We start from the raw sequence: 93,688 nt of genomic DNA on the forward strand, positions 1-93,688 counted from the left end.
GACGGCTGGCGGGAGTTCGCGTCCCGGCGCTGGTTGTGGGCCATCGTGGTGCAGTTCTCCGTCGTCAACGCGGTCATGGTCGCGGCGGAGGCGGTGTACGGCCCCCTGGTCTCGCAGGCCCGGCTCGGCGGCGCGGGTCCGTGGGGCGCGGCGCTGGCCGCGTTCGGCCTGGGGAACATCGCGGGCGGATTCCTCATGCTGCGCTGGCGTCCGCGGCGCATCCTGCTCGCGGGCACCCTCTGCGTCTTCCCGTTCGCCCTGCCCGCGGTGGCGCTCGCGCTGGTCCTGCCGGTGCCGCTCCTCGCGGCGACGATGCTCGTGGCCGGGCTCTCCGTGGAGGTCTTCGGCGTGACGTGGATGTTGGCGCTGCGGCAGGAGATCCCGGAGGACAAGCTGTCCCGGGTCGCCGCCTACGACTGGTTCGGGTCGGTGTCGATGATCCCTCTCGGCACCGCGCTCGCGGGCCCCGCGGCCGGCGCCTTCGGGCTGACCGGGGCCCTGTGGGGCTGCGCGGGGCTCGCCGTCCTCCTCACCGCCGCCGTCCTGCTCGCCCCCGAGGTGCGCCAACTGCGGCGCAGGGACACCACCGCCGAGGTCGCCGGCGGCGGACCCGCACACATCGCTCAGCCCACCCCGAACGACCCGCCCGGCGGCTCCGGCGAGGGCACCGCGTCCCTGTCGTGAACGGGCCGCGCCCGCCGCACGAAGACCGTGAGGGCATCACCGTGCACGACCCGCGCCGGGAAGGCATCCGCGACAGTGCGCCGCACAAGCCGCGCGACCGGCAACGGCCGCCGGGAGGCGGCCAGCACGGTGTTCCCGAAGCGGCGGCCCCGCAGCACACCGGGCTCCGCGATCAGGCAGACCTCGCCGAACAGGTCGTTCAGACCCGCGATCTGGGGCCGCAGGAAGTCGAAGGGCGCGGAGTCGGCGAGATTGGCCAGGTAGACGCCGTCCGGACGCAGCACGCGCGCGGCCTCGGTGAGGAACTCGTACGACGTGAGGTGCGCGGGCACCCGCGAGCCGCCGAAGACGTCGGCGACCACGACGTCCGCCGAGGCGTCCGGCGCCGCCGTCAGCCAGCTGCGGGCGTCGTCCGTCGCCACGGTCAGTCCTCCGGCGGCGCCCGCGGGCAGCGGCAGCTCGCGGGCGACCAGCTCCGCGAGCGCCCGGTCGGCCTCGACCACGCGCTGGCGCGAGCCGGGCCGGGTGGCGGCGGTGTACCGCGGCAGCGTCAGCGCGCCGCCGCCGAGGTGGACGACGTCCAGCGGCTGCCCGGCGGGCGACGACTCGTCCAGGACGTGGGCCAGGCGCCGGGTGTACTCGAACTCCAGGTGCGTCGGGTCGTCGAGGTCGACGTACGACTGAGGGGCACCGTCGACGGTCAGCAGCCAGCCGGCGGGCCGGTCCACGTCGGGCAGCAGTTTCGCCGCGCCGAAGTCCACCGCCTCGCTCACCGGGATGCGTTCGTCGTCGTCCTCCACCGGACCATTGTCCCAGCGCGGAGCGCGCCCGTTCGCGGGGGCCCGGGCCGGGCCCGGGCCCCCGCGTCAGGCGGTCAGTCGAGCAGCTCGGTGACGGTACCGGCGCCGACGGTGCGCCCGCCCTCGCGGACGGCGAAGCCGAGACCCGTCTCCAGCGGCACCGCCCGGCCCAGCTCGACCGTCATCTCCACCCTCGCCCCCGGCAGCGCGATCCCGGCCGCGCCGAGGTCCACGTCGCCGACGACGTCCGCCGTCCGCACGTAGAACTGCGGGCGGTAGCCGGTCGCGATGGCTGTGCGCCGCCCGCCCTCGGCGGCCGGAAGCAGGTACACCCCGGCCCGGAACCGGCGGCTGGGCGTGACGCTCCCGGGCGCGGCGACGACGTGGCCGCGCCGCACGACGTCGCGCGGGACGCCGCGCAGCAGCAGTGCGACGTTGTCACCGGCCTGGGCCTCGTCCATCGGCTTGCCGAAGGTCTCCAGCCCGGTGACCACGGACGCGGTGTCCGCACCGAGCACCTCGACACGGTCCCCCACCCGGACCGTGCCGCGCTCCACCGCGCCGGTGACGACCGTGCCACGGCCGGTGATGGTCAGCACGTTCTCCACCGGCAGCAGGAACGGCGCGTCGGTGTAGCGGTGCGGCATCGGCACGTACGCGTCCACGGCGTCGAGCAGTTCGCCGATCGCCGCCGTCCACCGCGGGTCGCCCTCCAGCGCCTTGAGCCCGGAGACCCGGACGACGGGGAGGGTGTCCCCGGGGTAGCCCTGGCCGGAGAGCAGCTCACGCACCTCCAGCTCGACCAGGTCGGTCAGTTCGGGGTCCCCGGCGTCGGCCTTGTTGAGCGCGACGACGATGTGCCCGACGCCGACCTGCCGGGCGAGCAGCACGTGCTCGGCGGTCTGCGGCATGACCCCGTCGAGGGCCGAGACGACCAGGATCGCGCCGTCGAGCTGCGCCGCCCCGGTGATCATGTTCTTCACGTAGTCGGCGTGCCCCGGCATGTCGACGTGGGCGTAGTGCCGGGTGGCCGTCTCGTACTCGACGTGCGCGATGGTGATGGTGATCCCGCGGGCGGCCTCCTCCGGGGCCTTGTCGATCCGGTCGAACGGCACGAAGGCGGCGGAACCGCGGTCGCTGAGGACCTTGGTGATGGCGGCGGTGAGGGTGGTCTTGCCGTGGTCGACATGGCCCATGGTGCCGATGTTCAGGTGCGGCTTGGTGCGCTGGTACGCCTGCTTGGGCATGGTGAGGTGCTTCCTCGATCAGTCGACTCGTCTGTGGTGTCGACAAGCCGATCTGCGGAACGGGACCCCTGCGTCCTGCCGACCCTCCCCTGCGGGGTCCGCCGGACTGTCCGGGGAGGGTCAGGTTCGGGCGCCGCCGAACGCGTGGACCGGGGAAGCCGGTGCCGGCGCAGCCTTCGGCGCGTCCGCGACCGCGGAGGCGTCTGCGAGGAAGGCGTACCGGAACATGCCGCCGATCATGCGGCACGGGACGGGCCCGGGGCCACCCAATTTCCGCGACGGCACGACGCCGCGCCGCGTCACACGGCGCGGCGCGCCAGTACGTAGGCGCGGCGGGACGCGGCCTCGTGCGGGTAGTGCGTGCGCTCCAGGGCCGCCCGCACGGTGAACCCGGTGGCCTCCATGGCGGCGCGGACGTCCGCGGCGTCGAGGAAGTGGAAGTCCACGTCGACGTCGTGGTCCCACCAGCGCGCCATGTGGCGGACCTCGTCGCCGAGGTGGAAGGCGACGAGCAGCGGTGCGGCGGGGCGCAGCACACGCCTCATCTCCGCGAAGGCGGGCCGCAGTTCGTCCGGAGCGAGGTGGATCACGCTGTACAGGGCGACGGCGGCGCCGAACTCGCCGTCGGCGGCCGGGAGACGGCGCAGGTCGCCCACCCGGAACTCGGCGGCGGGGTGGTCGGCGCGGGCGAGCCCGACCATCCGCGGGGACAGGTCGATCCCCACCGCCCGCACGCCCCGCGCGGCGAGCCAGCCGGTCACATGGCCGGGTCCGCAGCCCAGGTCGGCAACGGGCGCGCCGTCGGCCGTCTCCTCGACGAGGGCCCCCAGGAGTGCGCGGTCGAGCGGCTTGTGCGCGAGTTCGCCGCCGATGCGCGTCCGGTACTCCCCCGCCACGGCGTCGTAACTCCGGCGCACACGGTCCCCCCTGTCCTGGTCGTGCTCTCCGGCACTGGGCATGCGCCCAGCATGGCAGTCACAGGCGCCGGGTGGCCTCGCGCACCGACAGCGGCGACAGCCGGTCCGCCGCCGAGACCACGAACTCCCTTACGGCGTCGGGATCGGTGCGGGCGTACTCGCGCAGCGCCCAGCCGATCGCCTTGCGGACGAAGAAGTCGCGGTGCCCCGACTGGAGCAGGCAGTAGCGGAACAGCCGCTCGGCGTCGGTGCCGCCCTTGTACGTGAGTTGGTGGAGCAGGGCGGTCCGCGCGATCCACAGGTCGCCGTCGGTGATCCACGCGTCCATGACGGCCACCAGCTCCGGATCGGCGGCGACCAGGGGCCCGACGACATGCGCCGCGAGCAGGTCGGCCGTGTCCCACCAGGACTCGGTGGCCACGAGGTACCGGGCGGTGCCGAGGAACGCGGACGAGCAACTGCCGATGTGGCGGCGCAGGAAGTCGACCGCGAAATACCGGTACTCCCGTTCGGGCAGGGCCCAGCAGCGCAGCGCCACGGCCGCGCAGTCGGCCTCGCCGGGGCGGGGCAGGCCCGCCAGGACCTCCCGGGACAGCGCGCGCCGGGCAGGAGTGGCGATGCCGAGAAAGGGGAAGGCTCCGCGCATGTACGCCGCCGCGGAGGCGGCCCGAACCGGATCGGCGGCCGCGGCATACACCGTGGTCAGACGGGGCAGCACCAGATCGGCGAGTGCGCTGTCCGGTACGGCCGGGACATGGGATGTCATACGCGCACCGTACGCGGGACCACTGACGGACCCCGGACGGCCATCCTCCTCGGCTAGGCTCGCGGGATGTCCGACGCTCCTGCCCTGTCCGGTTCCCGCCCGCGCTCGCGCCTGCGCGTGTCGCCGTGGGTCCGGCTGGCGCTGCTCGTCGTGCTCCTCGTCGGCGCCGGGGTCTGCGTGCTGCTCTTCGAACCGCAGCGCTATCTCGCCGACGGCTGGCCCTCACAGCTCACGGGGTTCGCGGCGATCGTGCTGTTCACGGTCGGCTACGGCATCTGTGCCACGGCCTTCGTCCCCCGACCGCTGCTGAGCATGGGCGCCGGCGCGCTCTTCGGCTCGGTGTGGGGCCTGACCGCGGCCATCGGCGGCACGGTGATCTCCGCCGCGATCTGCTTCGTCCTCGGCCGGGTCCTGGGCCGCGACGCCCTGCGCCCGCTGCTGCGGGGCCGCATACTGCAGTCCGCCGACCGGCAGTTGAGCCGGCACGGCTTCCGCACGATGCTCCTGATGCGGCTCTTCCCCGGCATCCCCTTCTCGGCGGCCAACTACGCGGCGGCGGTGTCGGAGACGCGCCTGGTGCCGTATCTGATCGCGACGGCGCTCGGCGTGATCCCGAACACCGCGGCCTACGTCGTCGCGGGCAGCCGAGCCGCCACCCCCACCTCGCCGGTGTTCCTGCTGGCGATGGGCTTCCTGGCCGTCACGGGACTCGGGGCACTGGTCTTCACGGCCTGGGCCCGCCGCCAGCGCCGCTGACGCCCTCGCGGTTCCCGTCAGTCGAACCAGAAGGCGTGCTCCGGCAGGCCCTCGTAGACCCGGGCCGTCAGAAAATCGGGGCGGCCGAAGTGCTCCGCCTCGCCCCGGTGGACCGCCACCAGCGAGTCCGGTCCCCGCCACCATGTGTCGGCCAGACCTTCCACCAGCGGCACGGGATCAAGGCCGTCGAGGTCCAGGCCCGCCACGGCGTCTCCTGACAGCTGGGTGATGCGCCGCGCGTTCCGGTCGGCATCGTGTGCCAGGGCCACGGACTCGACCCACCCCTCGATGTGGGCGTGCAGCGGGGTCCACCGCCCGCCGCGGATCCCGAACTCGCCCTCGGGGCCGATCATGAAGCTGTAAGGAAGCGAGCAGCGCTGGTCGCCCGCCGCGAACCACCAGCCGCGCTCCTCCGCTCCGTCGGGGACGTCCGCACCGAGCACATGGGGGCCGCCGTCGTAGCGGGGCGCGGGTGGCAGCATGAAGCCGCCCCAGCGCGCCTCGTACGCGACCGCCCGGTCGATGGCCGCGGCGGAGATACCGTGTTCCCGCCACTGCTCCCGGTACCGCTCCAGGGGCCGCGGCTCGACGCGGACGGCGTGGAGCCACAGGAAGGAGGCCGCCATCCGGCTCAGTCCGTCGGGCACTTGGGTGACATGGTGGCTCACAGGCCGCAGCCTACGCGGCGGAGGCGCAGACCGGCCGGTCAGCCCTGGCGGGCGCCGGGCCAGTCGGCGTAGCGGATGCGGGAGATCTCCAGGACGTCGCCCGTCGTGCCCCACTCGTCCTTGCCGAGGCGCGCGAGCGGGCGCAGTTTGCGGACGTCCGGGCTGCCGTCGGCCATCACGGCCTCGGAGACGGCGGCGTGCACCACACGGCCGAAGACGACCGTCGAGTCGCCGAGGGTCACGGTGCTGTGCAGTTCGCACTCCAGGGCCACCGGGGAGGCCGCCACACGCGGCGGCTTGACCGCGTGGCTGGGCTCGCGGGCGATGCCGATCTCGTCGAACTCGCTGACGCCGCGCGGGAAGTCGGTCCCGGTCGCGTTGATCTGCTCGAAGAGGTGCTCGGGGGCGAGGTTGACCACGAACTGCCGGGTCTCCTCGATGTTGCGCAGTGAGTCCTTCCGGCCGACCGACGTGAACTGCACGACCGGCGGGCTGACGCACGCGACCGTGAAGAAGGAGTGCGGGGCGAGGTTCGCCGTTCCCGCCTCGCTCAGGGTCGACACCCACGCGATGGGCCGCGGCACGACCACGGAGGTCAGCAGCTTGTAGAACGGGTTGCGGCCCATGGCCTCGGGATCGAAGTCGATTCGCATGGTCGCCAGTATCCCCCTCGGCGCCTGCCCGCCCCAACGATCCTCCCTGACGATCAACCGGGAGCGCTGCGTCAACTCGTCGTCACCGTAGGTGCAATACGGGCAAAAAAGGGGGCTCGGGCGGACGGCTTTATTTCGTAAGGGATTTGATCCGATCACAAGATGGTCACTAGGGTCATGCCTCGAACCTCTGTGCAGCGATCACCCAATCGGGGTGGCGGCAGAGGTCCCGCCGATCCGAAGCGGCGTGCGTACGACGGGGGACGCCGACGCTCGGGGCCGGGGAACCGCTGTTCCCGACGCATGCGGCAGGCGGCTGGAGGAAGAAGGAGCTCGCCTGCGTGGCGTCCCACCGTCGTCCCAAGCAGACCAGTCGCGCACGTGTCACCGTGCTCACCGCGACCGCCGCCGCAGCCGTGGCCCTCTCCGCCCAGGCCGCCCAGGCCGCCCCGGCCAAGCAGTCCGTCAAGAGCGTCAAGGCCAAGGTCGACGCGCTGTACGAGCAGACCGAGCAGGCCACCGAGAAGCTCAACGGCGCCAAGGCGAAGCAGGAGCAGCTGCAGAAGCAGGTCGAGGTCATCCAGGACGAGGTGGCCCGCCAGCAGGGCGAACTCAACGACCTCCAGGACGACCTCGGCGCCCTCGCCAGCGCCCAGTACCGCAGCGGCGGCATCGACCCCACGCTCCAGCTCTTCCTCTCCACCGACCCGGAGAGCTACCTCGACAAGGCGTCCACGATCGAGGCGCTGAGCACCCAGCAGGCCGAGGGCCTGCGGCAGATCGCGGAGAAGAAGCGCAGCCTCGACCAGCAGAAGGCGGAGGCGGCGAGCAAGCTCTCCGAGCTGGACCGGACCCGCGCCGAACTGACCAGGAACAAGAAGGCGGTCCAGGGCAAGCTGGCGGAGACGCAGAAGCTGCTCAACTCGCTGACGGCCGCCCAGCGCGCCGCGGTCGCCGCCGCGGACGTCGTCGCCGTTGGCGGCGAGCACGTCAACCTGGGCAACGACACCCCGGCTTCCGGCCGCGCGGCCGCCGCTCTCGCGGCCGCCCAGACCCGGATCAACATGCCGTACGTCTTCAGCCACACGGGTCCGACGTCCTTCGACTGCTCGGGCCTGACCATGTGGGCGTACGCCCAGGCCGACGTCAGGCTGCCCCGGATGTCGCAGGACCAGGCGAACGCCGGCACCCGCCTGACGATGAGTCAGCTCAAGCCCGGCGACCTGGTCCTCTTCTACGGCGACCTGCACCACATCGGCCTCTACGCAGGCAACGGCATGGTCCTGCACGCGCCCCACTCCGGCGCGTTCGTCCGCTACGAGTCGATCAACAACATGCCGTTCCAGTTCGGGGTCCGCGTCTGACCCGGGACCACCGGGCGGTCTTCACACGGTGTCCGGGATCCGCGGGGTGTCACAGCCCGGGCACCGCCCGGTCACGGGCCGCCCGCGCGGCGGAACGGCGGCGCATGATGCTCCCGTAGCCATCACCACGGGGGGAACCATGCGCACACGTACCGCCGCACTCGCGGCCGCCGTCGTCACCGCGGCAGCCGCCCTGCTGCTCACCGGCTGCGGCAGCGACGCCACGTCCGACACCGCCGCCTGCAAGGCCGCCGTGACCGAGCTGTTCGACGACATCAAGCACAACTCCACCGACTTCAGCCGCCCGGGAGCCTGTGCGGGCGTCGACGAGGCCACCCTTCAGCGCATCATCACCGAGGTCGGCCAGGAGCAGATGAAGAGTGCCGGCCTGGCACCCTGAGACGGCCTGACAGAGGCGCCCGCGGCCATCCGGCCGCGGGCGCCTTCGCGTCGCAGCGTCACAGCGTCATGAGAGCGGCGGCGCCGCGGCCTTCGCCTGCTCCACCGGCGCGTGGCGCCGGGGGGAGCCGAAGGGCGCCCCGTTGACCGCTATGGGCACGCTTCCCGCCGGCCGGGAGGAGTCGCGGTCCGCCTCGTAGGCGGGGGTGACCTGCCAGCCGTTGTCCGTGGAGACCAGCGACACCGACGACAGCGGCCGCACGTCGAGGTGCCAGAAGGTCCTCGCCGGCGCGGAGAGCGCGTGCACGAGCAGCGCGCGGGCGACGGCGGGCTCGACCACGGCCAGCGTCGGCCGGGTGCCGCGCGGCAGTTTGACGAGCCAGTCGGCGGCCCGGTCGCAGAGCTGCCGGACGGATTCGCCGCCGTGCGGTGCGGCGTCCGGGTCGGTCAGCCAGGTGGACAGGCCGTAGGGGTCCATGGCCGCGATCTCCCCGCGGGTGTGGCCCTTCCAGCGCCCGTAGTCCAGGTCCCGCAGTGCGGGCTCGACGGTCGGTTCGAGGCCGAGAGCGGCCGCCGTCCGTGCGCAGCGTGCCGAGGGCGCCCGGATGGTCAGCGGGTGGGTGACGAACGCGGGCAGCGCCATGCTGCCGGGCAGCCGCTTCCCCGCGGGCTCGTCGCCGAAGACCGCTTCACGTCCGCTGGTCTCGGTGGCCGCGCACAGAAGGGTCAGGTGGATCGCCATACGGTGGCCTCCTTCCTTTCCCGGTCGGGTACCGGGCCGTGCTGCGAGGCTCCGGCAACCGTTCTCCCACACGGTCCGTGGGCTGTCTGCCGCCACTCGGGTGACGAGGCGACGTGAGAAGGCCGCAGGCGCCGGCCATGGGTGCTGCGGTTCGTGGCTGCCGCGTGGCTGTGCGGACAGGTTTTTCCTGGTTACAGCATCCCGCCGGGCCTCGCCGGGATCCATCCTCCAGTCGGCGGCGGCTGCCTCCACCGACCGGCGGGACAGCATCCGCCATCCGGCCGGTGCGGCGGCGCGCGGACGGGGTACGGCCGCGCGCGGGGTAGGCATCCGGCATGGGCCCATGCCGTGCGGCGCGCACGATTCTGCAGGCCCCGGCCGCCCGGCGCGTGCTCCGGGCCGGTGCGGGCGCCGGTGCCCGCCTCCGGCGGGCGGGGCGGCGGATGCGGTTCCGCGGCCCGCCGCTCCTGCTGCTGGACGTGCTGCTCGTCTTCTTCGCGCTGCTCGACGTCCGCGTCAACGTCCATTTCGACGACTCCGCCAGCCTGGCCTGGGGCCTGACGGCCGCACTCTCCCTGATGCTGCGGCGCCACCGCCCGCTGATCACGTTCCTGCTGACCCTGCCCGCCGTGCTCGTCTCGTCCGCGGTCTTCGCTTCACTTGCCGCCCTGTACACGCTGGCCACGTTCACGCGGCGCCGCATGCTGCTGGCGTTCTGCGGGGTGGCCTTCACGCTCTGCGACGTACCGCCGTGGCCGTCCCCGCGGTTCGACCTCACGGAGACGGCGACCTTCATCACCCTCGGATACACCGCGACGACGGCGGCCGCCCCGCTCTTCCTCGGGCAGCTCGTGCAGGCCCGTCGCGACCTGTCCCTGCGGCTCCGTGAGATCTCCGAGGCACGCGACCACGAACGCCTGCTCACCGCCCAGACGGTGCTGGCGACGGAACGCGCCCAGTTGGCGCGGGAGATGCACGACGTCGTCTCGCACCAGGTCAGCCTGATCGCCGTGCAGGCGGGTGCGCTGCAGGTCGGCGCGCCGGACGCGGCCGTCAAGGAGACCGCGGGGACGATCCGGCGGCTGAGCGTGCAGACCCTGGACGAACTGCGGCACATGGTGGACGTCCTGCGCGCGGCGGGCAGCCGGCCGACCGAACTGACCCCGCAGCCGTCCGTGTCGGACCTCGAACGGCTGGTCGGCGGCAGCGGCATCGAGGCCGAGCTCGACATGGACCTGCCGGAAGGGCTCCCCGCGCCCGTCCAGCGCGCCGTCTACCGCACGGTGCAGGAGGCGCTGACCAATGTGCGCAAGCACGCGCCCGGCGCGAAGGCCTCCGTGCGGGTCCGGCGCGAGGCCGGCGTCGTCCGGGCCACGGTCACCAACGACCAGCCGACCCGCCGCCCGCTCCCGCTGCCGAGCGCGCGGTACGGCCTGGTCGGGCTGCGGGAGCGCGCCGCCCTGCTGAACGGCACGTTCAGTTCGGGCCCGACGGCGGAGGGAGGGTACGAGGTCCGCCTGGAGCTCCCGGTCGAGGGCCCGGACTGAAGGCACCCGTACGGCGGATCTCCGCCGGGTGCGGCGGTGCCGATGGTCCGGCGGCGCACTCACGACGCCCTGTGCCTCGGCCGCCGGCCCGGGACCCCGCCGCCGGGGTGCGCCCCTGAGGGGGACGACCGCTGAGGCCCCCCGTTCTCAGGCTGCTCTCAGGCCGTTCTCAGGCCGGGAGCGAGGCCCGCTGTTCCAGGATGCTCAGCGCCCGCTCGGCCCAGAGGATGTTCTCCGTCTCGAAGGCGCGTCCCCGCATGAGGGTCAGGTACGGGCCGATCCGGTCGCTCCCGGCGAGGAACTGCTCCTCGGTGCGCCCGGCGAGCAGGCGGGTGCGGTCCTGGTCGTAGCGGGCCAGTTTGGCCCGTGCCGACTCCAGGCGTTCCGCGATCGCGGTGCGCACGGCGGTCGCGTCTCCCCCGTCCACCGCCTGCACCTTGACCAGCAGCTCGTCGCGGATGGCGGTCGGCCGGGGAGGTTCCGCGGTGAAGTCGTGGAGCGCCTGCTGCCCGGCCCCGGTCAGTGAGTACAGGCGCTTGTTGGGCCTGCGCTCCTGCTGGACGACCCGGGCTTCGATGAGGCCTTGGGACTCCATACGGTCCAGCTCCTTGTACAGCTGCTGGGGCGTGGCCATCCAGAAGTTGGCCACCGACGCGTCGAACCTCTTGGAGAGGTCGTAGCCGGAAGCCTCCCCCTCCAGAAGGGCCGCCAGTACCGCGTTGCGCAATGCCATACCCGGATATTACGCCTTCTTGAACAGACGAAGAGACCGCTGCCGACCGGGCCCGCGACCTGGTGAGCGGCACGGGATATGACGAATCGTCAGCAGTTCGCACGGCATGGACCCCTTGCCACCGGCTTCTTCCTCACGCCAATGAACGCAGAATCTTGCGCAAAAAAGTTACTTTCTCACGAGGATGCGCCGGGATATTGCGCGGGTGTATCCGCGACATTACGGTGCCCCTTGCGTTGGCGCTCCACCCCCCTGGCGCAGAACAGACATTCTGCGCCGAAAGGAGCATGTGATGTTGCGTATACCCCCCATCCTCCGAGGCCGGAGACGGCCGTCCCTGAGACGAGCCGTCGCCGTCGCGGCCGGCACGGCCCTGCTCACCACCGGCGGCACGATCGCGCTGGGCGCCGCCCCGGCCTTCGCCGCGGCCGCCACCGGCGGCAGCGGCGCGAACCTGCCCTACGTGGAGGTGCAGGCAGAGAACTCCGCCACCAACGGCACCGTGATCGGGCCGAGTTGGACGTACGGCGAGCTCGCTGACGAGGCGTCCTACCGCAAGGCGGTGACCCTCCAGGGCAGCGGCAAGTTCGTCACCTTCACCACCCCCGTGGCGACCAACTCGATCGACTTCCGCTACAGCATCCCGGACAGCTCCGGGGGCTCGGCCTACACCGCCCCGCTGTCCTTCGCCATCAACGGCGCCGCACAACCCGACTTCACCCTCACCAACGCCTACAGCTGGTACTACGGCAGCTACCCGTTCACCAACACCCCCGGCAGCAACCGGCACCACTTCTACGACGAGGTCCACCGGCTGCTGCCGCAGACGTATCCGGCGGGCACCACGTTCACCCTCCAGGTGGGCTCCGGCGGCACGACGACCACCATCGACTTCGCCGACTTCGAGCAGGTCGGCGCGGCGCTGTCGCAGCCGTCCGGCTCGGTGTCGGTCACGTCCAAGGGCGCCGACCCGACCGGTGGCAGCGACGCCACGGCGGCCTTCAACGCGGCGATCAGCGCGGCCGGCTCCGGCGGCACGGTGTGGATACCGCCGGGCACGTTCAAGATCCCCGGCCACATCACGGTCAACAACGTCACCGTGGCCGGCGCGGGCATGTGGTACTCGACGGTGACCGGTGCGGCGCCCGGCTTCTACGGCCTCGGCGAGCCCGACAGCTGCGGGGTCGGCGGCAACCGCGGCGTCAGCAGCGGCGTCCACCTCTCCAACTTCGCGATCTTCGGCCAGGTCGGCACCCGCAACGACTGCGACCAGGTCAACGGCATCGGCGGCGCGATGAGCAACTCCTCGGCGTCGAACATCTGGATCGACCACATGAAGGTCGGCGCCTGGATGGACGGCCCGATGGACAAGCTGACGTTCAGCGGGCTGCGGATCCGCGACACCACCGCCGACGGTGTCAACTTCCACGGCGGCGTGACCAATTCGACCGTCACCAACAGCGACATCCGCAACACCGGTGACGACGGACTGGCCACCTGGGCGGACGCCGCTCTCGGCGCCGACGTCAACGACACCTTCTCCAACAACACCGTGCAGATGCCGATCCTGGCCAACGGCATCGCCATCTACGGCGGGCACGACAACACGGTGAGCGGCAACCTGGTGGTGGATGCCGGCCTGGCGCAGGGCGGCGGCATCCACGTCGGGCAGCGCTTCACCTCCACGCCGGTCGGCACCACCACCATCACCGGCAACACCATGATCCGGGACGGCAGCCTCGACCCGAACTGGCAGTTCGGCGTCGGCGCGCTGTGGTTCGACGGCAGCCAGGGCGCGATCACGGGCCCGATCAACGTGACCAACGCGCTCATCCAGCAGAGCCCCTACGAGGCCGTGCAGTGGGTCGAGGGCACGGTCAGCGGCGTCCACCTCAGCAATGTGACGATCGCCGGCACCGGCACCTTCGCGCTCCAGGAGCAGACCGGCGGCGCGGCCACGTTCACCAATGTCACGGCGACCGGCGTCGGCGCGTCGTCGCCCGTCTACAGCTGCGAGGGCTCCAACTTCGCCGTCACCGACGGCGGCGGCAACTCCGGCATCTCCGGGACGCCCTTCTGCGGCGGCTTCCCCGCCCCGGTGTTCCCGCCCTACCCGCCCACGGGAGTCACCGCCTCCCCCGGAGCGCTCAACTTCGGTTCGGTGGCGACCGGTTCGACCAGCGCCGCACAGACCGTGACGGTGTCCAACCCGACCGGCACCGCAGCCGCCGTGACCGCGCTGGCCGCCTCGGGCGACTTCGCGCAGACCAGCACCTGCGGCACATCGGTACCGGCGAACGGCTCCTGCACCGTCAGCGTCACCTTCCGGCCGACCGCGACCGGGGAGCGCACCGGCACCCTGGCCCTCACCGCGGGCGGCAACACCAGCACCGTCTCGCTGACCGGTACGGGCACCGCGCCCGGCCCGGTGCTGAACACCAACCCGGCCGCTCTCACCTTCGCCGGTACGGTCGTCGGCTCGACGGCCGCCGCGCAGACGGTGACCGTCACCAACTCCGGCACGAGCGCGGCCACCGTCTCGGCCGTCGCGGCGACCGGCGACTTCAGCGAGACCGACAACTGCGGCTCCCTGCCGGTCGGTTCGTCCTGCGTGGTCACCGTGGCCTTCAAGCCGACCGCGGGCGGCGCCCGCAGCGGCACACTGACGCTGACCAGCAACGCCAACAACAGCCCGACGAAGGTCGCGCTCGGCGGCACCGGCATCGACAGCGGCACGAACATCGCGGCCGGGCGTCCCGCGTCGGCGAGTTCCGCCAACGGCACGTTCGCCGCGGGCAATGTCACCGACACCGACGCCGCCACGTACTGGGAGAGCGCGGGCGGCGCCTTCCCGCAATGGGTGCAGGTCGACCTCGGCCAGAACTACAGCGTCGGCAAGGCCGTGCTGAGGCTCCCGCCGTCCACCGCCTGGGCCACCCGTACCGAGACCCTGTCCGTGCAGGGCTCCACCAACGGCAGCAGCTTCGACACGCTGGCCGCGTCCGCCCCGCTGACCTTCGACCCGAACGCCAACAACAACACGGTGACCGTCACCTTCCCGGCCGCGACGGCCCGCTACGTGCGGATCAACATCACCGCCAACACCGGCTGGAACGCGGCCCAGTTGTCCGACCTCCAGGTCTTCCCGAGCGGCGGCAGCGGCAACCCGCAGGCGACCTTGTCGGTCAGCCCGTCCTCGCTCACCTTCGGCACGCAGGCACCCGGCACGACCAGCGCCGCACGGAACGTGACGGTGACCAACACCGGTACGGCCGCCGCGACGATCTCCTCTGTCACCGCCTCCGGCGACTTCGCGCAGAGCAACACCTGCGGCACGTCCCTCGCGGCGGGGGCCGGCTGCACGGTCGCGGTGACATTCACCCCGACCGCGTCCGGCACCCGCACCGGCACCCTGACGATCAACGGCAACGCCGCCAACAACCCGGTCACGGTCGCGCTGTCCGGCACCGGCAGCGGCACGGTGGCGACCAACCTGGCGGCCGGCCGGCCGACCACCGAGTCCAGCCACACCGACGTCTACCCGTCCTCGAACCTGACGGACGGCAACCAGGCCAGCTACTGGGAGAGCGCCAACAACGCCTTCCCGCAATGGGCACAGGTCGACCTCGGCTCCGCCCAGAGCGTGAGCAAGGTCGTCCTCCAGCTGCCGGCCGGCTGGGGTGCCCGCAACGAGACGCTGTCGCTCACCGGCAGCACCGACGGCTCGGCGTTCAGCACGCTGAAGCCGTCCGCGTCCTACAGCTTCACCCCGGGCGCGAACAACACCGTCACCATCACCTTCCCCGCCACCACCCAGCGCTGGGTCCGGGTGACGGTCACCGCCAACGACGGCTGGCCCGCGGGTCAGCTCTCGGAGTTCCAGGTCTGGAACACCTGACCCGGAACGGACCACCGGACGCCGGTGCCGCGGGGCGCGCACGCGCCCCGCGGCACCGGCGTCCGTGCTGTGCCCGGCCCGCCGCGGCAGGGGTCATGATCCAGAGCCGTTACGAATCCGTACCCATGTACCCGGAGGCGTCTCAACTCCGTGGCGGAGCCCACCGCTCCCTAGCGGGTGACACCACGGCTGCCTAGAGTGATGGGTGATCCCTCCTCCGCCCGCCGCCAGCGGGTCTGCCCGGCACCCTCCAGGCAGTCAGGAATCCACCTCGGTCCCCGCCCGGTCACGGGAAGGAGCCCTTCGTCGTGGCGCAGCCCCCTACGATGCCGCCCACCGGGTCCGGTCCTCTCCGGCCCCGCGTCGTGGACCTGCTCTCCGGACACCGAGCCTCACCCCTCGCGCTCGTCGTCGCGCCCGCGGGGTACGGCAAGTCCATCGTGCTGGCCCACTACGCCGACTCCTTCGCCGCGAGGGGCAAGGTGATCAGCTGGCGGCCGTACCGGGACACGCGTGAGGCGGCCCCCCTGCTGGACAGCCTGATGCGGAAGCTGCTGGAAGCCGGCCCCGACGGCGGGCACTCCACCGCGGAACCCCCGGCGCCCGCCACGGTCGAGTCGGTGCTCACGGCCGTCGAGCGGCGCGCCGGGCCGGTGCTGATGCTCGTCGACGACGTCCACCTCGTGCACGGAACGCCGGTGGAGGACGCCCTGGAGGAACTGGCGCTGCTGGCGCCGCCGAACCTGCGGATCGTGCTCGCCGGGCGAAGACGGCCCTCGATCAATCTGGCCCGGCACGAACTCTCCGGGACCGTCGTCGTCACCGCGGACCAACTCGCCTATGACGATGCCGAGTTCCGGCAGGCGCTGGCGACGGCGGGCCCGCCGGGCGGCGGACCGGTGACCGCGCCGGAGTACGAGACGCTGAGCCGGCTGACGCGGGGCTGGCCGGTCGCGCTCCGGCTGTGCCTCCAGGTGCCGCGCCGGGACGCCGACCGGGCCGCCACCGTACTCGCTTCGGCCGCGGTCCGCGGCTACCTCGACCGCGAGGTGCTGGGGGTGTTGCCCGGCCGGCTCGCCGAGGCGTTCGCCGAGATCTGCCGGACCCCGCGGGGACCGTGGCTCACCGACGACGGCTCCGGTGTCCTGGACGAACTGGAGGACGGGTACGGGCTGGTCTCACGCCGTACCGAGGGCAGGTACGACTGCGTTCCGCTGCTCCGTGAGCACCTGCGGCTCCGCGCCTCAGCGGCTCCCGCCGCGCGGGCCGCCCGGCCCGCTCCTCCTCCTTCCGCCCGCCCGGCCGCCCAGGACAGCCCCGGCCCGCTGACGCTGCGCTGCTTCGGCCGCTTCGAGGCGACGCTCGGGGACCGGGTGCTGGACTGGCGGACCACCCGGCCCCGGGTCCGGGCGCTCGCCCGGCTGCTGGCCGTGCACGCGGGGCAACCGGTGCACCGCGAACGGCTGATGGCCGCCTTGTGGCCGGAGACCCCGGAACGGAACGCGGGCCGCGGGCTCCAGGTCGCGGTCTCCGCGCTGCGCACCTTCCTGGAACCGGGCGTCGACCGCGGGGCGAGCCGCATCCTCTTACGGTCCGGCGAGGCGTACATGCTGTCGCCGCAACCGGGCGGGAGCTGCGACGTGCAGCGGTTCGAGGCCGCCGTGACGAGCGGGCTGCGCCTGCTGTCGCACGGATCGGTGGACCAGGCCGCGGAGTCGCTCGGCCTGGCGCTCCACCTCTACACCGGTGAACTCCTGCCCGAGGACGGCCCGGCGGAGTGGGTGGTGCCGCTGCGGGAGTACCACCGCGCCCAACTGGTGCGCGCCGCCCTGACGCTCGCCGAGGTCGAACTCGGCCGCGACCGCCCGCAGACCGCGGTCGCCGCGGCACACCACGCACTGTCCGTCGACCCCTTCCAGGACGCGGCCTGGCGCCTGCTGGTGCTCGCCCACCGGCGGGCCGGCGACCCGGTCGCGGCCCACCAGGCCCAGCTGCGGCACGCACGGATCCTGGAGGAACTCGGCGTCCGCCCACCCGGCACCGGGGCAGAGCCGGACGCCGCCACGCGGCGCGGCCTCGGCGGGCTGCCGGCCGCCCGGCCCCGCGAACACCCGAGACTCGACGTCAGCCCCGCTTGAAGAACTCCGCGACGCCGAGCTGACGGGCGCCGCCCGCAAACCGCGATCGCCCCGGCGCACCCGGCCCCATTGCGGCACGCACGGATCCCGGAAGAACTCGGCGTCCGCCCGTCCGGCCCGCGCCGGAACCGGACGACGCCACACGGCGGGCTGCCGGCCGCCCGGCCCCGCGGACACCCGGCGCTCGACGTCACACAGCTGATGCCCGCCGCCCCGACGCCCGCCGAAACCGAACCCGGCCGAAGGCCCGCAGACCGCGGTCGCCCCGGCACACCACGCACTGTCCGTCGACCCCTTCCATAACGCGGCCCGGCGCCGACTGGTGCTCGCCCACCGGCGGGCCGGCGACCCGGTCGCGGCCCACCAAGCCCCATTGCGGCACGCACGAATCCTGGAAGAACTCGGCGTCCACCCACCCGGCACCGGACCGGAACCGGACGCCGCCACGCGACGCGGCCTCGCCGGGATACCGGCCGCCCGGCCCCGCAAACACCCGGGGCTCGACGCCAACCCCGCTTGAAGAACTCCGCGACGCCGAGCTGACGGGCGCCGCCCGCAGACCGCGGTCGCCGCGGCACACCCGGCACTCGTGCGAATCCCGGACGGTGCCGCGCGGCGTGGCCGCGCGCGCACCCGGGGCTCGACGTCAGCCGCGTTTGAAGAACTCCACCTCGCCCACGGCGACCCGGTGTCCGCTACCGGCGCCGTAGGCGCTCTCGATCGTGAGCCGGACGCGGACGACGTCGCTCACCGCGAAGTGGAACTTCTGCTCGCCCGCGCTGTCGGCGAGGTTCACCGTGTGCCGGGTGACCGTGCCGTGCGCGTCGGTGACCGTGGCGAGCAGGGTCTGCGGGCGGCCCTGGGTGAGGAACTGCTGGGCGTTGGTGGAGATGCCCGGGTAGACGATCACGTCGAGCAGCCGGAACGGCTCGTCGAACCGCGCCTCCAGGTACTGCCCCTTGCCGTCGCCCTCGCGGTCCGGTGCCCAGTAGCGGTCGGTCGTGCCGTCCACCGCCAGCGAGGCGGCGTGCCCGCGGGACGCGCTCGACGCGCTGACGCCCACGGCGTGCACCTGCTGGGGGGTGGCCAGCCGGTCCTTCACCGCTTCGGTCGCCTGGCGCAGTTGGGGCCGCAGGGCGAAAACGGCGGCGCAGAGCACGGCGAGCACCAGGACGGGGACCAGGAACCGCGGCCGGCGCACCCGCCCCGAGAATCCCGGCCCCGGCCGGTCGCCCGCTGCCGGGGCGGTGCGCGGACGGCGGGTGAACAGCCTGCGCCACCACGACGCCTGCGGCGCGGCCGGGGCGTCGGCCAGAGAGGTACCGCAGCGACGGCAGAACCGCCGGGTGGGCACGTTGCCCGCACCGCACTGACCGCAGATCAGGTCACCCGGCGCGGGCGGCGGTTCGTCCGGGGCGGACACCGCGGTGGGGCGGGGGCGCGCCGCAACGGGCTCCCCGGCGCGCGGTTGCACGGGTGCCGCGGCGGGGCTCGCCGCGGCAGGCGCGGCTTGCATGGGTGCTGTCTCCGGGCGCGGCGGCACGGGGGGCGCCTCGGCGGGCGATTCCGCGCGCACGCTCGTCCGCGGGGCGGGCTGCTCCGGCACGGCGGCGGCCGGGCGCGGGCTCGTGGCGGCGGCCGGCTCCGTCCACTCCAGGAACGCCCCGCACGATCCGCAGAACTGCTCGCCCGGCTCGCACCGCTTGCCGCACTGCGTGCACTCGATCACTTTCCGCTCTCCCCCTGTCGTGGCGCTCACGTGCTCCGCCCGAGTCCATGGTCACCACCGGCGGTGTCCCCCGGTAGCCGCTCCGGGGCAGCCGGGAGGACCGCCCGCGTGCCCTTTCGGGCGGGACGGCAGCCGGCAACGACCTCGACGGTGAACGGGAGATGGGCCGGCCGGCTGCGCGCGACGAGAGCGGTCAGGGCGCGGGTGTCGAACGTGTCGGGATCGGGGACGCGCACGCGTACGGACAGCCGGGGTTCGGGCGAGCCCGGCAGCGGGGTCCCCGGTGTGACGGATCCGGTCGCGCCGCCGCTCTCCTCGATCTCGGCCTCGACACCGAAGGCGAGGCGGATCTCCTCTGCGAGGCCCGCCCGCGTGCCCCGCGCGGCGTGGGTCCGTACGGCGCCCGAGATCTCGGAGCGGCGCGCGCCGCCCACCGGCCCGTCCGCGGGCCGCGCCCCGACCCATGCCGCCAGCAGCGCGGTGAAGTCGGCCGGGGCGAGAGCGGGGTCGAGATAGGCGGCCAGGTTGTCCAAGGTGCCGGGGACCGGGGCCAGTACCTCGTCCAGCCCCGCGGTGAAGCGCTGGACGAAGTCGTCGTCGGCGTACACGCCGGGCAGTTGGAGCCCCAGTGGGTACCGTGAGATCAGCCCGGGCACGAGCGCACGTCCGCCTCCACCGTCCCCGGGTGCGGGTGCGGGCGCAGGCTCGGCTGGCTCGCGCCCTGCCTTTCGGTAGTTGATCCCCTCGCCGCCCGCCGGCGGCACACCACCGCTCATGCGCCCGTCACCCGCACCTGGTGGTCGTAGGAGAAGACCAGCGCGCCCGCCGCCAGGTCGACCCGGTCGGTGGGCTCGCCGCGGCGATGGCTGCCGGGGTCCGCGGGGAAGAGCCGGACGCCCTCGACGAGTTCGACGCCCGGCACCTGCTGGAGCACCGCGAAGACCTCGCCGGACTGCACGGACCGGCCGAAGGGCCAGCCGGCCCCGTCGGCGCCGCCGGTCAGGGGGTTGAGGTGGCGGTAGAGGGCGGTCAGCGCGTCCTGCTGGACGCGTGCGGGCGACGCGGACGGGGTCGCGCGGAGGGTGGTGACGACGGTGACGCCCTGGTAGAAGGGGGGTTCGACGACCAGCCGGGTGCCCAGCGCGCGCTGCGCGTCGAGGCGGGAGACCACTCGCGCCACCAGCTCCTCCGGGCAGGCGAGCCCTTCGAAGGCGAGGCGGCCCGAGGTGTCGGCCTCCGCCCAGGGCACGAGCAGCACGCGCACGCCGCCCGCGTCGGTCCCGCTCTCCGCGGCCACGCACCGCACCCGGGCGATCTCGGGCGCGGCCTGGCGGGCGAGGTACTCGTAGTCCTCGGCGGTGACGGCCCGTTCACGGGAGCGCAGCGAGAGCGCGCCGCGCAGCTTCGCGTTCTCGACGTCCTCGCCGTCGACCCCGCCCTTGGCGGCGGTTCGGTTCCCGACGCGGGCGATGTACGGGATCGAGCTGCGCAGCACGGACAGCGCGCCGCGTGCGACGTTGCCGCGCCGGCCGCCGCCGGTCAGGTAGGGGCGGACGCGGATCGGCACGCCCTGCGGCGGGACCGCGCCGTACTGCTTCAGGGAGCCGTCGGGCTCCCGCACCGCGGGACCGAAGGCGATCTCCCCGCTGCTGCGGTCGAGCCGCACATGGTGGTCGCCGGGTCCCGAGTCGCCGAAGTGCCCGACCTCCGCCCACTCCTGCGTGCCCTCTGCGGTGAGGGTCTCGACGGTGAAGGGCTCGCGGCCGGCGACGACGGGCGGCCGGGCCACGGCGAAGACCTGCCCCGGCACGCCCTCGGACAGGCCCAGCACCTCGCCTGCGGCGCGTTCGGCGTGCGCGGCGGGCGCGGTGCCGCCGATGGTGAACGCGGTGGCGGACAGCAGCCGCGGGCTCGCCGAGTAGGGGCGGCGGACCCCGTCCGGCGGCAGCACGCGGGCGCGCAGCCAGCCGGCCCGGCGCCCGGCCTCGGCGACGGCCACATGGCCCTCGGGCACGTGGACGAGCACGTCGCCGGGCCGGTTGAAGCCCCCGCTGCCGTCACGCTCGACCTCGCACGGAGTCCAGCCTTCCGCGGTCCGTGCCTCCCACACCAGCGGCGGGTCGTCCGGGTCGATCCCGTGGCCCGCGACGGGGAACGCCAGCCGCAGCGCGACGACGCAGGACGGGACGGCCGTGGACAGCCCGAACAGCACGGTGTCGCCCGGCTGCGGGACCTCGCCGAAACAGGCCACGCCCCGGCCGCCCGCGAGTTCGGCGGTCCGGTCCGCCGCGGCCGGTGCGGCGCCCTGTCCGCGCGGGTCCGCGGGCCGCACCGCGAGGACCGCCAGTTCGCAGGGCACGACGGTCAGGTCGCGCAGGGTGCTGAAGACGACGGCCTGTTCGGTCTCGCTGCGGACGGTGGCGACCTCGGTGCCCTCCCGGACCGCCACCGGGCCCGGCTGCGGGGCGGAGAGCCAGAAGGTGACGTCGGTACGGGCCGCGGCCGGCGGGAAGAGCCGCAGTCCGATCAGGTCGAGCAGCGCCACGTGGTGCTTGTCGGGCACCCGGTTGAGCCGGTAGATCAGCTGGTCGACCATGTGCGCGAAGGCCTCGATGAGGGTGACGCCGGGGTCGGAGACATTGTGGTCGGTCCACTCGGGGCAGCGCTGCTGCACCATCCGCTTGGCCTCGTCCACCAGGTCCTGGAACCTGCGGTCGTCCAGATGGGGGCGGGGCAGGGACATCAGCGGCCACCTCCGTCGGCGGAACCGTGCGGGCCGGCGGGCGCGTCCGCGCCCGCCCCGCCGTCGTGCGAGGGGATCACATAGAACGGGAAGACCAGGTTGCGCGGGTCGTTGGTGCCGCGCAGCGCGTATCTGAGGTCGATGTAGAGCGTGCCGGAGTCGACCCCGTCGAAGGTGACGGTGACGTCCACGAGATCGACCCGCAGCTCCCACCGTTCCAGCGCGACCCGCACCTCGTAGGCGATCCGGCCCGCGGTGGCGGCGTCCGCGGGCGCGAACACGTAGTCGTGGATGCCGCAGCCGAACAGCGGACGCATGGGGCGTTCGCCGGGCGCGGTGGCCAGGATCAGCCGGATGCTCTCCTCGATCTCCCGTTCCCTGACGACCAGGGCCACCGAGCCGGTGGCGTCGGTGCGCGCGGGGAAGGCCCAGCCGGCGCCGATGAACTGCTCTCCCACGGCCCGGTCACCCGCCGATCAGTACGGTCGGGGCGCCCATCACGACCGGCGCCCCGCAGACCGCGAGGTCGCCGACCCGGGCGGCGGGCATGCCGCCGATGAGGACGGTCGGGCAGCCGGGCGGTGCGATCGCGGACGGCGGGTGCACGGCGGGCGGCGGGAACGAGCAGATGTGGGGGGTGCCGACCACGGCCGCGGGCATGCCGGCGATCAGCACGGTGGGCACTCCGGGCGGCCCGATGACACCGGGGTGCCCGGTGGGGTCGGCGACTCTGGCTGCTGGGGGCATTCCTGGCGCTCCTCTTAGTTGATCTTGACCAGTGCGGCGCTGATGGAACAGGTCGCGCCGCCCTTGATCTCGGTGCTCGCGGTGCCGTTGACGCCCACGGTGGTGCCCTTGACGTCCACCTGGCCCTGGGTCTGCAGGCTGAGCGCACCCGATCCGCCGTCGAGTGCCACACCGCTGCGGGCGGTGACCTTCACCGACTGCCCCGACAGCTCCAGGCTGCCGGTGCCCGCGTCCACGCTGACGCCCTGCTCGGCCTTGACGATCACCTTCTGCCGGGCCACCACCTCGACACTGCCGTCGCTGCGCACGACGACCTTGGTGGCCTGCTGGTCGAGATGGAGGGTGAGCTTGCCGTCGCCGGTGGACATCCGTACACCCTGCGGGCCGCCCGACACGTCGAGCAGCTCCACCCGGTTGCCCGAACGGGTCACCAGCGAGCGGCGGTTGACCGCGCCCGAGGTGGAGTCCACGAGCGGCGCGTCATGGGCGGACGGCTTGTCCTGGCCGTTGTAGAGGCTGCCGAGGACGTACGGGCGGTCGACCATGCCCTGCTCGAAGCCGACCAGCACCTCGTCCCCGACCTCGGGGCCGAACACCCCGCCGCCGCCCTTCCCGCCGAGGCCCGCCGTGCGGGCCCAGTCGCTGACGTAGTCGTCGGACAGCCAGGGGAAGGCCAGCCGGACCCGGCCGAGGGCCTCGGGGTCGCGGGTGTCGGTGACGGTCGCGTTGACGAGGCCGCCGATCCGGCCCGCCGCCGCGCCGTACCCCGCGCCTCCGCCGGAGGCGAGCCCGTACAGCGAACGGTCGGAGCGGCCGCCGACGGTGAGCCACGTCTGGTAGCCGGTGTCGGGGTCGAAGACATGCCGGCTGGCGGTGATCGTGTACTTGCCCTCGAACGGCGGCCCGACGTTCGCCAGGGTCACCGCCGTCCCCGCGCGCAGCCGCGGGATGCCCATGGCCACCGCGTCCACCTCGGCGAGCGAGGCGGCGAGGTCGGCGGCCAGCGCCCGGGCCGCCTGGTCGGCGGCGGACTGGGTGCCGTACGGGGTGTCCGTGGCCAGGAACACCGCCTGGCCGAACGGCGCCGCGGCCTGCCCGGGCGTGAGCCCCAGCGACAGCCGGTCCCCCCGGTCGGCGGGGGCCTGCCCGACCACGGCGGCCTTGGCCTGCACGTCCCAGCCGCGCACCTCCACCCGCTGCACCTGGTCGGCGGCGGTCACGGCGGCATGGCAGCGCAGCAGGTTCCGCCCGAACTCCAGGACGTACGGACTGGCCTCCGGCCGGGTGGCGGGATCGGGCGCGGACGCGGCCCGCGAGGGCACCCGGAAGCAGAACTTGCCGTCGCTCACGGACACTTCGGCCCCCGCGAGATCCGCCAGCCGGTGCAGGAACTCCCAGTCGGTGACACCGGGCTGCGCCAGGTGCTCGTACACCGTCGTCGTCGTGTCGACCGTGCCCACCGGCAGTCCGGCGCGGCGGGCGACCTGCACGGCCACGTCCGAGGCCGTCATCTGCCGGTACCCGGCCACATGCCGGCCGCGGAAGAAGCGGTGGGCGTGGTCGAGGCCGCGGACGACGGTGAAGGTCCCGGTGCTGTCCAGGTCGACCTCGACGGCGGTCACCTCGCCGGAGACCAGCAACTGCCGCTCCGGGTCGTCGCCGGCGCGGGCGAACACCTTCACCGGGGTGCCGATGGTGATGCCCGTCTTCCGCAGAACCATGTGCTGGGGGTCGCGGAAACGGAGCACGAACAGGTCGGGAAGCCGGACGCTGCCGTCCACGTAGGCGGAGACCAGCAGTTCGGCCGTGTCGGGCGGCAGCGGCGCGCCGCCGGCCTCCACGGCGAGGGTGTTGGCGAAGGTCTCTCCGGCCATCGTGGGTCGTCCGTCCTCTCCTGGTGCTGTGCTGGTGCTGTGCCGATCCTTTGGGCGTGCGTCAGGTGCCGAGTTCCTCCGCCGCCGGAAGCAGGAGGGTGCTCCCGGGGCGCAGCCGCATGGGGTCGTCGATACCGTTCGCCTCCGCGATGTCCCGCCAGGCGGCCGGGTCGCCGTACTCCCGGAAGGCCAGCAGCGGCAGCGTGTCCCCCGTCACCACGTGGTGCACCCGCCGGGCGGCCAGCGCCCCGGACGTGGGGTTCTGGCCCGGCAGTTGGGCGGACAGCTCCTCCAGCGTGACCTGGCACACCGCCCGGATCGGCAGACCGCCTGCCGTGAACAGCGTGTACTTCGCCTGGACCTGGCTGATGTACCCGACGAAGCCGGTCAGCCCGCCCCAGTGGAAGATGACGAACGGCGGCGTGCCGGCCTTCTTGTCGTGCGTCCGGTCGGTCGGCACACAGCACGAGAAGAGCTGCTCGACGGCGGTGACCACCTTGCTGTCCTGCGCCCCGGTGGCGTCGAAGAACATCTCCAGCGTCAGCTTCGACGGCTCCGGTCCCGTGAACTCCGCGGGGCCCGCGGTCTTGGCGCCGCGCGCGGTCTTGCGCTCCCACTTCGCCGACTTGGCGAGGGTCAGCTCCTTCGGGTTGAACTGGAACTCGATCGTGTCCAGGGGCGGCCCCGGCGTGCCCGTGCCCCCGTCCGCGGGCGGGTGCCGCAGCTCCAGATAGGCGCGCTCGAGCTTGGGCCGCGACCCGGCACCGGCGGCGGACCCCTTGGTCCCGCCCGGCGAGGCGGCGGTGAACGCGACGGGTGAGGACGGCATCGGCGGTTCTCCTTCTCCGGGACGTCGGGCGGGGTGTCGGGCGGGATCAACCGGCGGAGAGGAACCCGTGGTGGGCGATCTCCAGGGTCTCGGTCGCCACCTTGGGCGTCTCCGGGCTCAGCGACGGCCCCTGCCAGCGCACCGGCACCACGTCCAGCAGGCTCCAGCGGGCCACCACGGTCCCGTCCATCGTCATCGCGCTGATGTGCCCCGTCTTGCGCGTCACCCCGGACACCATGCCGGCGATCCACTGGGTGACCTTCTCGGTGTCCTTGGTGACGGGGCGGCTGAGCTTGATGTTCGAGAACTTGATACGCGACGGCAGCTGCCACACGTATCCGTTGTTCCCGCCCTCCTCGCGCTGCTCCATGACCACTTCGCAGGCCAGGCCCTCGCAGCTGTTGAAGGAGCCGAGACTGAAGTCGTCGATCTCGACGATGAAGCAGACGCTCACGGCGGGATCCTCGTCGGCTGCGGCCGCGGTCATGGGCTGCGTTCCTCTCTCTTACGGGTGTACGGCGTACTCAGTGGCGGGAGTCCAGGCGCAGGCCCGCGCGTTCGCGGTCGAGCCGCAACTCGGCCCTGAGCAGTCGGCTGAGGGGGGCGAGCAGGCGGTGCACGAGTTCGTCGGTGCTCTCGGCCTTTGGCGGCTCCGGGGAGGGAGCGGCGGCGGGTGCGGGTGCGGGGGGCGGGGTGGGTACGGGCGCGGGCTCCGGCTGTGGGGCATCCGTCTCACGCTGCGCCACGGCAGGGACGGGTGCGGGCGGCGCGAAGACCACCGATCCGTCCGCCGCCCGCTGTGCGATCCCCGCCGCGACCGCCACGGACCCCGGGTCGCCCGGCGCCGTCCCGGGGGCGGAGCGCTGAAGGGGGGTCACCGAAGACCGGGGCGGCGGCGGGGGCGCGCTCAGCCTCTGCACGGCGAACGGGCTCCCGGTGGCGGCCGTCGGCTGCCCGGCGTACCGCTGCGCCACCGGGACGTCGGCCAGGCCGGCCGACGGTTCCGCATGACGCTGGACAGCGGGCAGAGCCGGGACCGGGCCGACGGGAAGGGACGGAGCCGCCACGCGTTCGGTCCGGAACCGCTCGGCGACCGGGTTCGCGGAGACCGGCCCCGGAACCACGACGGGCAGCCCGGCCGACGGCTCGGCGTACCGCTGGACAGAAGCCGGAGGCGGGCCGACGGGAACGGAGGGACGCCCGAGCGGCACCGGCACGCGTTCGGTCGCGGGAACCGGCTCCGGGACCACGACGGGCAGCCCGGCCGACGGCTCCATGTACCGCTGGACAGCGGCCGGAACCGGGACCGGGCCGACGGGAACGGACGGAGCCGCCGCACGTTCGGTCCGGAACGGTTCGGCGACCGGGGTCGTGGAAACCGGACCCGCGAGCGGAGCCGCGGAGCGCTGGACGGATGCCCGCTCGGCTCGCGGTGGCGTTGCGGCAACCTGTGGCGCGGTGGGCGGAGTTCCGCCGCGCGGCGCTTGCGGCCCCGGTGGGTCCCCCGCGTGCCGCTGGACCGGCTGCGTCGCGCGCCCGTCCGCCGTGCCCGAGGCGACAGTCCCCTCGGGGCGCGACCAGACGAGGGGGACGACGCGAAGCGCGGCCGGCGCGTCGGCGACGGGGGCGGGTTCACTCGGGGTGGGGACGGACCTGAGCTCCAGGCCGCGATCGCCCAACAGCTGGGCGACCGGTCCCGGTTGGGACGTCTCAAGGGCGCCCTCAGGCCCCGCGAGACGCTGGATTCGCACCGGCGGTACGTCCATGACAACGACCGGCGCGGACACGCGTGCGGGCGCCGCGGCACCAACGACAGCCTGGGGCACCCCAGTTGCCGCAGGTACCCGCTGCATCGCCGGCGACCCACCCGCGGCGGCCTGGACCGGCGCCCCAGCGGGCGACATCCGCTGCGGCGCAGGGGTGTCGACCTCCTGACGCTGCACCAGTGGCCCCGATTCCCCCAGCAGGGGCGCGAGCGGAGCTGCCTCGGGCGCGGGTGTCCGTTCGGGAGGAGCGGGCACCTGAGTGAGCGGTTCGCCGATACGACCCAGCTTCGGGCGGGAGCCGGGCACCGGAACTCCCGGGTCCGGTGCGGCGAGACGCTGGACGGGCGGCGCCAGGGGCACCGAAGACAGCGGCGCGCCGAGTCCCAGCGGGCGCGCCCGCTGCACGGACGGCGCCGGCGCCCGGTCGGGTACGGGCGGTGCGGGCACCTGCGGAGGCTCCGGCGCGGACACCGCCTCGGGCGCCGGTTCCATCAGCGGCGCCCGCTCTCCCACCAACGGCCGCTCCACTGCCGCCGGTTCCGGCACCGGAACCGGGTCCGGCACGGTCTCCTCCGGCACGTGCGCAGAGGGCACATCGGATCCGGCGCGCTCCGCGGGCAGTGTGCGGACCGGCAGTTCGACCGCCCGGGCCACCGTGAAGCGGCCCGCGGGCGCCTCCGGCCGGACCTGGCGCTGCACCTGCGCCGGCGCTTCCGCGGCCGGCCCCACGCGCACGGCCTGGCGGACCGGCAGGTCCGTCGTCGTCCGCTGCACCGGGGCGGCCGGCTCGGCCACCCCGTGCACCACGCCGCCGGGGGCCGCCTCGCTCACGAAGTGGCCCAGCGTTCCCGCCGAGAAGGACGGGTTCTGCCAGGTCGAGAGGCCCGCCTTGAACGCGTCGGGCGCGCTCACCAGCGCGGGCACCCCGAACGTCGAACGCTGCACGGCGAGCCCGCGCCACTCGCCGCGGGGCGGCGGGGCGGGCTGCCGCTCACCCGCCGCCGCGTCGCCCGTACCTGGGCCTCCCGCGGCCGGGCCCTCCCGTCCGAGCAGTCTCCCCCACATCCCCCGGATCCCCATGGCTCACCGGTCCGCGGCGGCGAGCTGGTTGAACCGGGCGATCCGGTCCAGGTAGCGGCGCCGTTCGGGATGTTCGAGGTCGAGGATGGCGTCCAGCGGCCAGTGGAAGTGGTAGGCGATGTACGCGACTTCGTCGTACAGGTCGTCGGTCGCGTACGTCACGATTCCCCCAGGCGCTCACCCGCCAGGTCGACCGCGAACGCCGCTGCGCAGGACGGGCAGGTGACCTGGGCGCGGGTGTGGCCCTCGGCGTTGATCCGGCGGTAGAAGTCCTGGAGGAAGGCCAGGTCGGAGGCGAACATGTCCTCGATGACCCCGGCGTGCACGTCGGTGAGGGTGCCGAGCCTGACCACGACCCGGCCGAGCAGGACGACGGACAGGTAGGCGGGGTTCTCGCGCACCCGGTCGTCGCGCAGCGGCACGAGTTCGTCGCGTGCCGTGGACAGCCGCATCACGCCGGAGCGGTGCACCTGCCCGGAGCCGTCGACGTATCCGCGCGGCAGCTCGAAGGGGAACTCGGTGCGCAGCGACTCGGACCGGCCGGCCGCCTCGGCGGACGGGCCACCGTCCGCGTCCGGGCGGCCCGCGGCGCTCTGTTCTGCCTCGGCGACGGCCGAGGCGGTCATCTGACGGCGCATCAGTGCATCACTCGACATCCATGGACTCGTAGGTGATGACGACCTTCTCGGTCAGCACGCTGGTGTCGCCGGCCTTCAGGGAGCCGATCTCCAGGCTCTTGGGCCAGGCGTTGACCAGGGTGTACCGCTTGATGGCGGTGCCCTCGTAGTCGTAGACGATGATCGCGCCGCCCTTGCGGACCGAGCCCATCTTGCCGAACCGCGAATCCTTGATCCACTTCTCGAAGCTCTGGTCGGAGGTGAGGCCCCGGGTGAGGGTCACCTCGCCGGCCTTGGGGCGGCCGGGCAGCTTCTTGATCATGTATTTGCCGTCGGCGGTGTTCTGCTTCAGCTCGATGACGTCCTGTTCCATCTTCAGGCCGGTCACCTCGGTGATCTGCTTGATGACGACGCCGTCGAACTCCAGGCCGAAGGAGTGGCCCACCGAGGTGTCGAGGTCGGGAAGTGCCATGGGGGGCTACCTGCCTTCCGGGGTAGTCGGGGTCAGCGGTGGCGGGGTCGGCCGGTCACTCGTCGACGAGGCTGGTGCCGCCGGAGAACTGGGAGAGCCGGAAGATCACGAACTCGGCCGGCTTGACGGGCGCGATGCCGATCTCGCAGACCACCTGCCCGGCGTCGATGTCCTCGGCGGGGTTGGTCTCCCGGTCGCACTTCACGTAGAACGCCTCGTCGGGAGTGAGGCCGAACAGCGCGCCCCGGCGCCACTCGTTGACCAGGAAGGCGGAGATCGTACGGCGGATCCGGGCCCACAGGGCGTCGTCGTTCGGCTCGAAGACCACCCACTGGGTGCCGATCAGGATCGACTCCTCCAGGTAGTTGAAGAGCCGGCGCACGTTCAGGTAGCGCCACGACGGGTCGGAGGACAGCGTCCTGGCACCCCACACCCGCACACCGCGGCCCGGGAAGGCCCGGATGCAGTTGACGCCGATCGGGTTGAGCAGGTCGTTCTCCGCCTTGGTCAGCTGGGTCGCCAGCTCCACCGCGCCGCGCACCACCTCGTTGGCCGGCGCCTTGTGCACCCCGCGGCTCTCGTCGCTGCGGGCCCAGACCCCGGCCATCGCCCCGCTCGGGGGCACGAACCGCGTCTGGCCGGTCGCGGGGTCGGCCACCTTGATCCACGGGTAGTACAGCGCCGCGTACTTGGAGTCGTACCCGGCGCCCGTCTGCCGCCAGTCCTTGACCTGCTGGGCGTTCAGCTCGGGAGGCGGGTCGATGATGGCCACCCGGTTCCCCATGAGCTCGCAGTGCGCGATCATCGCCAGCTGCACGGCCTTGACGCCCTCGGCGTCCAGCGCGCCCTGCTCGAAGGCGCTCATCAGGTCGGGGACGGCGAGCATGGTGACCTCGTCCACGGCCTCCAGGCCGGCGAAGCCGGTGCGGTCCGCGGAGTTGCCGACGTAACTCTCCGGGCTGATGGCGGCGGGCACCACGGCGGGTCCCGAGCCGGCGGGCGGCACGGCCACGGTCTGGTTGCCGGGGCGGGCCGCGGTCTGCCCGGCGGCCTCCTCGACGGTGATCAGCCGGGACTTCTCGCGGACGACGGTGACCACGTAGTTGCGCTGGCTGCGCTTGGCGGAGACGTCGAAGGTCTCCTCGGTGCTGTCACCGCGCCTGACGACCAAGGCGAACGCGTCCTCGCCCTCCGCGTCGGCCACCTCCACGCTCAGGCCGTCCCCGGACCCGTCCAGCGCGGCGACCTGGAAGCCGTCGAGCGCGACGCGCGGTCCGGCCGCCACGGCGGCCGCCTTCCCGCGCTGCTTGCCCGCGCCACGGGCCGGCGCGGGCGCCCCGGCGTCGGCCTGCTCGCCGCCCACGCGGACGACGTAGCAGGTGCCGCCGCCGTTCAGGAAGTAGCCGTAGACCGCGTGCGCGAGGTAGGCGCCGTCGACGAAGTCACCGAAGGTCTGGGTGAACTGGCTCCAGTTCGTCACCAGCGTGGGCGTGTTGAACGGCCCCTCGACCGCCAGCCCCACGAACGCGGCGACCGCGGTCCCCACGCCCTCGATGGGGCGCGACCCGGCCTCCACCTCTTCCACATAGACGCCCGGCGACAGGTACGACGGCATCGCGGATCCTCCCCCTGCAACATGATTGGCCGCCCCCAGCGTGGCGCGCGGGGCGCGCGCGGGTCATGACCTGCCGTTCCGCCCGGGGGGAAGGGGGGCATGCCCGATCGGGCAGGGGCCCGGCGCGTGGGGCAGGGTGGCCCCCCGGGCCCGGGTCACCGCACCGCCTTGGGCCGCGGCCGCAGCGCGTACAGCCGGGCGGCCTCCGCCCGCATCTCGGCTTCCATCCTCCGTTCGAGGGCGGCCAGTGCCGCCTGCTTGGCGTCCAGGTCCGTGATGTGCGCGAGACCCGGATGGGCCTTCAGCATCGGCCCCATGTCCGCCCAAGGGTGGTTGCTGCGGGCGATGTTCACGCTCTTGCGCAAGGCGACGAGATTGGGCTTGTACGCGACCAGGTCCTTCTTGTCCCGCTCGTCAAGGTCCAGGAACGTCAACTGCTCGGCGCGTCCGCCGCCGGGTGGCTCGTAGGCGAAGGTCAGCCGGACGATCCGGCTTCTCGGGAAGACGTGCTCCGGCTCGTTCGGGTCGGTGGTGAGCACGGTGCCCAGGAAGTCCGTGCCGAGCACCTTGTGGGGCTTGAGGACCTCGTCCCCGGACTTCTTCATGGCAGCGGACTTGTGGAGGCGGTTCGCGAGCTCGTTGTACGAGGCAACGCTCTCCTTCTTCTGCCGGTCCAGCGCGTCGCCCAGCCGTGTGGCCGTGATGTTCAGGGACCGGCCGTGGGCCACGAGCGTGGCCACGGCCTCGGCACGTTCGAGGATGAGCCCGTTGTACGCGCGCTCCGCCGCCGTTCGTTCGGGGCCCGCGGGCAGGCTTCGCTTGCGCTCGCCCGCCGCCTGGATCTGCGCGTTCAGCCGGTCGACCTCGCCCTGGACCTCGGACTTCTCAGCCGTCGCGACGGCAAGCTGTTGCTCGAACCGGGCCACTTCAGCGGCCAGTTCCGCGTTCCTGGCCTGCGCGGCGACGTCCGCATCCGTTATGACGTGCGCCTTCGGATTGATCTCGCCCTCGACCGCCCACTTCTTGCCGGACGGCACGGCTTCGAGGCGGACCAGCCCGTAACGGGCCTTGATGGCGGCGAGCACCGGGGCGAGCATCGCCTTGCCCACCGGACGTCCCGCCAGTTTGTTCGCCGCCGCCCTGGCCGCCGCCATGCCCTTGTCGAGTCGCTGCTGCTTGCCCTCCGGGGTGTCGTCGCCGCCCTGGGCCTTGGCCTTCAGCTTCGACAGAAGCTTCTTGCCCGCGGCGACGATCTTCGCGATGACCCAGTCGACCACCTTCATCACCGGGGCCTGGACCTTGGCCAGGATCGACTTGATCTTCTCGGAGATGCCGCCGAGGCCCAGCAGGCTGGCGAGGAAGTCCAGCACCACCGGGACGGCCTTGGCGAGGCTGTTCTCGATCAGGGCCGGGACGCCTCCGCCGCCGCCGGCGGCGATGCCCTCGACCGAGTCGAGAACCGAGTCCACGAAGCTCTTGATCTGGGCGGCGCGGTTGACGAAGAACATCACCACGTCGTAGATCGCCTTGCACGCGCGGACGAAGGCCGACGCGGGGTTGAGCAGGCTCACGATCCACGTGATGCCGGCCGTGACGATCTTCTCGGTGATGAAGTCCTGGATCGCGCCGAGCACGGTGTCCTTGATGTCGGACAGCTTCTCGACGATCCACCGCCACAGGCCGCCGACGCCCTCGGTGACGAGGATCCGGACCATGTCGAAGGTCGACTCCAGGGCCTTCATGGCCGGTTCGCCGATCGCCGTCACCACCCGGGTGCGGATGTTGTTCCAGGTGAGGCCGAGGATCGACAGCACCAGCTTGACGATGCCCTTGGCATCGAACGTCTCCGGGATCTCGATGCCGCCCGCCGAGAGCTGCCCGAAGAGCCACTGCTTCAGGCCGTTCTTCAGGTGGTCGCCGATCCGCTCGGCGAAGCCCGTCACGCCCGCCTTGACCGCGTTCACGAGGTTGCCGAGGAACTCGACCGGCCGGGCAATAATCTTGTCGATCGCGCCGGCGGCCCGGGCCAGCACCCCCAGCAGCATGTCCTTGAGCTGGAGTACGGTCCTGGCGGTCTCGGCGATCGCGTCCTCGGCCTTGCTGAGCAGCCCCTTGTTCTCGGCCTGGAGGGACGTGATCTCCTCGTCCAGCTCCTTGCGCGCCGCGCTGTAGCGCTGGGCGAGGTCCTGGACCATGCCCTGGGACTTCTCCGTGACGGAGGAGTCGAGCCGGTCGAAGTCGCCGCCGATGGACTGCGCGGCCTGATCGGCGAACTGCCGCAGCTGCGGCGGCTGCCGGGCGACGATCGCGGCGACGTCCTCCCGTCCCTTGGCGATCCGCAGGGTCGCCTCGCCGAGCCGCCGGCCGATGAGGTCGGCGATGTCGGAGACGACCTTCTGCATGTCGCGCTCGTAGAGCCGCTTCGACTCCACGAAGATCTGGTCGGCCTCGGGAGGCAGGTCCGTCACCAGGTCCGCGACCCAGCGGGCGGCTCCGTCGAGACCGGAGTACCGCGCGTCCTTGTAGCGCTCCATGCGCGCCCGGTGGTCGGCGGTGAAGGCGTCCTTGGCGCGCTTCTGACCGGTGTCGAACGCGGTCTCGACCTCGCCGTCGAGGGCCCCGAGGATCCGCTCGGTGTCCGTCTTCGTCGTGTCGAAGACGGCCTTGATCTCCGTGGTCACCGCGGCCCGCGCCTGCTCCTCCCGGCTCTTGGCCGCGTTCTGGCCGCCCGCCGCCCGCGAGGTGGCACCGGCGTGGGCACCCGCCATCTGCTGCGCGCCCGCCGCCCCGACGGCACCGGCCTGTGCCTGTTCGGCGGCGACCCGCGCCTGTTCCGCGGCCCGGTACTGCGCGGGCGCGGTGGCGGCGTGCGCATCCGCTTCGCGCTTGGCGTCCAGGGCCGCGGTGAACTGCGGTTCATTGGAGTGCGCGAGCTGATCGGGCGTCAGTTGCGCCTCGTTCATCTGCGCGTCGGTCCGCTGCGGTCCGGTCGAGAGATCGGTCTGCTCCGCGGGCGCGGGCGCCACGGCCGCCGCCTTGGCGTCGGGGGGCGCCGACGCGGGCGGGGCGGGCTGCGGCGGCAGCGGGGTGACGGGCTTCTCCACCGCCTTCGACGGGTCGGGCGCGGCGGCGGTCTTCTCGGTGATGTCCTTGGCCGAGTTCTGCCTGCCCGCGGTGACCTGGCCCGCCACCTGCTCCTTCACGGCATCGGCCTTGCCGGACGTGGCGAACTTGTCGGCGTCGTCGAGGGTCTTGGGGGCCTGGGCGGCGATCGTCTGGTTCACAGCGGCGACGAACGCGGCCTTGTCGAAGGGCGCGGGCTTCGCGGTCCCCATCTCGGCGACGTGGGCGGCCTTGGCCTGTGCCTCCTTGTCGTCGGGGGGCGCCGACGCGGCGTCCTGCGCGGCCTTGGCGGCGGACTTCCCCGTGGGATGGCGTGTCAGCGCCGCCTTCGTCCGGCCGACCTCGTCGGCCACGCCCCGGAACCGCGGGTCCTGCGTGGGCGCGAGCCCGGGCGGTGCGACGGGCAGCGCGGAGACACCGCCCGGGTCCAACCGCTGCACGGCCGCGGTCGCCGTGCGCTGCGCCACCAGCCGTGCGACCGCGGCGTTGCCGGCCCGCCCCTGCAGACGCTGGAGGGCCCTCGCGTCGGCGCCGCGCGCGGGCGCGCCGGGGGCGGCGGCCGGATCGCCCGGGCGCCGCGCAGGGGCAGGGGCGCGTCCGGCGGGTTCCTCCCCCGGTGATCTCTCGGGCACGGCCTTCACCTGGTCACCCCCCGTCGTTCGCGCCGCGGCGTCACTGGTCCGCACCCTTTGGACCGGAGCTCTCCTCGGTGGCCTCGATGACGTGCGCCACCAGGGGTTTGTCGCTCACCGGCAGGGCGACCGCGCCCGCGAAGGCGCTGCTCCAGTCGGCGGGCAGGGGCCCGGGGTCCCGTCCGCGCAGGCGCAGCGCGTTCGGGAGCAGGCCGCCGCTGAAGCCGAGGAACGTCCTGGCGCTGAGCGCCGTGAGAATGCGCGGGTCGTCGGTGCGCCGCGGCACGTGCGCCGCCTGCCTGCGCACGACGTGGAAGAGGTCGGGCGGGGCGGCGCTGTCCCAGTCCTTCCAGGTCGTCCCGCCCCAGTGCACGCAGTGGGCGACGAAGACGACGAGGTCGACCGGCCAGTTCCGCACCACCTGGTCGGGCACGGCGGCGGCGCCGCCCGCGGAGCGCATCGCCTGCCACTCCGCTTCCATCCACTGCCGCCGCGAGGCGGGATCGCCCGCGGTGTCGAGGAACGTGCCGATGAGACCCACGTCCTTGGACAGGACGTCGAGTGCCGCGGCGCCGGACGCGACGCTGCGGGTGTCCGGATCGACGACGTACCACTGGTTGTTCTCGTAGATCAGCCCGGCGTTCCGGAGCACCGGGAGCACGTCGGAGCCGGACCGGGCCAGGTTGTCCATGACGCGGCGGAGCAGGCCCGTCGCCGCGAAGCCGGGACCGAAACTGAACTTGGCGGAGTCCCAGGTGTTCACCGACGCCTGGGTCCCCTCACCGACGCCCAGTTCCCTCCACAGCGCCTCGTTGACCGCCTTGCGGCGCGGGTCGGGGGCATCCAGCCCGGCGGGCCGGTCCCCCTTGTGCGAGGGCCCGACGTAGACGAATCCGCCCGGCACGCGGTCGGCCGGCCGCGCCTTGACGGCGCGCAGCAGGTACTGCCCGGCCAAGGCCCTGTTGCGGCGGATGGCGTCGTAGAGGGCGGCGTAGTAGCGGGGATCGCTCAGCACGGGATCGGGCGTACGGTCCGGATCGGGCAGCAGCACCGCCGGCCGGGCCTGCGGGCCGATGATCCGCGGCCAGTCGGGCACGTCGTGCATGGCCCTCAACTCGACGGCCTGATCGGCCGGTACGTCCGCGGTGGGCTGCGGGGACCGGCCCTCGACCACGTCGAGCGCCGCCATGAGCCGCGCATTCGCCGTGAAGGGGGCGGCACTTGTGACAGCGGCGTACGCACCGGCGTCGAGCTTGAGCATGCGGAGCGTGTCGACCATGCCGCGGACCCACAGCATGCCCAGCGAGAGGGCGATCCGCTCCACGTCCCCGGAGAGCAGCAGGTCCCGCAGGGCGTTGGCCATGCTCACCGGGTCACCGGTCCACTCCACGTGCCGCACCGGCGCCTGCGACACCACGCCGGAGGTGCTGTTCGTGTCCCGCTGCACGGCGAGGCCGCCGTCCGGGCCCGCGGTGGCAGCCGTGCGCCGCGTCACCAGGCCCGAGACCGCCGCGTTGCCGGCCCGGCCCTGCAACCGCTGGAGGGACCGCGGGTCGACGGCGCGCACGACCGTGCCGGAGGGAGTCTCCGGCGCGGCCCGGCGCCGTACGGGTGCGGCGGCGCGGGCGGTGGAGTCCTCCGCCGGGGGCCGCTCGGACCTGGCCTTCAAGGGTCTCCCCTTCGCTGGGGTCGGCGGGAACCGGGCGACGGCGGGCGGAACGTCATTCCGCCGGCGTCTCCTCCTCCGCGGTCTCCTCGGTCCGCTGCACGAACAGACCCTGCAGCGACTCCTCTTCCCGCTCCTCGGCCTCCCGCTGCACCGCGGGTGCCGCCGGCGCGGGCTGAGCCATCACACGGTCGGCGTTGGCCGCCGCCTCCCGCTCGAAGCGGTCGGACGGATCGCTGACGCGGATGCCGCCGGCCGTCTCCGTGCCGTCCACCGGCCCGGAGCGCTGCTGGACCACATGGGTCAGCTCGTGCGCGAGCGTGGTGCGGCCCTGGTGCGACGCGGGGTCGTAGGCGTCGCGCTGGAAGACGACGTGGGAACCGACCGTGTAGGCGTGGGCGTTGACCGCCCGCGCCGAGTCGTGCGCCGCGGCGTCCGTGTGGACGCGGACGTCGCCGAAGTCGTGGCCGAGCCGCGCCTCCATGTCGCCGCGCACCTCGGGGTCGAGGGGCCGGCCGCCGGAGCCGATGACGTCGTGCACGGGAGAGGGTTCGTCGGCCTGCCGGTCGTCGAGGGCGGCGCCCACCGCGCTGTTGCCCAGCGACCGCTGCAGCCGCAGGAGTCCGGACGCGCCGAGTACGTCGGCCCGCCCGCCGGCCGCCGCCTTCAGCAGCAGCGGGTCCGGGGCCGCGGCGGACGCGGCGTCGGTCTTGAGGCGTGACCCGGTGGCGAGTTCGCCGTCGTGCTCGTGCTCGTGCATCTGTCCCCCAGCCCGATGGCGCGCTGCGCGTTCCGCGGCGGGCGGCGCCCGCGACCCACGGTCCCACCGGCGGCGGCCCGGCCCCAAGGGCGCGGGGTGCGTACCGCGGGCACCGCTGCCTGCCCCTTCGGGCAGGCCGTCACCGCGTCAGTTCCAGGTACGGCCCGAACTCGCTGGGCAGGCAGAGCCGTCCGAGCTTGCGGTACTCGCGTGCGACCGCCGCCACCAGTTCGGCCATGCCCACCGGCCGCCCCGCCTCGACGGCGAGATACGCGGCCGTGACCGCCGCGGAGCGGATGTCGCCGCCCGCGAGCTCGAACGACCGGCCGCAGAAGGCGAGGTCGAGGTCGTCGCCGCGCGGCACGGCGCGGCCCAGGCAGCGGTCCCACAGGGCCTCGCGCTGTGCGGCCTCGGGCAGCGGGAAGTCGACCACGAGGTCGAGGCGCCGGGTGAACGCCTCGTCCAGGTTGGCCCGCAGGTTGGTGGCGAGGACCGCCAGCCCGTCGAAGCTCTCCATCCGCTGGAGCAGGTAGGCGCTCTCGACGTTGGCATAGCGGTCGTGCGCGTCCTTGACCTCCGAACGCTTGCCGAACACCGCGTCGGCCTCGTCGAAGAGCAGCACCGCGTTCACGCCCGCCGCCTCCGTGAAGATCCGCTCCAGGTTCTTCTCGGTCTCGCCCACGTACTTGTCGACGACCGTGGCGAGGTCGACGGTGTAGAGGTCCAGGCCCAGCGCCCCGGCGATGACCTCGGCCGACATCGTCTTGCCGGTGCCGGAGTCGCCGGCGAACAGCGCCATGACGCCGCGGCCCCGGCCGCCGCCGGGCCGCATGTTCCAGTCGCCGAGGACGCGGTCGCGGTGCCGGGCGCGGGCGGCCAGTTCCCGCAGCTGGCCGAGCACGGGGGGCGGCAGGACCAGGTCGTCCCAGCCGACGCCGGGTTCGATGCGGCGGGCCAGCCGCTCCAGGCCCGAGGTGTTCTGCGCGCGGGCGCCGTACAGCAGGTGGGCGTCGGTGAGGGGGCCGCCGGACAGCAGCGCCTGCTGATGGGCGGTGCGGGCGGCGCGTTCGACCTGTTCCGGGGTGAGGTGGAAGGCCGCGGCGGCGTCGTGGCGTACCGCGGCCGGCACTTCGGCGCCGTCCGGCTGCCGGGGGGCGGTACGGGCCAGTGCCACCCGCCACAGCGCGGACCGCTCGTCGGCCCCGATGCGCTCCACGTCGGCGAGCAGCGGTGCCCGGTCCGCCCACGCGGGGTCCCAGGAGGCCTTGCCCGCGAGCACGACGGGGACGGGGAGAGCGGCCAGCGTCCGCAGCAGTTCCGGCCGTTCGGCGAGCGCTTCCACGGGAGAGGCGACCAGCCCCGCGCCACCGAGCCCGGCCTCCCGGCCCGCGGTGGCGACCGCCTCCGCGGGGTCGGCACGCCGGGCCAGCCGTCCCAGGTCCAGTCCGAGGGCCCGCCGCCCGGCGGCCGCCAGCGCGTCGGCGGCGACCGAACGCGCGGAGCCGCCCGCGGGCTCGCGCAGGTACACCGGTCCGACGCCGCGGCGCAGCGCGACGGCGACCCGGTCCGCGAGCCCGGTCGGCAGGATGCCGGAGGTCAGCGGGACGAGAAGGTCGAGCAGGGCCGGGTCAGGGCTGTCGTCGCCCAGGAGGTGCGCGGTCACCCGGTCCGGCACGCGCAACGCCCGGCTCAGCAGGGGACGTTCGGGCTCCTCCACCACCAGCAGGCCGCGGGCGGCCAGCGGCGCGCCGGCCGACAGCCGCGCCCGGGCCCCGGCGGACGCGGCGGGCGTCCCGCACAGCGCGAGGGCGAGGCCCGCGGTGGGGCGGCGGCGGGTGACGTCGTCGTTGAGATAGCCGTACAACTGCTCGTAGCGGCGGTCGAGATCGGGCGCGAGGGCGACCAGCAGCAGTTCGGTGTCGAGCGGGAGCAGCCCGAAGTCCTGTTCCAGGCCGTCCAGGCGCAGCGGGGCACCCTCTGCCCGCGCCTGCGCGGCCCGGGCCGCGAGTTCCGCCGCGCGCACCGCGTCCACCGGGTCGGGCCCGGGCACGGCCGCGGGTTCGTCGAGCAGGCGGCGGACCGCGTCGTCGGACAGGTAGATCCCCCGGAACGGGTCGTCGGGTTCCGGGTCGCCCGCCCGCCGTGCGTCGACGGCCCTGCGGACGCGTTCCTCGACCAGCGCGAGCCGGCCCATGAGGTGGGCGAGGCCGGGGTCGGCGGTGGTGCCGTCGGTCGCGGTGTTCATCGGTTCCTCCGGCGCGGTGCCGGTCCGGGCCGGTCGCCCGGCGCGGTCCGCTCCACCCGCGGTGCTTCCGCCAAGTCGACGTGCAGCCCCTCCTCGACGGGCGGCCCCGCCGTGTAGACCGGCGCGACCGTCACCGGCGCGCTGACCACCAGGTCCAGCGACGGTTTCAGCTCGCCGCCGAGGGCGGTCCACACGTCGGCGAACGCCCGGTCCTCCGGCGGCGGGAGGGCGACCGTCACCGGCACCGGCAGCCCGATGGCGGACAGTTCGGGTCCGAGATCGGTCGCCTTCAGTGCCTCGTGCCGCAGGAAGCACCGCAACAGGGAGGACAGCAGCCGGTGTTCGTCCTCCGGTCGCTGCGTCCAGGCGCTGATCAGGTAGGAGAGCTTGAAGTAGCGCGGCGGGAGCGTCCGGGCGACGACCGTGCCCTGCTCGTCGTACACGTTCCGCCGGCCCCGCGCGCGCTGCCGCATGTCCTCGCGGATGTCGTAGAGGTAGAGGTTGACGGTCGGGGCGTTGCGGCGGGCGGCCCAGTCGCGGGTGGGCGCGTCGAAGACCACGTCCACGCCGGGCCCGCCGACCTCGGCCCGTACGAGGTCGCGCAGGGCGTCGTCCACTTCGTGGATCATCGGAGCGTCACCGCCGGGTCACCTGCGCCATGTGAAGTCGGACGGCTGGAGCACACCGGGCACCACGAGGTACGGGGTGCGCACCGGCCCGAAGCGCGGTACGGACGCGCTGTCGGAGGTCAGCAACTCCCGCGGCCCGAGGGCGTCCTGGACGAGCACGAGCATCGACGCGGTGAAGGTGCCGTCCGCTCCGGCCCGCACCGGCGCGGCGGCGACCGTCACCCCGTTGCTCCACCGCAGCCGCAGCACCGCGCCGGGCGGGAAGTGCGTGCCGCGCGCGAGGGCGACCGCCCCCGGCGGCCCGACGGTGGGGATGAGCCGCACCTGCGGGGCGAGGACGGTGAGCGGTGCGGTGGCCGTGTCGTTGCCGCGGTCGCTGTCGCTGCCGGTGGTGGTGAGGTTGGCCGTGACCTGCCCGGCGAGCGCGTCCGGAGCGGTCAGCGGCAGCGACACCGTCGCCGACGCCCCCGGGGCGAGGTCGGTCACGGGGCATCCCGCCGCGGTGGCGCAGGTGCCGGTGGCCGCCGTGGCGCCCGGCGGCAGGACGACGACCAGCGTCAGGCCGGTGGCCTTCGCCCTGCCCGGGTTGCTGACGGTGACCTTCGCGGTGGCGCCGGGTCCGCCGGTCCACACCGTGCCGGGGGTGACGGCGAGGGCGACCGCGGGGTCGGCGGGTCCGGGGCCCGCGGGCGGCGTCACCGGGGGCGTCGTGACGGGCGGTGTGGTGACGGGCGGCGTGCTGACCGGGCGGTCCTCGACCGTGATCGGGGCCGTCGCGGTGTTGTTGGACCGGTCGGCGTCCTCGGAGGCCGAGGTGACGGTGCCGACGACGTTGCCGCTGAGCGGGTGCGCCGCGCTGACCTGGCGGGTGACGGTGACGGTCCCGCCGGGTTCGAGGTCGCCCAGCGCACAGCCCGCGGCCGGGCAGGCCGGGGTCGCGCTGCCCACCGTGAGCCCGGTGGGCAGCGTGGGTTGCAGCAGCACGGCCCGGGCGGTGCCCTCGCCGCGGTTCGTCACCGTGTAGACGACGGTCGCCGGGGCGCCGGTCGGCACCTTGGGCGGAGTGACGGTGACGGTGACCGCGGGGTCGCCCGGCAGGGGCGGCGGGTCGTTGACGACGACGGTCACGGCGGCCGTGTTGTCCGCCGGCTGATGGTCGATCAGATCGCTCACGGCGCGCCCGGACACGGTGTACGCGCCCGGCGCGGCGGCCCGCACGGGGATCCGGATGTCCGCCGTGCCTGCGACCGGGAGCAGGCCGAGGTCGCAGTGGAGGGCGGAGCAGGTGCCCTGGGACGGGACCGGGTCCCCCACGGCCACCAGTCCCGGGGGCAGCGTGACGTCCGCCCGGGTGCCGGGGGCGTGGGCGATGCCGCCGTTGACGACGTGCAGCGTCACGACCGCGGTGGTGCCGGTCAGCACGGCCTCGGCGGGCCCGGTCATGGTCACCGACAGGTCGGCACTGGCCTGCCAGGTGGGCCGGCTCTCCTCGCGGTAGAGCCTGCTGGGCAGGATGTCGCCCTGGCCGGTGGCCGGGTCGACGACGGCGATGCGGCGGTTCCGCACCCCGTCCCAGCCGGTCGTCTCGACGTCGATGGCGAGCCGGGAGCCGGTCGGCGACCATGCCGCGCCGTCGGGGCGGACGAAGGGCGCGTCCTCGGCCGCCGGGGCGATCGCCGTGGGGCACGTCGCCGTGGACGGCACCACGCCGCGGCAGGCGCCGCCGTCACCGCGCATCAACTGGACCGCGCTGTGCGGGTCGCCCTCGGAGTCGTCGGGACCGCTCCGGGTGAACGCGATGCCGCTGCCGCCGGGGTCGTAGGCGGGCCGCTGGTCGAGCACGTCGCACGGGCCGTCGCCGCACAGGGCGGCCGTCAGGTCCTTCTGCGGGGCGCCCGCCGCCTCCGCCGGCGCGGTCCAGATGTGCCGGGGCAGGGTGTCGGGGGCGATCCGCGCCGCGGCGGCGACCGCGACCCTGGGGCCGGGGTCCACCGGCGGCGGATCGGGGCTCGGCTCCGGGTCGGGGCTCGCGTCGGGGCTGGGGTCGGGGCTGGGGTCCGGGCTCGGGCTGGACGGGATCTGCGTGCACTGGTGGTACCGGGAGAACGCCAGCGTCGTCCCGTCCGGCGACCAGCTCGGATCGCGGTCGTCCGTGCTGCACGTGGTTCCCTCGGGGGTCTGCGGTGCGCCGACCGTGTACAGCAGCCGTGCGTCGGCGGGACCCGCGGACACGTCGACGACGGAGACGACGGCGTCCCGGTCGGTCTCGCCGACGCCCCGCCAGTGGGTGACGGCCAGCTTCGTGCCGTCGGGCGACCAGGCGACCCGGCCGAACTCCTCGAAGGGGTCCAGACCGTCGTAGTGGAGCGGCACCGCGTCGGCGAGCGCGTCCGAGGGGCCGATCATCACCCGTTTCACATCACTGCGGACGGCGACGAAGACCGAGTCGAGGAAGGCCAGCCGCCTGCCGTCCGGGGAGTACACCGGGTCGGAGAGGTCGTTCTCGCGATCGCGCGCCGCCCGCAGCTCCAGCCGGTCGACGGGTGTGCGCGAGCGGACGCTCTCGATGTCGACCTGCTCCGGGTCCGACCGGCCGACGAGCACCGAGAGCGGGCCGTCCGCCGCCCGGTACCAGGTCAGGGACTCGGCGGTGCCGAACGCCCCGCCGTCGTCGTCGCCGACGAGCCGCACGCAGTCCGGGGCGGAGCACGGCACGGCGGGGTCGACGAGGTACGCGTCCCCGGAGAGGAAGGCCAGGCGCTTGCCGTCGGGCGACCAGGCGACCCCGCGCCGGTCCTGGGAGTAGGTGCTGCCCCGGGCGACGACGACCGGAGTGCCGCCGCCGGCCGCGGGCACCAGGGTCAGCTCCTGCGTGCGGCCGCCGGACACTCCGACGAACGCGATGCGGTCCTGGCCGCCTGCCGGTTCCCAGGCGGGCCGGTACGCCGCGGTCTCCGCCGGGCTGACCCGGACGGGACTGCCGCCGGCGACGGGTACGCGGTACACCGCGTCGTCGTGGCCGTACGCGAGCCGGGTGCCGTCGGGCGACCAGTCGGGTGCGCCGCCGTCGGCGACCTTCCGCAGCCCCGATCCGTCGGCGCGCACGACCCACACCTCGGACGCCGGGTCGATGTCGCCCGTGCCGCGGTCCGCGTTGTCGCAGCGGTCCGCCGACTCGATGCCGTCGTCGTCCTCGCCCACCGGGAACGAACCGAAGGCGATCCACTGCCCGTCGGGCGACAGTTTTGGATCCGTCAGCCGCCAACCGGGCCGCAGCAGCACAGGCGTCACGGGGCCTTCGCCCTTGCGCCGGTAGATGCCCTCGCCGTCGCCCACGCGGTCGCTGACGAACACGACGTCGTCGCCGCGCGCGGCGGCCTGGCAGTCGTCGGCGGCCGATCCCTGCCCGAGCAGCGGGGCGACCGGGCCGTAGGTGACGGCCGCGCGGCCGATCCCGCCGCACGGCCCGTCGCCGTCGCAGCCGTCCCCGGTGACCGTGGGCAGCCCGACGACCTGGAGGCTGCGGTGCTCGCCCTCGCCGCGGTAGGCGATCCGGCCCGGATCGGCGGACGCGGGCGGCGGATCGGCCGAGGCGACGTGCGAGCCGCCGGAGACCGCGGAGACGGCGACCAGCAGCGAGGCGATGAGGGCGCCGGTGGCCACGAGCGCGAGAACCCAACCGGGCCCGCGGCGGCGCACGGCGCGGCGGGCGCGCGGCACCGCCCTGCCGCGGTCGCCCCGCACGGTGGCAGCAGCACCGGACACAGCCCGCCGGGCCCCTGGGATGAACACACCTCGTCGCACCACGTCGCCCGGTCGTTTCCCCCTCGCCCACCGGTGTGCGGTGCGCCGGCGCCCGGACAGACCTCCTCAGTCACACCCTCGCGCCAGGACGCCTCCGCCATCAGCCGGAGACGGGCAGCGCTTCGGGTACCGGCCGGTGCCCCAAGGGGCACCGGCACCCTCCCGCCCCGCCCGGCGGTCCGTCAGATGAAGCCCATCCGCATCGCGTAGGCCACCGCGTGGGAGCGATTGCGCAGCTGGAGGCGGGTGGTGACGTCGTGCAGGATGTTCTTCACCGTCCGTTCGGAGAAGGCCAGGGTGCGGGCGATCTCCGCGGTGTCCTTGCCCTCCGAGACCAGCCGCAGCACGTCGATCTCGCGCTGCGCGAGTCCGGTGAACGCCAGCCCGCGCGGGTCGAGAACCTGCCGCTGGAGCCGGCCCACCTGGTCGAGGAGGCGGCCCAGCAGATCGGCCGGCACGCTGCCCTCGCCCCGCGCGACCGCGGTGATCGCGTCCGCGAGCCGCTGGGCGGAGGCGTCCGCGCGGCGCACCACGCCGACCACGCCGCACTCGACCGCGGCCACCAGGCCGGTGTCGTCCAGCTCGGTCGCGACGAGGACGGTGCGCCCCTCGCCGCCGCGCTGCAGGCGCCGCAGCGCCTGGAGTTCGGGTTCCCCGACCCGGTCGGCCGCGAACACCGCGACAACCTTGTCGGTGCCGTCGTCCTCGCTCTCCGCGAGCAGACGCAGTTCGTGGCGGGTCCGCAGCTGGCCGGCCAGCCCCGCCTGCGTGATCGGATCCTGCGCGGTCAGCCGGACCGGAATCCGCTCGGTGCCGCTGCCCCCCTGGTACTGCATGGCTCCCCCTTGATGCCCTTCGAGCTGTGCTCTCCCCTGCGGACGCACGGGACCCGAGCGGTGGTCCCGGCCTCGCGTCCGGTCCCGCCGGCTCGCCGGGAGCAGCCCAATGCCCCCGGCCCGCACTTCCATTCGAGGGCCAGTGAACACGGGGGCAGTCAGCAGGCACTCCACAGGGACTCAACGGGCAGCGGAGCCTGCCCTCGGAGGTGTCCGTACGGGGCGGTGCACAGAAGGGGAGGTCTCTAGGTTCGTGCCATGACCACATCTGCTCATCTGGACGCGGCCCCCGTCCCGGTGCTCCCGGGCGAGGAGGCCAGGATCACGCTGGAGCTGCGCAACACCGGCTCCATCGTCGAGGCGTACGGCTTCGAGGTCCTGGGGCCCGCCGCCGGATGGACGGAGGTCGAGCCGGTCACGATCTCCCTCTACCCCGACACCGCCGGCCAGGTCACGCTGGTCGCGCGGCCGCCGCGCGACTCCTCGGTGCCCCCGGGCGACCTGACGTTCGGCGTGCGCGTGCTGCCGCAGGAGCGGCCGGAGACGGCCACCGTCCCCGAGGGCGTCCTGCGCATCCTGCCGTACGAGCAGGTGACCGCCGAGATGACGCCGACGATGGCCCAGGGCCGCGGCCGGGCCCGCTACCGGATAGCCGTCGACAACCGGGGCAACCACCCGGTGGCCGTCTCCTTCGCCGGCACCGACCGCTCGCAGGCGCTGCGGTTCGGCCTCCCGTCCGCGCCCGTCGTGGTCGAGCCGGGCCGTGCGGCCTTCGTGCAGATGCCCGTACGGCCCAAGCGCACCCTGTGGCGTGGCGTCGCCGTACCGCACTCCTTCCAGGTGACGGCGGTCCCGAAGGCGCCCGGCGACGACGCGTCGGCGACGGCCGCCGGGCCCGTCGTCCTCGACGGCACCTACGTCCAGCAACCGGTGCTCAGCAGCGGGCTGGTGCGGGCCGCCGCGGCGGTGGTCGTGCTGGCGGGCGTCCTCCTCGGCGTCTGGTACGGGCTGCTGCGCCCCGCCGTGCGGAGCGCCGCGAAGGAGGCGGTGAAGGTCCCGGTGGAGGCGGCGGCCTCGCAGGCGGCGGACGCGAACAAGAAGGCCGACGACGCGAAGGCCGCGGCACGGGGCGCCGAGCGGGCGGTCGAGTCGACGGGCGGGTCCTCACGTCCTGTCAGGCCCGGCGAAGGGGTCGTGCCGCCCGCGGACGCCACGCTCTTCTCCACCCGCCTGACCGCCGCCGGCTCGGCGGGCGGCACCGGCGCGGACACCTACACCGTGCCGGCCGGCAAGACGCTGCGCCTCACCGACCTCGTCCTGGAGAACCCGCAGGGCGACTCGGGCGTCGTCACCATCACCGTCGGCGGCAAGACCCTGCTCGCCCCGGCCCTGGAGAACTTCCGCGAGCAGGACTTCCACTGGGCCTCGGCGATCCTGGTGCCGGAGAAGCAGAAGGTCACCGTGACGGTCGCCTGCCGCAAACCCGGCACGCCGCCCGACACCACCCCGGCCCCGACGGCGTGCGACGCCGCGGCGCTGATCAGCGGGACGCTGGAGTAGGCGGCGGTCGCACGCGCCACCGGGGCGCCGCGGGGACCTGACCCCCGCGGCGCCCCGGCCGTGTCACGGCCGCATGGGCCGCCCGGCCCCGTCGGGTTGCCCCTTCGGCCCATGCCCGGGACGGAGCCGTCGCCCACAGTGGAGGGATGCACCGCCCCCGGGCGGGCAGGTGGGCGTCGTGGCCGACGGCACGCGTGGCCGCGGCCCGGGCGGAGCGTTTGTGACCGGCGCCTCGCGCACGACGGGCCGCACCGGCGCCTCCCGACCGCCGCGCCGCGTACGGGCCGGCCTCGCGCGTTCCGCGTGCGTCCCGGTCTGACGGAGGGAGTCACGACATGAAGGCTTGGGTCTTCCAGGGGCCGGGTCAGGCGGCCTGGCAGGACGTGCCCGACCCCCGGCTCATGGACGCGGCGGACGCGATCGTCCGCGTCGACACCGCCGGTGTCTGCGGCACCGACCTGCACATCATGCGCGGCGAGGTGCCCGACGTCCCCGCGGGGACGGTGCTGGGCCACGAGGCCGTCGGCGAGGTCGTCGAGACGGGCTCCGCGGTGCGCACCGTACGTCCCGGGGACCGTGTCCTGGTCTCCTGCGTCAGCGGCTGCGGCCACTGCCGCTACTGCCGCGAGCAGGCGTACGGGCAGTGCCGCGGGGGCGGCGGCTGGACGCTGGGGCACCTGATCGACGGCACGCAGGCCGAGTACGTGCGCGTCCCGTTCGCGGACACCGGTCTGCACCCGCTGTCGCACGTGGTGAGCAGCGAGGTCGCCGTGCTGCTGGCGGACATCTTCCCCACCGGTTACGAGGTGGGTGTCCTCAACGGCGAGGTGCGCCCCGGGGACACCGTCGTCGTGGTCGGCAGCGGCCCCGTGGGCCTGGCCGCCATCGCCACCGCCCATCTGTTCGCCCCGCACGCCGTCATCGCCGTCGACCTCGTGCCGGCCCGGCTGGACGCCGCCAAGCACTTGGGCGCCGACGCCGTGGTCCGCGCCGACGAGGGGCCCGAGCAGCTGGTCGACGACCTCACCGACGGGCTCGGCGCCGACGTGGTGATCGAGGCGGCCGGCACACCGGAGAGCTTCGGGCTGTGCACGCGCATGGTGCGGCCCGGCGGCCACGTCGCCAATGTCGGCGTGCACGGGCGGCCGGTCACCCTCCACCTGGAGGACCTGTGGAGCCGGAACATCACCCTCACCACCGGTCTGGTCGACACGTACTCCACCCCCACCCTGCTGCGGATGGTGGAGGCGGGCCGGCTGCCCGCCGCGTCCCTGGTGACGCACGCCTTCGAGATGCAGGACGCGGCCGCGGCGTACGACGTCTTCTCCTCGGCGACCGACACCGGAGCCCTGAAGGTCGTCCTGGGCGGACCGCACCACGACGTCGTCGCGATCCCCGCCTGATCCCCGGCCCGCGCACGTTCCGCCGTTCGTTCCGACCGCGCCCGCGACCGACGAAGGAGACCGCCGTGACCATCACCACGAGGGGCCTGCTGGGCGCGCTGCCGCCGGAGGCACGCGACCTCCTGACGGAACTCGGCCACGAGGTGTCCTTCCCGGCGGGGACGCGGATCTTCGAGGAGGGCCGCCGGGCCGACCGCTTCTGGGTGATCAGCGCCGGGTCGGTCGCGCTCGACCTGCACGTGCCCGGCCGCCGGGCGGCCCAGGTGGAGACACTGGGCCCCGGCGACCTGCTCGGCTGCTCCTGGCTGTTCGCGCCCTACACCTGGCACCTGGGGGCGCAGTCCCGCAACCTCGTCACCGCCGAGGAGTACGACGCGGGGGCCGTGCGGGCGCTGTGCGAGGCGGACCCGGCCCTCGGGTACGCCGTCGCCCGCCGCGTCGCGGAGATCGTCACGCACCGGCTCCAGGGCACCCGCACCCGCCTGCTCGACCTCTATGGGCCCCAGGGCAGCGGTGGCGGGCGGTGACCCGTTCGGCGCTATGACGGCCGGCGCCGATCGGCGACGATCGGGGGGACGGCCGGGCACGCGAGACGGCAGCCGGGAGGGCGTATGACCGAGGTGCGGGAGTTCTCACCGCGGGCGCCGATCAGGGTCTTCCTGGTCGACGACCACGAGGTGGTCCGGCGGGGCCTCCACGACCTGATCGACGCCGAGACCGACATGGAGGTGGTCGGCGAGGCGGGCTCGGTCGACCACGCCGTGGCCCGCGGCCCGGCGCTGCGCCCCCATGTGGCCATCCTGGACGTGCGGCTCCCCGACGGCGACGGCATCACGGTCTGCCGGGAACTGCGCTCCGTGATGCCCGGCCTGGCCTGCCTGATGCTGACCTCGTTCGACGACGACGACGCGCTGCTGGACGCGATCATGGCCGGTGCCGCCGGCTACGTCCTGAAGCAGATCAAGGGGTCCGACCTGCTGGCGGCGGTGCGTACGGTGGCCTCCGGCCAGTCGATGCTGGACCCGGCGACGACGGCCCGGCTGATGGAGAGCCTCCGCGCCCACGACGAGCCGTCCCCGGCCCCGCACGACGACGCGCTGGCGGCGCTCTCGCCGCGGGAGCTGGAGATCCTGGACCTGGTCGGCGAGGGCCTGACCAACCGCGAGATCGCGCAGCGGCTCTTCGTGTCCGAGAAGACCGTGAAGAACCACATCTCGCGGCTCCTCGGCAAGCTCGGCGTCGAACGCCGCATCCAGGCCGCCGTCCTCGCCACGCAGCACCGCCCCGAGGGATCGCCGCCCCCCGAATCGCACCACTGAACGCCGCGCCCGCGGGCGGTCCGGCCGGTCCGGCCGGGCACACCCGATGGGGCCGGACGGTCCCCCGGCGGAACCCTGCGGACCCTCCCCCGGCGCCGCGCGGGGGCGCAGCATGGTCGCAGGCGCCTGGCCGGGAGGCAGCACGATGAGGACCGACACGCTCGACGGCACGACCCTGGAGAAGCTGATCTCCGCCGCGGTCGCCGCCCCCGCCTGCCACAGCCGGCGGCCGTGGCGGTACCGCCTGGACCCGGACACGGCCACCCTGCACGTGCGGGGCGTCGGCGCGGAGGACCACCCGCCGGACGCGGCGGGCGAGGACGCCCTGCGGGCCGTGCACGTCTCCGTCGGGGCGGCACTGTTCAATCTGCGGGTCGCCGTGACCCACTTCGGCTGGGAGCCGCAGGTCCGCCTGCTGCCGTCCCCCGACGATCCCGGTCTGTACGCCACCGTGCGGCTGACCGCGCCGGCGCGCGCCCCCGAGGCGTCTCGCGCCGATCTGTACGGCGCGTTGTGGAGCCGCCGCGACGGCGCGCCCTCGTGGCCGGTGCACCGTCCGCCGGGAGGGGTCGTGCTGGGGCTCGTCGACGCCGCCCACGCCGAGGGAGCGGCGCTGAGCCTGCCGCACGCGGCGGAGACCCGGCGGCTGCTGCGGCTGACGGAGGACGCCGACCGGCGCGGCGCGGCCGACGGGGTGGCGGTCCGGTGGCCGCCGGTGGACGAACCCCCCTCCGCGCCCGGTGACGGCCGGTTCCCGCTGGTCGCCGTCCTGACCACGCCCCTCGACGACCCCGCCGACTGGCTGCGCGCGGGACAGGCCCTGGAACACGTCCTGCTCGCGGCCGCCGCGCAGCGGGTGCGGGCCGCGCTGCTGCACCAGGCACTGGACTACCCCGACCTGCGGCGCGCCCTGCGCAGCGCGGAGTCCGGCCCGGGACATGTGCAGATGCTGGTGCGGCTGGGGTACGGGCCGCTGCGGCCGGGGACCGCGCCGCGCGGTCCCGGTCACGCCGTGGCCGCGGTGAACTGACACGCCACGAGGCGGCTCCGGGCGGGCCGCGGTCAGTCCGGGGCGAGCGGGACCCGCCAGACCAGGCGGGTGCCTCCCCGTTCGGGGACCTCCAGGCGCAGCGAGCCGCCGAACTTCTCCGCCCGGTCCACGAGATTGACCAGCCCGCTGCGGCAGGCGCCCTCGGGGATGCCGATGCCGTCGTCGGCCACCGTCAGGGTCAGCGCGCCGTCGCCGACGACCAGGGACACCTCCGCGCAGCGGGCCCTGGCGTGCCGGGCCACGTTCGACAGCGCCTCCCCCAGCACGGCGACCACGTTCTCGGCGACCTGGACCGGCACATCGGTGTCGATCAGTCCCTCCATCCGCAGCGCCGGGGTGAACCCGAGCGCGGGCACCGCCCGCTCCACCGCCCCCGCGACCCGTACCCGCAGGCCCTTGCGGCCCGGACCGGCGTCGTGCGCGCGCAGGCCGAAGATCGTGGACCGGATGATCTTGATCGTCTCGTCCAGGTCGTCCACCGCGCGCAGCAGCCGCTCGCTCGCCTGCGGGTGGTCGACGAAGCGGACCGCGCTCTGCAGCGTCATGCCGGTCGCGAACAGCCGCTGGATGGCCAGGTCGTGCAGATCGCGCGCGATGCGGTCGCGGTCCTCCAGCCGGGCCAGCTGCTCGGCGGAGCGGCGCCGCTCCGCCAGTTCCATCGCGAGCGCCGCAGCCCCCGCGAAGTCCGTCAGCGGTGCCGTCTCGATCTCGGTGAAGGCCGGCTCGCCCTGGGCCCGGGCCAGCAGCAGCGCGCCGCGCACGCCCTCGCTGGTGCTCATCGGCACGGCGACGGCCGGTCCCAGCCCGGCGAAGCGGGGCGGGCCGGTCGTGATCCTCGGGTCCTGGCCGACCTCGGCGCTGATGATCGGCTCCCCCGCCGCCATCGCCGCGCCGACGAACGAACCCCGGCGCGGCAGCACCAGCCCGGCGTGCGCGCCCGCGTCGATCCCGGTGGCGATGGCCATCCGGACGTCGCCGGTCCCCTCGACGGGCAGCGCCATCACGCCCAGGTCGGCGCCCAGGATGCGCCGGGCGTGCTCAACGATCAGCTCCAGCACCCGGGACTCCTCGGCGCCGGACAGCAGACTGGCGGTGATCTCCGCGTTCGCCTCCAGCCAGCGCTGCCGGGACCGGGCCTCCTCGTACAGCCGGGCGTTGTCGATGGCGACGCCGGCGGCGACCGCGAGCGTCGACAGCATGGCCTCGTCCTCGCCGTCGAACTCCTTGCCGCCGCGTTTCTCGGTCAGGTACAGGTTGCCGAACACCTCGTCGCGGACCCGGATCGGGACGCCGAGGAAGGAGTGCATCGGCGGGTGGTCGGCCGGGAAGCCGTACGAGACGGGGTGCTCGGAGATCTCCTCCAGCCGCAGCGGCTCGGGGTGGCGGATCAGCTCGCCGAGGATGCCGTGGCCGGACGGCAGCGGGCCGATCTTCTCGATGTCCGCGTCCGCGACACCCACCGGAAGGAACTGCGACAGCCGGTCCTCGCCCCCGATGACCCCGAGCGCGCCGTACTCCGCGTCCACGAGGACGACCGCGGCCTCCACGATCCGGCGCAGCACCTGCGGCAGATCCAGCTCGCGCCCCACCGACAGCACGGCCTGCAGCAGGCTGTGCACACGGTCCCGCGTCCCGCGCACGGCATCGATCCGAATCTGCAACTCGTCCAGCAGTTCGTCCAGCTGCAGCCGCGGCAGGCGCTCCTGACCCTTGTCGGGCTCCATCCCCATGGATTCCTCCATCAGGCACGGTGGCTCCCCACAGCCATTGTCCTCACCTCGGCGTCCGGCGGCGCGGCGTCGACCCCTGGCCCCGGGCGGGGCGGTACGGGCAGACTCACCCCATGAACGATCACCGTGCGATCGGCTGGGACGAGGCCGTGTGGCTCAACCCGCCGCTGGAGGCCCGATCCGACGCCGAGGGACTGCTGGTCACCACGCGTGACCGCAGCGACTTCTGGCGCACCACGAGCTACGGCTTCGTCCGCGACGACGGACACGCGCTGCTGGCTCCCTTCCCCCGTGACCCCGGTACCGGTACGGGTCCGGGTCCGGGTCCGGGTCCGGGTCCCGGCTCCGGCGCCGTCGAAGTGACCTTCGTCGCGGACTTCGACACCCTGTACGACCAGGCGGGCCTCATGATCCGCGTCGACGCCGCGACGTGGATCAAGGCCGGTGTGGAGATGTCGGACGGCGTACCGCATCTCGGCGCCGTGGTCACGCACGGCCGGTCGGACTGGTCCCTGGCCCCCGTGCCCGAGTGGAAGGGCCGCGAGGTCACCGTGCGGGCCAGCCGGGACGGCGACGCGGTGACGATCAGGGCGCGGTGCGACGCCGAGCCGTGGCGCATGGTGCGGCTGGCACCGCTCGCCCCGGAGGCGGAGGCCTCGGCGGGCCCCTTCTGCTGCTCGCCCGAGCGGGCCGGACTGCGCGTACGGTTCACCCGGTTCGTCCAGGGGCCCGCGGACGCCTCGCTGCACGCCGACGCGGAGAGCTGAGGGCGGTGGGGAGCTGGGGCACGGGGAACTTCGACGAGGACACGGCGGCGGACCATCTCGGCCTGCTCACCGACCGGTTGGCCGCCGAGGTCGCCCAGGCCATGGAGGGCGACCCGTCAGAGCTCGAACCGGACGAGTACTGGGGTGTGGCGGTGCCCTGCAACCTGGAACTGCTGCACCTGCTCGCCACCCGCGGCTGGGCGGGGACGACTCTGCCCGAGGCGGCGACGCTCCGGACGTGGAAGGCCCGCTACCTCGCCGTGTGGGACGAAGCGGTCGACGACCTGGAGCCGGGGGCGGACTACCGCGCGCGGCGGCGGGAGGTGCTGGTGGGCACGTTCGACGCGCTGGTGGAGGTGGCGGAACGGCGGTCGGGGCACACCAGGTGACGGCACGTCAGCGACGGGCCTCCTCGTACTCCGGTTCCTCCTCTTCCTCGTCCTCGTACTCGTCCTCGGCTTCCTCGCCGTCGTCCTCGTACTCGTCGGCCTCGTCGGCCTCGTAGTCGTCGGCCTCGTCGGCGTCCTCGGCGTCCTCGGCGTCCTCGGCTTCGGTGTCCTCGTCGTACTCCTCGTCGTCCTCGGGGTACTCGCCGTCGTCGTACTCGTCGGCCGCCTCGTCGGACTCCGCCTCCTCGTCCTCCAGCGCCTCCTCGTGGGTCCGCACGACCTCCCCGTCCTGGATCTCGCCCCGCCAGCCCTCGGGCTCCTCGTCGGTGAGGGTGACGTACCGCTGGAAGTGCTTGAAGTCGAGCCGCAGACGGCGGCCTTGGGCGCGCCAGATGTTGCCGGTCTTCTCGAAGAAGCCGGAAGGGTAGTACTCGACCACGAGCACGATGCGGGTCAGCGTCGGAGTGATCTCGTGGAAGCTGACGCAGCCGCGCGTGGTGCCCTTGGCGCCCTCGGAGCTCCAGACGATGCGCTCGTCCGGGACCTGCTCCTGGACGGTGGCCTTCCAGCCGCGCGTGGACGGACCCACCTTGACCTTCCAGTCGCTGGTGGCGTCCTCGCCCTTGGAGACGCTGCGCACGCCCTTGGTGAAGGTGCTGAACTTCTCGTACTGCGTCCAGTGGTCGTAGGCGAAGCGGACCGGTACGCCGACGTCGAGGGACTCGACGATGTTCATCACCTTCGTCGTCCCCGACTTGCGCCCCTTGCCCATGCCGAAGGCCTGCTTGGCCTTGTCGAGGATGCCTCCCCCCATGCTCTTGGCCTTCTCGCCCACGAAGGCCTTCAGCGGCGACTCCCCCTGGAGGATGCGCAGCCCGGCCTTGGGCAGGACACCGTCGTTCTCGGCCACGTCGCGCAACTGGTCGGTGAGACCCGCGACTTTGTCGCCCGCCTTCTCCGCCAGGTTCTCCACCTGCGCGCCCAGGAAATGGACCATCTCCTCGCGCAACTGGTCCAGACCCGAGGCATGTCCGTTCGGGCTGTGCTGTGCCGTCCTGGCCATGGCCTACCTCCGCCGTGCCGACGACGCCTTCTTGGCCGGCGTCTTCTTCGCGGCCGTCTTCTTGGCGCCGCCGCGACTGGGTGCGGTCTTCTTCGCCGCCGCCTTCTTGGCGGCCGGCTTCTTCGCCGCCTGCTTGCGCGGGGGCGGCGCGGCCTTCTTGGCGGTGGACTTCCGCGTCGGCTGCGCCTTCTTGGCCCCGGACTTCTCCTCCGGTGCGCGCTTCGCCGCCGGCCGCTTCGCGGGACGGCGGTGGCGGCTGCGCCCCGGTGCCCGCTTGCCGGCGGGCCTCTTGGCGGATTCCTCCGCGCCCTCCGGCTCCTCGTCCTCCCGGTCCTCGGCTCCCTCCTCGTCCTCCTCGGGCTCGTACTCCTCCTCCGCTTCCTCGTCCGTGTCCGTGTCCTCGGCCTCGTCCTCGTCGCGGCGGCCCTTGCCGGACGGACCGGACTTCCCGCCGATGCGCGCGGTGCGGTCGTGCAGTGACTCCGCGAGATCGGCCAGCCGGCGGTCGGCGGCCGCGGACAGCGCCTGGCGGCCCGCGTCCATCAGTTCGCCGCGCAGTTGGTCGTTGAGGTCCTCGAACTGAGGCAGTTCCTTGAGCCGGCGAACACCCTCGGTGAGCAGTTGTTGCGGTTCGAGACCGAAGCGGCGGCCCGCGAGATACGTCGCGAGTCCAAAGGCGAGCCTGGCCTTCTTGGTCCGGCCGAGCACATAACCACCGGCCATCCCGGCGGCGAGAGCCATCTTGGTCGAATCCTTCATCAGTCGTTCCCTTCCGGTCGGCGATCGTGTCGCCGCGCACGACTGTGGCTATATGCTGAAATAGTACGTTTGCTTGCCGGGGTGGCGCCGCTCGAAGCACGGCGGCGGCAACGACCGAAGGGGACGACATGACCCGACGGCCCCGCAAGCCCTCCGCCGCGTGGGCCATGCGTTCGGCGGCCGAGCAGCTCACCGAACTCCTCGGGCGGCAGCCCGAGTCGGTGTCCGCGGTGAAACCGACCGAGGACGGCTGGGAGGCCGACGTCGAGGTCCTGGAACTGGAACGCGTTCCGGCGACCACCAGCGTCATGGCGACCTACCACGTGAGCCTCGACGAGGAGGGCGGGCTCGTCTCGTACGAGCGGACACGGCGTTACGCCCGCGGGCAGATCGACCGACGCGTCTGAGGGGGCGCTGAAGGGAGGCACCATGACCGTGGTGCCGCAGGGCGCCGGCGGTGTGTCGGGCGGCGGCTCGGGCAGTCTGTACGACGTCCTGGAGCTGATCCTCGACCGCGGCCTCGTCATCGACGTCTTCGTCCGGGTGTCGCTCGTCGGCATCGAGATCCTCAAGATCGACGCCCGCATCGTGGTCGCCAGCGTGGACACGTATCTGCGCTTCGCGGAGGCGTGCAACCGCCTCGACCTGGAGTCCGGCCGCAAGCAGCCGACCCAGCTCACCGACATCGTGGGCGAGATCACCGAGGGCGGCGCCAAGGGCAAGTCCAAGGGCGCCCTGAGCGGTGCCGTCGAAGCCGTCACCGACACGCTGAAGGGCGGCGGGGGCGACGAGGACGAGGAGGACGACGAGGACGAGGAGGACGACGAGGACGCGGCCCAGGAGGAGGCCGAGTACGAGGAGGAACCCCGAGCGAGGCGGCGCCGCCCGGCCAAGCGGAGCGCCCACCGGGAGAGGGAATGACATGTCCGTCTACGTCTACTCCATCATCTCGAAGGCGCATCCGACGAACCTCGACGGCCTCCACGGCGTCGGCAAGCCGCCCGGTGAGCTGCGCACCGTGACCACCGCCGCGCTGAGCGCCGTCGTCAGCGACGCGCCCGAGGACCTGCGTCCCCGCCGGCGCGACGTCCTGGCCCATCAGGAGGTCCAGGAGCGGCTGATGGCCGACGGCCCCGTCCTGCCGCTGCGGTTCGGCCTGACCGCCCCCGACGACGACACCGTGCGCACCGCGCTGGACGAGCGCGCCGAGGAGTACCGCGGCCGGCTCGATGCGCTGGAGGGATGCGCCGAGTACCACCTGAAGGTCTCCTGGGAGGAGGAGGCGCTGCTGCGCCGCATCCTGGTCGAGTCGGAGGAGGCGGCACGGCTCAACAAGCAGATCCGGGACGGCTCCGGCACCCCCGAGATGCCGCTCGCCCTCGGCGAGCTGATCAGCCGCGAGGTCGAGGCGCGCCAGCGCGCGCTCGGCGCGGGCATCGTCGAGGCGCTGCGCCCGTTCGCCCGGGAGGACGACTCGGTACCGCCCACCGGGCAGGACTTCCTCAGCGTGTCCTTCCTGGTGGAGGAGGGCCAGGAGGAGATGTTCCTCGCCACGCAGCTCAGCCTCGCCAACCAGCTGGGCGACGAGTGCGACCTGCGGCTGCGCGGGCCGCTGCCGCCGTACAGCTTCGTCTGAGGAACGCGCAGGAAAGGGGTGTGCCGTGGGACTCGTCACCGGACTGTTCGGCCTGCCCCTGGCGCCCGTCCGCGGCGTGGTCTGGGTCGTGGAACGCGTCAAGGAGGCGGCCGAGGAGGAGTACTACGACCCCGGGCCGGTGGAACGGCAACTCGGCGCGCTGGAGAAGGAACTGCTCGCCGGACGGATCGACGAGGAGACCTTCGAGGCCCGCGAGGACGAACTGCTGGACCGCCTCGAGGAGATCACCGCACACCGCAGGGGCGCCGGGAACTGAGGCGGAGACGGAGGTGGCCGTATGACGGACCCCGACAGGCTCGGCTCGTACCCCACGCGGGCGCAGTCGCCCTACGCCCCGTACGGCCAGGGCTCCTCCGCGAACCTCGCCGACATCCTGGAGCGCGTCCTCGACAAGGGCATCGTCATCGCGGGGGACATCAAGATCAACCTGCTCGACATCGAACTGCTCACCATCAAGCTCCGATTGATCGTCGCCTCGGTCGACAAGGCCAAGGAGATGGGGATCGACTGGTGGGAGCACGATCCCTCGCTGTCCTCCCGCGCCGGCGGGGAGAAGTCCCTCGCGGACGAGAACAGGCGCCTGCGCGCGGAGATCGAGGCGCTGCGGGAGGAGCGGGAACTGCCCGCCGCGCCCGCCGCCGCACGCGAACGGAAGCCCGCCGCCCGCCCGCGCCGAACGGCAGCCGAGCGGCCGGCCACCGCGCGCCGCAGGAGAGCGACCGACGATGAGTGACGCCGGGCACGACCGCGTGGAGTACGCGTACGCCGTGCTGCGCGAGGACTCCGTCCCGCCGGAGCGCGTACGGGCGGACCTGACCGGGGTGGCGGGTGCCCCGGTGCGCCTGGTGTCCGGGCCGCCCGGGGCCCAACTGGCGGCGGCCGTCAGCGCGGTGCCCGCGGCGGACTTCCAGGAGGGCGCGCTGCGGCGGCACTTGGAGGACCTGGAGTGGCTGGAGTCCGTTGCGCGCGCTCATCACACCGTGATCGAGGAGCTGTCCGCGGCGGCGACGGTGCTCCCGCTGCGACTCGCCACGGTGTACCTCGACGAGGCCCGCGTCCGGGACGTACTGGGGGACTGCGGCGCGATGTTCACGGCGTGCCTGGACCGGCTCGACGGGCACCTGGAGTGGGGCGTCAAGATCTACGTGGAGGACGACCCCGCGGGGGCGGCTGCCTCCGCCGCGCCCGCGGGGGACCTGAGCCCCGGACGCGCCTACCTGCGGGCCCGGGGGGTGCAGCGGCACGCCCGCGAGGACGCCCACCGCAACGCCCGCCGGGCCGAGCAGCGCGTGGCGGCGATCGGCCGCGAACTGGCCGCCGACCACGCGCGGCACCGCGTCCAGCAGGGCGAACTGGCCGGCGACGCCGGGGAGAACGTGGTCAACGACGCCTATCTGGTCGCCCGGGACCGGGCGGAGTCCTTCCGCGTCCGGGTCCAGGACGCCGCCGCGGGGCTGACCGGCGTGCGGGTCGACATCACCGGGCCCTGGGCCCCGTACTCCTTCGCCGCCGTCCCCGAGGGCGCGCCGTCATGAGCGTTCCCGCGCGGGGCGGGGACCCGCTGCCGCAGCGGCAGGTCGCGCTCATCGACCTGCTGGACCGGCTGCTGAGCGGGGGCGTGGTGCTCACCGGGGACGTGGTGCTGTCCATCGCCGACATCGACCTGGTACGCGTCTCGCTGCGCGCACTGGTCGTCTCCATCGGCGCCAAGAACCCCTCCCCCTTTGCCGGTTCCGCACCGCCGCCGCCGGCCGACGGGACGCGGCCGTGAGCTCCGGGGTGCCCTCCGACCGGCTCGGCGAGGTCGCCGACGCGGCCGCCCGCGCCTTCCGGCTGCTGCCCGCGCTGCCGGAGGACACGCCCCCGCCGCCCGCGCCGGGCGCGCCGCCACGCCCCGCCCGGCGGGTGCGCGCCGACCCCGACACCGTCGAGCGGGACCTGGTGCGGCTGGTGCTCACCCTCGTCGAACTGCTGCGGCAGCTCATGGAGCGCCAGGCGCTGCGCCGGGTCGACGCGGGCGACCTCACCGAGGACGAGGAGGAGCGCCTCGGCGCCACCCTCATGATCCTCCACGACCGCATGACCGATCTGTGCGCCCAGTACGGCCTGACGATGCGCGACCTCAACCTGGACCTCGGTCCGCTCGGCACGCTGCTGCCGCCGGACGCCGAGGAGTGATCAGCCCGAGCGCCGCGCCAGGTCCGCCAGCACCGCGACCGCCTCGTCCAGGCGCTCGTACGGCACGAAGAGGTGGTCGTGGTGGAAGCCCGCCACAACGTTGCAGCTCAGGCCCGCGTCGGCGAGCTCCCGGGCGACGGCCGCCGTCAGCCCGACCGCCTCCAGCGCGGAGTGCACGCGCAGGGTGATCCTTCCCGCCACGTACCCGTAGCCGAGGCCCGCCGCGTCCGCCTGCTCCTGCGGCAGGACGAGGGTCAGTCCCTCCTCCTCGGCGACGGTGACGACCGGCGTCACACCGTCCGGCACAGCACTCCCGGGGGGCAGGGTGGTGAAGACATGCCGTTCCCGGCCCGCCTCCGGGCGCATACCGCTCAGCAGTTTCCGCAGATCCGTCTCTCCGCTCATGATCACACCCTATGCCGGACGGGTGATCGCACCGGCCGGTCCGCGCGCCGCGCCCCCGGGCCCGGGCGCCCCGCGGGTTTGGATGAGGGGCCTGCCGCCGCACGGCGGCCGGACGGACGCAATGGAGGGCCGCTGTGCGCAGAAGCCGGGTCGCTGGGACTGTCGTGTCGATCGTGTCGTCGGGGCTGCTCGCGCTGGCGCCGGCCGCCGGGGCCGCCGACGGATGGCAGCCGCGGTCGGGCGGCGGCGGCACCACCCGCCTCGAACTCACCGAACCGGACAAGGTCGGCTTCGCCACGATCACGGTCACCCCGCAGGGCACCGGCTGGGACGTGGACGCACTGGTCACGAAGACGGTGAACGACCCGGGATGCGTGTTCCTCCAGGCCGACGACGCCCCGTCCCGGACCCGGGAGACGGTGCTGGAGCCGGGGCAGCAGATCGGCGCGCAGTGCGGCTCGGCGTGGACCCGCACGCAGATGCTGACGCACACCGAGCACCGGCGCCTGGTCCTGGGCTGGTCCGACGGCGACGGCGTACCGGTCTCCTGGCGGAGCGTCACCTTCTAGCGGGCGGCATGCATGCCGGTGAACCGGGCCGGCATATGTCGGGGCGACCCCGGTGGCCGCCCCGCACCGCCCGGACCGGGACCCACGTGGGCGCGGAACCCCGGTGAACCGGGCCGGCAAGTCGACGCGGCCCCCACCATGCGCCACCGGCGGGGGGAGCGCGACGTGCCCGCCGTCGGGATCGACACCCGGTCGCCCGCCGCCCTGGCGGCACCCCCACCGCCGGCACCTGGGTGCGGAACACCGTCAAGCCGGTGGGCACGTCGACGCGGACGCCACGCTGCACCGCCGGCGTGCGACGCGCGCGCCGTCGGGATCGACACGCTGGAGCGCTCCGCGCGAGCACGCCGCCGCAGGCCACGAGGCGCGATGCCAACGGCCGGGGGGGGGACCACCCCGGCGGGCGCCGGGACCCGCTTGTGCACGGAATGCCAGCGAGCCGGGTCGACCCGAGCGTCCACGGGTCGCCGATGCGGCCCCCACGATGCGCCGCCGGCGCTCCCGCCGCCCTGCCACCCGCACAAGGTCAGCCCGGCGGCGGACGCCCCCGCACCACACCCGGCTGCACTGCGCCACCCCTCCCCGGCCGATCAGGCCAGAAGTCACCACGCCCGCAGCGGTGCCCGACAGTGCGGAACGCCCGCGCACCGGGTCGGCGCGCAGAGACGGCGAGCACACCGCGCCGCTGGAGCGCAGGACACCACGACCGCTCCGGCCTCCGATCGGGCCCGCACGAAGGTACGGGCCGCCGGTGAGCTCGGAGGCGCCCACGGCGCACGCGGCGGCCCGCCGCTCTCCCGCTGCCGATCGGGCCGGGAGTCGCCATGCTGGAAGCGGTGCGCACCACCCCGGTGGGCACCGCCACCGCGGACCCGGCGGTCGCTTCGCGCGGACCCGGGCACCGGGGCGCACGAGCCGAGCCAGCCGAAGGAGTGCGCAATGCCGGTGAGCCGGGTCGGCATGATCGTCCACGAGGGGCGTCCGGAGGCCGTCGAGGCGGCCGCGACGGTGCACCGCTGGTGCGCGGAGCGCGACGTGCCCGCCGTCGAGATCGACATCTGGCGGCAGGACCGGCCGCGCCACAGCGGCCGGGAGGAGGCGAAGACGGCGGGCTATCCGGACCTCATCGTCACGCTCGGCGGCGACGGCACCTTCCTGCGCGGCGCCCGGGTGGCGGCGGCCTGCGGCGCCCCCGTGCTCGGCGTGGACCTGGGCCGGGTCGGTTTTCTCACCGAGGTCTGCGTGGAGGACGTCACGGAGGCGCTGGACGCGGTCGCCGAGGACCGGGCCACCGTCGAGGACCGGATGACGCTCACGCTCCGCGCCTCGCGCCCGCTGGAGGTCCCCGAGGGCATCGAGTCGCTGCTGCGGTACGGGCGCGGGCCGACGCTGCCCTCGCCGAGCGTGCGGCCGGGCGACCCCGTGGACGTCGGGTGGGGCGTGCCCATGAACATCAACGCGGTCAACGACATCGTCTTCGAGAAGCTCGCCCGGGACCGGCAGGCGAGCGTGGCGGTGTACCTGGCCGGGCGGCTGTTCGCCTCGTACTCCGCCGACGCGATCATCGCGGCGACGCCCACCGGTTCCACCGCGTACAGCTTCGCCGCCGGCGGCCCCGTCGTCTCCCCGCACATGGACGCCGTGGTCTTCACGCCGGTGGCGCCCCACATGGCGTTCGACCGGACGATGGTGGCGGCTCCGGACGAGTCCGTCGCCATCCGCGTGCTGGCCCGTTCGGGGCGTGTCGCGGTCAGTATCGACGGCCAGTTGCGCGGCGTGGTGGACCCCGGGGACTGGGTCGCCGTGTACCGCGGCCGGCACCGGCTGCGCCTGATCCGGCTCGGCCCCACGGACTTCTACCGCCGGGTCCGCGACCGCTTCCGGCTGAGCGACGCGCCCGCCGCGGTCGCCGACGGCATGGCCGCCCCCCTCATCCGGCCCGACCAGCCCGTCCCGCCGGACCTGGCCGGACTGCGGCTGCCGCCGCCCCCGGACAAGAGCGCGGACGCCGGCCCGAAGCACTGACGGCGGTCCCGGTCGGGCCGGCGTGCCTTCCACTCCGGCGGCCTATCCCCGGTTGTCCGGCGCGGCGGGCCTCCGCAGGCTGTTCTGGGGGACGCGACCACACCCGGGAGACCGACATGACCTGTCCTCGAGACCCGTCCACGGCGCGTCACAGCCGCTGGGCCCTGGCCGCCGCACTCGTGGTGGCCACCGCGCTCAGCGCCGGCTGCGCGGGCCGGGCCGGCCGCTCCGCCGACGTCCACGGCGCGGCGGCGACGAGGGTGGCCGTGGCCGACGGGGCGCCGGCGAAGTACGTGCCCTGCGGCGACCCGCCGGTGAAACTCGAGACGATCGCCCAGGACTTCCTCAACGGGCTCGCGGCGGCCGACGGGACACCGCTGTACAAGATGTCGTACAGCGACGCCCGCGAGGTGCTGAACAAGCTCCAGGCCGGGCCGGTGGACATGCTGCCCGCCACGGTCGAGCAGCGGGACGTGCCCGGCGGTCCGACCGGGCCGGTCTCCGTGCACGTCGTACGGCCCGAGGGGGCGAAGGGCGCGCTGCCCGGCATCGTCTACATCCACGGCGGCGGCTGGGTGCTGGGCAACTTCAAGACCCACGAGCGGCTGATCCGCGAACTCGCCAACGGGGCCAAGGCGGCCGTGGTGTTCGTCGACTACACCCCGTCGCCCGAGGCCCAGTTCCCCGTGCCGATCGAGCAGGCGTACGCGGTGGCCAAGTGGGTCGCGGCCAACGGCGCCGGAATCGGCGTGGACACCTCGCGCCTGGCCGTCGCCGGCGACTCGGTGGGCGGTGACATGACCGCCGCCGTCACGATGATGGCCAAGCAGCGCGGCGGCCCGCACTTCCGCCAGCAGGTCATGCTCTACCCGGTGGCCGACGCCGACTTCGACACGCCGTCGTACCACCGCTTCGCGGAGAACTGCTGGCTCACCCGGCCCGCGATGCAGTGGTTCTGGGACGCGTACGCCCCGCACCTGAAGGACCGCTCCAACCCGCTCGCGGCGCCGCTGCGCGCCACCACCGGTCAACTGCGCGGTCTGCCCCCGGCGTTGGTGATCACGGACTCCGACGTGCTCTTCTCCGAGGCCACCGCGTACGCGCGGAAGCTGCGCGGCGCCGGGGTCCCGGTGACCCTCTCGCACTACGAGAAGATCACCCACGACTTCATGATGCTCAACGCCCTGAGGGACACCGAGTCCAACAAGGCGGCCGTCGCGGAGGCGAGCGCCGTGCTCCGCGACGCCCTGCACGGCGCGGACTCGGGCGGCGGCAAGTAGCCCGCGTACCGGAGGAGGGGGCGGCCGTGCACCGGCCGCCCCCTCGCGTCAGCGCAGTGTGGGAACGGCCCCGCCGTCGACGCGGGCGAGCGTCACACCGGGCACGGCGCGCAGCCAGCGCGCGGCGGCACGGTCGAGGGCGCCGGCGTCGGGTGGGGTGCTGCCGAGGCCGATGGCCCACCGTGCCTCGTGGGCACCGGCCGCGAAGGGCCGCGGCCACGCGTGGACGTCGACGGCGCCCGCCGCCTCCAGCGCGGTCAGCAGGGCGCGCACGCGGCCGCGGAACCGGCCCACGGTCCGGTCGAGGTCCTCGCCCGGGGCGGGGCGCACCGTGGCGACGGCCCAGGCGGCGTGCCGCCGGTGCAGGGGCGGGGGCGCGAGGAGCACCGCCGTGTCGGCGCCCTCGTCCAGCAACTCCCAGGCGCGGTAGAGCTCCTGGGTCAGCAGGTCGCGGAAGCCGGGGCCGGTCTGCTCGGTGCACCAGCGGACGGGGGCGCTCGGGGTGGCGACGGACACGGCCGGGGCGGTGGCACCGGCGGTGCCGATCGGGTTGTGCCAGTCCCACGCGGCCCAGGTCGCGAAGAACTCGCGCGCCAGACCGGACGCGGGCGTGTCCGGGTGCTCGCCCACCGTCCGGGCCGCCAGCAGCGCCCAGGCCAGTCCCGGCAGTCCGCCGAACGGTGCCGAGTCCAGTCCGCGCGCGCGGGCCCAGGCCTTCACCTGGCGGGCCAGTGCGGCGAAGCGGTCGTGGGCGCCGCCGGCCAGGGCAAGCACGGCGTCCGCGTCGCTGACGGCGCTCAGCGCGACGGCGGCGGCCTCGCCCAGGTCCAGGCGCCGGTCCACCGCCTCGCCGGGGGCGAGCGGCCCGGTGGCCACGACCACCAGGTCGACGTCGAGGGCGCCCACGCTGAAGCGCAGCCCCGGCACCCGGGCCCCGGTGACCTCGCGCAGCCGTACGGCCCCGGGCACGGCGGCAGCGACGCGGGCCGCCACGTCCTCCATGTCGGCCGTGCCGGGCAGCGCCGCCACCACGTCGAGATCGGCGCCGGGCAGATGGCATCCCATGCGGCGGGACCCGGCCAGGTGCACCGCTCCGGGCCGGAGCGCCTGCGTCAACTGCCGCAGCACACGGGCCGCTTCGGTGTCCCCGGCGGCCGGTGCGGGGCTGCCGCCCGGCGGGGGTGCGTCGTCCAGCCAGCGCAGCGTGCCCGTGCCGAGGGCGACCTCGGCGCGGGGCCGCATCGGCTCGTCGCCGCGCCGCGACAGCAGGACGATCGTCCCGACGCGGGCGGTCATCGGGGCGAGGCGGGCCGCCGTCGCGGCCGCGACGGGCAGCGGGTCGGGGGTGCGGCCCAGGGTGAGGTGCGGGGTGTATCCCCCGGCGCGGCCCCGGCAGTGCGGGAACCGTTCGGCGAGGGCGTGGTGGAGGGCGGCCCAGGGGGCGGGCGCCGGCAGCGGCGGGGTCGAGCCAGACGGTGGCGTCCTCGCGGTGGCCGAAGGTGTGGATGCCGTCCAGTCGCGCGCTGAAACCGGGTGAGGCGGCCGCCGCTTCGGCGAGCAGGGGCGCGGCGCGCTCGAAGGCGTGCTCGGGTACGAAGCCGAAGAGCAGGTTGACGTGCGGGGGCCAGCGGTGGATCTGCGGGTCGTGCTCCCGGCGGACGCCGTCGAGCGCGGGGCGCAGTTCCTCCGGCGGGAGCCAGGCGACCGCGGTGCGGGCGGTGGGCGCCTCGTCCAGGGTCCGCGTGCCCGTGCTGCCCGACGGGGTGAGGACGGCCTCCACCCCGTAGTGGTCGGAGGCGAACAGCCCGTCGGCCGCGGGGGTTTCGCCGTGCAGCCGGGCGGCGGTGGCGCGGAATCCCGCGGCGTCGCGCAGGAGGACGCGGTCCAGGCGGGAGGCCCGGCCGGTGAGGGAGGACACGGCGGCGAGCGGGTTCGCCGCGGGGTCGAAGGTGGGGGTCGTGTCGGACGCGCCGTGGACGTCGGTCCAGGCGTCGCGGAGGCCGAGCGCGCGGGCCGGTGCGTCGCCGCCGTCGTTGAAGTCGCCGAGGACGACCAGTCCGGGGGCGTCGACGCCGGCCAGTCCCTCGGCCAGCCGGGCCAGTTCGGCCTCCCGCCGGCCGGCGCCGTCCTCGGAGTGGTCGCTGCTCAGATGGGTGGCGACCACGACGAGCGGGCCTTGGGCGGTCTCCACGGTGATCGCGGCGACGGCCTTGTGCGGACCGAGGGTGTGCGCCGCGGACTCGCGCACGGGCAGCCGGCTGAGCAGCAGCAGTCCGTGCTCCGCCACCTCGTGCGTCCCGGTGCCGTCCGGCGGGGTGCCGAGGACGTACCGCTCGCGGACCCAGGGCTCGGCGGCGATCATCGCGAGCAGGCGCGGCTCGGTCTCCTGGAGCGCGATGACGTCGGCGTCCGACCGCTCCAGCGCGCGCAGCAGCAGGGGGCGGCGGCGGTCGGTGGCGATGAGGTGCCCGTCGTAGCGGTCCCACAGGGTGTTCCAGGTCAGGACCCGCACCTCTCCCCCGCCGGGTGCCGCGGCCGGAGCCGTGCCGCCGGGGCGCCAGCCGTCGGCCGCCGGATCCCAGGCGTGCGGGGTGCGGGCGGTGAAGAACGGGGCGCGCAGCAGCCGGGGCGCGCAGCAGCCGGGGTTCGCGCACCCGGCCCGCGTCGGTGGCGTCGATGCGGTCGACGCCGGTGGCGCGGTCCCACACGAGTTCGCCGTCGGCCTCGACGAACAGCACGCGGTGCCAGGGGACCTCACCGCCGGGCACGAAGGCCGGCAGCGGGACGCGCTTGGGCGCCGCGCCGCGCTGGAGGACGCCCAGCACGAAGCGGGCCGGGTCGAAGCGGGCGTCCCAGCGGACCCGGTGGTAGATCTCCTCGCTGGTGCGCACCTCACACCTCCTGTCCGTGGGCCGCGGCGCCGAGCGTGCCGTCGGTGTCCTCGACGGTGCCGTCCGCGCCCAGGTAGCAGGTGCGGTGCGCGTGGCCCGGGTACGGCGGGTCGAAGCGGCGGGTCTGCGCGGTGAGCACGGCGCCTGGGACCGGGTGGTCGCGGACCGCGTTGCGGCGCGCCAGTTCGTCCTCCCCGACCAGCGCCACCACATGGGTGACGAGGGCGTCGCGGCGGCGGGCCACCGCGTGCACCAGGGACCGCTGGTGGGGACTCAGTGACGTGGCGTCCCACACCACCGTCGCACGTCCGGTCAGGGCGCTGTCCAGCCCTCGCAGGCCGTCCCGCAGCACCTCCTGGTTGGCGCGCTGGTCGGCCCGGGACCCGCGGGCGGTCCGCAGTTCGTCCAGGGAGACCCGGGTGTCGACGCCGTCCAGGCCGGCGGCGAAGGTGCTCTTGCCGCTGCCCGCAGGGCCCACGAGGTGGATCAGGCGGGGGAAGTCGCCCGAGCGGTAGCGCCAGGTCGCCGCGACGGCCTCCTCCGCGCTGCCGAGGCGACCTGCGGCGTACGCGGTCCGGGCCTCGGTCCAGCAGCGGTCGGCGGCGGCGCGGCCGAGTCCGGCGAGGGCGTCGCGCAGCCCGTCGCGCAGCGGGGCGGACGGTTCCTCGGCGAGCAGTCCCGCCGCGTCGGCGTGGAGCGCCGACCACTCGGCCTGCTCGCGGGCCGCGTCGCCGGGCGCGACCGCGGCCGCGACGGCGTGCAGGACGCCCAGGTCGGCGGCGAGGGAGAGACGCCCGAGCCCGGCGCGGCGGTCCCGGTCCGGGTACGGCAGGTGGAGGGCGGCGTGCAGCCCGACCAGGTCGGCGACCCGCCGGGCGGTGGCCATGCCCAGCGGCCCGGCGAGCCGGGCGGCGAGCGGGGCGCGGTGCGCGCCGTGCAGCAGGGCGGCGAGCACGCCCGCGAGCCGGGCGTCCCCGGTCCGTCCGAGAACGTCCAGCCGGGCGGCCGCGTCCGCGGCGGCATGTGCGTCCCGCGTGTCCTGCGCGGGCAGGCCGAGCGCCGTCACGAGTGCGGCCGGGTCGGGGGCCGCGCCGGAGCGGACCGCCCACAGCGCGGCGGCCGGGCCGAGCCCGTTCTCCACGACGGCGGCGTGCATCCAGTGCGTACTGGTCCGCACATGGTCCGGGCGCACCCATTTCGCGACGCGCCGCCCGAACTCCTCGCGGGCGAAGCCCTCGGTGGTGCGGACGACCCAGCCCTCCTGTCGGGCGGTGTCCACGCGCAGGGCCCGCAGCGCCCGTTCGTCGAAGGTGCCCCGCCACAGCACCGGCGGCACCGGGACGCCGAGGCGGCGCAGGAAGCCCGTCGTGGCGTCCCAGTCCAGGCACCGGTCTCCGTCCCAGACCGAGAACCCGTAGAACCAGCTGTCCAGGGCCTCGTAGGCGAGCGAGTGCCGGGCGAACAGGTTCTCCCCGCACACCCGCCGGCCGGGCGGGATCGCGGACCCGATCCGCCCCTGGAGCGCCTTCACCCAGGCGCGCGAGGGGTGGTGGGCCGAGTCCGGCGACCGGGCGTGCAGGCCGTCGGTGTAGAGGGTGGTGTTCTCGCCGTCCAGCTTCTCGGTGACGACGACCTCGCGCCCGCGCAGCCCGTCCAGGTCCCGGGCCCGCACGTCGTCCGACGCGGCCCCCGGTGACCAGGGCAGATGAGGGGTGCGCGGATAGTGCGTACGCATGGTTGCGGTGCTCCCCCGTGCTCCATTGGTGCGCGGCCACTGTAGGAGCGTCACGGACACCCGTTCCATCGATTTAGCGCCGGCCGGTGCCCCGCGCGGGTCACTCCGACGGCCGCACCGGTCGCGCCCCGTGACCGCCCTCCGCGCAGACTCGTCACCAACCGTCCTGCCTGCCCCGAGGCGAAGAGAGTGCCGATGTCTGCGAATCCGCTCGCGATGTCCCGCCGCGCACGCTGCCTTGCGCTGCTCGTGCCGGTGGCCGCCCTGGCGGTCTCCTGCCCGGTGGCGGCGTCCCCCGCGGGCGGGAGCGGCGGCGGACGCGGCACCAGGCCGACGATCGTGCTGGTGCACGGGGCCTGGACGGACGCCTCGGGCTGGCTCCCGGTCATCCGCGGACTGCAGAAGAACGGCTACACGGTGCTCGCGCCCTCCAATCCGCTGCGCGGGCTGAACGCCGACTCGGCGTACCTGACGGCGGTCCTCAAGACGGTCAAGGGCCCCGTCGTGCTGGTCGGCCACTCCTACGGCGGCGCGGTGATCACCAACGCCGCGGCGGGCAACCCCAACGTCAAGTCGCTGGTCTACATAGCGGCCTTCGCGCCGGAGGCCGGGGAGAACACCCGCCGGCTCATCGCGAAGTACCCGGGCAGCCACCTGGCCGACGCCTCGTCCCTGGTGCCCGCCGCGCTGCGCACGGTCCCGGTGCCGGAGGAGGACGGCGACGGCGGCGGCGGCGGCGGCGGGCTCGAACTGTGGATCAGGCCCGAGCGGTACAACGAGATCATGCTGAGCGGCCGTGTCCCGGCCGCCACCGCGGCCTCGCTGGCGGCGGCCCAGCGCCCCGCCGCCACGGGGGTCGTGACCGAGGCGGCCCGTGCCGCGGCATGGCGGACCATCCCCTCCTGGTACCTGGTCGCCACCGCCGACCAGGCCATCGGCGCCGCCAACGAGCGCTTCATGGCCCTCCGGGCCGGCAGCCATGTCGTCGAGGTGGACGCGCCCCACGCCGTCCACGTCACGGCGCCCCGGGCCGTCACCGACCTGGTCCTGGAGGCGGCCCGCGCGGCCGGCCCCCGGCTCGCCCCCGCCGCGAACTCCCGGCCCGTGGCGATGATGGCCGCGGCGGCCAGCATCTCGGTGGCGACCGGCACGGCCCTGTACGCCCTCACCCGCAGGCGCGAAACCCGCCCCCGGTGACCGCGCGCCGGGCTCAGCCGGCGGGGCGGGCGAGCACGGTGGCGAACGTCACGTCGAGGAATCCGTCGAGCGGCTGCCGGCCGCGAACGAGCCTGGCCCGGGACATCGCCCCCTCGAAACCGCTCACCAGGTAGTCCGCCAGCGCTTCCGCCGACACCGCCCGGGCCACCTCCCCCACCTCCTGCGCCTCCCTCAGCGTCCCGGCGAGCGCCTCCTGCCAGCGCTGGAGCTGCTCCCGCACCGCCTCGCTCAGGGCGGGGCTGTGCGCCGGGATCTCGGCGGCCAGATTGGCGAGCAGGCAGCCGCGCGCGAAGTCGTTGCGGGCCGCGAGCGCCACGCGGTGGCGCAGGTTGGCCTCGATCCTGGCGATCGGCGAGGGCGCGGCGCCGGTCAGCGTCTCCAGGGCCAGGGAGCCGGAGAAGCGCTCGACGGCGTCGAGGCCGAGCGTCTCCTTGCTGCTGAAGTGGTTGTAGAAGGACCCCTTGGGCACGCCGGCCGCGGCCACGATGTCCTGCACGCTGGTGCCGTTGTAGCCGCGCTCGTGGAACAGCCTGAGCCCGGCCTCGGCGATCCGTTCTTTGGTCGTCACGCCCTCAGTATGACCGGTCGTCTCACACCGGCTCCGGGGAATGTTCACGGCGGGCGGGTCGCTTATCCTGTCCAAGACGACCGGTCACATTAGGCCGCCACGTCCAGTACCGGCAGCGCCGCCGGGCCCCCGACCTCACCGCCCCGGACATCTGGAGACCCTTCGTGCACCCCACCCCTCACGAGGCCGCGCACCGCAGGAGCGCCGTTCCGGTCAGGGCCTGGCTGCAGCCCGCCCTGATCGGCCTCGTCATCGTCTCGGCCTTCATCAGCTGCTACATCGGGGTGCAGCGCGACCCCCAGCCGCACCGGCTGCCGATCTCCGTCTCCGGCACCCTGCTGGCCGACCGCCTCCAGCAGGGGCTCGGCGACGCGGTCGACGTCCGCCCCGCCGCCTCGACCGCCGACGCCCGCCTGGCGCTGGAGCGGCACGACGTCGTCGCGGCGCTCAGCGCCACCGACCACGGCGACAGGCTGCGGCTCGACGTCGCCGGCGCGAACGGCCTGTCGACCACCACCGCGGTCAAGAACCTCGTCACGGCCTACGGCCACGGGGCCGGGAAGGACGTCAGCGTCCGCGACGTCGTACCGCTCGACCAGTACGACGCCCGCGGCCTCGCGGGCTTCTACGTCTCCTTCGGCGTGTCCCTCGCGGGCTTCGTCCTCGCCCAGAACGCGCTGGGCCTCGGCCAACTCCTCCACCTGCGCCACCGGCTGACCCTCATCGCGGGCTTCTCCGCGGTCTCCGGCCTGCTCGCCGCCTTCATCGCCGGTCCCCTCCTCGGCGCCGTCCCCGCGCCGTTCCTGCCGCTGGCCTTCACCCTGGCCCTGCTGTCCGCGGCCGCGGCGTTCACGACGAAACTGCTGGGCACGTACCTCGGGCCGCTGGGTGTGCCCGTCGCGACGCTCCTGCTGCTCACCATCGGCAACTCCACCAGCGGCGCGACGATCGGCCCCGACCTGCTGCCCGGCGCGGGCCGCGCTCTCTCGGCGGCCCTGCCCCCGGGTGCGGCCGTACGGGCGGTCACGGACCTCACGTACTTCGACGGGGCCCACGCGCTCACGCCGCTGGCGACGCTTGCGCTGTGGGCGGGGGGCGCGGCGGTGCTCGTGACCCTGCGGCCCAGGCTCCGGGACGCGGTACGGCGGCTGCCGCTGCGGCGGACTGCCCCGGCGATCTGAGACGGCGCGGCACGGGTAGGCTCCCCGCGCACATCCCCCCGACGCGAGGAGCCGCCCGTGCCCGCCGACGCCAACGCGCACCTGCGCATCGCGCGCCCCGTGCGCGACCTCGCCGCCGCCGAGCGGTTCTGGATCGACGGGCTCGGCCTCAGCGTGCTCTTCCGGCACGAGGGCGACGGCACACCGGGTGAGCACTCCCTGCTCATGGCCGGCTGGCCCGGCGCGCACTGGCACCTCGAACTCGTCCAGGGCCCGGACGTCCCCGAGCCCTCACCGACCGTCGAGGACCTCCTCGTCGTCTACCTCGAGGAGGAGGTTCCCGAGGAGCTCGTGGCCCGCCTCGAAGCGCACGGAGGTGTACGGGTGCCGGCGCACAACCCGTACTGGGACGCCTGGGGCGTCACGGTCCGCGACCCTGAGGGGTACCGGCTGGTGCTTTCCTCCCGTGGGTGGTCCTGACGCCGCCTTTCCCCGCCCTCGGGCCGGGGGTGGCTGTCTGCGGGGGGTGTGGAAGGGTGTCCGCCGTGCAGGAGACGAACCTTCCCCCTCCAACGGTCCCCGCCGGAACGGCACCGCGCCGGAAAGCGGCGCGCGCGAAGCTGACGGCCGCGGCCGTCAGCGTGCTCGCCGCGTACGCCGCGGGCCCGGGGAGTGACACCGCCGCCAAGGCGGTTCCGATGAGTCGGGCGGCCGTGGACAGGGAACTGCACTCGGCCGCGGCGGAGGCCGGTGTCCACGAGGCCACCGGCTTCATCATGGGGTTTTCGTTCTCCGGCGGCTCCTACCGGCCGAGCGCGGAGTGCATGATCACCTGGTCCGCGGACACCGCGCCCGGCGCCCGGGCGTACGCGGCCATCGAGGCGGCCCTGACCCGGAAGGGCTGGACCACACTGCGTCACAAGGACAACGAGGCGTACGCGAACACGATCTTCGGGAAGGACGGCTGGAGCGCGACGGTCTCGTACAGCCTCCAGGAGGCGACGAACGCGGACACGGAGTTGATCTTCACCGCGACGGCTCCGGCGTGCTGAAGCGTGGCGCCCCGGCACAGCGCCTCCCCGGACTCGGAGCGTCCGCGGGTTGCAGCCGGATCCGCTGCCTCGCGGGCCTGCCCCATCAGCGCGCCAGGTCGGCCAGCCACGGATGCCCGGGGTGCACGAGATCCAGCCAGCCGCTGAGCACATCCCGTCGCGCCCGCCCCAGCAGCGGCAGCACCCCGTCGAAGTCCGCCTGGTCCTTGGGCCGTGGCGTCCTCGCCTTGAACAGCAGCACCAACTCCGGCACCAGGAACGGGACCCCGTCGGCCGTTCGCTCAATGAGCATGTCGTACGGCAGGCGCAGCCTCTCGTCCCGCCGGAAGATCCACGTCATGCCCTCGTGCGGCTCCCGGAAGACGTCGAAGAGGAACTGACCGCTCACCGGATCCCGAAGCCAGGTCTGATGCGTGGCCGCCAACTCCTCGGCTCCCGCCCCCGACCAGACCCGCCCCGAACCCACGGCGTGAAAAGTGAACTCGGGGAAACGCCGGCGAATCTCCGGGAACCCCGCCGCGGGCACCGAGATCTCCAGATCGCCGTGCGGCCGCGACTGCTTCCCGCGGAACAGATCAAGGGCCCATCCCGCCGCGACGCACCACGGCAGTCCGATCCCGTCCAACCGCTCCGCGACGCGTTCCGGACGCCAGGCGTCCGCCCACCGGGCCTCCAGTTCGTCCGCGTCAAGTACCGCGCCGCCGGGCGGCAGAGATTCGGTCATCGTGACAACGTACCGCCGCGGTCGCGGCGCGCGCTCCGCGCGCCTGACCCGTTTTTCCCCGCCCTCCCGCCCGAGTGCCCGGCGCGGTAAGTGCGGGCCCCGCGCTGCGTGCGTCGTGGGGGTCGGCGCCGCTCCGGAGTCCGTCCTCGGCGCTCGCGGTTTACCCCTACATCGTTCGGCATCGACCACGCGGTCTCCGCTCGTCCCCTGCGGGCGGACCCCGGCGCACCCCCTCCCGGGGTCGTTGGGGCGACTTACGGCCGGTGGGGGTGACTGTTGGCGGCGACGGCTGCGCACTTGGACAGCGCGGCGCCTACGGGTGCCCGAGCACGGTGCCGTCCATGCCCACCCACCGGGGATCAGGCGCGGAGGGGGCGGGGGGAGGTGGGGGCACCTCCCAGCGGTAGCTGGGGGAGGGTGGCGTTCTGGACTGTGGAGGATATTTGGGTGCACAACCCGGGGCACGCAGCCGACAGTGCCTGAGGCACCTAGATGTGCTGTCCGGAATGGCAGCCGCGGAGGCCGCTACCCCGGCGCCCATACAGCGGGCGCCGGGGTAGCTGACTTCACAGGGCACACAGGCGGGGAGAGGCTACGAGCGGTTGAAGAGCGACTTGGACCAGGCGTAGCCCAGCGCGGCGAGCGCCACACACCAACCGACCGCCAGCCACCCGTTGTTGCCGATCTCCGTCCCGAGCAGCAGCCCGCGCAGCGTCTCGATGGCCGGCGTGAACGGCTGGTACTGCGCGATCGGCTGGAACCAGCCGGGCATGGAGTCGATCGGGACGAAGGCGCTGGAGATCAGGGGCAGGACGATCAGCGGCAGTGCGTTGTTGCTGGCGGCCTCGGCGTTGGGGCTGACCATGCCCATGCCGACGGCGATCCAGGTGAGGGCCAGGGCGACCAGCGCCATGAGTCCCAGGGCGGCGAGCCATTCCAGGGGGGTGGCGTCGGTGGAGCGGAAGCCGATCGCGACGGCGACGGCGCCGACGAGGACCACGCTGGCGATGGACTGCAGGACGCTGCCGATGACGTGCCCGATGAGGACGGAGCCGCGGTGGATCGCCATCGTGCGGAAGCGGGCGATGATGCCCTCGGTCATGTCGTTGGAGACCGACACCGCGGTCCCGACGACGGTGCCGCCGATGGTCATCATCAAGATGCCCGGCACGAGGTACGCGATGTACTGGGAGCGGTCGGCACCCCCGTCGCCCATGCCCGCGCTCATCACGTCGCCGAAGATGTAGACGAACAGCAGCAGCAGGACGATCGGGGTCAGCAGCAGGTTCAGGGTGAGGGACGGGTAGCGCCGGGCGTGCAGGAGGTTGCGGCGCAGCATCGTGGTGGAGTCGCGGACGGCGAGGGGCAGGGAGCTCATCGGACGGTCTCCTTGGTCTGGGCGGGGACGGTGTCGGTGTCGGTGAGGGCGAAGAAGACGTCGTCGAGGTCGGGGGTGTGCACGGTCAGTTCGTCGGCCTCGATGCCGGCGGTGTCGAGTTCGTCGAGGAGGGTGCGCAGGTCGCGCTGGCTGCCGTCGCTGGGGATCTGGAGCGTGAGGGCTTCGTCGTCCCGGGTGGCCCGGGCCAGTGCGGAGGCGGCGCCGAAGTAGGTGGCGGGGTCGGTGAAGCGGAGCCGGACGTGGCCGCCGGGGATGAGGCGCTTGAGTTCTTCGGCGGTGCCCTCGGCGGCGATCCGGCCGTTGTGGAGCACGGCGATGCGGTCGGCGAGTTCGTCGGCCTCCTCGAGGTACTGGGTGGTGAGGAGGACGGTGACGCCGCCGGTGACCAGTTCCCTGATGATCTGCCACATGTTGTGCCGGGAGCGGGGGTCCAGTCCCGTGGTCGGCTCGTCGAGGAAGATGATCCGCGGGTTGCCGACCAGGGTCATGGCGAGGTCGAGGCGGCGCTTCATGCCGCCGGAGTAGGTGGAGGCGGGCTTCTTGGCCGCCTCGGTGAGGTCGAAGCGCTCCAGCAGTTCGGCGGCGGTGCGGCGGCCCTCCTGCTTGGGCAGGTGGTGCAGGTCCGCCATGAGGAGCATGTTCTCCTCGCCGGTGATCAGACCGTCGACAGCGGAGAACTGCCCGGTGACGCCGATGGCGGCGCGCACCCCCTGCGGGTCGTCGGCCAGGTCGTGGCCCGCGACCTGGGCCTGCCCGCCGTCGGCGGAGACGAGGGTGGAGAGGATCTGCACGGTGGTCGTCTTGCCGGCGCCGTTCGGGCCGAGCAGTGCGAACACGGTCCCGGTGGGGATCCGCAGGTCGATGCCGTCCAGGACGGTCTTGTCACCGTAGGACTTGCGCAGTCCGACGACGGAGACGGCCGCGGGTGTCCCACTTTTAGGCGTGGGCATGACAGATGAGGGCATGGAGTCCTCCCTTTCGAGGAGTGAAGTGGCGGGGGTGGTCGGCGGGTTCGGGGCTCACGCCCGGGCGCGGCGGACATCGATGTTGCCCCAGCGCGTCCTGGCGCGGACTTCGACGGTGTCCTCGGTCTGCTGCGGCGGTTCGGCGTCGGCGAGCTGGTTGCGCACCCGCCCGCGCTCGGAGCTGGCGTCGAGCCAGGCGGCGGTGCCCTCCCGGATGCCGATCTCGATGGCACCGTAGGAGGTCTCCAACTGGACCGTTCCGCGGGCGGCCTCGGCGACGCGCAGCGTGCCGTGGGCGGTGGTGGCGGTGACCGAGCCCTCGACGCGCGTGATGTCGATGTTGCCGTTGGCGCCGCTCACGCGCAGGTCGCCGATCGCGGCACCGACGGTCGTGCTGCCGTGGGAGTTCTTCAGGACGGCGGGGCCGTCGACGGTACCGACGCGCAGATTGCCGGAGCTGGTGGTGATCTCGGCCGTGCCCTCGACGCGGTCGACGGTGATCGAGCCGTGGGAGACGGTCAGCTGGAGCGGCCCGGTCGTGTCGAAGCGGACGTCACCCGAGGAGGACTTGACCCGGACCTCGCCGAACCGGCCCTCGCCCAGCACCTGGGTCCAGGAGCCGGTCACGTCCAGGCGGGAGCCGGCGGGCAGCTCCACCGTCACGTCGACGGCGCCGCTCGGCCCGATGAGGCGGCGCTCCTTCGTCCTGACGGTCAGGACGCCGCTCGCGTAGCCGACCTCGGTCTGCTCGGCGGCCCGCACGTCCTTGTCCCGCTTCGGGTCGAGGGGCCGCACCTCGACCACGGTCTCGGCGCGGTCGCCCGCGGTGAACGAGACGGCGCCGGCGCCGACATGGGCGGTCACCGAGATCGGTTCGGGAGTGTCGAAAGAAGGCATGGCTGTACCGTCCTCGTGAGTCCTCGGGGCATCCCCGCCGGTGGGACGGGGTGTGGGTGGCGTGGTGCGGGCGTGGTGCGGTCAGCGCACCCAGCCCGTGAAGCTCTGACCGACGGTCCGGGTCTTCTCCGCCGGACGCTGCCGTGGCCCGCCGTCGGCCGCGGCCGACACGGCGCGCACCAGCCAGGCGTTGACCGACAGGCCCTCGCGGTTCGCGGCCTCCTCGGCGCGCACCTTGAGGTGAGCCGGAAGACGCAGGTTGACGCGGGCGGTGGCGCCCTCGTCGGCGTCGCCCGGTGCCGGGGGCGGTGCCATGAGTGGCTCTGCGGAGCCGCTCCTGTCCTCGTAGACCTCGTCGCGCGGCGGTGGCGTCACCACGAAGTCGGGGTCGAGCCCCCGCAGCCGTACGTCGACCGAGCCGGGGGCGAGTTCACGGGTGATCTCGTCCATCGCGGCGGAGAGCACGTTGAGCATGGTCAGGCGGGTCGCCGACTCCAGCGGGGCGGTGAGCCGCTCGGCCAGCTCGCGGGCTTCTTCGCCGCCGGCCTCGGCGGCCACCGCGAGTTCGCGGCGGAGGTTGTCGACATAGGGCGTGAGGTCCATGACGCCATCATGGCACCACTGTGGTGCCACATACAAGGCCCCAAAAGGTGCCGCCGGTCGAGATGTGGGCAACCATGCCTCTGACCTGCACAAACGGCCCGACATCAAGATGCGCCAACACGGCACCACCGAGGCCATCGGCCGCTCTGGTGCCGGCGGTGGCGCCATCGTGGCACCACAACGCTCCGGTGGGCGTGCGCCGTCATCCCACGTCCACCGCGTACCCGTTCGTGCGCCCGGCGCGGACCCCAGGCCCGGACGCCGCCCCTGCGACGCCGAGTGCGCGCACCCCAGGACTTCCAGGAGTCCCGAGAGCCCCATCCGCTGCCGACATGGGCGCGCGTGCCGCGAGCCCGCGCGCCGCGACGCAACACGGTCGGCAAGCTGGAACAGGCCCGTGCCGACGCGATCCGGGGTACCCGGCACCCCCGCCCGTGTCCGGGGTGTGGATCACGAGGCAAGGGGACGTTCACCCGGGGCATCGCTCAAATACTCCGGCACCCCGCCACTGGACAGGACGCGCGAAACAGGTGACTCGCCCGCCGACGACGGATTGGTTCCAGCCAGATACTCATCGAGAGATTGACCGCACCCGTTGAAGAGTTCATGATCGTCGGTCAACTGAGCGACATTGGAACAAACTTTAGGACAACTCCATGAAAACGAAGCTGAGGAACCGCGTTGTCACGCTTCTGGCGGCTACTGCCCTCGTTGGCGGTACCTCTCTCACCCTCGGAGCGACCAACGCGGCGGCGGCCAACTTCACCTTCTCCAAGAGCGCGGTCAGCTCCTCTGGAAGCTTCACCATCGCCGCCTACAACAACGGCACCTATGCGGGACTCATGGAGTGGAACGCCGATCCCGTAGATGACAACCCTGGCGACGCGTTTCGAGTGTCGGACTGGCTTGGCGACGGGTTCGGCATGGAGGCGCGCATGGTCGACCCGTCGACGGGACGCTCCGCCACCACGCGTGGGCACGACGCCAAGTACACCAGTGGCTGGAACAGCGGGAATCTGGACGAAGGCACCTTGGTCTTCATGCAACTCTGTGCGGTCCAGGGGCTCTCGGAGCACTGCAGCCTCGCATACCAGGGCCACGCCTGACCGCATGCCGACTGCATGACCTCAACCAGTCACTCGCGACTGATTGGGTGCACGAACAGGGCCCCCGACGGATCGGCAACCGACGGGGGCCCTGTCGTCCGGATTGGCACTACAAGTCTGCGGATGGCCGCTTCCCGCCGGTCCTTTTGCCTCTTACGGCACACGATGAAGTCGGCGCACACCAGCACACGGCCGCCCGGCCGCGATCCGGATTCGATCAGGTGAATCGCGCCGTCGTTCGTGTGGTGGCCGCACGAACCGCAGATCCCGGTGCCCCGGAGCGGCGTGTCGTCGATGGTGGTCACTGCCGCACCCGCCCGCGCGCCTCGCGCCGGATCCGGCGGAGGCCGGCGCCGACCCGGCAGTCGTCGTCCGCGCACCCGGCACACGTCTGCGCGTGGCCTACCTGCAACTCCAGCTCGACGCGGTTGACCGCAAGATCGCGCAGGTGGGGGCACCCGTGGCGGCGCGGTCACCGCTACGGCCGACCGTCCCGACGGCGACGCAGACCTTGGCCGCCAGGCAGCGGCCTCGACGACGTCGCCCGACGAGCATCGTGCGGGGCGAGGCCGGCGGATGCGGAGCGCCCGATCCGGGAGGAGACCGGCCGGGGCGCGGCGTACTGCATCGGGCCGACTGCTCGATCCCTGGCGGCGCGTGGCTGAGCCGTGCGGAGTTCGAACTTGCCCTCGAACTGCCCGACATCAGCATGTGCGGCCGGTGTCATCCGGAGTGTGACCAAGACGACGAAAGGCGCCCCCCGTGCGACCATGACGAGCCGTACAGGGGCGTTGCGGGCTGCTGGGGGTCCAGCCCTAGGGTTCGGTGTCAGGGGCTTGAGCGGTCGCGGGGGGCTGTAACGGTGTTGGCGGCACGGATGGCACTAACCGTGCTTGCGACGTGGGCCGCCCTGGTCGCGTCGTTGCTGGAGCCTCTGTTTCTGCCACAGCGGTGGCAGTACTACATTTACTCGCCCGCAAGTGTGGGCCTGTGGATGTTGACGATGGTTGTCGCGCCCTTCGTGGTCTGCACCTTCGCGTGGCGGTGGATCAAGTCGGGCGGCAAGTGATCATTTCCGCGGCGGCTCTCAATTGAGGAACTGCACGGCGTAGCCCGCTGCGGTCCCCAGGACGGCGGCGGCACCCGACGCGGTCCACACGCGGCGCGTGGGCGGCACGTCACCGGCCCGGCGTTCACGGACGGGCCGCACTGATGATGCGTCAGCTCCGCTCCGGTGCACCGCCGTCCGTCCCGGCGGTGGGGAGCCCGTCCTCGCGGGGCCGCAGCACGCGGATGGGCGCCCCGAACGCGGCCCGGTCCGTCGCGGAGCGCAGCGCCGCGAGCAGCCGGGGTCCGGCCAGCAGCACCAGCAGGGCGTTGAGGACGCCGCGCGGCAGGTCCCAGCCGAGCGAGGTGGTGAGGTAGAAGCCCGCGTAGCGGCGCAGGTTGTCCAGGGCGCCGGCGTGCGGGTCGTACGCGGTGGCGGCGGCCGGGTCGACGAGGCCGGCCGGCCAGAACCACAGGTTCATCACGACGCCGTACAGGATGCCGCCGACCAGTGCGTAGCCGACCAGCAGGGCGATCTCCGGGCGGCCGGTGACCCGGCGCGGCAGCAGCCCGGCGCCCAGTCCCACCCAGGAGGCGGCGAGCATCTGGAACGGCAGCCAGGGCCCGATGCCCGCGGTGAGCAGGGCGGAGGCGAACATAGCGGTGCTGCCCAGGGCGAAGCCGAAGGCGGGGCCCATGACCCGGCCGCCGAGCAGGAAGACGACGAACATCGGCTCCAGGCCCGCGGTGCCCGCGCCGAGCGGGCGCAGCGCGGCGCCCACGGCGGACAGCACGCCCAGCAGGGCCACGGACTTCGCGTCGGCGGTGCCGTCCAGCAGGGCGCTGACGACCACGCCGAGGATCAGCGCGGTGAGCGCGGCGAACATCCAGGGGGCGTCCTGGCCGTGGGCGACCGGGGAGGACGCGTCGGCGAGGAAGGGCCAGCCGAAGCCGGCGAGGCCGACGAGCGAGACCAGGACGAGGGCGACCGCGGAGCGCGGGCCGATGCGCGGCAGGCCGGGGGTGCGGGCAGCCAGGTGCAGGACGTGCCCGCCGTCGGGGGGCGTCGGCGCGCCGGTCATGCCGGGCTCCCCTGAGCCCTGCCGAGCGCCTGGAGCGCAGCGCGGGCCTCGTCGACGGTGAGCAGCGGCGCCGGCGCGAGGATCTTGGCGGTCTGCGGGGCGAAGGCGGGCGAGGCGGCCAGTGCCGCGACGGCGTCCTCGTCGGCGACGATCTCGCCGTCGGCGAGGACCGCGACGCGGTCGGCCGCCGCGGCGGCGAGTTCCACATCATGGGTGACCAGCAGCACCGCGTGCCCCTCGGCGGCCAGTTGGCGCAGGATCGCGGTGGCGCGGGCCTTGGCGGGGTAGTCCAGGCCGCGGGTCGGCTCGTCGAGCAGCAGCAGTTTCGGGCGGCGGGCGAGGAGCACGGCCAGCGCGAGGGCGAGCCGCTGGCCGCTGGAGAGGGCGCGCGGGTGGGCCTGCGGGTCGATGCCCGGCACCAGTCGCTCCAGCAGCGCGGCCGTGGTGCCGGGCAGGGCGCCGGCCTCGCGGTCGGCGCTCGCGCACTCGCGGTCGACGCGGTCGGTGAGCAGCAGGTCGCCGGGGTCCGAGGGGACCATGCCGACGGCCGCCGCGATCTGACGGCGTTTCAGCTTCAGGGGGTTCTCGCCGCCCACCCGCACCTCGCCCGCGGTGGGACGGTGCAGCCCGGCCAGGCACGACAGAAGGGTGGACTTGCCGGCCCCGTTGCGGCCCATGAGCGCGGTGATCCGGCCCTCGTGGAGGGTGAGGTCGACCCCGCGCAGTGCGGGCACCGGTCCGTGGTGCGCCACCAGCCCGCGCAGCGAGGCGACCGGCTCGCCCTGCGCCGGCGTGGCGCGCGGCACGGGCGCCGCCGCGAGCAGCGCATGGCCGGCGGCCTTGCGTCGGGCGTCGCGCACGCTCAGCGCGACGGGCCGCCAGCCCAGCAGCCGGGACAGTTCGACGACGGGCGGTGCCACGGGCGCGTCGGCCAGGACGTCCGCCGTCGGGCCGTAGCGCACCGGCTCGCCACCGCCGGGCACCAGCAGCGCGGCGTCCGCGTACTGCGCCACCCGCTCCAGCCGGTGCTCGGCGAGCAGCACCGTCGTACCGAGGTCGTGCACGAGGCGGGTCAGGGCGGCGAGCACCTCCTCGGCGGCCGGCGGGTCGAGGGCGCTGGTCGGCTCGTCCAGCACCAGCAGCCCGGGCTGCGCCGCGAACGCGGCGGCCAGCGCGACCCGTTGCTGCTGCCCGGCCGAGAGCGCCCCCAGTGCCCGGGACCGCAGGCCGGCCAGCCCCAGCAGGTCCAGCGTCTCCTCCACCCGGCGGCGCATCGCCTCGGGGCGCAGCGCCAGGCACTCCAGCCCGTAGGCGATCTCCTCCTCGACGGTGTCGGCCACGAAGGCGTCCGCGGGACGCTGCGGCACGACACCGACGGCGTCGGCGAGGTCGCGCGGGGCGTACGCGGCGGTGTCGCGACCCGCGGTGGTCACCGTGCCGTACAGCGTGCCGCCGGTCGCGTGCGGGACGGCCCCGTTGATGGTGCGCAGCAGCGTGGACTTGCCGCTGCCCGTGGCCCCCACGACCAGCACGAGTTCCCCGTCGGGCACGGCCAGGTCGACCCCGGCGAGCACCGGCGCGGTCGCGCGCGGATAGCGGAAGGAGACCTGCTCCCAGTGGACGGCGTTCACGGCTGTTTCCTCGGCTGGTCGGTGGGCCGCTGCGGCCCGTCGGGGACGGGGGTGCGGTCGTGGTCGCCCGGCGGTGGCGGGGTCAGGTGGGCGGGCAGCAGGGCGCAGAGCACCCCGGCGGCGGCGAGCAGCGGCAGACCCGGCGCCTGGAGGGACCAGGGGTCGGGGGCGAGCGCGCTCGCGGGTGAGGTGAGCACGAAGCAGAGCGCGGCGAGGGCGCCGCTCGCGACGGCCGCCCACTCGGGCAGCGTCCACGGGTCGGGGCGGTAGCGGGTGCGCTGCACGGCGGCGCCGCCGAGCCGCATGCCGGCGACGCAGCCGAGCAGTCCGATCGCCAGCAGCACCGGACCGGCGCGGCCCGTGGTCACCGCGCCCAGCGGGCCGACGGGAATCGTGGTGGAGGAGTCCAGGAGTCCGTAGACGCCGACGACGACGGAGGCGAGGCCGCCGAGCAGCAGCGCGTGGACGGTGGCGCGGCGCCCGGCGGGCACCGCGGCGCGCCGCCCGTACCCGCGTGCGTCGAGGGCGGCGGCGGTGGCCAGGGCGCGGTCCAGGGCCTCTTCCAGCACGGGGGCGGCGATCGAGAGCGTGCCGCGCAGCCCCCGGACCGGCAGCGCCCGCAGCCGCCGGGCCCGCCGCACCCGCCCGACGGCGGCGACCAGTTGCGGCGCCGCACTGAGCGCCACGGTGACGGCGACGCCGAGTTCGTGCAGGGCGCGCGGCAGCGCCCGCAGCAGCCGGGCGGGACTGGCCAGCGCGTTGGCGGCGCCGAAGCACAGCAGCATGACGCCCAGGCGCACGCCGTCGCACAGCGCCGAGTACACCGCTTCGGCGGTCACCGGGCCGCCGAGCCTGACCCCGCTCATCCAGGACGGCAGCGGGACCGCGGGCAGGTCGAGCAGCACGGTGGTGCCGCCGTAGCCGACGAGCAGCGACTGGAGCACCAGCCGCACCACCACCACCGCGACGGCCAGCTTCAGGAACACGCCGTAGGCGGCCGCCCAGGGCGCGCCGCTGCGGCGGGCGGCCACCACGTAGCCGGCCGCGGCGCCCAGGAGGGCCAGCAGCAGCAGGTTGGTGGTGCGGCTCGCCGCGGTGGCGAGCCCGAGGGCCCATGCCCACCACGCGAACGGATGGAGTTGGCGGGGCAGCAGCAGCCGCGCGCCGGGGCGCGGCATCAGCCCGACACCTCCGGCGGCGTACGGTCGCGCCGGCGGGCCCGCACGACGGCGGCGCCGGCCAGGGCCGCGACCGCGAGGGTGCCGGCCACCAGCGGCCAGCCGTTCCAGCGCTGTTCGCCGGAGGCGGCGCCGGCCGACGGCACCCCGCGGACGGTCGCGGCCGCGCCGGGGCTGCTCGTGGTGCCCGCCGGCTCGGTGCGGGATCCGACAGGCAGGCCCGGGCTCGGGCTCGGGTCCGGGCTTGTCGCGGCGGCGGTGCCGCGGGTCGCGGTGGGGTTCGGCGTGGCGCCCTTGCCGCTCGCGCTCGGGCGGGCAGCCGGGGGCGAGGTGGTGTCTCGGGTGCCCGGAGCGCCGGTGCCCGGTCCGCCCGCGCCTCCGGCTGACGGTGTGTGCGTCGTGCCGCCCGGCTTCGCGGTGGTCCGCGTCGGCCGGGGCGTCGGTGTCGGTGTCGGCTTCGGCGTGACCGCGCTGCGCGGCGACGGCGGTTCGTTGGCGCCGGAGTCCTGCCACACCCAGGCGTCGATGCCGCCCTTCGCGGGAGTGCGGCCGGCCGGTCCGGCCGCGCCGTACACCCAGGTGCTGGTGCCGGGGAGCATGTACCAGTACGACCAGTACGTGTCCTTGTCCACCGCCCCGCATCCCGTGCCGGGGGCCCCGTCCAGCGCGCAGACGAAGCCGCCGCCGTACGGACCGGAGCCCAGCCGTACCGAGAAACCCGCCTGCTGGAGCGCCTGGATGCCGCTCTGCGGCGAGGGCGCGCACCCGGTCCGGCTCGTGTAGGGGGCGTCCGGGACACCGCGGTCCTCCACGACGACCAGCACACCGGAGCAGCCCCCCGCCGCCGCGGCCGGTGCGGCCGCGGGCCACAGCAGCCCCGCGGCCGCGCCCGCGCAGACCGCCAGCGCCGCCGAAACCCGCCGGATCACGCCCCGGTTCCCGCGGAGCGGCGCCGCCGTGCGGCGATCACGACCGCGGCACCTGCTGCCACGAGAGCCGCGGAGCCCGCCGCGGGGGCCAGCACGGAGGTGCCGGTGCTGGCCAGCGCGCCGCCGGTGCCGCCCGTGCCACCCGCTGCCGCGGAGCCGTCGGAGGCCGGCGCCGCCGCGCTCGGGGTGACCGGGGCGGAGTCGGACGCGGAGGGGGTCGCCGAGTCGGTGGGGGTCGCGGAACCGCCGGGTTCCGTGGGCTCACCGGTCGGGGTGGGCGAGGCCGTCGCGGAGCCGCTGCCGGTGGGGCTCGGCGACGAGCAGTCCAGGGTGGCCAGTCCGTCCGTCGCGCCGGCGCCGTCCACCGTCGCGTACGAGATCCCGGACAGCGCCGTCACCGCCTGCACGGTGGCGCGCAGCGCGCTGCCGTCCGCCGCGGCCTCCTGGTAGCCCACCGCACCGCGGTCCCCGGCCGCGCCGCCGCAGCCGACCTGGCGTGCGCGCAGCCAGCCCGCGCCCTTGTCGGCCGCGGCCCCGCGCCCGCCGGCCCGCAGGGCCTGGGTGGCCAGGGCGGTCGAGTTGGCGTTCACGACGGCCGTGGGGCCGGTGCCGGCGAAGCCGCCGTCCTTGCCCTGCTTGCTCTCCAGCCAGTCCAGTGCCTTGCCCGCGGCGTCCTCCTCCTGGCCCGCGGCGAGCAGGGCCTGCACGACCATGCCGGTGCCGTCCGCGTCGGAGGCGCACTCCGCGCCGGCGTCCGGGAAGAAGACGGGGAAGCCGCCGTCGGCGCACTGGTTGGCGAGGAGGAAGTCCACGGCCAGGGCGGGGACGGCGTCGCCGTCCCGCTTCAGCGCGATCAGGGCCAGCGACTGCGTCAGCGTGTTGGAGTAGTCGTTGACCTCGGCGCCGCCGAAGGTGGCGTGGTCGGTGAACCGGCCGCTGGGCTGCATACGGGAGTTGAGCTGCGCGATCAGGTCGCGGCCCGCGAACGCGCCCGGGTCGCGGTGGCCCGCCTCGGCCACCAGCGCGAGCTTGGCGAGCGAGCCCGCGTAGATGTCGCCGGGCGTGTCGCCGGTGAGGTAGGAATCGGCGTGCGCGGCCAGCCAGTCGGTCGCGGCGGCCGTCTCGGCCCGGCCCGTGCGCGTGGCCGACAGGGCCAGGACGACGTCGGCCGTCAGACCGGCGTCGGCGCCGAAGTCGCCCTCGACGTGGTCGCCGTCCTTCAGCTGGCGGCCCGCCCAGCCGGCCGCGGCCGCGGCGTCCGACGGCACGGCCGGTGCGTCCGGCTCGGCCCATGCGGGCGTCGCGGGGAGGGCGACAAGGGTGGCGGTGATGAGCGCGGGAGCGACCGTGCGGCCGGATATGCGCAACGAAGCCTCCTGAACGGCGGCCCTCGGGACGCACCCAGGAGAGCGGCCGCGCGGTGCGCGGGCGGCCGTGCCCGTGGGCCTCGTCCCGTGACCGCGACGGATGAGAACCGGTGCCGCCGGCGGGTCACCGGGCTCGCCGCGGACGGCATCACGGATGCCGCGCGGCCCACCGTTGCGGGCCAGCGCCGGAATTCGACCGGCTTCCCCCACCAGAGGCGCAGGGAAGGCTACGTCCCGGAGCCGCGCCGCTTCAAGGCGGCATCGGCGAGTGTGACCACGCCCACGCGCCCGTCACCTGCGGCAACGCCCGCCCGCGCGGCTCGCGCAGGCTGAACTCCCTGACCCCTCGGCCACGTTGCCGGCCGGCGCCGGCAGGGGACGCCGGGAGGGCACAAGCCCGGCGGGCCGGCGCTCCACGGCCGCCCCGACCCACCCCCCTGACGGCCCGGAACCGGTCCGGCATGTCCGGCGGTCACCGGCGCCCGGCACACGCGGGGCGGTGGACCCCGCAGGGCCCCGCGGCCAGGGCCCGTCAACGCACAAGCCGCACCAGCGGGCACCCCCCGCCCGGGGCACTCCCCCCGACGCGGCCGACGGTCCGCGCCGCCCGGACAACGCGTGTTCCCGGCCGAGGGGAACCGGTCAGCGGCGCAGCAGGTAGGTGTCCATGATCCAGCCCTTGCGCGCCCGCGCCTCGGTGCGCAGCTCGCGGATGCGTTCGGCGGTCTCGGCGAGCGGGCCGGAGACGAGGATCTCGTCGTCGGTGCCGAGGTAGGCGCCGTAGTGGATGGCGACGCCCTCGGGGTCGATCCCGGCGAAGGCCGCTTCGCCGTCGAGCATGACGACGACGTCGTCGACGCCCTCGGGGATGCCGCCCTCGGCGAGCCGGCGGCCGGTGGTGATCTGGAGGGGGCGGCCGACGCGGGTGAGCGTCGTGCGGTGGCGGGCGGCCAGGACGGAGACGCTGCTGATGCCGGGGATCACCGCGTAGGTGAAGGGGGTGGCGTCCGGGCGGGCGCGGACGTCGTCGAGGACGGCGATGACGCTGTCGTACAGACTCGGGTCGCCCCACACGAGGAAGGCCGCGGTCTCCTCCGGGCCGACCTGCTCGGCGACGAGGCGTTCCACCACGTCGGCCCGGCGGCGGCGCCAGTCCTCGACGGCGGCCGGGTAGCCGGGGGCGGTGCGGTCGCGTTCGGCGTCGGGGACCTCGACGACACGGTGGCCCGGGCGGGCGTGCTCCTCCAGCATGCCGTGGCGCAGCCGCACCAGTTCCTGGCGTTCGCCGGTCTTGCCCAGGACGAGGAAGACGTCGGTCCCGGCGATGGCCTTGACCGCCTGGAGGGTGAGGTGGTCGGGGTCGCCGGCGCCGATGCCGATCACGTGTATGTGTCGCATGGGGTGATTGTGCCGCCTGTTGACGCTGGGACGTCGCCCCGCCCGGCCTGTTCCCGCACCTCCTGTGAACTCCGTCACCCGGCGACGAGCGCTTACGGCACCGCATAGTAGACGGACCCCGAACGGCATTTACCCGCGATCTCTGCCGCATCGGACATTTGGCGCACAGGGGGACGGACTGCGCGCGATCCGCGTGTCGCTTCCCGCTCTCCGCCCGACACGGGCGGCATCCTGAAGGAACGTCAGATTTTCACAACAAGGCGCCGAACGGGCACACGCATGCCCTGCTCTGCGGCGCAAGGATCGACTTCGCTACGAGTCGGCGTAGTAACGATCTTCCATTGCCCCGCTCTCGGGACGGTCCGCACAATGGCCGAGCCCGCACGGCGTCACAGCAGCTCAGGCGGGATGTGAACACGGACGCCGAACCACCGAGTGAGGTCACGCAATGACGAACCACCGCCGGACGACGCGCCATCGCAAGATCATCGTCGCCGCCCTCGCCGTCGCCGCCGTGGGAGTGCCCTCGGTCGCCATGGCATCCATCGACAGCCCCCGGCACGACGTCCGCCACGGCGCCTGGTCCCGCGGGCACTGGCAGAACGGGCACTGGGCCGGCCAGTGGTCGCACGGCAACTGGGCCGGCTCCCCCTCCTCCGCCCCCCAGGCACCCGCACCCCCGGCCTCCGCCCCCTCCCAGGCACCCGGCTCCGCGCCGTCCGGCACCCTGAACGGCAACCTCACCTCACTGGTCAAGCTCGTCAACCAGGAGCGCGCCAAGGCCGGATGCTCCGCGCTGACGGTCAACGCCAAGCTGACCGACGCCGCCCAGGAGCACAGCGCCGACATGGCCGACACCGGCACCATGTCGCACACCGGCTCGGACGGCTCCACCCCCTCGGACCGGATCAGCGCCGCCGGCTACAACTGGCGGTCCTACGGCGAGAACGTGGCGTACGGCTACTCCTCCCCCTCCGCCGTGATGAAGGGCTGGATGAACAGCCCCGGCCACAAGCGGAACATACTGGACTGCTCCTTCAAGGAAATAGGAGTCGGCCTGGCGCAGCCGGGCAGCTACTGGACCCAGGACTTCGGCGCCTCCCGCTGAGACGACGCCCGAGGGGCCCGGCCGCGATCGCGGCCGGGCCCCTCGGCTTGTGCACCGGGGTACTGCGGCGCCGGTCAGCGCAGCCCGCGCCCCAGAGCCGTGATCAGCTCACCGTCGGGGGTGTCCCCGCTCAGCTCCCAGAAGAAGGCACCGCCGAGCCCCTGGTCCTTGGCCCAGGCGGCCTTGCCGCGCAGGGTGCGCGGCGTGTCGTAGCTCCACCACTCGTCCCCGCACCGGGCGTACGCCGTGCCCGCGACCGTACCGGTGGCAGGGCAGCGCGTCTTGAGCACCTTGTAGTCCTCGCTGCCGTCCTCCCACAGGCCCGGCGCCGGGCCGGTGGCGCTGCCGCCGGGCGCCGACTGCGTCACCCCGGTCCAGCCGCGGCCGTAGAAGCCGACACCGAGGAGCAACTTGCGGGCCGGGACGCCCAGCCGGCGGAGCTTCTCGACGGTCGCCACGGCGTTGAAGGTCCGCTCCGGGATGCCGCGGTAGGCGGTCAGCGGCGAGTGCGGGGCGGTGGGACCGGTGGCCGACCAGGTGCCGAAGTAGTCGTACGTCATCGGGTTGTACCAGTCGACGTACTTCGCCGCGCCCCCGTAGTCGGCCGCCTCCAGCTTGCCGCCTGGTGAGGCGTCCGCGGTGACGGCGGCCGTCAGCAGGTCCTTGTGGCCGAAGCGCTCGCGGAGCGCGCGCATCAGACGCGGATACGCGGAACGGGCGCTGGTGTCGCAGGTCATGCCGCAGGCGCCCGGGTACTCCCAGTCGATGTCGATGCCGTCGAAGACATCGGCCCAGCGCGGGTCCTCGACGAGCCGGTAGCAGGAGTCGGCGAAGGCCTTGGGGTCGGCCGCGGCCTGGCCGAATCCGCCGGACCAGCTGAACCCGCCGAAGGACCAGAGGATCTTGAGGTCCGGGTACTGCTTCTTCAGCTTCCGCAGCTGGCCGAAGTTGCCGTGCAGCGCGCCCTCGGCAGTGCTGTCGGCGACGCCGTCGACACTGCCCGCCGCGTCGTACGGCTGCTCGTAGTCGGCCCAGGAGTCGCCGACGGCGCACTTGCCGTCCGTCACATTGCCGAAGGCGTAGTTGATGTGGGTCAGTTGAGCCGCGGAGCCGGAGGTCGCGATGTCCTTGACGTGGTAATTGCGGGCGTAGACGCCCCAGTCGATGAAGTACCCGACGACTTTGGACCGGCTGTGGCTGTCGTGGTGGCCGTGCCCCTGGCCCTGTGCGTGTGAGGATCCGTGGGAGGCCACGGCGGCGGTCGCGGGCTGGGCCGCGGCGGGGCCGGTGACCAGGCCCGCCGTGAGCAGCGCGGTGCCTGCGGCGACGAGGCCGACGAGGGTTCTGCGGACGCGTGATCCCTGCTGTCTGGGCATGCGGTTACCTCGGGTCGGAGACGGGTGGAGACGCGCGGGAGTGCGGGGCCACCCTAGGAGGACTAGACCAATGGGGTCAATGGTCTGCACCATTACGGAATCCAGCCCTCCGCGACCGGGCGTCAGCCGCGCCCGTCGCCGCCCGACGGGCCGTCAGCCCCGCAGATGGTCCAGCCCCGGCGCCCGGTCCAGGTAGCCCCGCAGCAGACGCCCCGCGACAGCGACGGAATCGACGAGCGGGTGCAGGGCGAAGGCCCGCAGCGCGGCGGCGCGGTCGCCGGTGGCCGCGGCCAGGATCACATCCCGTTCCACGGACTTGACGGCGGTCACCAGGCCCACCGCGTGACCGGGCAGCGGGTCGCCCGCGATCGGCCGGGCACCATTGGCATCCACGAAGCACGGCACCTCGACGACCGCGTCGGCGTCCAACGACTCCAGGACGCCGCGATTGCGGACGTTCAGGATCAGCGTCGTACGCTCGTCCCGCGCGATGGCCCGCATCAGGGCGAGCGCCACGTGCTCGTACCCGCCCGACTCCAGGTCGGCGGCGTCCCGTTCGCCCGCGCCCGCCGCCTCACGGACATCCGCCCCGTAGGTGACCTCGCGCTCCAGACGGGTCGCGTCCCAGGTCGCGAACGGCGGCGTGCCGGGCTCCCGTACACGGTCGTAGAAGCTCCGCTGCTGGTCCAGGAGGAAGGCACCGCGGGTCAGCTCCGCGGCGCGGGCCGCGGTGACGGCCTCCCGCTCGAAGTAGTAGTAGTGCAGGTACTCGTTGGGGACCGCGCCGAGCGCGCGCAGCCAGTCCGCCCCGAAAAGCCGCCCCTCCTCGAAGGACGCGACCGCCGCGTCGTCGGCGAGCAGGCGCGGCAGCACGTCGACACCGTCGACCCGGACGGCGCTCAGCCACCCCAGGTGGTTCAGCCCCGCGTACTCCAGCCGGGCCCGCGCCGGATCGACACCGAGCGCATGGATGACGCGCCGGCCGAGGCCCACCGGGGAGTCGCAGATACCGATGACACGATCACCCAGGTGCTGCGCCATGGCCTCGGTGACCATGCCCGCGGGATTGGTGAAGTTGATGACCCAGGCGTCGGGCGCGAGCCGCGCGACGCGGCGGGCGATGTCGACCGCGACGGGGATCGTGCGCAGCCCGTACGCGATGCCGCCGGCGCCCACCGTCTCCTGCCCGAGCACCCCCTCGTCCAGCGCGACGCGCTCGTCCACGACACGGCCGGCCAGTCCCCCGACACGGATCGCGGAGAAGACGAAATCGGCCCCGGTGAGGGCCTCGTCCAAGTCGGTGGTGACGGTCAGGGCGGGCCCGCCGCCTCCGGGGGCCTCGGCCTCGGACATCTCGCGCAGCACCCGCACAACGGCGTCAAGGCGCTCCGCGTCGAGGTCGTGCAGCGTGACGTGCGTGACCCGGCCCTCGGCGCGGTCCCGCAGCAGGGCCCGGTGCACCAGCGGAACGCGGAACCCGCCGCCGCCGAGAATCGTGAGCTTCATACCTCGGCATCCTCCACCCCCGCCCCCTCGGACGAGGTCCGGGTCCTCGCGTCGACCGGCCCGACACTACCGGGGGACGGCCCGCGGAACGCGTCGCGCCGCGGAGGGTGACGGGTTGGCAAGATCCCGGGACCCGGGCCGGGCAGCCGGCTGCTTTTGCGCGCGCGCAAGGTGTGACGACACGGGGCGCCGCGCGCGAGGCGGAGCCGGCCCCGTCGTTCTCGACCCTCGCATTACTTTTCCAGCGGATCGGAAAACCCAGCTCAGGAGGCTCCCCGCCCTGCCCCCGGACCTGCGCGGTCGCCAAGACCAGGCGCACCAGCCGGGACCGCTCGTGGCGCGGACTGACGACCTTGCGTGCCAGTCGCGCCCCTCAGGAACGGCCCCGCGGATCTCGACCTCCCGAGAAGCGCTCGGCATCCGGTCCGGACGCCCGGCAGACCCGCCCCTACCCTGCTCCCATGGACGAGCCCGCCATCCGACAGCTCCGCTCCGCCCGGGACCGTGCCCTCGGGGACCCGGGCATCGCCACGTCCCGGTCCCGGGCGGAGCGGCTGCGGAAGGCCACCAACGTGCTGGAACGCGCGGCCGCCGACGTCCCCCGGGAGTCGCTCCGCAGCCTGGACACCCTGTTCGCCGACGACGTCCTCGGCCATCCCGAGCGACCTGACACCGTCCTCGGCCGGATCGCGGCCGGCCTCTACCGCACCCGGGGCGCCGACGTCGGCAAGGAACTCACGGCTGCCAGCCGGCGCGACATCATGGACGGCATCGCGGACCTCAACCGCGCCGCCCGGCGGCCCCCGTTCTGGTGGGAGGCCCGCGGCATGCGCCCGTGGTCCAAGCACACCAAGGAGCCCCTGGACGTCACCGGCCACATCGTGCTGCGCCGGGCCCTCAGCACCCCGGTGACCGCCCGGCGCGAGCCGTACCGGCTGCGGATGCTCGCGGCGCTCGAGGTCCTGTGGGCCACCGGTGTCCCCCGCGAGGGCCTGGTCGGCGCCGATACAACGGACCTGGTCGACGAGGAGTCCCGCATCCGGCTGACGGTGAACCTGCCCGGCCGCACGACCGCGGTGCAGGAGGAGTTCGTGCTCCCCCGCTCCGCGCGGTCCGCGCTCCGCCTGTGGCTGCCGGTACGCCGGCAGGTCATCGCCCAGCACTTGGACGCCGGTCCCGACCACCCCGCGAACCAGGCGCTATTCGTCACGCTGCGGCACACCGTGGCCGAACCGGCGTCGGGTGCCTCGCGGATGGTGCCGCCCGGTATCCGCATCACCGGGAACGGCCTGGAGACCGACTACAGCAAGTGGGCCCGCACCCTCAACGGCGAGCACGTCGGCCAGAAGGGCTGGCCGGTCCCCACCGACCTGTACACCGTCGCCCGGGGCGGCGCCGCCCAGCGTGCGGCCAAGGGCCGTTCTCAGGGACGTGGCGCTACCCGTTAGTCACCCGGCATCTCCCCGGGCCACGACGGCTCGCACACGGGCCCCGGGGGCGGCCCGCGAAACGCAGAAGCGGTGCGGCATCGCGCCGCGCAGCGTGACAGGCCGTCAAGGGGAGGGGCCGTCGTGGGCGTGTACGTGGGCGTGCGGGGATTCGTCGAGTGCGACACCGGACAACTCGCCGAGCTGAAGCGGATCATCGCGTCACCCGAGGTGGTCCGCACCTATGTCGGCGGCTGGGGGTTCCCCGCCGTCCACCACAACTGGACGTCCTACGCCTTCTACGGTGCCGGCGTCCGCGAGAGCGCCCTCGGCGACGTCCTGGACATGATGCGCGTCGTCGCGCGAATCCCGCCCGACACGGACGCGTGCCACGTCACCGGGCTGTTCCTGGTGAGCCATGAGGTCGACGGCATGGACGAGTGGCAGGTCCGCGGCGGCGAGGTGCACATCCGGCCGGGCCGCCCCGACCACCGCTACCTCGACACCTGACGCCCCCGCGCGCACGTGCAGGCATCACCGGGCCCGGGCCGGGTAGGCGCGAGCCAGCCCGTGCGGCGAACGGGTGGCAGCGCCCGCGTGGGCGGCGCGCGGGCGCTGCGGGGAACGGCCCGGCCGGCAGGACCTGACCGGCGGTGCGGTCGGACGGGGCGGGCGCGCAGTCCGGCGCCGGATGGCGCGTGGCGGTGCCCGGGCACGGGCACCCCGGGCGGCTACGGTCCGGGCATGGGACCGGGAATCGTCTTCGCGCTGTGCGCAGCACTGTTCATGGGAACGGCGACGGTCCTGCAGGCCATGGGCGCGCGGCGGGCCGTGGCCGCGACGCCCGGCGCCGCGGGATCGGGCGCCCGCACGCTCGTGGCGGCCCTGCGGCGATGGCCGTTCGTGGCCGGTGTAGCACTCGACATGGCGGGCTTCGCCGCGGAGTTGGTGGCGCTGCGGTCGGTGCCGCTGTTCGTGGTGGAGGCGGCGCTCTCGTCCTCCCTGGCCGTGACGGCGGTCGCCGCGGCCCTCCTGCTGGGCGTGCGGTTGCGGCGCCAGGAGTGGGCCGCGGTCGCGGCCGTGTGCCTGGGCCTGGTCGTCCTGGCGGTCTCCGCGGGACGCGACGGCCACGGCGAGGGCACCGAACGGCTGCGGCTCGCGGTCCTCGTGGCGGCCCTGGCGCTGGCCGTCGCCGGCCGGGTCACCGAGCGCGCCGCGCCCCGCAACCGCGCGGCCGTCCTCGGCGCGGTCGCCGGGCTCAGCTTCGGCGTGGTGGCGGTGGCCGTGCGGATGCTCGTGGGCTTCACGCCGCGGGAACTCCTCACCGACCCGGCCGCGTACGCGGTGGCCGTGGCCGGCGTCACCGGCTTCGTCTTCCTGGTCGACGCCCTCCAGTCGGGTTCGGTGACCGCCGCCACCGCGGCCATGGTGATCACCGAGTCGCTGTGGCCTGCGGTCTTCGGCGTCGTCTGGCTGGGCGACACCACCCGCCACGACCGCGCACCGCTGGCGGTCCTGGGCTTCGCCCTGTCCATCGCGGGCGCCCTGGCCCTCACCCGCTTCGGAGAGGCGGAGCAGACCGCCCCGCCTCCCTGAAAGGCCGGTGACGCGGCCAGGACGGCGGGACCGGGGCCCGCACACGCGCGTCGACCCGCGAACGCCCCAGCCCAGGCCCATTTCGGGCAGGCGGAACGCGACCGCCCCGCCTGCCTGAACCCGCCCCGGGGACGGGATCAGAACCCGGCCGGATCGACGCCGCGCCCAGCACGCCCGCGGCAGCCCCCGCAGGCCGGTGTCGCGCTCGACACGGCAAACGCCCCGGCCCGGGGCCCGATTCAGGGAAGCGGAACGCGACCGCCCCGCTTCCCCGAGCCCGGCCCCGGGACGGTCAGGACCCGGCCAGATCCACGCCGCGCCCAGCACGCCCGCGGCAGCACCGCAGGCCGGTGCCGCGCTCGACACGGCAAATGCCCCAGCCCGGGGCCCGATTCAGGGAAGCGGAACGCGACCGCCCCGCCTCCCTGACCCCGCGCCCCGGCACGGTCAGTGGCCCGGCCATGTCCAGTCCGTGACCTCCGGGAGGTCGACGCCGTGCTCCCGGATCCACGCGTGGTGCCGCAGCCGTACGTCCTCCATCTGCTGCCGTACGGCGGCGGCGCGCACCGCGAGGCCGGGGACGCGGTCGATGACGTCCATGACGAGGCGGTAGCGGTCGAGGTCGTTGCGGACCACCATGTCGAAGGGGGTCGTGGTGGTGCCGATCTCCTTGTAGCCGCGCACGTGCAGGTTGTCGTGGCCGGTGCGGCGGTATGCCAGGCGGTGGATGAGCCAGGGGTAGCCGTGGTAGGCGAGGATGACCGGCTTGTCGCGGGTGAAGAGGGCGTCGTACTCCGGGTCGGTCATGCCGTGCGGGTGCTCGTCGTTGGGCAGCAGCCGGGCCAGGTCGACGATGTTGACGACGCGCACGGCGAGTTCGGGCAGGTGCCTGCGGAGCAGCGAGGCGGCGGCCATCACCTCCAGGGTGGGGACGTCGCCGGCGCAGGCCAGGACGACGTCCGGTTCGCGGGTGCCGTCCTCGGTGCCGGCCCACGTCCACACGCCCGCGCCGCGCGCGGTGTGGGCGCGGGCGGCCTCCAGGTCCAGCCAGTCGAAGCAGGGCTGCTTCCCGGCGACCACCACGTTGACGT

Annotated in this window: 83 protein-coding genes, 4 pseudogenes and 1 riboswitch (1 of these 88 cut by a window edge); of the genes and pseudogenes, 34 read left to right on the forward strand and 53 right to left on the reverse strand. The window is 74.1% G+C overall.

Annotation, left to right across the window (positions count from 1 at the left end):
- Window positions 1-684 carry the 3' portion of an MFS transporter gene (locus ACIP64_RS23325; RefSeq protein ID WP_401589907.1) on the forward strand. The gene continues 654 nt to the left of window position 1, outside the view, so the window shows 684 of its 1,338 coding nt (coding positions 655-1,338); its start codon lies off the left edge, out of view; it ends in the stop codon at window positions 682-684.
- Here ACIP64_RS23325 and ACIP64_RS23330 read toward each other — a convergent pair.
- From ACIP64_RS23330 to ACIP64_RS23345, 4 genes are all read right to left on the reverse strand, one after another.
- Complete coding sequence (locus ACIP64_RS23330) at window positions 624-1,484, reverse strand: spermidine synthase (protein WP_401589910.1); 861 nt, start codon at window positions 1,482-1,484, stop codon at window positions 624-626. The genes ACIP64_RS23325 and ACIP64_RS23330 overlap by 61 nt on opposite strands.
- Before the next feature lie 74 nt (window positions 1,485-1,558).
- A complete protein-coding gene (gene tuf / locus ACIP64_RS23335; protein ID WP_401589913.1) occupies window positions 1,559-2,731 on the reverse strand; it encodes an elongation factor Tu in 1,173 nt (390 codons plus the stop codon).
- Window positions 2,732-3,030: 299 nt separating this feature from the next.
- Window positions 3,031-3,690, reverse strand: a complete 660-nt coding sequence (locus tag ACIP64_RS23340) for a class I SAM-dependent methyltransferase (protein ID WP_401589916.1) — start codon at window positions 3,688-3,690, stop codon at window positions 3,031-3,033.
- Between the two features lie 16 nt (window positions 3,691-3,706).
- The gene (locus ACIP64_RS23345; protein WP_401589919.1) at window positions 3,707-4,414 is read right to left on the reverse strand and encodes a DNA alkylation repair protein; all 708 of its coding nucleotides are present in this window, start codon (window positions 4,412-4,414) and stop codon (window positions 3,707-3,709) included.
- Between the two features lie 66 nt (window positions 4,415-4,480).
- On the opposite strand from ACIP64_RS23345, the gene ACIP64_RS23350 reads away from it, so the two are divergent.
- Window positions 4,481-5,170, forward strand: a complete 690-nt coding sequence (locus ACIP64_RS23350; protein WP_401589922.1) for a TVP38/TMEM64 family protein — start codon at window positions 4,481-4,483, stop codon at window positions 5,168-5,170.
- A 17-nt stretch (window positions 5,171-5,187) separates the two neighbouring features.
- Here the strand turns inward: ACIP64_RS23350 and ACIP64_RS23355 are convergent, their stop codons facing one another.
- Window positions 5,188-5,838, reverse strand: coding sequence for a hypothetical protein (locus tag ACIP64_RS23355; RefSeq protein WP_401589925.1), 651 nt, complete (start codon window positions 5,836-5,838; stop codon window positions 5,188-5,190).
- A gap of 38 nt (window positions 5,839-5,876) precedes the next feature.
- Window positions 5,877-6,491, reverse strand: a complete 615-nt coding sequence (locus ACIP64_RS23360) for a flavin reductase family protein (RefSeq protein ID WP_401589928.1) — start codon at window positions 6,489-6,491, stop codon at window positions 5,877-5,879.
- A 341-nt stretch (window positions 6,492-6,832) separates the two neighbouring features.
- On the opposite strand from ACIP64_RS23360, the gene ACIP64_RS23365 reads away from it, so the two are divergent.
- Both ACIP64_RS23365 and ACIP64_RS23370 read left to right on the forward strand, forming a co-directional pair.
- Window positions 6,833-7,855 carry an NlpC/P60 family protein gene (locus ACIP64_RS23365; RefSeq protein WP_401589931.1) on the forward strand — a complete coding sequence of 341 codons (1,023 nt, stop codon included), beginning with the start codon at window positions 6,833-6,835 and terminating at the stop codon, window positions 7,853-7,855.
- A 139-nt stretch (window positions 7,856-7,994) separates the two neighbouring features.
- Entirely contained in the window at window positions 7,995-8,255 is a 261-nt protein-coding gene (locus ACIP64_RS23370) for a hypothetical protein (RefSeq protein ID WP_401589934.1), read from the forward strand.
- A 66-nt stretch (window positions 8,256-8,321) separates the two neighbouring features.
- Here the strand turns inward: ACIP64_RS23370 and ACIP64_RS23375 are convergent, their stop codons facing one another.
- Window positions 8,322-8,996 (reverse strand): histidine phosphatase family protein, encoded by a 675-nt coding sequence (locus ACIP64_RS23375; protein WP_401589937.1) that lies wholly within the window; start codon window positions 8,994-8,996, stop codon window positions 8,322-8,324.
- A 443-nt stretch (window positions 8,997-9,439) separates the two neighbouring features.
- Between ACIP64_RS23375 and ACIP64_RS23380 the strand changes: the two genes are divergently transcribed.
- On the forward strand, window positions 9,440-10,543 hold the full coding sequence (locus ACIP64_RS23380) for a sensor histidine kinase (RefSeq protein WP_401589940.1): 1,104 nt from the start codon (window positions 9,440-9,442) through the stop codon (window positions 10,541-10,543).
- A 169-nt stretch (window positions 10,544-10,712) separates the two neighbouring features.
- Here the strand turns inward: ACIP64_RS23380 and ACIP64_RS23385 are convergent, their stop codons facing one another.
- Window positions 10,713-11,276, reverse strand: coding sequence for a PadR family transcriptional regulator (locus tag ACIP64_RS23385; protein ID WP_401589943.1), 564 nt, complete (start codon window positions 11,274-11,276; stop codon window positions 10,713-10,715).
- 292 nt (window positions 11,277-11,568) lie between these two features.
- Here ACIP64_RS23385 and ACIP64_RS23390 point away from each other — a divergent pair, with 292 nt between their 5' ends.
- Entirely contained in the window at window positions 11,569-15,174 is a 3,606-nt protein-coding gene (locus ACIP64_RS23390) for a choice-of-anchor D domain-containing protein (RefSeq protein WP_401589946.1), read from the forward strand.
- 308 nt (window positions 15,175-15,482) lie between these two features.
- On the forward strand, window positions 15,483-17,312 hold the full coding sequence (locus ACIP64_RS23395) for a BTAD domain-containing putative transcriptional regulator (RefSeq protein WP_401589949.1): 1,830 nt from the start codon (window positions 15,483-15,485) through the stop codon (window positions 17,310-17,312).
- A 646-nt stretch (window positions 17,313-17,958) separates the two neighbouring features.
- Here the strand turns inward: ACIP64_RS23395 and ACIP64_RS23400 are convergent.
- The 20 genes from ACIP64_RS23400 to ACIP64_RS23495 all read right to left on the reverse strand — a co-directional run bounded on the left by ACIP64_RS23400 (window position 17,959) and on the right by ACIP64_RS23495 (window position 44,479).
- Window positions 17,959-19,041 (reverse strand): NADase-type glycan-binding domain-containing protein, encoded by a 1,083-nt coding sequence (locus ACIP64_RS23400; protein ID WP_401589952.1) that lies wholly within the window; start codon window positions 19,039-19,041, stop codon window positions 17,959-17,961.
- A 26-nt stretch (window positions 19,042-19,067) separates the two neighbouring features.
- Window positions 19,068-19,697, reverse strand: a complete 630-nt coding sequence (locus ACIP64_RS23405) for a phage tail protein (protein ID WP_401589955.1) — start codon at window positions 19,695-19,697, stop codon at window positions 19,068-19,070.
- A 116-nt stretch (window positions 19,698-19,813) separates the two neighbouring features.
- A complete protein-coding gene (locus ACIP64_RS23410) occupies window positions 19,814-21,784 on the reverse strand; it encodes a putative baseplate assembly protein (RefSeq protein WP_401589958.1) in 1,971 nt (656 codons plus the stop codon).
- Window positions 21,784-22,242, reverse strand: a complete 459-nt coding sequence (locus ACIP64_RS23415) for a GPW/gp25 family protein (protein WP_401589961.1) — start codon at window positions 22,240-22,242, stop codon at window positions 21,784-21,786. Before ACIP64_RS23415 ends, ACIP64_RS23410 begins: the two co-directional genes overlap by 1 nt.
- Window positions 22,243-22,249: 7 nt before the next feature.
- Window positions 22,250-22,531, reverse strand: a complete 282-nt coding sequence (locus ACIP64_RS23420) for a PAAR domain-containing protein (RefSeq protein ID WP_401589964.1) — start codon at window positions 22,529-22,531, stop codon at window positions 22,250-22,252.
- A gap of 14 nt (window positions 22,532-22,545) precedes the next feature.
- Window positions 22,546-24,405, reverse strand: a complete 1,860-nt coding sequence (locus tag ACIP64_RS23425; RefSeq protein WP_401589967.1) for a VgrG-related protein — start codon at window positions 24,403-24,405, stop codon at window positions 22,546-22,548.
- Window positions 24,406-24,466: 61 nt separating this feature from the next.
- Window positions 24,467-25,234 carry a LysM peptidoglycan-binding domain-containing protein gene (locus tag ACIP64_RS23430; RefSeq protein WP_401589970.1) on the reverse strand — a complete coding sequence of 256 codons (768 nt, stop codon included), beginning with the start codon at window positions 25,232-25,234 and terminating at the stop codon, window positions 24,467-24,469.
- A 46-nt stretch (window positions 25,235-25,280) separates the two neighbouring features.
- Window positions 25,281-25,721: a phage tail protein gene (locus tag ACIP64_RS23435; protein ID WP_401589973.1), complete on the reverse strand. Its 441-nt coding sequence runs from the start codon at window positions 25,719-25,721 to the stop codon at window positions 25,281-25,283.
- Between the two features lie 37 nt (window positions 25,722-25,758).
- A complete protein-coding gene (locus tag ACIP64_RS23440; protein ID WP_401589976.1) occupies window positions 25,759-28,065 on the reverse strand; it encodes a hypothetical protein in 2,307 nt (768 codons plus the stop codon).
- A gap of 18 nt (window positions 28,066-28,083) precedes the next feature.
- Window positions 28,084-28,242, reverse strand: coding sequence for a DUF6760 family protein (locus ACIP64_RS23445; RefSeq protein WP_360916518.1), 159 nt, complete (start codon window positions 28,240-28,242; stop codon window positions 28,084-28,086).
- Window positions 28,239-28,718: a hypothetical protein gene (locus ACIP64_RS23450; RefSeq protein ID WP_401590151.1), complete on the reverse strand. Its 480-nt coding sequence runs from the start codon at window positions 28,716-28,718 to the stop codon at window positions 28,239-28,241. Before ACIP64_RS23450 ends, ACIP64_RS23445 begins: the two co-directional genes overlap by 4 nt.
- A 7-nt stretch (window positions 28,719-28,725) precedes the next feature.
- Window positions 28,726-29,169, reverse strand: a complete 444-nt coding sequence (locus tag ACIP64_RS23455) for a phage tail protein (protein WP_360916513.1) — start codon at window positions 29,167-29,169, stop codon at window positions 28,726-28,728.
- A 55-nt stretch (window positions 29,170-29,224) separates the two neighbouring features.
- Window positions 29,225-30,784, reverse strand: a complete 1,560-nt coding sequence (locus ACIP64_RS23460) for a phage tail sheath family protein (protein ID WP_401589980.1) — start codon at window positions 30,782-30,784, stop codon at window positions 29,225-29,227.
- 155 nt (window positions 30,785-30,939) lie between these two features.
- Window positions 30,940-34,539, reverse strand: a complete 3,600-nt coding sequence (locus tag ACIP64_RS23465; protein WP_401589983.1) for a hypothetical protein — start codon at window positions 34,537-34,539, stop codon at window positions 30,940-30,942.
- A gap of 40 nt (window positions 34,540-34,579) precedes the next feature.
- Complete coding sequence (locus ACIP64_RS23470) at window positions 34,580-36,208, reverse strand: hypothetical protein (protein ID WP_401589986.1); 1,629 nt, start codon at window positions 36,206-36,208, stop codon at window positions 34,580-34,582.
- A 52-nt stretch (window positions 36,209-36,260) separates the two neighbouring features.
- Window positions 36,261-36,965 (reverse strand): DUF4157 domain-containing protein, encoded by a 705-nt coding sequence (locus tag ACIP64_RS23475; protein ID WP_401589989.1) that lies wholly within the window; start codon window positions 36,963-36,965, stop codon window positions 36,261-36,263.
- A gap of 139 nt (window positions 36,966-37,104) precedes the next feature.
- The gene (locus tag ACIP64_RS23480; protein WP_401589992.1) at window positions 37,105-39,210 is read right to left on the reverse strand and encodes an AAA family ATPase; all 2,106 of its coding nucleotides are present in this window, start codon (window positions 39,208-39,210) and stop codon (window positions 37,105-37,107) included.
- The gene (locus ACIP64_RS23485) at window positions 39,207-39,839 is read right to left on the reverse strand and encodes a DUF4255 domain-containing protein (protein WP_401589994.1); all 633 of its coding nucleotides are present in this window, start codon (window positions 39,837-39,839) and stop codon (window positions 39,207-39,209) included. Before ACIP64_RS23485 ends, ACIP64_RS23480 begins: the two co-directional genes overlap by 4 nt.
- 18 nt (window positions 39,840-39,857) lie before the next feature.
- The gene (locus ACIP64_RS23490; protein ID WP_401589997.1) at window positions 39,858-43,604 is read right to left on the reverse strand and encodes a hypothetical protein; all 3,747 of its coding nucleotides are present in this window, start codon (window positions 43,602-43,604) and stop codon (window positions 39,858-39,860) included.
- 221 nt (window positions 43,605-43,825) lie between these two features.
- A complete protein-coding gene (locus ACIP64_RS23495; protein WP_360916490.1) occupies window positions 43,826-44,479 on the reverse strand; it encodes a response regulator transcription factor in 654 nt (217 codons plus the stop codon).
- Window positions 44,480-44,737: 258 nt separating this feature from the next.
- Here ACIP64_RS23495 and ACIP64_RS23500 point away from each other — a divergent pair, with 258 nt between their 5' ends.
- The 5 genes from ACIP64_RS23500 (at window position 44,738) to ACIP64_RS23520 (ending at window position 49,791) form a co-directional block, all read left to right on the forward strand.
- The gene (locus ACIP64_RS23500; protein WP_401590000.1) at window positions 44,738-46,039 is read left to right on the forward strand and encodes a hypothetical protein; all 1,302 of its coding nucleotides are present in this window, start codon (window positions 44,738-44,740) and stop codon (window positions 46,037-46,039) included.
- 335 nt (window positions 46,040-46,374) lie between these two features.
- On the forward strand, window positions 46,375-47,442 hold the full coding sequence (locus ACIP64_RS23505) for an alcohol dehydrogenase catalytic domain-containing protein (RefSeq protein WP_401590003.1): 1,068 nt from the start codon (window positions 46,375-46,377) through the stop codon (window positions 47,440-47,442).
- A 65-nt stretch (window positions 47,443-47,507) separates the two neighbouring features.
- On the forward strand, window positions 47,508-47,969 hold the full coding sequence (locus tag ACIP64_RS23510) for a Crp/Fnr family transcriptional regulator (protein WP_401590006.1): 462 nt from the start codon (window positions 47,508-47,510) through the stop codon (window positions 47,967-47,969).
- 84 nt (window positions 47,970-48,053) lie between these two features.
- Entirely contained in the window at window positions 48,054-48,761 is a 708-nt protein-coding gene (locus ACIP64_RS23515) for a response regulator (RefSeq protein ID WP_401590009.1), read from the forward strand.
- 145 nt (window positions 48,762-48,906) lie between these two features.
- Complete coding sequence (locus tag ACIP64_RS23520) at window positions 48,907-49,791, forward strand: hypothetical protein (RefSeq protein WP_401590012.1); 885 nt, start codon at window positions 48,907-48,909, stop codon at window positions 49,789-49,791.
- A 32-nt stretch (window positions 49,792-49,823) separates the two neighbouring features.
- Here ACIP64_RS23520 and ACIP64_RS23525 read toward each other — a convergent pair whose 3' ends face one another.
- Window positions 49,824-51,542, reverse strand: a complete 1,719-nt coding sequence (locus ACIP64_RS23525) for a GAF domain-containing protein (RefSeq protein WP_401590015.1) — start codon at window positions 51,540-51,542, stop codon at window positions 49,824-49,826.
- A 113-nt stretch (window positions 51,543-51,655) separates the two neighbouring features.
- Between ACIP64_RS23525 and ACIP64_RS23530 the strand changes: the two genes are divergently transcribed.
- Together ACIP64_RS23530 and ACIP64_RS23535 are read left to right on the forward strand one after the other, a co-directional pair.
- Window positions 51,656-52,309, forward strand: coding sequence for a DUF1349 domain-containing protein (locus tag ACIP64_RS23530; protein ID WP_401590018.1), 654 nt, complete (start codon window positions 51,656-51,658; stop codon window positions 52,307-52,309).
- A 5-nt stretch (window positions 52,310-52,314) separates the two neighbouring features.
- Window positions 52,315-52,698 carry a DUF4259 domain-containing protein gene (locus ACIP64_RS23535; RefSeq protein WP_401590021.1) on the forward strand — a complete coding sequence of 128 codons (384 nt, stop codon included), beginning with the start codon at window positions 52,315-52,317 and terminating at the stop codon, window positions 52,696-52,698.
- A 7-nt stretch (window positions 52,699-52,705) separates the two neighbouring features.
- Here the strand turns inward: ACIP64_RS23535 and ACIP64_RS23540 are convergent, their stop codons facing one another.
- A complete protein-coding gene (locus ACIP64_RS23540; RefSeq protein WP_401590024.1) occupies window positions 52,706-53,761 on the reverse strand; it encodes an SRPBCC family protein in 1,056 nt (351 codons plus the stop codon).
- Window positions 53,762-53,764: 3 nt separating this feature from the next.
- Window positions 53,765-54,520 carry a histone protein gene (locus ACIP64_RS23545; RefSeq protein ID WP_401590027.1) on the reverse strand — a complete coding sequence of 252 codons (756 nt, stop codon included), beginning with the start codon at window positions 54,518-54,520 and terminating at the stop codon, window positions 53,765-53,767.
- 128 nt (window positions 54,521-54,648) lie between these two features.
- Here ACIP64_RS23545 and ACIP64_RS23550 point away from each other — a divergent pair, with 128 nt between their 5' ends.
- From ACIP64_RS23550 to ACIP64_RS23585, 8 genes are read left to right on the forward strand one after another with little or no spacing between them, the layout of a single operon-like run.
- Entirely contained in the window at window positions 54,649-54,927 is a 279-nt protein-coding gene (locus ACIP64_RS23550; RefSeq protein ID WP_360916879.1) for a gas vesicle protein, read from the forward strand.
- A 22-nt stretch (window positions 54,928-54,949) separates the two neighbouring features.
- Window positions 54,950-55,441 (forward strand): gas vesicle structural protein GvpA, encoded by a 492-nt coding sequence (locus ACIP64_RS23555; protein WP_401590030.1) that lies wholly within the window; start codon window positions 54,950-54,952, stop codon window positions 55,439-55,441.
- A gap of 1 nt (window position 55,442) precedes the next feature.
- Window positions 55,443-56,156, forward strand: a complete 714-nt coding sequence (locus ACIP64_RS23560) for a GvpL/GvpF family gas vesicle protein (protein WP_401590033.1) — start codon at window positions 55,443-55,445, stop codon at window positions 56,154-56,156.
- Window positions 56,157-56,181: 25 nt separating this feature from the next.
- Complete coding sequence (locus ACIP64_RS23565) at window positions 56,182-56,433, forward strand: gas vesicle protein GvpG (RefSeq protein WP_401590036.1); 252 nt, start codon at window positions 56,182-56,184, stop codon at window positions 56,431-56,433.
- Between the two features lie 21 nt (window positions 56,434-56,454).
- A complete protein-coding gene (locus tag ACIP64_RS23570; protein ID WP_401590039.1) occupies window positions 56,455-56,910 on the forward strand; it encodes a gas vesicle protein in 456 nt (151 codons plus the stop codon).
- Window positions 56,903-57,712: a GvpL/GvpF family gas vesicle protein gene (locus tag ACIP64_RS23575; RefSeq protein WP_401590042.1), complete on the forward strand. Its 810-nt coding sequence runs from the start codon at window positions 56,903-56,905 to the stop codon at window positions 57,710-57,712. The genes ACIP64_RS23570 and ACIP64_RS23575 overlap by 8 nt, the downstream gene beginning before the upstream one ends.
- The gene (locus ACIP64_RS23580) at window positions 57,709-57,948 is read left to right on the forward strand and encodes a gas vesicle protein (protein ID WP_401590045.1); all 240 of its coding nucleotides are present in this window, start codon (window positions 57,709-57,711) and stop codon (window positions 57,946-57,948) included. The genes ACIP64_RS23575 and ACIP64_RS23580 overlap by 4 nt, the downstream gene beginning before the upstream one ends.
- Complete coding sequence (locus tag ACIP64_RS23585) at window positions 57,945-58,355, forward strand: gas vesicle protein K (RefSeq protein WP_401590048.1); 411 nt, start codon at window positions 57,945-57,947, stop codon at window positions 58,353-58,355. The genes ACIP64_RS23580 and ACIP64_RS23585 overlap by 4 nt, the downstream gene beginning before the upstream one ends.
- Here the strand turns inward: ACIP64_RS23585 and ACIP64_RS23590 are convergent, their stop codons facing one another.
- Window positions 58,356-58,760 carry an ACT domain-containing protein gene (locus tag ACIP64_RS23590; RefSeq protein ID WP_360916903.1) on the reverse strand — a complete coding sequence of 135 codons (405 nt, stop codon included), beginning with the start codon at window positions 58,758-58,760 and terminating at the stop codon, window positions 58,356-58,358.
- A 164-nt stretch (window positions 58,761-58,924) separates the two neighbouring features.
- Here ACIP64_RS23590 and ACIP64_RS23595 point away from each other — a divergent pair, with 164 nt between their 5' ends.
- The 3 genes from ACIP64_RS23595 to ACIP64_RS23605 all read left to right on the forward strand — a co-directional run bounded on the left by ACIP64_RS23595 (window position 58,925) and on the right by ACIP64_RS23605 (window position 62,634).
- The gene (locus ACIP64_RS23595; protein WP_401590051.1) at window positions 58,925-59,329 is read left to right on the forward strand and encodes a hypothetical protein; all 405 of its coding nucleotides are present in this window, start codon (window positions 58,925-58,927) and stop codon (window positions 59,327-59,329) included.
- 939 nt (window positions 59,330-60,268) lie between these two features.
- The gene (locus tag ACIP64_RS23600) at window positions 60,269-61,354 is read left to right on the forward strand and encodes an NAD(+)/NADH kinase (RefSeq protein WP_401590054.1); all 1,086 of its coding nucleotides are present in this window, start codon (window positions 60,269-60,271) and stop codon (window positions 61,352-61,354) included.
- Between the two features lie 116 nt (window positions 61,355-61,470).
- Window positions 61,471-62,634 (forward strand): alpha/beta hydrolase, encoded by a 1,164-nt coding sequence (locus ACIP64_RS23605; protein ID WP_401590057.1) that lies wholly within the window; start codon window positions 61,471-61,473, stop codon window positions 62,632-62,634.
- Window positions 62,635-62,682: 48 nt separating this feature from the next.
- Here the strand turns inward: ACIP64_RS23605 and ACIP64_RS23610 are convergent, their stop codons facing one another.
- From ACIP64_RS23610 to ACIP64_RS23630, 5 genes and pseudogenes are all read right to left on the reverse strand, one after another.
- Window positions 62,683-63,930 (reverse strand): poly(A) polymerase, encoded by a 1,248-nt coding sequence (locus ACIP64_RS23610; RefSeq protein ID WP_401590060.1) that lies wholly within the window; start codon window positions 63,928-63,930, stop codon window positions 62,683-62,685.
- A 9-nt stretch (window positions 63,931-63,939) separates the two neighbouring features.
- Window positions 63,940-64,089 (reverse strand): annotated as a pseudogene (locus ACIP64_RS23615) (2'-5' RNA ligase family protein); the annotation flags it as partial.
- A gap of 55 nt (window positions 64,090-64,144) precedes the next feature.
- Window positions 64,145-64,996, reverse strand: a pseudogene (locus ACIP64_RS23620) (2'-5' RNA ligase family protein); the annotation flags it as partial.
- Between the two features lie 394 nt (window positions 64,997-65,390).
- Window positions 65,391-65,525, reverse strand: a pseudogene (locus ACIP64_RS23625) (DUF504 domain-containing protein); the annotation flags it as partial.
- Between the two features lies 1 nt (window position 65,526).
- Window positions 65,527-67,260, reverse strand: coding sequence for an RNA ligase family protein (locus tag ACIP64_RS23630; RefSeq protein ID WP_401590063.1), 1,734 nt, complete (start codon window positions 67,258-67,260; stop codon window positions 65,527-65,529).
- Window positions 67,261-67,455: 195 nt separating this feature from the next.
- Here ACIP64_RS23630 and ACIP64_RS23635 point away from each other — a divergent pair, with 195 nt between their 5' ends.
- Window positions 67,456-68,457 (forward strand): alpha/beta fold hydrolase, encoded by a 1,002-nt coding sequence (locus ACIP64_RS23635; RefSeq protein WP_401590066.1) that lies wholly within the window; start codon window positions 67,456-67,458, stop codon window positions 68,455-68,457.
- A gap of 13 nt (window positions 68,458-68,470) precedes the next feature.
- Here the strand turns inward: ACIP64_RS23635 and ACIP64_RS23640 are convergent, their stop codons facing one another.
- Window positions 68,471-69,046, reverse strand: a complete 576-nt coding sequence (locus tag ACIP64_RS23640; protein ID WP_401590069.1) for a TetR family transcriptional regulator C-terminal domain-containing protein — start codon at window positions 69,044-69,046, stop codon at window positions 68,471-68,473.
- A gap of 164 nt (window positions 69,047-69,210) precedes the next feature.
- On the opposite strand from ACIP64_RS23640, the gene ACIP64_RS23645 reads away from it, so the two are divergent.
- The 3 genes from ACIP64_RS23645 to ACIP64_RS23655 all read left to right on the forward strand — a co-directional run bounded on the left by ACIP64_RS23645 (window position 69,211) and on the right by ACIP64_RS23655 (window position 71,258).
- Entirely contained in the window at window positions 69,211-70,227 is a 1,017-nt protein-coding gene (locus ACIP64_RS23645) for a hypothetical protein (protein WP_401590072.1), read from the forward strand.
- Between the two features lie 57 nt (window positions 70,228-70,284).
- The gene (locus tag ACIP64_RS23650) at window positions 70,285-70,686 is read left to right on the forward strand and encodes a VOC family protein (RefSeq protein WP_401590075.1); all 402 of its coding nucleotides are present in this window, start codon (window positions 70,285-70,287) and stop codon (window positions 70,684-70,686) included.
- A 65-nt stretch (window positions 70,687-70,751) separates the two neighbouring features.
- Window positions 70,752-71,258 (forward strand): hypothetical protein, encoded by a 507-nt coding sequence (locus ACIP64_RS23655; protein ID WP_401590078.1) that lies wholly within the window; start codon window positions 70,752-70,754, stop codon window positions 71,256-71,258.
- An 85-nt stretch (window positions 71,259-71,343) separates the two neighbouring features.
- Here ACIP64_RS23655 and ACIP64_RS23660 read toward each other — a convergent pair whose 3' ends face one another.
- The 5 genes from ACIP64_RS23660 to ACIP64_RS23680 form a co-directional block, all read right to left on the reverse strand.
- Window positions 71,344-71,982 (reverse strand): nucleotidyltransferase domain-containing protein, encoded by a 639-nt coding sequence (locus tag ACIP64_RS23660; protein ID WP_401590081.1) that lies wholly within the window; start codon window positions 71,980-71,982, stop codon window positions 71,344-71,346.
- Between the two features lie 592 nt (window positions 71,983-72,574).
- Entirely contained in the window at window positions 72,575-73,360 is a 786-nt protein-coding gene (locus tag ACIP64_RS23665; protein WP_401590084.1) for an ABC transporter permease, read from the reverse strand.
- The gene (locus tag ACIP64_RS23670; RefSeq protein ID WP_401590087.1) at window positions 73,357-74,346 is read right to left on the reverse strand and encodes an ATP-binding cassette domain-containing protein; all 990 of its coding nucleotides are present in this window, start codon (window positions 74,344-74,346) and stop codon (window positions 73,357-73,359) included. Before ACIP64_RS23670 ends, ACIP64_RS23665 begins: the two co-directional genes overlap by 4 nt.
- A gap of 54 nt (window positions 74,347-74,400) precedes the next feature.
- Complete coding sequence (locus tag ACIP64_RS23675) at window positions 74,401-75,243, reverse strand: DUF4097 family beta strand repeat-containing protein (protein ID WP_401590090.1); 843 nt, start codon at window positions 75,241-75,243, stop codon at window positions 74,401-74,403.
- Window positions 75,244-75,324: 81 nt separating this feature from the next.
- A complete protein-coding gene (locus ACIP64_RS23680) occupies window positions 75,325-75,846 on the reverse strand; it encodes a hypothetical protein (protein WP_401590093.1) in 522 nt (173 codons plus the stop codon).
- Between the two features lie 656 nt (window positions 75,847-76,502).
- Here ACIP64_RS23680 and ACIP64_RS23685 point away from each other — a divergent pair.
- A complete protein-coding gene (locus tag ACIP64_RS23685; protein WP_401590096.1) occupies window positions 76,503-76,952 on the forward strand; it encodes a hypothetical protein in 450 nt (149 codons plus the stop codon).
- Between the two features lie 29 nt (window positions 76,953-76,981).
- On the opposite strand, the gene ACIP64_RS23690 is transcribed toward ACIP64_RS23685, so the two are convergent.
- The 7 genes from ACIP64_RS23690 to cobF all read right to left on the reverse strand — a co-directional run bounded on the left by ACIP64_RS23690 (window position 76,982) and on the right by cobF (window position 85,584).
- Window positions 76,982-77,257: a hypothetical protein gene (locus ACIP64_RS23690; RefSeq protein ID WP_401590099.1), complete on the reverse strand. Its 276-nt coding sequence runs from the start codon at window positions 77,255-77,257 to the stop codon at window positions 76,982-76,984.
- A 915-nt stretch (window positions 77,258-78,172) separates the two neighbouring features.
- The gene (locus ACIP64_RS23695; RefSeq protein ID WP_401590102.1) at window positions 78,173-79,081 is read right to left on the reverse strand and encodes an ECF transporter S component; all 909 of its coding nucleotides are present in this window, start codon (window positions 79,079-79,081) and stop codon (window positions 78,173-78,175) included.
- Window positions 79,078-80,712: an ABC transporter ATP-binding protein gene (locus ACIP64_RS23700; protein ID WP_401590105.1), complete on the reverse strand. Its 1,635-nt coding sequence runs from the start codon at window positions 80,710-80,712 to the stop codon at window positions 79,078-79,080. Before ACIP64_RS23700 ends, ACIP64_RS23695 begins: the two co-directional genes overlap by 4 nt.
- Window positions 80,709-81,890, reverse strand: coding sequence for an energy-coupling factor transporter transmembrane protein EcfT (locus tag ACIP64_RS23705; RefSeq protein WP_401590108.1), 1,182 nt, complete (start codon window positions 81,888-81,890; stop codon window positions 80,709-80,711). Before ACIP64_RS23705 ends, ACIP64_RS23700 begins: the two co-directional genes overlap by 4 nt.
- Window positions 81,890-82,819 (reverse strand): hypothetical protein, encoded by a 930-nt coding sequence (locus tag ACIP64_RS23710; protein WP_401590111.1) that lies wholly within the window; start codon window positions 82,817-82,819, stop codon window positions 81,890-81,892. Before ACIP64_RS23710 ends, ACIP64_RS23705 begins: the two co-directional genes overlap by 1 nt.
- Window positions 82,816-84,186, reverse strand: a complete 1,371-nt coding sequence (locus tag ACIP64_RS23715) for a prenyltransferase/squalene oxidase repeat-containing protein (RefSeq protein WP_401590114.1) — start codon at window positions 84,184-84,186, stop codon at window positions 82,816-82,818. The genes ACIP64_RS23710 and ACIP64_RS23715 overlap by 4 nt, the downstream gene beginning before the upstream one ends.
- 121 nt (window positions 84,187-84,307) lie before the next feature.
- A riboswitch (cobalamin riboswitch) is annotated at window positions 84,308-84,393 on the reverse strand.
- Window positions 84,394-84,828: 435 nt separating this feature from the next.
- The gene (gene cobF, locus ACIP64_RS23720; RefSeq protein ID WP_401590117.1) at window positions 84,829-85,584 is read right to left on the reverse strand and encodes a precorrin-6A synthase (deacetylating); all 756 of its coding nucleotides are present in this window, start codon (window positions 85,582-85,584) and stop codon (window positions 84,829-84,831) included.
- A gap of 448 nt (window positions 85,585-86,032) precedes the next feature.
- On the opposite strand from cobF, the gene ACIP64_RS23725 reads away from it, so the two are divergent.
- Window positions 86,033-86,692, forward strand: a complete 660-nt coding sequence (locus ACIP64_RS23725) for a CAP domain-containing protein (RefSeq protein WP_401590120.1) — start codon at window positions 86,033-86,035, stop codon at window positions 86,690-86,692.
- Between the two features lie 74 nt (window positions 86,693-86,766).
- On the opposite strand, the gene ACIP64_RS23730 is transcribed toward ACIP64_RS23725, so the two are convergent.
- Together ACIP64_RS23730 and ACIP64_RS23735 are read right to left on the reverse strand one after the other, a co-directional pair.
- A complete protein-coding gene (locus tag ACIP64_RS23730) occupies window positions 86,767-88,068 on the reverse strand; it encodes a glycoside hydrolase family 18 protein (protein ID WP_401590123.1) in 1,302 nt (433 codons plus the stop codon).
- Between the two features lie 153 nt (window positions 88,069-88,221).
- Window positions 88,222-89,574, reverse strand: coding sequence for a 6-phospho-beta-glucosidase (locus ACIP64_RS23735; RefSeq protein WP_401590126.1), 1,353 nt, complete (start codon window positions 89,572-89,574; stop codon window positions 88,222-88,224).
- A gap of 461 nt (window positions 89,575-90,035) precedes the next feature.
- Here ACIP64_RS23735 and ACIP64_RS23740 point away from each other — a divergent pair, with 461 nt between their 5' ends.
- From ACIP64_RS23740 to ACIP64_RS23750, 3 genes are all read left to right on the forward strand, one after another.
- Window positions 90,036-91,022, forward strand: coding sequence for a hypothetical protein (locus ACIP64_RS23740; protein WP_401590129.1), 987 nt, complete (start codon window positions 90,036-90,038; stop codon window positions 91,020-91,022).
- 123 nt (window positions 91,023-91,145) lie between these two features.
- Entirely contained in the window at window positions 91,146-91,511 is a 366-nt protein-coding gene (locus ACIP64_RS23745) for a hypothetical protein (RefSeq protein WP_401590132.1), read from the forward strand.
- A 234-nt stretch (window positions 91,512-91,745) separates the two neighbouring features.
- Window positions 91,746-92,597, forward strand: a complete 852-nt coding sequence (locus tag ACIP64_RS23750; protein WP_401590135.1) for a DMT family transporter — start codon at window positions 91,746-91,748, stop codon at window positions 92,595-92,597.
- A 447-nt stretch (window positions 92,598-93,044) separates the two neighbouring features.
- Here ACIP64_RS23750 and ACIP64_RS23755 read toward each other — a convergent pair.
- Window positions 93,045-93,688 (reverse strand): annotated as a pseudogene (locus ACIP64_RS23755) (phosphoketolase); the annotation flags it as partial.

The organism is Streptomyces sp. NPDC088733, from assembly GCF_044751185.1.
In the GTDB taxonomy this organism is placed as follows: domain Bacteria; phylum Actinomycetota; class Actinomycetes; order Streptomycetales; family Streptomycetaceae; genus Actinacidiphila.

Bases quoted from the DNA above. Each gene is read 5' to 3' on its own strand.
- ACIP64_RS23735 (WP_401590126.1), bottom strand. From the start codon at position 89,574: ATGAAGCTCACGATTCTCGGCGGCGGCGGGTTCCGCGTTCCGCTGGTG.
- ACIP64_RS23570 (WP_401590039.1), top strand. From the start codon at position 56,455: ATGACGGACCCCGACAGGCTCGGCTCGTACCCCACGCGGGCGCAGTCG.
- ACIP64_RS23685 (WP_401590096.1), top strand. From the start codon at position 76,503: ATGAAAACGAAGCTGAGGAACCGCGTTGTCACGCTTCTGGCGGCTACT.
- ACIP64_RS23505 (WP_401590003.1), top strand. From the start codon at position 46,375: ATGAAGGCTTGGGTCTTCCAGGGGCCGGGTCAGGCGGCCTGGCAGGAC.
- ACIP64_RS23360 (WP_401589928.1), bottom strand. From the start codon at position 6,491: ATGCGAATCGACTTCGATCCCGAGGCCATGGGCCGCAACCCGTTCTAC.
- ACIP64_RS23500 (WP_401590000.1), top strand. From the start codon at position 44,738: ATGACCACATCTGCTCATCTGGACGCGGCCCCCGTCCCGGTGCTCCCG.
- ACIP64_RS23435 (WP_401589973.1), bottom strand. From the start codon at position 25,721: ATGACCGCGGCCGCAGCCGACGAGGATCCCGCCGTGAGCGTCTGCTTC.
- ACIP64_RS23580 (WP_401590045.1), top strand. From the start codon at position 57,709: ATGAGCGTTCCCGCGCGGGGCGGGGACCCGCTGCCGCAGCGGCAGGTC.
- ACIP64_RS23675 (WP_401590090.1), bottom strand. From the start codon at position 75,243: ATGCCTTCTTTCGACACTCCCGAACCGATCTCGGTGACCGCCCATGTC.
- ACIP64_RS23440 (WP_401589976.1), bottom strand. From the start codon at position 28,065: ATGTGGGGGAGACTGCTCGGACGGGAGGGCCCGGCCGCGGGAGGCCCA.
- ACIP64_RS23740 (WP_401590129.1), top strand. From the start codon at position 90,036: ATGGACGAGCCCGCCATCCGACAGCTCCGCTCCGCCCGGGACCGTGCC.
- ACIP64_RS23545 (WP_401590027.1), bottom strand. From the start codon at position 54,520: ATGAAGGATTCGACCAAGATGGCTCTCGCCGCCGGGATGGCCGGTGGT.
- ACIP64_RS23460 (WP_401589980.1), bottom strand. From the start codon at position 30,784: ATGCCGTCGTACCTGTCGCCGGGCGTCTATGTGGAAGAGGTGGAGGCC.
- ACIP64_RS23550 (WP_360916879.1), top strand. From the start codon at position 54,649: ATGACCCGACGGCCCCGCAAGCCCTCCGCCGCGTGGGCCATGCGTTCG.
- ACIP64_RS23350 (WP_401589922.1), top strand. From the start codon at position 4,481: ATGTCCGACGCTCCTGCCCTGTCCGGTTCCCGCCCGCGCTCGCGCCTG.
- ACIP64_RS23385 (WP_401589943.1), bottom strand. From the start codon at position 11,276: ATGGCATTGCGCAACGCGGTACTGGCGGCCCTTCTGGAGGGGGAGGCT.
- ACIP64_RS23695 (WP_401590102.1), bottom strand. From the start codon at position 79,081: ATGACCGGCGCGCCGACGCCCCCCGACGGCGGGCACGTCCTGCACCTG.
- ACIP64_RS23520 (WP_401590012.1), top strand. From the start codon at position 48,907: ATGAGGACCGACACGCTCGACGGCACGACCCTGGAGAAGCTGATCTCC.
- tuf (WP_401589913.1), bottom strand. From the start codon at position 2,731: ATGCCCAAGCAGGCGTACCAGCGCACCAAGCCGCACCTGAACATCGGC.
- ACIP64_RS23525 (WP_401590015.1), bottom strand. From the start codon at position 51,542: ATGGGGATGGAGCCCGACAAGGGTCAGGAGCGCCTGCCGCGGCTGCAG.
- ACIP64_RS23630 (WP_401590063.1), bottom strand. From the start codon at position 67,260: ATGCGTACGCACTATCCGCGCACCCCTCATCTGCCCTGGTCACCGGGG.
- ACIP64_RS23725 (WP_401590120.1), top strand. From the start codon at position 86,033: ATGACGAACCACCGCCGGACGACGCGCCATCGCAAGATCATCGTCGCC.
- ACIP64_RS23540 (WP_401590024.1), bottom strand. From the start codon at position 53,761: ATGGCCAGGACGGCACAGCACAGCCCGAACGGACATGCCTCGGGTCTG.
- ACIP64_RS23495 (WP_360916490.1), bottom strand. From the start codon at position 44,479: ATGCAGTACCAGGGGGGCAGCGGCACCGAGCGGATTCCGGTCCGGCTG.
- cobF (WP_401590117.1), bottom strand. From the start codon at position 85,584: ATGCGACACATACACGTGATCGGCATCGGCGCCGGCGACCCCGACCAC.
- ACIP64_RS23340 (WP_401589916.1), bottom strand. From the start codon at position 3,690: ATGCCCAGTGCCGGAGAGCACGACCAGGACAGGGGGGACCGTGTGCGC.
- ACIP64_RS23660 (WP_401590081.1), bottom strand. From the start codon at position 71,982: ATGACCGAATCTCTGCCGCCCGGCGGCGCGGTACTTGACGCGGACGAA.
- ACIP64_RS23750 (WP_401590135.1), top strand. From the start codon at position 91,746: ATGGGACCGGGAATCGTCTTCGCGCTGTGCGCAGCACTGTTCATGGGA.
- ACIP64_RS23425 (WP_401589967.1), bottom strand. From the start codon at position 24,405: ATGGCCGGAGAGACCTTCGCCAACACCCTCGCCGTGGAGGCCGGCGGC.
- ACIP64_RS23475 (WP_401589989.1), bottom strand. From the start codon at position 36,965: ATGCACGAGCACGAGCACGACGGCGAACTCGCCACCGGGTCACGCCTC.
- ACIP64_RS23450 (WP_401590151.1), bottom strand. From the start codon at position 28,718: ATGCGCCGTCAGATGACCGCCTCGGCCGTCGCCGAGGCAGAACAGAGC.
- ACIP64_RS23635 (WP_401590066.1), top strand. From the start codon at position 67,456: ATGTCTGCGAATCCGCTCGCGATGTCCCGCCGCGCACGCTGCCTTGCG.
- ACIP64_RS23575 (WP_401590042.1), top strand. From the start codon at position 56,903: ATGAGTGACGCCGGGCACGACCGCGTGGAGTACGCGTACGCCGTGCTG.
- ACIP64_RS23455 (WP_360916513.1), bottom strand. From the start codon at position 29,169: ATGGCACTTCCCGACCTCGACACCTCGGTGGGCCACTCCTTCGGCCTG.
- ACIP64_RS23560 (WP_401590033.1), top strand. From the start codon at position 55,443: ATGTCCGTCTACGTCTACTCCATCATCTCGAAGGCGCATCCGACGAAC.
- ACIP64_RS23590 (WP_360916903.1), bottom strand. From the start codon at position 58,760: ATGAGCGGAGAGACGGATCTGCGGAAACTGCTGAGCGGTATGCGCCCG.
- ACIP64_RS23600 (WP_401590054.1), top strand. From the start codon at position 60,269: ATGCCGGTGAGCCGGGTCGGCATGATCGTCCACGAGGGGCGTCCGGAG.
- ACIP64_RS23390 (WP_401589946.1), top strand. From the start codon at position 11,569: ATGTTGCGTATACCCCCCATCCTCCGAGGCCGGAGACGGCCGTCCCTG.
- ACIP64_RS23670 (WP_401590087.1), bottom strand. From the start codon at position 74,346: ATGCCCTCATCTGTCATGCCCACGCCTAAAAGTGGGACACCCGCGGCC.
- ACIP64_RS23430 (WP_401589970.1), bottom strand. From the start codon at position 25,234: ATGCCGTCCTCACCCGTCGCGTTCACCGCCGCCTCGCCGGGCGGGACC.
- ACIP64_RS23530 (WP_401590018.1), top strand. From the start codon at position 51,656: ATGAACGATCACCGTGCGATCGGCTGGGACGAGGCCGTGTGGCTCAAC.
- ACIP64_RS23555 (WP_401590030.1), top strand. From the start codon at position 54,950: ATGACCGTGGTGCCGCAGGGCGCCGGCGGTGTGTCGGGCGGCGGCTCG.
- ACIP64_RS23380 (WP_401589940.1), top strand. From the start codon at position 9,440: ATGCGGTTCCGCGGCCCGCCGCTCCTGCTGCTGGACGTGCTGCTCGTC.
- ACIP64_RS23605 (WP_401590057.1), top strand. From the start codon at position 61,471: ATGACCTGTCCTCGAGACCCGTCCACGGCGCGTCACAGCCGCTGGGCC.
- ACIP64_RS23420 (WP_401589964.1), bottom strand. From the start codon at position 22,531: ATGCCCCCAGCAGCCAGAGTCGCCGACCCCACCGGGCACCCCGGTGTC.
- ACIP64_RS23410 (WP_401589958.1), bottom strand. From the start codon at position 21,784: ATGTCCCTGCCCCGCCCCCATCTGGACGACCGCAGGTTCCAGGACCTG.
- ACIP64_RS23680 (WP_401590093.1), bottom strand. From the start codon at position 75,846: ATGGACCTCACGCCCTATGTCGACAACCTCCGCCGCGAACTCGCGGTG.
- ACIP64_RS23610 (WP_401590060.1), bottom strand. From the start codon at position 63,930: ATGACCGCCCGCGTCGGGACGATCGTCCTGCTGTCGCGGCGCGGCGAC.
- ACIP64_RS23485 (WP_401589994.1), bottom strand. From the start codon at position 39,839: ATGATCCACGAAGTGGACGACGCCCTGCGCGACCTCGTACGGGCCGAG.
- ACIP64_RS23730 (WP_401590123.1), bottom strand. From the start codon at position 88,068: ATGCCCAGACAGCAGGGATCACGCGTCCGCAGAACCCTCGTCGGCCTC.
- ACIP64_RS23480 (WP_401589992.1), bottom strand. From the start codon at position 39,210: ATGAACACCGCGACCGACGGCACCACCGCCGACCCCGGCCTCGCCCAC.
- ACIP64_RS23370 (WP_401589934.1), top strand. From the start codon at position 7,995: ATGCGCACACGTACCGCCGCACTCGCGGCCGCCGTCGTCACCGCGGCA.
- ACIP64_RS23705 (WP_401590108.1), bottom strand. From the start codon at position 81,890: ATGCCGCGCCCCGGCGCGCGGCTGCTGCTGCCCCGCCAACTCCATCCG.
- ACIP64_RS23665 (WP_401590084.1), bottom strand. From the start codon at position 73,360: ATGAGCTCCCTGCCCCTCGCCGTCCGCGACTCCACCACGATGCTGCGC.
- ACIP64_RS23375 (WP_401589937.1), bottom strand. From the start codon at position 8,996: ATGGCGATCCACCTGACCCTTCTGTGCGCGGCCACCGAGACCAGCGGA.
- ACIP64_RS23515 (WP_401590009.1), top strand. From the start codon at position 48,054: ATGACCGAGGTGCGGGAGTTCTCACCGCGGGCGCCGATCAGGGTCTTC.
- ACIP64_RS23345 (WP_401589919.1), bottom strand. From the start codon at position 4,414: ATGACATCCCATGTCCCGGCCGTACCGGACAGCGCACTCGCCGATCTG.